100 protein-coding genes, 2 tRNA genes, 3 pseudogenes and 1 riboswitch (1 of these 106 cut by a window edge) are annotated in these 115,039 nt (G+C 70.1%); of the genes and pseudogenes, 52 read left to right on the top strand and 53 right to left on the bottom strand.

What is annotated here, in order from left to right; all coding sequences use genetic code 11:
• Positions 1–980: 980 nt before the first annotated feature.
• On the bottom strand, positions 981–2,885 hold the full coding sequence (gene dnaA, locus KKZ08_RS19460) for a chromosomal replication initiator protein DnaA (protein ID WP_223775663.1): 1,905 nt from the start codon (positions 2,883–2,885) through the stop codon (positions 981–983).
• A gap of 367 nt (positions 2,886–3,252) precedes the next feature.
• On the opposite strand from dnaA, the gene rpmH reads away from it, so the two are divergent.
• From rpmH to KKZ08_RS19415, 9 genes are all read left to right on the top strand, one after another.
• Entirely contained in the window at positions 3,253–3,390 is a 138-nt protein-coding gene (gene rpmH / locus KKZ08_RS19455; RefSeq protein ID WP_006381191.1) for a 50S ribosomal protein L34, read from the top strand.
• A 21-nt stretch (positions 3,391–3,411) separates the two neighbouring features.
• Positions 3,412–3,783, top strand: a complete 372-nt coding sequence (gene rnpA / locus KKZ08_RS19450; RefSeq protein WP_223775662.1) for a ribonuclease P protein component — start codon at positions 3,412–3,414, stop codon at positions 3,781–3,783.
• Complete coding sequence (gene yidD / locus KKZ08_RS19445; RefSeq protein WP_223775661.1) at positions 3,780–4,136, top strand: membrane protein insertion efficiency factor YidD; 357 nt, start codon at positions 3,780–3,782, stop codon at positions 4,134–4,136. The genes rnpA and yidD overlap by 4 nt, the downstream gene beginning before the upstream one ends.
• 3 nt (positions 4,137–4,139) lie before the next feature.
• Positions 4,140–5,441: a membrane protein insertase YidC gene (gene yidC / locus KKZ08_RS19440; protein ID WP_223775660.1), complete on the top strand. Its 1,302-nt coding sequence runs from the start codon at positions 4,140–4,142 to the stop codon at positions 5,439–5,441.
• A gap of 14 nt (positions 5,442–5,455) precedes the next feature.
• Positions 5,456–5,971 carry a R3H domain-containing nucleic acid-binding protein gene (locus KKZ08_RS19435; RefSeq protein ID WP_223775659.1) on the top strand — a complete coding sequence of 172 codons (516 nt, stop codon included), beginning with the start codon at positions 5,456–5,458 and terminating at the stop codon, positions 5,969–5,971.
• Between the two features lie 100 nt (positions 5,972–6,071).
• The gene (rsmG, locus tag KKZ08_RS19430; protein ID WP_223775658.1) at positions 6,072–6,791 is read left to right on the top strand and encodes a 16S rRNA (guanine(527)-N(7))-methyltransferase RsmG; all 720 of its coding nucleotides are present in this window, start codon (positions 6,072–6,074) and stop codon (positions 6,789–6,791) included.
• A 256-nt stretch (positions 6,792–7,047) separates the two neighbouring features.
• Complete coding sequence (locus tag KKZ08_RS19425) at positions 7,048–8,124, top strand: ParA family protein (RefSeq protein ID WP_276573898.1); 1,077 nt, start codon at positions 7,048–7,050, stop codon at positions 8,122–8,124.
• Positions 8,121–9,230, top strand: coding sequence for a ParB/RepB/Spo0J family partition protein (locus KKZ08_RS19420; protein WP_223775657.1), 1,110 nt, complete (start codon positions 8,121–8,123; stop codon positions 9,228–9,230). The genes KKZ08_RS19425 and KKZ08_RS19420 overlap by 4 nt, the downstream gene beginning before the upstream one ends.
• Positions 9,231–9,534: 304 nt before the next feature.
• Positions 9,535–10,152, top strand: a complete 618-nt coding sequence (locus KKZ08_RS19415; protein WP_223775656.1) for a GNAT family N-acetyltransferase — start codon at positions 9,535–9,537, stop codon at positions 10,150–10,152.
• A 70-nt stretch (positions 10,153–10,222) separates the two neighbouring features.
• On the opposite strand, the gene trxA is transcribed toward KKZ08_RS19415, so the two are convergent.
• The 8 genes from trxA to KKZ08_RS19380 form a co-directional block, all read right to left on the bottom strand.
• Positions 10,223–10,555, bottom strand: coding sequence for a thioredoxin (gene trxA / locus KKZ08_RS19410; RefSeq protein WP_223775655.1), 333 nt, complete (start codon positions 10,553–10,555; stop codon positions 10,223–10,225).
• Positions 10,556–10,596: 41 nt separating this feature from the next.
• Positions 10,597–11,559, bottom strand: a complete 963-nt coding sequence (gene trxB, locus KKZ08_RS19405) for a thioredoxin-disulfide reductase (RefSeq protein ID WP_223775654.1) — start codon at positions 11,557–11,559, stop codon at positions 10,597–10,599.
• A 128-nt stretch (positions 11,560–11,687) separates the two neighbouring features.
• Positions 11,688–12,179, bottom strand: coding sequence for a hypothetical protein (locus KKZ08_RS39005; protein ID WP_346657888.1), 492 nt, complete (start codon positions 12,177–12,179; stop codon positions 11,688–11,690).
• Positions 12,128–12,649, bottom strand: coding sequence for a hypothetical protein (locus KKZ08_RS39000; RefSeq protein ID WP_346657887.1), 522 nt, complete (start codon positions 12,647–12,649; stop codon positions 12,128–12,130). The genes KKZ08_RS39005 and KKZ08_RS39000 overlap by 52 nt, the downstream gene beginning before the upstream one ends.
• Positions 12,646–13,410 (bottom strand): RNA polymerase sigma factor SigM, encoded by a 765-nt coding sequence (gene sigM / locus KKZ08_RS19395; protein WP_263303350.1) that lies wholly within the window; start codon positions 13,408–13,410, stop codon positions 12,646–12,648. The genes KKZ08_RS39000 and sigM overlap by 4 nt, the downstream gene beginning before the upstream one ends.
• Positions 13,411–13,451: 41 nt before the next feature.
• Positions 13,452–15,164, bottom strand: a complete 1,713-nt coding sequence (locus KKZ08_RS19390) for a protein kinase family protein (RefSeq protein ID WP_223775652.1) — start codon at positions 15,162–15,164, stop codon at positions 13,452–13,454.
• Positions 15,165–15,282: 118 nt separating this feature from the next.
• A complete protein-coding gene (gene murJ, locus KKZ08_RS19385; protein ID WP_223775651.1) occupies positions 15,283–17,721 on the bottom strand; it encodes a murein biosynthesis integral membrane protein MurJ in 2,439 nt (812 codons plus the stop codon).
• A gap of 47 nt (positions 17,722–17,768) precedes the next feature.
• The gene (locus tag KKZ08_RS19380; RefSeq protein ID WP_223775650.1) at positions 17,769–20,120 is read right to left on the bottom strand and encodes a DUF6049 family protein; all 2,352 of its coding nucleotides are present in this window, start codon (positions 20,118–20,120) and stop codon (positions 17,769–17,771) included.
• A 201-nt stretch (positions 20,121–20,321) separates the two neighbouring features.
• Here KKZ08_RS19380 and KKZ08_RS19375 point away from each other — a divergent pair, with 201 nt between their 5' ends.
• Positions 20,322–21,764, top strand: coding sequence for a CCA tRNA nucleotidyltransferase (locus KKZ08_RS19375; RefSeq protein ID WP_223775649.1), 1,443 nt, complete (start codon positions 20,322–20,324; stop codon positions 21,762–21,764).
• Positions 21,765–21,868: 104 nt separating this feature from the next.
• Here KKZ08_RS19375 and KKZ08_RS19370 read toward each other — a convergent pair whose 3' ends face one another.
• The 4 genes from KKZ08_RS19370 to KKZ08_RS19355 all read right to left on the bottom strand — a co-directional run bounded on the left by KKZ08_RS19370 (position 21,869) and on the right by KKZ08_RS19355 (position 25,646).
• The gene (locus KKZ08_RS19370; RefSeq protein WP_320590473.1) at positions 21,869–22,213 is read right to left on the bottom strand and encodes a hypothetical protein; all 345 of its coding nucleotides are present in this window, start codon (positions 22,211–22,213) and stop codon (positions 21,869–21,871) included.
• A 268-nt stretch (positions 22,214–22,481) separates the two neighbouring features.
• Positions 22,482–23,738 (bottom strand): MFS transporter, encoded by a 1,257-nt coding sequence (locus KKZ08_RS19365; RefSeq protein WP_223775647.1) that lies wholly within the window; start codon positions 23,736–23,738, stop codon positions 22,482–22,484.
• A gap of 79 nt (positions 23,739–23,817) precedes the next feature.
• Positions 23,818–24,900: an inositol-3-phosphate synthase gene (locus KKZ08_RS19360; RefSeq protein WP_223775646.1), complete on the bottom strand. Its 1,083-nt coding sequence runs from the start codon at positions 24,898–24,900 to the stop codon at positions 23,818–23,820.
• Positions 24,901–24,959: 59 nt separating this feature from the next.
• A complete protein-coding gene (locus KKZ08_RS19355) occupies positions 24,960–25,646 on the bottom strand; it encodes a PadR family transcriptional regulator (RefSeq protein ID WP_223775645.1) in 687 nt (228 codons plus the stop codon).
• Between the two features lie 373 nt (positions 25,647–26,019).
• Here KKZ08_RS19355 and KKZ08_RS19350 point away from each other — a divergent pair, with 373 nt between their 5' ends.
• On the top strand, positions 26,020–28,782 hold the full coding sequence (locus KKZ08_RS19350; protein ID WP_223775644.1) for a transglycosylase domain-containing protein: 2,763 nt from the start codon (positions 26,020–26,022) through the stop codon (positions 28,780–28,782).
• A gap of 105 nt (positions 28,783–28,887) precedes the next feature.
• Positions 28,888–30,426, top strand: a complete 1,539-nt coding sequence (locus tag KKZ08_RS19345; protein WP_223775643.1) for a glycosyltransferase 87 family protein — start codon at positions 28,888–28,890, stop codon at positions 30,424–30,426.
• A gap of 153 nt (positions 30,427–30,579) precedes the next feature.
• On the opposite strand, the gene KKZ08_RS19340 is transcribed toward KKZ08_RS19345, so the two are convergent.
• From KKZ08_RS19340 to KKZ08_RS19330, 3 genes are all read right to left on the bottom strand, one after another.
• The gene (locus KKZ08_RS19340; protein ID WP_223775642.1) at positions 30,580–31,611 is read right to left on the bottom strand and encodes an alanine racemase; all 1,032 of its coding nucleotides are present in this window, start codon (positions 31,609–31,611) and stop codon (positions 30,580–30,582) included.
• Positions 31,612–31,677: 66 nt separating this feature from the next.
• Positions 31,678–32,799 carry a peptidoglycan bridge formation glycyltransferase FemA/FemB family protein gene (locus KKZ08_RS19335; protein WP_223775641.1) on the bottom strand — a complete coding sequence of 374 codons (1,122 nt, stop codon included), beginning with the start codon at positions 32,797–32,799 and terminating at the stop codon, positions 31,678–31,680.
• 147 nt (positions 32,800–32,946) lie between these two features.
• The gene (locus KKZ08_RS19330) at positions 32,947–33,261 is read right to left on the bottom strand and encodes a hypothetical protein (RefSeq protein ID WP_223775640.1); all 315 of its coding nucleotides are present in this window, start codon (positions 33,259–33,261) and stop codon (positions 32,947–32,949) included.
• Positions 33,262–33,527: 266 nt separating this feature from the next.
• Here KKZ08_RS19330 and rpsF point away from each other — a divergent pair, with 266 nt between their 5' ends.
• From rpsF to rplI, 4 genes are all read left to right on the top strand, one after another.
• Positions 33,528–33,818 carry a 30S ribosomal protein S6 gene (gene rpsF, locus KKZ08_RS19325; RefSeq protein ID WP_016644628.1) on the top strand — a complete coding sequence of 97 codons (291 nt, stop codon included), beginning with the start codon at positions 33,528–33,530 and terminating at the stop codon, positions 33,816–33,818.
• Between the two features lie 78 nt (positions 33,819–33,896).
• Positions 33,897–34,502: a single-stranded DNA-binding protein gene (locus KKZ08_RS19320; protein WP_223775639.1), complete on the top strand. Its 606-nt coding sequence runs from the start codon at positions 33,897–33,899 to the stop codon at positions 34,500–34,502.
• 72 nt (positions 34,503–34,574) lie between these two features.
• Positions 34,575–34,811: a 30S ribosomal protein S18 gene (gene rpsR, locus KKZ08_RS19315; protein ID WP_003949403.1), complete on the top strand. Its 237-nt coding sequence runs from the start codon at positions 34,575–34,577 to the stop codon at positions 34,809–34,811.
• Between the two features lie 18 nt (positions 34,812–34,829).
• Positions 34,830–35,276, top strand: a complete 447-nt coding sequence (gene rplI, locus KKZ08_RS19310) for a 50S ribosomal protein L9 (protein WP_223775638.1) — start codon at positions 34,830–34,832, stop codon at positions 35,274–35,276.
• 154 nt (positions 35,277–35,430) lie between these two features.
• On the opposite strand, the gene KKZ08_RS19305 is transcribed toward rplI, so the two are convergent.
• Positions 35,431–36,777, bottom strand: coding sequence for an MATE family efflux transporter (locus tag KKZ08_RS19305; protein WP_223775637.1), 1,347 nt, complete (start codon positions 36,775–36,777; stop codon positions 35,431–35,433).
• 459 nt (positions 36,778–37,236) lie between these two features.
• Between KKZ08_RS19305 and dnaB the strand changes: the two genes are divergently transcribed.
• The gene (dnaB, locus tag KKZ08_RS19300; RefSeq protein ID WP_205033763.1) at positions 37,237–38,712 is read left to right on the top strand and encodes a replicative DNA helicase; all 1,476 of its coding nucleotides are present in this window, start codon (positions 37,237–37,239) and stop codon (positions 38,710–38,712) included.
• Between the two features lie 27 nt (positions 38,713–38,739).
• Here the strand turns inward: dnaB and KKZ08_RS19295 are convergent, their stop codons facing one another.
• The 3 genes and pseudogenes from KKZ08_RS19295 to KKZ08_RS19285 all read right to left on the bottom strand — a co-directional run bounded on the left by KKZ08_RS19295 (position 38,740) and on the right by KKZ08_RS19285 (position 41,322).
• Positions 38,740–40,008 carry an MFS transporter gene (locus KKZ08_RS19295; RefSeq protein ID WP_223775636.1) on the bottom strand — a complete coding sequence of 423 codons (1,269 nt, stop codon included), beginning with the start codon at positions 40,006–40,008 and terminating at the stop codon, positions 38,740–38,742.
• A pseudogene (locus tag KKZ08_RS19290) lies at positions 40,005–40,457 on the bottom strand (winged helix-turn-helix domain-containing protein); the annotation flags it as partial. The pseudogene KKZ08_RS19290 and the gene KKZ08_RS19295, both read right to left, overlap by 4 nt.
• A 139-nt stretch (positions 40,458–40,596) precedes the next feature.
• Positions 40,597–41,322 (bottom strand): dienelactone hydrolase family protein, encoded by a 726-nt coding sequence (locus tag KKZ08_RS19285; RefSeq protein ID WP_223775635.1) that lies wholly within the window; start codon positions 41,320–41,322, stop codon positions 40,597–40,599.
• Positions 41,323–41,462: 140 nt separating this feature from the next.
• Here KKZ08_RS19285 and KKZ08_RS19280 point away from each other — a divergent pair, with 140 nt between their 5' ends.
• The 4 genes from KKZ08_RS19280 to KKZ08_RS19265 all read left to right on the top strand — a co-directional run bounded on the left by KKZ08_RS19280 (position 41,463) and on the right by KKZ08_RS19265 (position 45,514).
• Positions 41,463–42,422: an ATP-binding cassette domain-containing protein gene (locus KKZ08_RS19280; RefSeq protein ID WP_223775634.1), complete on the top strand. Its 960-nt coding sequence runs from the start codon at positions 41,463–41,465 to the stop codon at positions 42,420–42,422.
• A gap of 65 nt (positions 42,423–42,487) precedes the next feature.
• On the top strand, positions 42,488–43,219 hold the full coding sequence (locus KKZ08_RS19275; protein WP_346657886.1) for an ABC transporter permease: 732 nt from the start codon (positions 42,488–42,490) through the stop codon (positions 43,217–43,219).
• Between the two features lie 12 nt (positions 43,220–43,231).
• Positions 43,232–44,017 (top strand): MerR family transcriptional regulator, encoded by a 786-nt coding sequence (locus KKZ08_RS19270; protein ID WP_223775632.1) that lies wholly within the window; start codon positions 43,232–43,234, stop codon positions 44,015–44,017.
• A gap of 120 nt (positions 44,018–44,137) precedes the next feature.
• On the top strand, positions 44,138–45,514 hold the full coding sequence (locus KKZ08_RS19265; RefSeq protein ID WP_223775631.1) for a serine hydrolase domain-containing protein: 1,377 nt from the start codon (positions 44,138–44,140) through the stop codon (positions 45,512–45,514).
• An 83-nt stretch (positions 45,515–45,597) separates the two neighbouring features.
• Here KKZ08_RS19265 and KKZ08_RS19260 read toward each other — a convergent pair whose 3' ends face one another.
• A complete protein-coding gene (locus tag KKZ08_RS19260) occupies positions 45,598–46,050 on the bottom strand; it encodes a GNAT family N-acetyltransferase (RefSeq protein WP_223775630.1) in 453 nt (150 codons plus the stop codon).
• A gap of 65 nt (positions 46,051–46,115) precedes the next feature.
• On the bottom strand, positions 46,116–46,574 hold the full coding sequence (locus KKZ08_RS19255; protein ID WP_223775629.1) for a MarR family transcriptional regulator: 459 nt from the start codon (positions 46,572–46,574) through the stop codon (positions 46,116–46,118).
• A gap of 141 nt (positions 46,575–46,715) precedes the next feature.
• Here KKZ08_RS19255 and KKZ08_RS19250 point away from each other — a divergent pair, with 141 nt between their 5' ends.
• Together KKZ08_RS19250 and KKZ08_RS19245 are read left to right on the top strand one after the other, a co-directional pair.
• Positions 46,716–47,930, top strand: a complete 1,215-nt coding sequence (locus tag KKZ08_RS19250) for an MFS transporter (protein WP_223775628.1) — start codon at positions 46,716–46,718, stop codon at positions 47,928–47,930.
• Positions 47,931–47,977: 47 nt separating this feature from the next.
• The gene (locus tag KKZ08_RS19245) at positions 47,978–48,406 is read left to right on the top strand and encodes a heme-binding protein (protein ID WP_223775627.1); all 429 of its coding nucleotides are present in this window, start codon (positions 47,978–47,980) and stop codon (positions 48,404–48,406) included.
• A gap of 34 nt (positions 48,407–48,440) precedes the next feature.
• On the opposite strand, the gene KKZ08_RS19240 is transcribed toward KKZ08_RS19245, so the two are convergent.
• The gene (locus KKZ08_RS19240; RefSeq protein WP_223775626.1) at positions 48,441–49,310 is read right to left on the bottom strand and encodes a GNAT family N-acetyltransferase; all 870 of its coding nucleotides are present in this window, start codon (positions 49,308–49,310) and stop codon (positions 48,441–48,443) included.
• 5 nt (positions 49,311–49,315) lie between these two features.
• Positions 49,316–49,858, bottom strand: a complete 543-nt coding sequence (locus KKZ08_RS19235) for a DUF2269 domain-containing protein (protein ID WP_223775625.1) — start codon at positions 49,856–49,858, stop codon at positions 49,316–49,318.
• Positions 49,859–49,935: 77 nt separating this feature from the next.
• Between KKZ08_RS19235 and KKZ08_RS19230 the strand changes: the two genes are divergently transcribed.
• On the top strand, positions 49,936–50,568 hold the full coding sequence (locus KKZ08_RS19230) for an HAD-IB family phosphatase (RefSeq protein WP_223775624.1): 633 nt from the start codon (positions 49,936–49,938) through the stop codon (positions 50,566–50,568).
• Positions 50,569–50,957: 389 nt separating this feature from the next.
• Complete coding sequence (locus tag KKZ08_RS19225; protein WP_223775623.1) at positions 50,958–52,508, top strand: globin domain-containing protein; 1,551 nt, start codon at positions 50,958–50,960, stop codon at positions 52,506–52,508.
• A 14-nt stretch (positions 52,509–52,522) separates the two neighbouring features.
• Here the strand turns inward: KKZ08_RS19225 and KKZ08_RS19220 are convergent, their stop codons facing one another.
• The 4 genes from KKZ08_RS19220 to KKZ08_RS19205 form a co-directional block, all read right to left on the bottom strand.
• Positions 52,523–53,005, bottom strand: coding sequence for an NUDIX hydrolase (locus KKZ08_RS19220; protein WP_223775622.1), 483 nt, complete (start codon positions 53,003–53,005; stop codon positions 52,523–52,525).
• Positions 53,006–53,088: 83 nt separating this feature from the next.
• Positions 53,089–54,039, bottom strand: coding sequence for a LysR family transcriptional regulator (locus KKZ08_RS19215; protein ID WP_223775621.1), 951 nt, complete (start codon positions 54,037–54,039; stop codon positions 53,089–53,091).
• 248 nt (positions 54,040–54,287) lie between these two features.
• A complete protein-coding gene (locus KKZ08_RS19210; protein WP_223775620.1) occupies positions 54,288–55,433 on the bottom strand; it encodes a cystathionine gamma-lyase in 1,146 nt (381 codons plus the stop codon).
• 5 nt (positions 55,434–55,438) lie between these two features.
• A complete protein-coding gene (locus KKZ08_RS19205; protein WP_127908753.1) occupies positions 55,439–55,819 on the bottom strand; it encodes a phage holin family protein in 381 nt (126 codons plus the stop codon).
• A gap of 126 nt (positions 55,820–55,945) precedes the next feature.
• Here KKZ08_RS19205 and KKZ08_RS19200 point away from each other — a divergent pair, with 126 nt between their 5' ends.
• The 4 genes from KKZ08_RS19200 (at position 55,946) to KKZ08_RS19185 (ending at position 58,350) form a co-directional block, all read left to right on the top strand.
• Entirely contained in the window at positions 55,946–56,263 is a 318-nt protein-coding gene (locus KKZ08_RS19200) for a cupin domain-containing protein (protein ID WP_223775619.1), read from the top strand.
• A 169-nt stretch (positions 56,264–56,432) separates the two neighbouring features.
• Positions 56,433–56,654: a DUF5326 family protein gene (locus KKZ08_RS19195; protein ID WP_223775618.1), complete on the top strand. Its 222-nt coding sequence runs from the start codon at positions 56,433–56,435 to the stop codon at positions 56,652–56,654.
• 429 nt (positions 56,655–57,083) lie between these two features.
• Complete coding sequence (locus KKZ08_RS19190; protein ID WP_346657919.1) at positions 57,084–57,809, top strand: IclR family transcriptional regulator C-terminal domain-containing protein; 726 nt, start codon at positions 57,084–57,086, stop codon at positions 57,807–57,809.
• A 103-nt stretch (positions 57,810–57,912) separates the two neighbouring features.
• On the top strand, positions 57,913–58,350 hold the full coding sequence (locus KKZ08_RS19185; RefSeq protein WP_223775617.1) for an SsgA family sporulation/cell division regulator: 438 nt from the start codon (positions 57,913–57,915) through the stop codon (positions 58,348–58,350).
• A gap of 88 nt (positions 58,351–58,438) precedes the next feature.
• Here the strand turns inward: KKZ08_RS19185 and KKZ08_RS19180 are convergent, their stop codons facing one another.
• On the bottom strand, positions 58,439–59,839 hold the full coding sequence (locus KKZ08_RS19180) for a YibE/F family protein (protein ID WP_223775616.1): 1,401 nt from the start codon (positions 59,837–59,839) through the stop codon (positions 58,439–58,441).
• Between the two features lie 71 nt (positions 59,840–59,910).
• Positions 59,911–60,065: riboswitch (TPP riboswitch) on the top strand.
• Here KKZ08_RS19180 and thiC point away from each other — a divergent pair.
• Positions 60,058–61,863, top strand: a complete 1,806-nt coding sequence (gene thiC, locus KKZ08_RS19175; protein ID WP_223775615.1) for a phosphomethylpyrimidine synthase ThiC — start codon at positions 60,058–60,060, stop codon at positions 61,861–61,863. (Overlaps the previous riboswitch by 8 nt.)
• A gap of 70 nt (positions 61,864–61,933) precedes the next feature.
• Here thiC and KKZ08_RS19170 read toward each other — a convergent pair whose 3' ends face one another.
• From KKZ08_RS19170 to KKZ08_RS19160, 3 genes are all read right to left on the bottom strand, one after another.
• Complete coding sequence (locus tag KKZ08_RS19170; RefSeq protein WP_223775614.1) at positions 61,934–62,830, bottom strand: hypothetical protein; 897 nt, start codon at positions 62,828–62,830, stop codon at positions 61,934–61,936.
• Between the two features lie 180 nt (positions 62,831–63,010).
• Positions 63,011–64,072 carry a metallophosphoesterase gene (locus KKZ08_RS19165; protein WP_223775613.1) on the bottom strand — a complete coding sequence of 354 codons (1,062 nt, stop codon included), beginning with the start codon at positions 64,070–64,072 and terminating at the stop codon, positions 63,011–63,013.
• Positions 64,073–64,313: 241 nt separating this feature from the next.
• Positions 64,314–65,435: a LacI family DNA-binding transcriptional regulator gene (locus KKZ08_RS19160; protein WP_223775612.1), complete on the bottom strand. Its 1,122-nt coding sequence runs from the start codon at positions 65,433–65,435 to the stop codon at positions 64,314–64,316.
• A gap of 375 nt (positions 65,436–65,810) precedes the next feature.
• Between KKZ08_RS19160 and hisC the strand changes: the two genes are divergently transcribed.
• The 6 genes and pseudogenes from hisC (at position 65,811) to KKZ08_RS19130 (ending at position 76,525) form a co-directional block, all read left to right on the top strand.
• Positions 65,811–66,890, top strand: coding sequence for a histidinol-phosphate transaminase (hisC, locus tag KKZ08_RS19155; protein ID WP_223775611.1), 1,080 nt, complete (start codon positions 65,811–65,813; stop codon positions 66,888–66,890).
• A 319-nt stretch (positions 66,891–67,209) separates the two neighbouring features.
• On the top strand, positions 67,210–68,766 hold the full coding sequence (locus KKZ08_RS19150) for a cytochrome ubiquinol oxidase subunit I (protein WP_223775610.1): 1,557 nt from the start codon (positions 67,210–67,212) through the stop codon (positions 68,764–68,766).
• 19 nt (positions 68,767–68,785) lie between these two features.
• Positions 68,786–69,793, top strand: a complete 1,008-nt coding sequence (cydB, locus tag KKZ08_RS19145) for a cytochrome d ubiquinol oxidase subunit II (protein ID WP_223775609.1) — start codon at positions 68,786–68,788, stop codon at positions 69,791–69,793.
• 34 nt (positions 69,794–69,827) lie between these two features.
• A pseudogene (cydD, locus tag KKZ08_RS19140) lies at positions 69,828–73,390 on the top strand (thiol reductant ABC exporter subunit CydD).
• A 122-nt stretch (positions 73,391–73,512) separates the two neighbouring features.
• Complete coding sequence (locus KKZ08_RS19135; protein WP_223775608.1) at positions 73,513–75,249, top strand: GAF domain-containing protein; 1,737 nt, start codon at positions 73,513–73,515, stop codon at positions 75,247–75,249.
• A 232-nt stretch (positions 75,250–75,481) separates the two neighbouring features.
• The gene (locus KKZ08_RS19130) at positions 75,482–76,525 is read left to right on the top strand and encodes a M23 family metallopeptidase (RefSeq protein WP_223775607.1); all 1,044 of its coding nucleotides are present in this window, start codon (positions 75,482–75,484) and stop codon (positions 76,523–76,525) included.
• Here KKZ08_RS19130 and KKZ08_RS19125 read toward each other — a convergent pair.
• Complete coding sequence (locus KKZ08_RS19125) at positions 76,522–77,445, bottom strand: Cof-type HAD-IIB family hydrolase (protein WP_223775606.1); 924 nt, start codon at positions 77,443–77,445, stop codon at positions 76,522–76,524. The genes KKZ08_RS19130 and KKZ08_RS19125 overlap by 4 nt on opposite strands.
• Positions 77,446–77,588: 143 nt before the next feature.
• On the opposite strand from KKZ08_RS19125, the gene KKZ08_RS19120 reads away from it, so the two are divergent.
• Positions 77,589–78,500, top strand: a complete 912-nt coding sequence (locus KKZ08_RS19120) for an LLM class flavin-dependent oxidoreductase (RefSeq protein ID WP_223775605.1) — start codon at positions 77,589–77,591, stop codon at positions 78,498–78,500.
• Positions 78,501–78,629: 129 nt separating this feature from the next.
• Here the strand turns inward: KKZ08_RS19120 and KKZ08_RS19115 are convergent, their stop codons facing one another.
• The 5 genes from KKZ08_RS19115 to KKZ08_RS19095 form a co-directional block, all read right to left on the bottom strand.
• The gene (locus KKZ08_RS19115; RefSeq protein ID WP_223775604.1) at positions 78,630–79,100 is read right to left on the bottom strand and encodes a hypothetical protein; all 471 of its coding nucleotides are present in this window, start codon (positions 79,098–79,100) and stop codon (positions 78,630–78,632) included.
• A gap of 23 nt (positions 79,101–79,123) precedes the next feature.
• Positions 79,124–79,735 carry an RNA 2'-phosphotransferase gene (locus tag KKZ08_RS19110; RefSeq protein ID WP_223775603.1) on the bottom strand — a complete coding sequence of 204 codons (612 nt, stop codon included), beginning with the start codon at positions 79,733–79,735 and terminating at the stop codon, positions 79,124–79,126.
• A 141-nt stretch (positions 79,736–79,876) separates the two neighbouring features.
• Positions 79,877–80,839 (bottom strand): MerR family transcriptional regulator, encoded by a 963-nt coding sequence (locus KKZ08_RS19105; RefSeq protein ID WP_223775602.1) that lies wholly within the window; start codon positions 80,837–80,839, stop codon positions 79,877–79,879.
• Positions 80,836–82,617, bottom strand: coding sequence for an SDR family oxidoreductase (locus KKZ08_RS19100; protein WP_223775601.1), 1,782 nt, complete (start codon positions 82,615–82,617; stop codon positions 80,836–80,838). Before KKZ08_RS19100 ends, KKZ08_RS19105 begins: the two co-directional genes overlap by 4 nt.
• On the bottom strand, positions 82,614–83,465 hold the full coding sequence (locus KKZ08_RS19095) for a M24 family metallopeptidase (RefSeq protein ID WP_223775600.1): 852 nt from the start codon (positions 83,463–83,465) through the stop codon (positions 82,614–82,616). Before KKZ08_RS19095 ends, KKZ08_RS19100 begins: the two co-directional genes overlap by 4 nt.
• Positions 83,466–83,726: 261 nt before the next feature.
• On the opposite strand from KKZ08_RS19095, the gene KKZ08_RS19090 reads away from it, so the two are divergent.
• The 5 genes from KKZ08_RS19090 to KKZ08_RS19070 all read left to right on the top strand — a co-directional run bounded on the left by KKZ08_RS19090 (position 83,727) and on the right by KKZ08_RS19070 (position 87,627).
• Positions 83,727–84,785, top strand: a complete 1,059-nt coding sequence (locus tag KKZ08_RS19090; protein WP_223779110.1) for an ABC transporter ATP-binding protein — start codon at positions 83,727–83,729, stop codon at positions 84,783–84,785.
• Positions 84,775–85,656 carry an ABC transporter permease subunit gene (locus KKZ08_RS19085; protein WP_223775599.1) on the top strand — a complete coding sequence of 294 codons (882 nt, stop codon included), beginning with the start codon at positions 84,775–84,777 and terminating at the stop codon, positions 85,654–85,656. Before KKZ08_RS19090 ends, KKZ08_RS19085 begins: the two co-directional genes overlap by 11 nt.
• Positions 85,653–86,564 (top strand): ABC transporter ATP-binding protein, encoded by a 912-nt coding sequence (locus KKZ08_RS19080; protein WP_223775598.1) that lies wholly within the window; start codon positions 85,653–85,655, stop codon positions 86,562–86,564. Before KKZ08_RS19085 ends, KKZ08_RS19080 begins: the two co-directional genes overlap by 4 nt.
• 10 nt (positions 86,565–86,574) lie before the next feature.
• On the top strand, positions 86,575–87,294 hold the full coding sequence (locus KKZ08_RS19075) for an ABC transporter permease (RefSeq protein WP_223775597.1): 720 nt from the start codon (positions 86,575–86,577) through the stop codon (positions 87,292–87,294).
• A gap of 246 nt (positions 87,295–87,540) precedes the next feature.
• A tRNA-Ser gene (locus tag KKZ08_RS19070) sits at positions 87,541–87,627 on the top strand.
• Positions 87,628–88,334: 707 nt separating this feature from the next.
• Here the strand turns inward: KKZ08_RS19070 and KKZ08_RS19065 are convergent.
• The 9 genes from KKZ08_RS19065 to KKZ08_RS19025 form a co-directional block, all read right to left on the bottom strand.
• The gene (locus tag KKZ08_RS19065) at positions 88,335–89,159 is read right to left on the bottom strand and encodes an HAD family hydrolase (RefSeq protein ID WP_223775596.1); all 825 of its coding nucleotides are present in this window, start codon (positions 89,157–89,159) and stop codon (positions 88,335–88,337) included.
• Positions 89,156–90,433 (bottom strand): serine--tRNA ligase, encoded by a 1,278-nt coding sequence (gene serS, locus KKZ08_RS19060; RefSeq protein WP_223775595.1) that lies wholly within the window; start codon positions 90,431–90,433, stop codon positions 89,156–89,158. Before serS ends, KKZ08_RS19065 begins: the two co-directional genes overlap by 4 nt.
• 634 nt (positions 90,434–91,067) lie before the next feature.
• The gene (gene pheA / locus KKZ08_RS19055; RefSeq protein WP_223775594.1) at positions 91,068–92,003 is read right to left on the bottom strand and encodes a prephenate dehydratase; all 936 of its coding nucleotides are present in this window, start codon (positions 92,001–92,003) and stop codon (positions 91,068–91,070) included.
• Positions 92,004–92,238: 235 nt separating this feature from the next.
• Complete coding sequence (efeB, locus tag KKZ08_RS19050) at positions 92,239–93,492, bottom strand: iron uptake transporter deferrochelatase/peroxidase subunit (protein ID WP_223775593.1); 1,254 nt, start codon at positions 93,490–93,492, stop codon at positions 92,239–92,241.
• 6 nt (positions 93,493–93,498) lie between these two features.
• The gene (locus KKZ08_RS19045) at positions 93,499–95,454 is read right to left on the bottom strand and encodes a copper resistance protein CopC (RefSeq protein ID WP_223779109.1); all 1,956 of its coding nucleotides are present in this window, start codon (positions 95,452–95,454) and stop codon (positions 93,499–93,501) included.
• A gap of 101 nt (positions 95,455–95,555) precedes the next feature.
• Positions 95,556–96,140: a copper chaperone PCu(A)C gene (locus tag KKZ08_RS19040; protein ID WP_223779108.1), complete on the bottom strand. Its 585-nt coding sequence runs from the start codon at positions 96,138–96,140 to the stop codon at positions 95,556–95,558.
• A 68-nt stretch (positions 96,141–96,208) separates the two neighbouring features.
• Positions 96,209–96,919, bottom strand: a complete 711-nt coding sequence (locus KKZ08_RS19035; protein WP_223775592.1) for an SCO family protein — start codon at positions 96,917–96,919, stop codon at positions 96,209–96,211.
• 91 nt (positions 96,920–97,010) lie between these two features.
• Entirely contained in the window at positions 97,011–97,751 is a 741-nt protein-coding gene (locus KKZ08_RS19030; protein WP_223775591.1) for a YcnI family protein, read from the bottom strand.
• A gap of 192 nt (positions 97,752–97,943) precedes the next feature.
• The gene (locus KKZ08_RS19025) at positions 97,944–98,801 is read right to left on the bottom strand and encodes a hypothetical protein (RefSeq protein ID WP_223775590.1); all 858 of its coding nucleotides are present in this window, start codon (positions 98,799–98,801) and stop codon (positions 97,944–97,946) included.
• Positions 98,802–99,040: 239 nt separating this feature from the next.
• On the opposite strand from KKZ08_RS19025, the gene KKZ08_RS19020 reads away from it, so the two are divergent.
• Complete coding sequence (locus tag KKZ08_RS19020) at positions 99,041–99,508, top strand: ATP-binding protein (RefSeq protein WP_223775589.1); 468 nt, start codon at positions 99,041–99,043, stop codon at positions 99,506–99,508.
• A gap of 55 nt (positions 99,509–99,563) precedes the next feature.
• Here the strand turns inward: KKZ08_RS19020 and KKZ08_RS19015 are convergent, their stop codons facing one another.
• The gene (locus KKZ08_RS19015) at positions 99,564–101,033 is read right to left on the bottom strand and encodes an aminopeptidase P family protein (RefSeq protein ID WP_223775588.1); all 1,470 of its coding nucleotides are present in this window, start codon (positions 101,031–101,033) and stop codon (positions 99,564–99,566) included.
• Positions 101,034–101,133: 100 nt separating this feature from the next.
• Entirely contained in the window at positions 101,134–102,543 is a 1,410-nt protein-coding gene (locus KKZ08_RS19010; RefSeq protein ID WP_223775587.1) for a PP2C family protein-serine/threonine phosphatase, read from the bottom strand.
• 615 nt (positions 102,544–103,158) lie between these two features.
• Between KKZ08_RS19010 and KKZ08_RS19005 the strand changes: the two genes are divergently transcribed.
• On the top strand, positions 103,159–103,836 hold the full coding sequence (locus tag KKZ08_RS19005; protein WP_223775586.1) for a bifunctional DNA primase/polymerase: 678 nt from the start codon (positions 103,159–103,161) through the stop codon (positions 103,834–103,836).
• Positions 103,837–103,891: 55 nt separating this feature from the next.
• Entirely contained in the window at positions 103,892–104,416 is a 525-nt protein-coding gene (locus tag KKZ08_RS19000) for a hypothetical protein (RefSeq protein WP_223775585.1), read from the top strand.
• 273 nt (positions 104,417–104,689) lie between these two features.
• Here KKZ08_RS19000 and KKZ08_RS18995 read toward each other — a convergent pair whose 3' ends face one another.
• The 3 genes from KKZ08_RS18995 to KKZ08_RS18985 all read right to left on the bottom strand — a co-directional run bounded on the left by KKZ08_RS18995 (position 104,690) and on the right by KKZ08_RS18985 (position 107,321).
• A complete protein-coding gene (locus KKZ08_RS18995; RefSeq protein WP_223775584.1) occupies positions 104,690–105,667 on the bottom strand; it encodes a DUF5926 family protein in 978 nt (325 codons plus the stop codon).
• Positions 105,668–105,807: 140 nt separating this feature from the next.
• The gene (locus KKZ08_RS18990; protein ID WP_223775583.1) at positions 105,808–106,425 is read right to left on the bottom strand and encodes an ATP-binding protein; all 618 of its coding nucleotides are present in this window, start codon (positions 106,423–106,425) and stop codon (positions 105,808–105,810) included.
• 53 nt (positions 106,426–106,478) lie between these two features.
• Positions 106,479–107,321, bottom strand: coding sequence for a glycerophosphodiester phosphodiesterase (locus KKZ08_RS18985; RefSeq protein ID WP_223775582.1), 843 nt, complete (start codon positions 107,319–107,321; stop codon positions 106,479–106,481).
• 194 nt (positions 107,322–107,515) lie between these two features.
• On the opposite strand from KKZ08_RS18985, the pseudogene KKZ08_RS18980 reads away from it, so the two are divergent.
• From KKZ08_RS18980 to KKZ08_RS18970, 3 genes and pseudogenes are all read left to right on the top strand, one after another.
• Positions 107,516–108,940 (top strand): annotated as a pseudogene (locus KKZ08_RS18980) (trypsin-like peptidase domain-containing protein).
• A gap of 74 nt (positions 108,941–109,014) precedes the next feature.
• A tRNA-Ser gene (locus KKZ08_RS18975) sits at positions 109,015–109,099 on the top strand.
• Between the two features lie 515 nt (positions 109,100–109,614).
• The gene (locus KKZ08_RS18970; protein ID WP_223775581.1) at positions 109,615–109,893 is read left to right on the top strand and encodes a hypothetical protein; all 279 of its coding nucleotides are present in this window, start codon (positions 109,615–109,617) and stop codon (positions 109,891–109,893) included.
• 31 nt (positions 109,894–109,924) lie between these two features.
• Here KKZ08_RS18970 and KKZ08_RS18965 read toward each other — a convergent pair whose 3' ends face one another.
• Positions 109,925–110,866 carry a bifunctional DNA primase/polymerase gene (locus tag KKZ08_RS18965; RefSeq protein ID WP_223775580.1) on the bottom strand — a complete coding sequence of 314 codons (942 nt, stop codon included), beginning with the start codon at positions 110,864–110,866 and terminating at the stop codon, positions 109,925–109,927.
• A 424-nt stretch (positions 110,867–111,290) separates the two neighbouring features.
• On the opposite strand from KKZ08_RS18965, the gene KKZ08_RS18960 reads away from it, so the two are divergent.
• The 4 genes from KKZ08_RS18960 to KKZ08_RS18945 form a co-directional block, all read left to right on the top strand.
• Positions 111,291–111,602, top strand: coding sequence for a hypothetical protein (locus KKZ08_RS18960; protein ID WP_223775579.1), 312 nt, complete (start codon positions 111,291–111,293; stop codon positions 111,600–111,602).
• 221 nt (positions 111,603–111,823) lie between these two features.
• Positions 111,824–113,047 (top strand): acyl-CoA dehydrogenase family protein, encoded by a 1,224-nt coding sequence (locus KKZ08_RS18955; protein ID WP_223775578.1) that lies wholly within the window; start codon positions 111,824–111,826, stop codon positions 113,045–113,047.
• A gap of 26 nt (positions 113,048–113,073) precedes the next feature.
• Complete coding sequence (locus KKZ08_RS18950; RefSeq protein ID WP_223779107.1) at positions 113,074–114,006, top strand: OB-fold domain-containing protein; 933 nt, start codon at positions 113,074–113,076, stop codon at positions 114,004–114,006.
• Between the two features lies 1 nt (position 114,007).
• Positions 114,008–115,039, top strand: the 5' portion of a protein-coding gene (locus KKZ08_RS18945) for an acyl-CoA dehydrogenase family protein (protein WP_223775577.1). The gene runs 12 nt beyond the window's last position; only the first 1,032 of its 1,044 coding nucleotides appear in the window; it begins with the start codon at positions 114,008–114,010; the stop codon falls past the right edge of the window.

Here is a 115,039-nt window from a genome sequence, read left to right as displayed (position 1 = left end):
CCCTCCTGCTGTTGCTGGCTGCTCTCGCCCGCTGGGCCTGTGGCCCTCGTCGTCTGACTCGGTGTCTCTCAGCCATGCCGTGGGAAGGACACCGGGGTCCAGTCTGACGCACCGCACTGACAGTCGGTGCCCGTCGGGGTCAAGTCGCGGCGAGCGGCGTCGGAGCTCCGGAGAGCGAGTTGTGCACAGGCCCCACTTCCAAACGAATTCCCCGGACTCTCTAGTTGGGAGTAGTAGTAGGGGCTGTGGAAACCGTGGATAACCGTGAAAGCGCTGGTCAGCACCGGTTTTTTATCCACTGCGCCTGTGGGCGGCACCCGTGGACAACCGGGGGTTTCTGTGGACGGGGGAAAGTTCTGCACACCCGATGCACAGGCAGGGGTCACTTCTCCCCAGCGCTGTCCCCAGCTTTACCCACCTTCCCCACAGGCCAACCACGCACCTTGGTGTGACGCCTTTCACTCGACCCGGTGAGGGGGCGCGTCGCGTTGCCGAACAGTGGACGGCCGTGTGGAGAAGCCACGGAAAGCTGGGGACAACAAGCCTGAGCCTGTGGGCCGGCGGTGGACAACGTCATGCACACCCTGTGGACGAAAAATTCATCCACAGCCTGTGGAGAGTCTTCGTCCACGAATCCACAACCAGCTGACCTGGCCTGATGATCCCTCAGCAGCGTCCCCTGTGGACAGCGTCTGGACAACTTTCCAGTCCCCAGGGTGTGGAAGCGAAAAAGTTCGAACATCTGTGGAGAACCCCCGCCTGAACAGGGGAAATCGAACACCGGGGGCCTGTCGTACGAGGACTCCGTGCGGTTGCGAGGGCCTCCACGCACGCCCCCAGGACCGAAAACCGGGCTTCGGGGCCTGCCCGAGACCGCCCTCACGGCGGGAAAACCGGCTCCACGCGCGCGTGGGCGACGAAAAGGGCGCCCCGGGGAGTTCGTATCCCGGGGCGCCCTCAGCGATGTGTCTGGGCGGCTGTCAGCCGTTCTTGATGCGGTTGGTGAGCTCCGTGACCTGGTTGTAGATGGAGCGCCGCTCGGCCATCAGTGCGCGGATCTTGCGGTCCGCGTGCATGACGGTCGTATGGTCGCGGCCGCCGAACTGCGCCCCGATCTTCGGCAGGGACAGGTCGGTCAGCTCGCGGCAGAGGTACATGGCGATCTGGCGGGCGGTCACCAGGACCCGGCTGCGCGAGGACCCGCACAGGTCGTCCACCGTGAGCCCGAAGTAGTCGGCGGTCGCGGCCATGATGGCCGGCGCCGTGATCTCCGGGGCCGCGTCCTCACCGCCCGGGATCAGGTCCTTGAGGACGATCTCGGTCAGCCCCAGATCCACGGGCTGCCGGTTCAGGGACGCGAAGGCCGTGACGCGGATCAGCGCGCCCTCCAGCTCACGGATGTTCCGCGAGATCCGCGACGCGATGAATTCGAGGACCTCCGGCGGGGCGTTGAGCTGCTCCTGCACCGCCTTCTTACGGAGGATCGCGATACGCGTCTCCAGCTCGGGCGGCTGGACGTCGGTGATCAGCCCCCACTCGAAGCGGTTGCGCAGCCGGTCCTCCAGGGTGACCAGCTGCTTGGGCGGCCGGTCACTGGAGAGCACGATCTGCTTGTTCGCGTTGTGGAGCGTATTGAAGGTGTGGAAGAACTCCTCCTGTGTCGACTCCTTGTCCGCGAGGAACTGGATGTCGTCGACCAGCAGGATGTCCATCTCGCGGTAGCGCTTGCGGAAGCTGTCGCCCTTACCGTCGCGGATGGAGTTGATGAACTCGTTGGTGAACTCCTCGGAGCTCACGTAGCGCACGCGCGTGCCGGGGTACAGGCTGCGGGCGTAGTGCCCGATCGCGTGCAGCAGGTGCGTTTTGCCGAGACCCGACTCCCCATAGATGAAGAGGGGGTTGTACGCCTTCGCCGGCGCCTCGGCGACAGCCACCGCGGCCGCGTGCGCGAAGCGGTTGGACGCGCCGATGACGAAGGTGTCGAAGAGGTACTTGGGGTTCAGCCGCGCGGTCGGCTCGCCGGGACCCGTCGCGGGGGCCGGCTGCGCGGCCAGCGGGCCGGGAGCGCCGCTCGACGAGGTGGGGCCGACGGGCCCGCCCCGGTGCACGCCGTGTCCGCCGTGGCCGGCATTGCCGCGATGATCACGGGTGTCGCGGTGATCACGAGGATCGCGGTGGTCGCGATGATCACCGGACGAGTCCTGCATGTCATGGCGCTCGCGCCGGTCCTGCGGCTCGGAGCGCTGCTGGTCGTACGGCGAGCGGTCCTGCGGCGGCTGCGAGCGGTAGTCGTGCTGCGGCTGCTGCACCGGGCCGGTGTACGGATCACGCTCGGGGAAGCCGAGCCGCGGCTGCTGCCAGCCGTAGTCGTCCTGGTGCTGCGGCCAGGCGCCGGGGGCCGGGCGCTGGTAGTCCGGGTAGGCGGGGCGTGCGGACGGCATCTGGTCGGACCGGGAGCCCGACTGGTGCTCGTCCGAGGGGCGGCGCCCGTAGTTCTCGTACGACTCGCGGCCCTGACCGGAGGCCGACGGCAGCTCCTGCTCTTCGTAGCGCTGCTGGTGCGACTGCTGGTGCTGGATCGGCGGTGCCGGCGGGCCCGCGGGTTCACCGACGGAATCGTCGACCGTGATCGCGATGCGGATGGGACGGCCGCACTCGCGGCTCAGCGTCTCGCTGACCACGGGCGCCAGGCGGCCTTCGAGTACGCCCTTGGCGAATTCGTTCGGAACGGCGAGCAGCGCGGTGTCGGCGACGAGCGCCAAGGGCTGGCAGCTCCGGAGCCACCGCTCGTCCTTCGCCTCGACGCCCTGGCCCCGCCCCTCACCCAGCAGATGCTCCAGAACATGTGGCCACACTGCGGCAAGATCGGCAGGTACGTCAGCCACAGGGCACGCTCTCTCACGGGGTCCCACGAAGGTGTGGTTCTTGGGACGGAAATCGGGATGGGGAGGGGGAAGGGAACGAATCGGAGTTCAGCCAAGGTAGTCAGGGCGACGGCTGCGGTTCAAGTTGTTGTCCACAGGCTGTGCACAGTGTCCCCTTCCAACGGTCGGTTTGACCGGATGGCGTAGCCCCGCGTACCGTGACCAGGTCGAGTTGTCGATGGCTGCTGCCGCCTGCCTCCGATGGGCAAAGATCACGATCTGTGATTGTGAAGCGGTGCACTCGGTGCGTATTCGCGAGCTTCTCGTGGGCGCACGGTGACAGCCAGGCGATGTCCCGCCACCACACGATCATTTCTGGAGCCCCCGAGTGAGCAAGCGCACCTTCCAGCCGAACAACCGCCGTCGTGCCAAGACCCACGGCTTCCGCCTGCGGATGCGCACCCGCGCCGGCCGCGCGATTCTCGCGAACCGTCGTGGCAAGGGTCGCGCCAGCCTGTCCGCCTGATCTCAGTCAGGTCATGACGTCGTGCTGCCTACCGAGCATCGGCTGAGGCGGCGCGAAGACTTCGCGACCGCGGTACGCCGAGGACGCCGGGCCGGACGCCCGCTCCTCGTCGTCCATCTTCGTAGCGGTGCAACGGACCCGCACGTGCCCGGGGAGACCCTTCCCCCGACACGTGCGGGTTTCGTCGTCAGCAAGGCCGTGGGCGGAGCCGTCGTACGCAACACGGTGAAGCGCAGGCTTCGCCACCTCATGCGCGACCGGCTGGCCTCCGTGCCCCCCGGTAGCCTGGTAGTCGTACGAGCGCTGCCCGGAGCGGGCGACGCCGACCATGCACAGCTGGCCCGAGACCTGGATGCCGCCTTGCAGCGGTTGCTGGGAGGGGGCGCGCGATGAAGTACCCGCTGTTGGCCCTGATCAAGCTGTATCAGTGGACGATCAGTCCACTTCTGGGCCCTGTGTGCAAGTACTACCCGTCGTGTTCCCGCTACGGCTACCTGGCCATCGACCGACACGGTGCGATCAAGGGGACGGCGCTCACTGCCTGGCGCATCCTGCGGTGCAATCCGTGGTCGCTCGGTGGTGTCGACCATGTTCCGCCGCGCAAGCGTCCGCGGTGGCACGAGATGCTGCGCGCCGCCTGGCGCGAACGCAAGGGCGGGCCCTCCGCCGCAGGCGGGCCGACCGGGGCTCTCCCCCTGAGCACGGCCGCCGAGACCGAGACCCCGTCCCATGCTCAAGGAGCCTGATTAGTGGACACGATTGCCAGTCTCTTCAGCTTTATCACGACACCAGTTTCGTGGGTCATCGTCCAGTTCCACTCGGTGTACGGGAAGCTCTTCGGCCCCGACACGGGCTGGGCCTGGGGCCTTTCCATCGTGTCCCTGGTGATCCTGATCCGTATCTGCCTGATCCCGCTCTTCGTGAAGCAGATCAAGGCCACTCGGGCCATGCAGACGCTGCAGCCCGAGATGAAGAAGATCCAGGAGCGCTACAAGAGCGACAAGCAGCGCCAGTCCGAAGAGATGATGAAGCTGTACAAGGAGTCGGGTACCAACCCGCTCTCCTCGTGCCTTCCCATCCTGGCGCAGTCGCCGTTCTTCTTCGCCCTGTACCACGTGCTCAACAGCATCGCCACGGGCAAGACGATCGGCGTCATCGACGAGGGGCTCCTGGAGAGCGCGCGTAAGGCGCACATCTTCGGTGCCCCGCTGGCGGCGAAGTTCACCGACAGCGCCGACAAGGTCGCCTCGCTCAGTGCCACGCTGACCGACGTGCGTGTCATCACCGCCGTCATGATCATTCTGATGTCGGCCTCGCAGTTCTTCACGCAGCGCCAGCTGATGACGAAGAACGTGGACACGACGGTCAAGACGCCGTTCATGCAGCAGCAGAAGATGCTGATGTACGTCTTCCCGATCATGTTCGCCGTCTTCGGCATCAACTTCCCCGTCGGTGTCCTCGTCTACTGGCTGACCACCAACGTGTGGACCATGGGCCAGCAGATGTTCGTGATCCGCAGGAACCCGACGCCGGGCTCCAAGGCACAGGCCGCCTTCCTGGAGCGTCTGCAGAAGCAGGTCACGCACCACAAGAAGGTGCGGGGCCGTGGCAACGTGAACGTCATCAAGGCGATCGTCGCCAAGGGCCGGGACCGCAACGAGTTCGAGCGCAAGTTCATCAACGGCCTGACCAAGGCGGGCCTCGCGGCCCAGGCCGACGGCACCGTGGTGGAGAGCGAGTCCGCGGTCGCCACGGAGACCGAGGACGGGGCCACGGCCGCCGGGGCCCCCAGGCGCCAGCAGCCCAAGCGCCAGAGCAAGGCCAAGCGCCAGTCCGCAACCGCGCAGGGCGCCGTCAAGCCGGACGGCGAAGAGGTCACCAAGACGTCGCTGGAGAAGGCTCAGGAGCAGCCTGAGGACGCCACCCCCGCCAAGCCGGCGGGCGGCAGCACGACGGGCAACAAGCCCGGCTCCGGTGCCCGCAGCAAAGCCAAGTCGGGACAGCAGCGCAAGGGCCAGCAGCGGCCCAAGCACCCGTCCTCCAAGAAGTAGAAGGAGTCCATCCCGTGACGGAAGGCACCACCACCTCCGCCGCAGCTGAGGCCGGCGACACCCTCACCCGCCTCGAGCAGGAGGGTGAGATCGCGGCGGACTACCTCGAGGGTCTGCTGGACATCGCCGATCTCGACGGCGACATCGACATGGACGTCGAGGCCGACCGCGCCGCTGTCTCGATCATCAGCGACACCGCCAGCCGTGACCTCCAGAAGCTGGTCGGCCGCGACGGCGAGGTCCTGGAGGCGCTCCAGGAGCTCACGCGTCTCGCCGTGCACCGCGAGACCGGTGACCGCAGCCGCCTGATGCTGGACATCGCGGGCTACCGCGCCCAGAAGCGCGAGGAGCTCTCGGAGCTGGGCGCCAAGGCCGCAGCCGAGGTCAAGAGCTCCGGTGAGCCGACCAAGCTCCAGCCGATGACGCCGTTCGAGCGCAAGGTCGTGCATGATGCGGTCAAGGCCGCCGGTCTGCGCAGTGAGTCGGAGGGCGAGGAGCCGCAGCGCTTCGTCGTCGTACTGCCCGCCTGAGCGGTACCGCGTATGCCCGGCCCCGTCTGTTCACAGGCGGGGCCGGTCTTTGTCAGCCTGATAGTCAGCCACCCCAGTGCGGTACGGAAGGACGGTCCCCGTGACGGAGGCAGCGGAGCTTCCCCCGGCGCCTGAAGAGGCCCGGACGGTATTCGGCGATCGCTTCGCGGACGCGGTCCGGTACGCGGAGCTGCTCGCCGATGCGGGAGTGCAGCGAGGCCTGATCGGTCCCCGGGAGGTGCCGAGGCTCTGGGAGCGGCACCTGCTGAACTGCGCGGTGCTGTCCGAGGTCGTGCCCGAGGGCGTCACCGTGTGCGATGTCGGCTCCGGCGCTGGGCTGCCCGGCATCCCGCTGGCCCTCGTCCGCCCGGACCTGAAGATCACGCTGCTTGAGCCCCTGCTGCGGCGCACGAACTTCCTCACCGAAGTCGTCGAGCTGCTCGGCCTCGACCATGTGACGGTCGTGCGGGGGCGCGCCGAGGAGGTCCTCGGCAAGTTGCCGCCGGTCCATGTGGTGACCGCGCGAGCCGTGGCGCCCCTGGACCGCCTGGCGGCCTGGGGAGTCCCTCTGCTGCGTCCCTACGGCGAGATGCTCCTCCTCAAGGGCGACACCGCCGAGGAGGAGGTCAAGGCCGCGGGATCCGCTCTGAGCAAGCTCGGCGCTGTCGGCACCTCCGTCCTGCACGTCGGTGAGGGCGTGGTGGATCCGCAGTCCACGGTCGTCCGGGTCGAGGTCGGGGAGAGTCCGGGTGGCGTGCGCTTCGCGGCGAAGCGGGCCAAGGCAGCGCGCACCGGACGGGCGCGGCGCCGCCGTGGCTGATTGACGGCAGGCTGTACTCCACAAAAGCTGCCAAACGTACGCATACCGGGGTGTCGCACCAGCGGCACCCCGGTTGCCGTGCATCGTGTTTCACGTGAAACGTCGCTCACTGCTGCATGGCATCATCAATCGCGGCCGCGCTGCGGAACCTCGCGACCGTCGGCCCCTCGGTTCCCTCGATAAGGGCACGGAGTTGTCCACAGAGGTGGATTCGTCCACAGAAGACCGGGCCTCGCTGGTTCATGACCCTCAAAGCATGGGAGGCTCTGTTCATTGCGAGCCTGATGTCGAGGAGAGTGAATCCTTGCGGTCCGACGCCAACATCGCGGGACCGATGACCGATCCGGTCCCCGGTCCCCGTACCGAGTCGGCGGGGGAGGATGTTTCACGTGAAACACCGACCCCGATGGACGACACACCCATCGGTCGTGCTGCCCAACTGGCGGTGGAAGCACTCGGTCGCGCCGGCGAAGGCCTGCCGCGCCCCGAGCGGACCCGCGTCATGGTGGTCGCCAACCAGAAGGGTGGGGTGGGCAAGACGACGACGACCGTCAACCTCGCCGCCTCACTCGCTCTGCACGGCGCCCGAGTCCTGGTGATCGACCTCGACCCGCAGGGCAACGCCTCCACCGCCCTCGGCATCGACCACCACGCCGAAGTGCCGTCCATCTACGACGTGCTGGTCGAGAGCAAGCCGCTCTCCGATGTCGTCCAGCCGGTGCCGGACGTCGAGGGTCTCTTCTGCGCCCCGGCCACCATCGATCTCGCCGGTGCGGAGATCGAGCTGGTCTCGCTGGTGGCGCGGGAGAGCCGGCTGCAGCGGGCCATCCAGGCGTACGAGCAGCCGCTGGACTACATCCTCATCGACTGCCCGCCGTCGCTCGGCCTGCTGACGGTCAACGCCATGGTGGCCGGCGCGGAAGTGCTGATCCCCATCCAGTGCGAGTACTACGCGCTGGAAGGACTCGGCCAACTCCTGCGCAACGTGGACCTCGTGCGGGGCCACCTCAACCCGAACCTCCACGTCTCGACGATCCTGCTCACCATGTACGACGGCAGGACCCGGCTCGCCTCCCAGGTGGCCGACGAGGTGCGCAGCCACTTCGGCAACGAGGTCCTGCGGACGAGCATCCCGCGGTCGGTCCGCATCTCGGAGGCGCCGAGCTACGGCCAGACGGTGTTGACCTACGATCCGGGATCGAGTGGCGCACTCTCCTACTTCGAAGCGGCACGCGAGATCGCGCTGCGTGGAGTCGGAGTGCGGTACGACGTCCAACACGCCCACACGGGCGCTCAGAACAACCAGCACAGCATGACGGAGGGGACGCAGTGAGCGAGCGACGGAGAGGACTGGGTCGAGGCCTCGGCGCCTTGATCCCCGCGGCCCCCACAGAGAAGCAGGTGCCACAGAGCACGGGTGCCTCGGCCTCCGCAGCCGGGCAGGTGCTCACCGCCGAGCGAGGAGTGGCCGCCGCGAAGGTCACCGCGCTTCCGCAGAGCCCTGTTTCACATGAAACGGTGGAGCCGCCGCAGCAGGCCACGGCGACGCCGGAGAACGCCCCCGTGGCCGGTGCGTACTTCGCCGAGCTGCCGCTGGACTTCATCTCGCCCAACCCGCGGCAGCCGCGCGAGGTCTTCGACGAGGACGCCCTCGCGGAGCTGGTGACCTCCATCAAGGAGGTCGGGCTTCTCCAGCCGGTCGTCGTACGTCAGTTGGGCCCCGCGCGCTACGAGCTGATCATGGGCGAGCGGCGCTGGCGAGCCTGCCGCGAGGCCGGCCTGGAGCGCATCCCGGCGATCGTGCGTGCCACGGAGGACGAGAAGCTCCTCCTGGACGCGCTGCTGGAGAACCTGCACCGTGCTCAGCTGAACCCGCTGGAAGAGGCCGCCGCCTACGACCAGCTGCTCAAGGACTTCAATTGCACGCACGACCAGCTGGCGGACCGCATCGGCCGGTCCCGTCCGCAGGTCTCCAACACGCTGCGCCTGCTGAAGCTCTCGCCGGCCGTGCAGCGGCGGGTGGCCGCAGGAGTGCTCTCCGCGGGGCACGCCCGGGCGCTGCTCTCCGTGGACGACTCGGAGGAGCAGGACCGGCTCGCGCACCGGATCGTGGCCGAGGGCCTTTCGGTGCGGGCCGTCGAGGAGATCGTGACCCTCATGGGGTCCCGGCCCCAGAGCACTCCCAAGCCCAAGGGACCGCGCGCCGGTGCCCGGCTCTCGCCGGCTCTGACCAGCCTCGCCACTCGGCTCTCCGACCGGTTCGAAACCAGGGTGCGCGTGGATCTGGGCCAGAAGAAGGGCAAGATCGTCGTCGACTTCGCCTCCCTGGAGGATTTGGAGCGCATCCTCAGCACGCTGGCTCCGGGCGAGGGCCCTGTCCTCCAGAACGGCCAGACCACGGACGCCGACGAAGACGCCTCCGAGGACGAGAAGGGCTGAGCCATAACGGCTGACCCGCCAGAGCGGGCCGTGTTCGGTCTATGCCGGATACGGCCCGCTTTTTGCTTTCTTGCGCTATCGAGGGAATCACTTCGTGGATACGATGCGATCAGGTAGGCGCATCCACCTGACGGCACCTCATTGGGGAGGCGAGGGCCATGCGGACGATGAGCCGCACCGGACTGATGACCGCGGGTCTGGGGCTGGGAGCGGTCGGCGGCTTCGTCGGCAGCCTGCTCCGGGAACGCAGCGCTCTGACAGCCGCCCGCAGCGCGGCGGGCGAGGAAAGGGAGGGATCGCCTTCATGGGGCGTCGGCTCGTACCGCTCACGCTGGACAACCTCCCAGACCTTCCCAAGCGCTGCCGGTCCTGCGTCTTCTGGGAGCTGGACCCGGTCAGCGGCCAAGCCGCGGTAAAGGCCGGGACGCCGGAGCTGGAGAAGGAGGCGTGGATCTCCGCGGTCCTGCTGGAATGGGGATCCTGCGGCCGGGTCGTCTACGTCGACGACGTACCGGTCGGCTTCGTGCTCTACGCACCCCCTGCCTACGTTCCGCGCTCCACCGCGTTCCCCACGAGCCCTGTATCCCCCGACGCCGTCCAGCTGATGACGGCGTGGATCATGCCCGGCTATCAGGGTCAGGGGCTCGGCAGAGTGATCGTCCAGACGGTCGCCAAGGACCTGCTGCGCCGAGGCTTCAAGGCGATCGAGGCCTTCGGGGACGCGCGCTGGGAGAAGCCGGCGTGTGTGCTGCCCGCGGATCACCTTCTGGCGGTGGGCTTCAAGACCGTCCGCCCGCACCCCGCTTACCCGCGGCTGAGGCTGGAGCTGCGGACGACGCTCTCCTGGAAGGAAGACGTGGAGATGGCGCTCGACCGGCTGCTGGGAGCGGTGCAGAAGGAACCGGCGCTTCGACCGCTCTGACGGACAGCACGATGGCCCGGTCCCTCGCGGGACCGGGCCATCGGTGTTTCACGTGAAACGACGTCGCTGACTACTCGGCGATGAAGTCCGCGAGGTCCCGCTCGATCGCGGCCTTCGGCTTGGCGCCGACGATGGTCTTGGCCACCTCACCGCCCCGGTACACGTTCAGGGTCGGGATGGACATGACGCCGTACTTGGCGGCCGTGCCGGGGTTCTCGTCGATGTTGAGCTTGACGACCTCGATCTTGTCGCCGTGCTCGGCCGCGATCGCCTCGAGGGACGGGGCGATCTGGCGGCACGGGCCGCACCAGGCGGCCCAGAAGTCCACCAGTACGGGCTTGTCGCTCTTGAGGACGTCCTCTTCGAAGGAGGCGTCGGTCACGTTCTTGAGGGTGCCGGTCACGGCAGTCTCCTTAGCTTGGTGCGGTGAGGGAAGTCGGGGGGTCAGACGGTGGCAGTCGCAGCGTTCTCGCTGTCGGCGAGGGCGGCGAGGAAACGCTCGGCGTCGAGGGCGGCGGAGCAGCCGGTGCCGGCCGCCGTGATCGCCTGGCGGTACGTGTGGTCGACGACGTCACCGGCGCCGAAGACACCGGTCAGGTTCGTCCGGGTCGAGGGCGCCTCAACCTTCAGGTAGCCCTCGTCGTCCAGCTCCAGCTGCCCCTTGAAGAGCTCCGTGCGGGGGTCGTGGCCGATCGCGATGAACAGGCCGGTGACCGGCAGCTCGGACGTCTCGCCCGTCTTGAGGTTGCGCAGCGTCAGACCGGAGAGCTTCTGGTCGCCGTTGATCTCGGCGACCTCGCTGTCCCAGACGAACTTGATCTTCGGGTCGGCGAAGGCGCGCTCCTGCATCGCCTTGGAGGCGCGCAGGCTGTCGCGGCGGTGCACGATCGTCACGGACTTGGCGAAGCGCGAGAGGAAGGTGGCCTCCTCCATCGCGGTGTCGCCGCCGCCGATCACGGCGATGTCCTGGTCCTTGAAGAAGAAGCCGTCGCAGGTGGCGCACCAGGAGACACCGCGTCCGGAGAGCGCGTCCTCGTTCGGCAGGCCGAGCTTGCGGTGCTGCGAGCCGGTCGTGACGATGACGGCCTTCGCGCGGTGCACGGTGCCCGCCGTGTCCGTCACGGTCTTGATCTCACCGGTGAGGTCGACGGCGACAACATCGTCGGGCACGAGCTCGGCGCCGAAGCGCTCGGCCTGGGCGCGCATGTTGTCCATGAGCTCGGGGCCCATGACGCCGTCCTGGAAGCCGGGGAAGTTCTCCACCTCGGTGGTGTTCATCAGCGCACCGCCGGCGGTGACGGCGCCCTCGAACACCAGCGGCTTCAGCGACGCGCGCGCGGTGTAGAGCGCCGCCGTGTAGCCGGCGGGCCCGGAGCCGATGATGATCACGTTACGGACGTCGGTCACGGCTTGATTCCTCGTCTCTGGGGACTGCTGCGTACTGCTGGTGGGGTGCCCTGTCTCAGGTACTCATCCCACCCAACGGATCCTACGGGGCATGCATTCCCCGCCGTGTCCGCGTGTACGGAAGCGTGTCAGCCCTGAGGGTAGGAATGCGTCAGCAACACCTTGCCCGCGCGCGGTGAGGACTTGCCCACGCAGGCGGCGTCGATGATGTAGGCGGACACCTGGCCGGCGTCGGAGTCATGGGGCACCACGACGAGGTACGCGCGCTTTCCCTCGTACGAGCCCTCCTCGGCCGCGAGGGGCACCCGTGGGCCGATGCCGCGCTGGATGCACTCCGGTACCTGGACCGATGCCTCACGCAACGGGGCTTCGTCCATCGGGGACTCGGGGCTGGAGCGCGTGTCGAAGGTCGGCTTGGCCCCTTCCTGCTTACCGCCGCGCGACTCCTTGACGGGGTTCTTGGCGAGGAGGTCGGCCACCTGTCCCTTGAGCTTCTCCTCGGAGAAGGAGTCCGCGCTGTCCCGGTGACCCGCGGGAGGGCTCTCCGGGTCCCCGCCCACGGTCTGCATCAGCAGAGTGCCGAGGCCGATGGCGGCAGCGGTGAAGACGGCGCCGAGCACGGCGGCACGGCGCCGTGTGCGCCGCGGAGGGCCACCGCGCCCCGGCCCGGTGGCCGCACGCGGTCGCCCGGCGGGACGATCACCGGGCGCGCCGAGACGGCGGCAGGTGCGGAAGGAGGCGATGTTTCACGTGAAACATGCGGCGCCGGGGTGCGTGCCGGCGCGGCGGAGGCGAGCTCGGGCGCCGCGGGCGTCGAGGGGCCGTCGGGGGCGGTGGCGTCCAGCAGCGCTTCGGCGGCCAGCGCCGCGTCGATGCGTCCAGCGACGTCGACGGGCATCCTCGGCGGGCCGGGCAGCGTGCCGAGCATGCCGCGGATCTCCTCCAGCGAGGCATAGACGTCGGCGCAGAGCGCACAGCCGTCCAGATGCCGTCGCACGTCGCTCGTGCGCGACGGGGAGAGCAGACCCTCGGTCAGGTCGGAGATCTCGGCGACCTCCGGATGCCCGGCCGAGTCGGTCGTGGCGCTCACGCTCGCCCACCTCCGCCCTTCACAGCAGCTGAATCGCTTGGTCCTGCATCCCGTGGTTCTGCATCCCGTGGTCCTGCATCCCGTGGTCCTGCTGCCGGTGGGACGGATGTCCCCTGCGTCCGGTTCCTTTCCGGGCCGGGGCTCTTGCTTCCGCCGTCCTCGCCGCCGTCCCCGTCCCGCGCGGGTGACTCGGTACGGAGATGAGTGAGCAGCGGCAGCAGTCTGGCTCTCCCTCGGGAGCAGCGGCTCTTGACCGTGCCGGTGGGGACGTCGAGGACGCGGGCGGCCTCAGCGACGGGATAGCCCTGCATGTCGACGAGGACGAGGGCGGCCCGCTGGTCCTGCGGGAGCGTCCCCAGCGCCTCCAGGAGCTCACGGTGCAGATCGTTCCGCTCGACGGGGGCGGCAGCCGACTCCTCGGGCTCCAGGAGCTGCTCGAGACGCTCGGTGTCGTCGATGGGGGAGGTCTTGCGGGAAGCCGCCTTGCGGGCCCGGTCGAGGCAGGCGTTGACGGTGATCCGGTGCAGCCAGGTCGTCACGGCGGACTGCCCGCGGAAGGTGTGCGCCGCGCGGTAGGCGGAGACGAGGGCGTCCTGCACCGCGTCGGCCGCTTCCTCGCGGTCCCCGAGGGTGCGCAGCGCCACGGCCCACAACCGGTCCCGGTGGCGGCGGACGAGTTCACCGAAGGCGTCCTTGTCCCCCGCGACATGGCCGGCGAGGAGGTCCTGGTCGCTCATGTCAGCAAGTGCGGTGCCGTCCACCGTCGGCCCCCTCCCCCCAGTGCGCTGCGCCGAGCCGGTCCTCAGCCCTTGAACTTCACGTCCGTGATGGCTTGCTTGAACCCTGCCCTGTAGTACCCGTCGGGGCCGGACTTCGGCACCGCGGTCACCCACAGGAGCACGTACTGCGACTTCACGGGCTTCTTGGCCTCGATCTTCGCGGTGGTGCCCGAAGTGGTGGTGCCGCCGATCTTCTTCATGGAGCTGATCGGTGTCGACGGTGAGAGCGAATCCACGGCGTACAGCGTGACCGTGGTGTGGGGTCCGCCGTACTGAAGGGCTATCGACGCCGCCGAGACATCCTGCTCCGAGCCGAGGTCATAGACGATACCGACACCGGGCTTGTACGGGGCCAGCGCGGGACCGTCATTGAACGTCTTGGTGCGCCAGAGCGAGGCCCGGTCCTTGTCGTAGGTGTTGCCGACGCTTTCCGGATCCTGGGGGGAGCCCTTCAGGACGTACTCCTGCGCGCCCTCGATGCTGATCGGCTTCTTGGGCTTCGGCCGGTCCTTGTCGTCGCCCTGGGTCGTCTGCGTGTCGTTGGCGTCCCCGGAGTTCTCGCGGTCCATGAGCGCGTCCGCGAGCTGCCAGCTGCCCAGGCCGAGCGCGGCGATGAGCAGCGCGGACACGGCCCACTTGAGGGCCCGGCCGGTGCGGCTCTGCAACGGGGGCGGCGGGGTGAGCACGGGCTGGGTGGCGCCGAGGTGGGGCACGGGGCGGCCGTAGCTGCCCTGCTGGTACGTGGTGCGCTGGTACTCGGGGGGCGCGGTGAAGGCCGGCTCCGGCGGGCGGATGCGGGGCATCTCACCGATGGCCTTGACCAGCTCCTCCGGCGTCGTGCACGGCGGGTCCTGGCGGGAGGCGGTCGCGCCGTCATTGACGAGCGCCCGCATGGCCAGTTCGGAGAGGCCGCGGTGGACGCCCGCGCGCACCTGGTCAGGGGCGATGAGGCCGATGTCCTTGGGCAGCCCGGAGAGGCCGTAGGCGTCGTCCTCGTAGGGCCAGCGCTGGGTCAGCGAGGCGTACAGGAGAGCGCCGATCGCCTCCGTGTCCGTGCGCTGCGGGGTGTCGGAGCTGATGCCGCGCAGGGCCGCGTTCACGGCGAGGCCGCGGATGCGGTACTGGCCGGAGGAGGTGCGCAGCACGGCGCTCGGGGTCAGCCGCAGATGGGCCAGCCCTTCGCGGTGGGCGGCCGCCATGGCCTGGGAGATCTGGCTGACGAGCTGGTACGCGTCGTGTGCCTCCAGCGGGCCCGCCGCGAGGACCGCGGTGAGCTCCGTGGCGTCCGGGAGCCACTCGTGGACGACGTAGACGAGGTCGTTCTCCTCGACAGCGTCCAGGACCTGTACGAACCGCGGGTCGCCGAGGAGGGCCGAGGAGCGGGCCGCCGCGAGGACCGAACGTGCCCGCGGGTGGTCCGCGGGCAGCAGGTGGACGCCGACGGCACGGCGGAGCTTCTCGTCCACCGCGCGCCAGCTGCTGAATCCGTCCAGACGGGTGACGCACTCTTCGAGCCGATAGCGCCTGGCGAGCTTGTGGCCACTGTGCAGTTCGGGGGGTGAGGAGGCCCCACGGCTCATGGGCTTCTCTGTATCCGCCGCGTCATCGTCTGCTGCCGTGTCCCGCTCCCGGGTCTGGGCCACCCCGTCGGCCGTGGGCTGCTCCGCCTTGGCGGTCAGCGGCTCGTCACCGCTGTTGTCTGCCACGTCGACGGCAGCCGTGCTCCGTTCCGCCACCGTCGCTCCTGCCTCCCCATCCGTTGCGCTACGTCAGACGCCAAAGCCAATTGTGCCCACAGTCCGGTGCTATGCACGACACGCGGTGGCCGGCGATGGTTGTGCGGTACTCCTCATCTCAGCGACCGAGACGGCCTCGGACCATGCCCACCATGGAGTTGAGCTCCTCGATGCGCATGCGCTTCGCGGCGACGAAGAAGACTCCCAGCAGTACGGCACCGCCCGCGACCAAGGCCGCCAGCGATCCGAGGACACCCTGTCCCAGGCTCTTGGTGATCGCGTACGCGGCGCCGCCCGCGAGGATCGCCGCGGGCAGCGCGGCGATACCGAGCCTGGCATACGTACGCAGTACGCGGGAACCGTCCAGGTCGCCGCCGAGCCGCTTGCGCAGCCGCTGCCAGGCGACGCCCACGCCGATGGCGTACGAGAGGCCGTAGGCGGCGGCCATGCCGGTGACGGCCCAGCGGGTGGGCAGCGCGAAGTAGCAGGCCGCCGAGGCGGCGGCGTTCATCGCGGCCACGATGACCGTGTTGTAGAAGGGGGTGCGCGTGTCCTCGTAGGCGTAGAAGGCCCGCAGCACGACGTACTGCACGGAGTAGGGGATCAGGCCGAGACCGAAGGCCATCAGCATGTAGCCCATGTTCGTGGCCTGGGCGCTGCCCGAGGAACCGAAGATCAGCGTGCACATCGGGATGCCGAGCGCGACGAACCCGAAGGCGATGGGCACGATCGCGACCGCTGTCGTGCGTAGGCCCTGGGAGATGTCGTCACGGACGGATCCGGGGTCGCCGTCCTGGGCCGAGCGGGAGAGCCGGGGCAGCAGGGCCGCCATCAGGGACACCGTGATGATCGCCTGCGGGAGGCCCCAGATGAGCTGGGCGTTGGCGTAGGCGGAGAAGCCGATGCCACTCGTGGAGGGCAGGTCGGTGGTGGCTGCGGTGGCCAGCTGGGTGACGACGAGGGCGCCCGCCTGGTTGGCCAGCACGAACAGGATCGTCCACTTGGCGAGCTTGGCGGCCTTGCCCAGGCCGTGGCCCTTCCAGTCGAAGCGCGGACGCAGCTTGAACCCGGTCTCGCGCAGGTACGGGATCATCGCCAGGGCCTGCACGACGAGACCGAGCAGGACACCGAAACCGAGGAGGCGCTCGGCCTCCGGCGGGATGCTTTCGACGTTCATGCTGGACGACGCCGAGGTCCCGTACACCCCGATGAACATGCCGAGCGCGGCGATGATGACGATGTTGTTGAGGACCGGGGTCCACATCATCGCGCCGAACTTTCCGCGCGCGTTGAGGATCTGGCCCATCACCACGTGGATGCCCATGAAGAAGATCGAGGGCAGGAAGTAGCGCAGCAGCGTGGTGCCGACCTCGGTCGCCGCCGGGTCGTTGGCGACCGGGACGGACATCACGCGCACCAGCTGGGGGGCGAGGACGATGCCCAGGGCGGTGAGCAGGCCGAGCGCCACCATGACGAGGGTCAGCAGGCGGTTGGCGTACGCCTCGCCGCCGTCCTCGTCCTCCTTCATGGAGCGCACCAGCTGGGGCACGAAGACGGAGTTGAGCCCACCGCCGACGGTGAGGATGTAGATCATCGTCGGGATCTGGTAGACGACCTGGAAGGTGTCGCCGAGCAGACCGACGCCGAGCGCCGAGACGATCAGTGCGGAGCGGATGAAGCCGGTGAGGCGCGAGACGAGCGTGCCTGCCGCCATGACGGCACTGGACTTCAGCAGGCTCGCCGCGCGGCCCCCCGACTTGGGGGCCGGTGTCGGTGTCGGTGCCGGTGCTGGTGCCGGTGCTGGTGCCTGTGCGGGCGTGGGAGCCGGGGCCGGCGCGGGGGCGGGGACGATCGGCTGGTCGGCGGGCGTGTAGCCGCCGTTGACCGGCTGCTGGTAGCCGCCGCTCTGGGGGTAGCCGGAGCTCTGGGGATAGCCACCGGTCTGGGGGTAGCCACCGGTCTGGGGGTAGCCGTTCTCCTGGGGGTAGCCGCCGTTGCCCTGCGGATAGCCGTCGCCCTGGGGGTAGCCGTTGTCCTGCGGATAACCGCCCTGCTGGTAGTCGACCTGCTGGCCGCGGTAGCCGCCGGGCTGCTGGTCGCGGTAGAGGTGCGCGAAGGCGTCCGGCTCGTGGCGCTCCTCGCCCGCCTGGGTGACCAGGTCGTCGACGCCGACGAACTGCGTCGTACGGGCGTCGTCGCCGTACGGAAGGTGCCGGGTCGGGCCCTCCGGCTCGGGGGCCGGCGTCTGGGCCCACACGCGGGGGTCAGGGGCGTGCTCGGGGGCGGCCGGCGGGCCGTAGAGCGGCTGCTGCGGGTAGGTGCCGGGCGGCGGCGGGGGGTGCGCCGCGCGGTCGTAGAGCGCCTCGGTCACCGGATCCTGGGCGGAGAGGTCCCGCGCCCGGTAGGGGTCCTCCTCGTAGGCGTCCTGGAGGTACGCGTCGGGCGCGGGCTGCGGTGGAACCTGCTGCCCGTAGTCGGCTGAGTCCTGCGGCGGGCCTCCGGGCGAGGCAGGGCCGCCCGAGCCCTGGCCACGGTCACCGTCGTACGGCGCGTTCATGGTTTACCCCACCTCATCGTCCCCGGGCCCACCGGCCACGACATCGCTCAACGGTCCACTCTCTCACCCGTGTCCGACGGGTCGGTGCTTTCCGGGGCGGTGTCCGGTGTCGGGTCACTCGGCTGCTCGGGGTCGCCTTCCCCGGACGCGGGACCGGATCCCCCGTCGGGACCCTCGTCGGGGCCTTCCTGCACGGCGGGCTTCCGCGCCGCACGCTTGCGCTGCGTGTACATCCGGAAACCGGCGAGTACGAGCAGGAGGAGACCGCCGGCGATGACGAGCATCACCGCGGGAGTGACCTCGGTGACATTGACCTCAAAGGCCACTGGCTCCCCGTAGGGCTCGCCGTCCTCCGTGTAGAGCTGGGCATAGACCGGGACCGGGCCGTTGGCGTTGGCCGTGGTGGTGAACTTCACCGACTGGGAGTGACCGCCAGCGACCTCGATGGGGATCTCTTCGTACTGACCGTCGCCGATCTTCAGGCGGGTGGGGTTCTCCGAGAACAGCCGCAGGTTCAGGTGGCCGACGCCCTGCACCAGGTTGTTCTGCACCGACACCGGGATGGTCGCGCTGCGCCCGGAGAGCTTCGCGTCGGACCTCTCGATCAGAGCCACCTGCTCGGTGAGCTCCCGCAGGTAGTTCTTGACGCCGGCCTGGTAGGTGGTCGCCTCCGACGGGCGGCCGCGCCAGGACGTCGACATCTCGCGGTCTATGGCCCTTCCGAAGGGCGTGACCACGCGGTCCTTCTCGGTGAGGATCACCTGGAAGCGCTCGAGCATGCCCTGGGTCTCGTGGATCGACTCGAACGCCGACCGGGGCAGCTCCTGCTTGCGCAGCGCGGCCGGGTAGGACCCGGTCGACGGGACCCGCGTCGTGGCCCTCGGGTCCGGCTTCGCCTTCGCCGCCGTGGTCAGGTCGTCGAACTCCGACCACTGCCCGTCCTGGAGCGTGGTCAGCGCCTTCGCCATCGCCTGGGCCTGACTGGCCGTGGGCATGCGCTGCGGCGCGACGACGATGCTGCGCTGCCTGCCGGGGTCCTGGAGGTTGATCATCAGGCTCTGGGCGACGAACTCCTGGACGGCCAGCGTGGAGTTCTCGGCTTCCGTCATGTCGCCCTGGAAGGCCGTGGAGAGGCGTGCGTCGGCCACCACGGCGGTCGTACCGCCGCCGATGGGCCGGGCCGCGGTCGGGGAGTACGTCAGGCCGTCGGTCTCGCGGAGGCTGTCACTGCGGGCGATCACCGTATGGGCGCCCGCGGAGGTCGAGACGTCGACGATGGACGGGTCGATCGCCCCGTCGGCGGGCCACGCGAAGTCCGTGCTCGGCTTCACGTGGAGGATCGTGTCCACCGCGCTGGCTCCCGCGTCGGTGGCCTCCTTGAGGTGGCTGAGGGACCCGGTCACGGCCCTGCCGTTGTGCGCGAGGGACGCGAGGTCGGGGTCGGCGAACGGCAGCGCGACGACCTTCTTGCCCTTGACCGCGGCTTCCAGGTCGTTGAGCCAGGCGGTGGCCACCGCCTGGTGCTTGCCCGCCCTGGTCGTCCGTCCGTCGGGGTTCTGGATCCGGTAGCCCTTCGTCATCGCCTCGACGGAGGCGAGCAGGTCCGGATCGATGACCCAGGTGACGTCGAGGTCGCTGCCGAGGGCCAGGAGCTGCTGGAGACGGCCGCCCGGCGCGAGGTCGTCGGCCAGTTCGTCGTTCCTGAAAACAGGCGTCTGCTGTTCGTCGGACTCGGTCTTCGCCGTGAGGTGCGTGTCGGCGATGAGCGGCCACAGGTAGGTCGTCTTCGTCTTCGTGTCGACGGCCTCGGTCTGCCACGGCAGGAAGGTGCGCTCGATGCCGAGCACCTGCGGGTAGGGCTGCGCGGCGTTCTGGCCGGTGAGGGCGACGCTCAGCTGGTAGACGCCGTCGGCGCCGAGGTGCAGGGCCTTGACGGGCACGGAGACGCTGAAGTCCTGCCGGACGCCGGGCACGAGCTTGGCGAACTTGTCGACGTACTTGCCGCCGACCTCCGTGCCGTCGAGCCCCGGCTGGAAGCCGGTGCGCTTCGCGGCGCCGTCGATCTCACTCCGGCCGCCGAGGGGCGCCGATCCCACCCGCAGCCTGACCTGGGCCCCGGTCACCGTCTGCTTGCCCTGGTTGGTGACCGTGCCGGAGACGGTGATCTTGTCGTCTTCGTCGGGAGCGGTCGGGGTCAGGGCGTCCAGCGATACGTCGACGGTGCCGGAACCGGTGGCGTCGGCCGGCGCGCTCGGCACGGCGGCGTGCGCCACGGGGCCGACCGGGGCCTGTAGGAGGCCGGCCAGCAAAGGGGTACCCACCAGCAGTGCTGCGGTGCGCCGCAGCCACCGGCGGGCAGGTGAGGGGCTCGTCCCCGGGAAGTCTGCCGCCTCGGCCACGCGTTCGCCCGTCCCTCGTCGTCAGTGGTCGTCGGTTGTGCGTCCACGCATGGTAACGATGCGCGCTGTGACGAAGTGCCGCGGTCTGCTCCACATGATCGCAAGACCTGGCCGGGACGCGGCGCGAGCCCTGGACGGCGCGGACGACCCGGCGGTAATCGGGTCGGCCCCGGGCGCCCGGGGCACGTACCCTTTTCTGTTGTGCCGAACGCCAACGAAGACAATCCCAGCGCACTGAGCCAGGTGCAGCGCCGCGCGGTCAGCGAATTGCTGCGTGTATCCCCTGTCGCGGACGATCTTGCCCGCCGTTTCCAGGAGGCCGGGTTCTCTCTCGCCCTGGTCGGTGGCTCGGTCAGGGACGCCCTCCTCGGCCGGCTCGGCAACGACTTGGACTTCACGACCGACGCCCGCCCCGAGGACGTACTGAAGATCGTCCGACCGTGGGCGGACGCGGTGTGGGAGGTCGGAATCGCCTTCGGCACGGTCGGCTGCCAGAAAGAGGGCTACCAGATCGAGGTCACGACGTACCGGTCCGAGGCGTACGACAGGACGTCGCGCAAGCCCGAGGTGTCCTACGGCGACTCCATCGAGGAAGACCTCGTCCGCCGTGACTTCACCGTGAACGCGATGGCCGTGGCGCTCCCCGAGAAGGAGTTCGTCGACCCGCACGGAGGCCTTGAGGACCTGTCCGAGCGTGTCCTGCGCACTCCGGGGACCCCCGAGGAGTCCTTCTCGGACGATCCGCTGCGGATGATGCGGGCCGCGCGGTTCGCCGCGCAGCTGGACTTCGAGGTGGCGCCCGAGGTCGTCGCCGCGATGAAGGCCATGGCCGAGCGCATCGACATCGTGTCCGCGGAGCGGGTACGGGACGAGCTGAACAAGCTGATCCTCTCCGCGTACCCGCGCAAGGGCCTCGCCCTCCTCGTCGACACGGGGCTCGCCGCGCGCGTCCTGCCGGAGCTGCCCGCGCTGCGCCTGGAGCGGGACGAGCACCACCGCCACAAGGACGTCTACGACCACTCGCTGATCGTCCTGGAGCAGGCGATGGCGCTGGAGACGGACGGACCGGACCTCACACTGCGGCTGGCCGCGCTGCTGCACGACATCGGCAAGCCGAAGACCCGTCGCTTCGAGAGCGACGGGCGGGTCTCCTTCCACCACCACGAGGTGGTCGGGGCCAAGATGGTCAAGAAGCGCATGACGGCGCTCAAGTACTCCAACGAGCTGGTGAAGGACGTCTCGCGCCTCGTCGAGCTCCACCTGCGCTTCCACGGCTACGGCACGGGTGAGTGGACGGACTCGGCCGTACGCCGCTATGTACGCGACGCCGGGCCGCTCCTGGAGCGCCTGCACAAGCTGACCCGCTCCGACTGCACGACGCGCAACAAGCGCAAGGCGAACGCGCTGTCGCGTGCGTACGACGGCCTGGAGGAGCGCATCGCCCGCCTCCAGGAACAGGAGGAGCTGGACTCGATCCGCCCCGACCTGGACGGCAACGACATCATGCAGGTCCTGGACGTGGGCCCTGGACCGGTGATCGGCAAGGCCTACAAGTTCCTCCTGGAGCTGCGGCTGGAGAACGGACCGATGGAGCGGGACGCGGCGGTGGCGGCGCTCAAGGAGTGGTGGGCGACGCAGGACTGAGGCTGAAGGCGGGTGGATGTTTCACGTGAAACACCCACCCGCCCCAAACGCGCCGAGGGGCGCTGTTTCACGTGAAACCGTGAAACAGCGCCCCTCTTCGTCGCCTACTGCACCTTCTTGAGGCAGAGCACCACGTTGTGGCCCTTGCCCTGCTGGTAGTAGGCGATTTCGGACGTCTTGACGGCCTCGCACTTGTCGCCGTCGCTGGTGTCGTCGAACTTCTCGACGACCTTGAACTCGGCGTCGCTCGACGAGCAGTCGACGTCACGCAAGTCAGGCTTACTCATCGTGCCCTCGTTCCGCATGCAACTGCCCACGGAGGTGGTCTCGGCGTCACTGGAGCCGAAGTACCACTTGCCGATGGCTATGAGGATGGCGACGAGGGCGAACCCGCCGATGCGCAGAAGGAGCTTCTTGCCGCCCCGGCGAGGAGCAGCCGGCGGAGGCACGGGCCCACCCTGGTGGGGCGGGTACGGCGCGCCCTGCTGCGGAGGGTAGGGAGCCCCCTGCTGCTGATACGGCGCGCCCGGGGCCTGCTGTCCGTACGGGTTCTGGCCCTGAGGCGGGTACGGAGCTTGGCCCTGGGGCGGCGGAGTGGTCACTTTTTGGGGGTCCCCTCGAACGAGAGCGCGATGGCGCGAATAAGACGCCCGTAAGTTATCGGGGCGCAGCCGCATCTCTGAAGCCCAGAGAGGCTCTGTGGCACTGATGTGACACTTACTGCACGTCAAAGCGGGTCATAGTCGCCGCAATCGCTGCGTACAGCAGAGCCACCATGACGACAAGCGGAATCGACCGGCCGTCAGCGGGCAGAAGCAGTGCCGCCACTGCCGCCGCGCCCACGAACGCGACGTTGAAGAGGACGTCGTAGAGGGAGAAGATCCGGCCGCGGAAGCCGTCGTCCACCGAGGACTGCACCACCGTGTCCGTGGCGATCTTCGCGCCCTGCGTCGTCAGGCCGAGGACGAAGGCGGCGATGAGCAGAGGCACGGGGGCGAAGGTGAGGCCGAGGGCCGGTTCCAGGACCGCCGCCGTGGCCGCGCACGCGGCGATCCAGCCGCCCGGTCCCAGTCGGCCCGCCGCGGAGGGGGTCACCAGCGCCGCCACGAAGAAGCCCGCCCCGGAGATGCCGACCGCGAGGCCGAGCAGCGCCAGCCCCTCGGACTCCGTGGATGTCCATGCGTACCGGCACAGCATCAGGACCATGACCGTGAGCGCGCCGTAGCAGAACCGCAGCACCGTCATCGCGCCCAGCGCGCGGGCGGCCGCCGGGCGCTGGGCCAGGTGTCGTAGCCCCGCCGCCAGACCACGGGCCGTGCCGGCCAGTGCCTCCCCGAGGCGGGGCCGCACCAGGTCGGGGTCGGGGCCGAGCAGGTCACGCGCCATGCGGAGCGAGGCGAGCGCCGCGCAGAGGTACAGGGCCGCCCCGAGCAGGACCACCACCGCGTCCGAATCCGAGCCCGACAGCCGCACGACGAAGGCGAGGCCACCGCCCACGGTCGCGGCGAGCGTCCCCGCGGTAGGCGAGAGGGAGTTGGCGATGACCAGGCGGTCGGCGTCGACCACCCGCGGCAGCGCGGCGGAGAGCCCCGCGAGCACGAAGCGGTTGACGGCGGTGACACACAGCGCGGAGGCGTAGAAGAGCCAGTCGGGGACGCCGCTGAGCATCAGCAGAGCGGTAAGGGCCGCCAGTGCCGCCCGCAGGAGGTTGCCGTGGAGGAAGACCTGCCGACGCTGCCAGCGGTCCAGGAGGACGCCCGCGAAGGGGCCGACCAGCGAATACGGGAGGAGCAGCACGGCCATCGCGGAGGCGATCGCTCCGGCCGAGGCCTGCTTCTCCGGTGAGAAGACCACGTAGGTCGCGAGGGCGACCTGGTAGACGCCGTCCGCGCTCTGGGAGATCAGCCGTACGGCGAGCAGGCGCCGGAAGTCCCGCAGACGCAGCAGGACACGCAGGTCACCGACGACAGCCATGGGGCACACCCTCACATACGAGGAGGGTCCCCGGGTGGACTGCCCGGGGACCCTCGACGAGTGACAAGGAGAGAGCTGTTTAGCGCTCGACCTCGCCCTTGATGAACTTCTCGACGTTCTCGTAGGCCTCGTCGTCGAAGTACTGGACCGGCGGGGACTTCATGAAGTACGAGGACGCGGAGAGGATCGGGCCGCCGATGCCGCGGTCCTTGGCGATCTTCGCCGCGCGCAGGGCGTCGATGATGACACCCGCGGAGTTCGGGGAGTCCCAGACCTCGAGCTTGTACTCCAGGTTCAGCGGGACGTCACCGAAGGCACGGCCCTCAAGGCGCACGTACGCCCACTTGCGGTCGTCGAGCCACTGCACGTAGTCCGACGGGCCGATGTGGACGTTCTTCTCGCCCAGCTCCCGGTCGGGGATCTGCGAGGTGACGGCCTGCGTCTTCGAAATCTTCTTCGACTCCAGGCGGTCGCGCTCCAGCATGTTCTTGAAGTCCATGTTGCCGCCGACGTTGAGCTGCATCGTGCGCTCAAGGCGGACACCGCGGTCCTCGAACAGCTTCGCCATCACGCGGTGCGTGATGGTGGCGCCGACCTGCGACTTGATGTCGTCACCGACGATCGGCACGCCGGCCTCGGTGAACTTGTCCGCCCACTCCTTGGTACCGGCGATGAAGACCGGCAGCGCGTTGACGAACGCGACCTTGGCGTCGATGGCGCACTGCGCGTAGAACTTCGCGGCGTCCTCGGACCCGACGGGCAGGTAGCAGATGAGGACGTCGACCTCGCGGTCCTTGAGGACCTGGACGATGTCGACCGGGGCCTCGGCGGACTCCTCGATGGTCTGGCGGTAGTACAGGCCCAGGCCGTCGAGGGTGTGGCCACGCTGGACCTGCACGCCGGTGTTCGGCACGTCGCAGATCTTGATGGTGTTGTTCTCGCTGGCGCCGATCGCGTCCGCGAGGTCGAGTCCGACCTTCTTCGCGTCGACGTCGAAGGCGGCGACGAACTCGATGTCACGGACGTGGTAGTCGCCGAACTGGACGTGCATCAGGCCCGGGACCTTGGCGTCCGGGTCGGCGTCCTTGTAGTACTCGACGCCCTGGACCAGCGAGGCGGCGCAGTTGCCCACGCCGACGATGGCTACGCGAACCGAACCCATTCCGGTTGCTCCCTGTGTGTTCTCGGTATTCCGGATGAGACCCCGCGGAACGCTGGATCTCACTTGGTGGGGTCATCGGACGGATCCGGCGGCGGGTCGTTCTCCCGCCGCCGGGGCAGGCCCGCCGACTCCCCAGATGTGCTGTCCTGCTGAGCGGAGCTTTCGCGGGAGGGCCGTTGCTGGTCCCGTCCCGCTCGCTCGCTCTCGATGAGCTCGTTCAGCCAGCGCACTTCGCGCTCCACGGACTCCATGCCGTGCCGCTGCAGCTCAAGCGTGTAGTCGTCCAGGCGCTCCCGGGTACGGGCCAGGGAGGCACGCATCTTCTCCAGGCGCTCTTCGAGTCGGCTGCGGCGGCCCTCGAGCACCCGCATGCGTACGTCCCGCGAGGTCTGCCCGAAGAAGGCGAAGCGGGCGGCGAAGTGCTCGTCCTCGTACGCGTCGGGGCCGGTCTGCGAGAGCAGATCCTCGAAGTGCTCCTTACCTTCCGCCGTCAACCGATAGACGATCTTGGCGCGGCGCCCGGTGAGCGGGGCCGCGAGGGCGTCTTCGGAGGCGCTGCCCGCCTCCTCGATCAACCAGCCGTTGGCGACCAGCGTCTTGAGGCAGGGGTAGAGGGTCCCGTAGCTGAAGGCGCGGAAGACTCCCAGCGACGTATTGAGACGTTTCCGCAGCTCATAGCCGTGCATCGGGGACTCACGGAGGAGGCCGAGGACGGCGAATTCCAGGATGCCGGAGCGCCTGCTCATCTTCGCCTCCCGTCTGCCGCGGTCCCTCAGTACGGCCTTTATGCCGAGCTGATGTATCGACTCGATACATCGAGACGATAGAACGGTGACCCGCACGAGACAAGAGGGGGCACGGTGAACGGCGTCACATCACCGATTCGTAGGAAGTAACTTGCCTGATTTGGGGTGAACTTCGGCTCTACGAGGGTTTTGACGGTGCGTAGTCTGTGCGCCATGTATGCCGCCGGGAACCAAGTGACGCCAGGGAGCGTCGTCGTCCCCGGTGTAGTGCGGGTGAGCGCCGGAACGGGCGCATCCGTACGTCGGGGGGACCGGAAACCAGCCGCCGTTTCCAGGCGCGGACAGCTGCGCCTGCCCGAGGAGTAATCGTTCGATGAGCGAGCACCGTCGCAAGCCGCCGCAGCCGCAGGGCGGCGGACGCGCCGCGGCCAGGCGTGGCGCCCCAGGAGCGCCGTCGGGCCGCCGTGCGGCGCCGAGAGATGCCACTGGACCGTCCTCTTCCTCCTATGGGGCACCTGGAGCCGGGGCCCCGGACGAGGGGGGCCAGCCCTATGGAGGCCGGGCCCAGGCCCGGCGAGCCGCGCAACGCAGTGGTTCGGTCGGGGCGGGAGGCGGTCGCCGCAGGGCGGCCGAGGCCTCCGGCGGCGGACGTGCCGGTGGTGGCGGACGCCGTGGCGGGGGTGGACCCGGCGGTTCCGGCGGATCCGGCCCCGGGCGCGGCAGGGGCCGTGGACCCCAGCAGCCCGGCAAGAAGAGGTTCATCGACTACCCGCGCGCGGGCAAGCAGGGCGCGCGGCGCTGGGTTCCTTCGTGGCGCCTGGTCACCGGCCTGTTCCTGAGCTTCCTCGGCGGCCTGATGGCCGTCGCGGGCATCTCGTACGCCCTGGTGCAGGTGCCCGAGGTCGACAAGGCGGCCACGGCCCAGAACAACGTCTACTACTGGGCCGACGGCAAGCAGATGGTCGCGACCGGTGGTGAGCGCAACCGCCAGATCATCGACTACGACGACATCCCCAAGGAGATGCGCTTCGCCGTCATGTCGGCGGAGAACAAGACCTTCGAGGACGACAAGGGCGTCGACCCCATGGGTATCGCGCGTGCCGTGGTCAACATGGCCAAGGGCGGGCAGACGCAGGGCGGCTCCACGATCACCCAGCAGTACGTGAAGAACGCGCGTCTCGGTGATCAGTCGCAGACGTTCAGCCGCAAGTTCAAAGAGCTCTTCATCTCCATAAAGGTCGGCCGGACCGTGTCCAAGGAAGACATCATGGCCGGCTACCTCAACACCGCTTACTACGGTCGTGGGGCCTACGGCATCCAGGCGGCCGCCCGGGCCTACTTCGACAAGGAAGCGACGCAGCTGGACCCGAGCGAGTGCGCGCTCCTCGCGACGGTGCTCAAGGGCGCCACGTACTACGACCCGGCCGGCTACCCCGAGATCGACCCCGCGGCCAACCAGAAGGACAACACCGCGCGCGCCAGGAAGCGTTGGGAGTGGATCCTCGACGAGGAGGTCAAGGACGGCCACCTGACCGCCGCGCAGCGGAACAAGTACAAGGTGTTCCCGAAGCTCCAGAACCCGCGGTCGAACACCCAGCTGGGCGGCCAGACCGGTTACCTCGTGGACCTGGCCAAGGCGTACGTCATCCGCAACACGGACATCACCGCCGAGGAGCTCCAGCAGGGCGGCTACGAGATCCACACGACCTTCGAGAGGAAGAAGGTCAAGGAACTCGAGAACGCGGTGAACAAGGTCCGCAAGGAGAAGATCAAGCCGAAGCTGCGCCCCGAGAAGGACACGCACGTCCAGTTCGGCGGTGCCTCCGTGGATCCCGAGAGCGGCGCCATCAAGGCCATCTACGGCGGCGAGGACGCGACGAAGCACTTCACCAACAACGCCGACCAGACCGGTGCCCAGGTGGGATCGACGTACAAGCCGTTCGTGCTGGCCGCCGCCTTCAAGTACGGCGTACGCAACCCTGATGGCCCGGAGGTGCAGAGCAATGCCGAGCGCACTGTGGTCAACCCCAAGAGCCTGTACAGCGGCAAGAACGAGCTGAAGATCCAGAACTACAACGGCAGTGTCTGGACCGACCGCGAGGGCAAGGAGTGGCTCCAGAAGAACGACGGAGACGCGTCCTACAACCCTCCGAGCTATCAGATCGACCTTCGTGAGGCGATGCGGGAGTCGGTCAACTCGGCCTATGTGCAGCTCGGTATGGATGTCGGTCTGGACAAGGTGAAGCAGGCGGCCATTGACGCGGGCCTCAAGGACGACAGCTCCATGGCCAGCGCCAACTACCCCTCCTTCTCGCTCGGCACATCGTCGCCGAGCGCGATCCGGATGGCCGGGGCCTACGCCACGTTCGCGGCCAGCGGCAAGCAGAACGAGCCGTACTCGGTCAAGGAAGTCGAGTACAAGGGCGACTCGGTCTATCGGCACGAGAAGGAGACCACGCACCCCTTCACCCCGCAGGTCGCCGACAACGTCACCGACGTGCTGAGGACCGTCGTGGAGAAGGGCACCGGCACCTCGGCCCAGCTGAGCGGCCGCCCGGTCGCGGGCAAGACCGGTACGACGGACGGCAACAAGTCCGCCTGGTTCGTCGGTTACACCCCGCAGCTCTCGACGGCGATCAGCATGTACCGGCTCGACGACGACGAGACCAACAAGAAGCGCGAGTTCCTGGAGATGTTCGGCACGGGTGGTGAGGAGAAGATCCACGGCGCCTCGTTCCCGGCGAAGATCTGGCAGGACTACATGTCGAAGGCGCTCAAGGGCGAGCCTGTGCGGTCCTTCCCGACGCCGGGGCCGATCGGTCAGCTCGTCGGTGAGACACCGCCTCCGCCGCCGAGCCCCACGGCGACCAAGGAGCCGGAGGACGAGCCCTCGTCCCCGACGCCCACGGAGACGGAGACGACCAAGCCCCCCACGACGCAGTCACCCGATCCCGAGGAGTCCTGCAGCCAGTGGGACTGGGAGTGCAACAACGACGGCGGCGCGGACGGCGGTGCCGAGGACGGTGGCGCCAACGGAGACCCGGGCGGGGAATCACCGCCGCCCACGGACGATCCGCCGGGCGACGACCAGGGGAACCAGAACGGCGGAGGGTTCATCGGCGGCCCGAGAGGCTGAGCCGGGGCCTCCCCCGCAGATGTTTCACGTGAAACGAGGGCCGCCACACCGACTGGTGTGGCGGCCCTCGGCGCGTCGCCGGCCGCGTACGGCAGGATGTCGGGCATGCCCAGTGCAGACCCCAGCGCCGGTCCCGGCGCAGAGACGCCGAGCACGAGCGCGTACGAGCCCGTGAGCCCGCAGGAGCCGGAGCCGGTGCGGCCGACGAAGGAGGACGAGGTCGCCCGGGCCGGCAGTGAGCTGCTCGGCGGCCCCCTCGGCCGAAGGGCGCTGTCCGCGGCGCAGTGGTGGTCTCCCGTCCGCGTCATCGCGCTCATCGCGATCGGGATGTTCGCGCTGGGCATGGTCCAGAAGCTGCCGTGCTACAACGGCGCGTGGTTCTCCGGGGCGAGCTCGCAGTACACGCGCGCGTGCTACTCCGACATCCCGCATCTGTACGAAGGGCGAGGCTTCGCCGACGGCCTCGTGCCGTACTTCGACAAGCTGCCCGGCGACATGGAGTACCTCGAGTACCCGGTCCTGACCGGCATCTTCATGGAGATGGCCTCCTGGGTGACGCCTGGCAGCGGATCCATCCAGCACCAGGAGAAGATCTACTGGATGGTCAACGCGGGGATACTGATGGTCTGCACGGCCGTCGTCGCCGTCTGTGTGGCACGAACGCACCGGCGTCGCCCCTGGGACGCCCTGCTCGTCGCCCTTGCACCGGCCTTCGCGCTGACGGCCACCATCAACTGGGATCTGCTCGCCGTCGCCCTCACGGCCGCCGCGATGATGATGTGGGCACGCGCGCGTGCCCTCGCCTTCGGCATCCTCCTGGGGCTCGCCACGGCCGCCAAGCTCTATCCCGTGCTGCTGCTGGGGCCGCTGCTGATCCTGTGCTGGCGCGCGGGCCGCTGGCGGGAGTTCGGGGCCGGCCTGCTCGGCGCCGTGGGCACCTGGCTGGCGGTCAACCTCCCGGTGATACTGCTCGCCGGTGAGGGCTGGTCGAAGTTCTACACCTTCAGCCAGGAGCGTGACGTCGACTTCGGGTCGTTCTGGCTGATCCTCAACCAGCGCATGCAGTCGCCGCTGCCCGTCGATACCGTCAACACCTTGGCGGTGGCGCTGATGCTCCTGGCCTGCCTGGCCATAGGAGCGCTCGGGCTGACCGCGCCGCGCCGGCCGCGCTTCGCGCAACTCGCCTTCCTGGTCGTGGCCGCCTTCATCCTCACCAACAAGGTCTACTCACCGCAGTACGTCCTGTGGCTGATCCCGCTCGCCGCGCTCGCGAGGCCCCGCTGGCGCGACTTCTTGATCTGGCAGGCGTGCGAGGTCGCGTACTTCCTCGGGATCTGGATGTACCTGGCGTACACGACCAGCGGAGACGCGCACAAAGGCCTGCCCACCGAGGGCTATCAGGTGGCCATCGTCGTCCACCTGCTGGGGACGCTGTACCTGTGCGCGGTGGTCGTACGCGACATCCTGATGCCGGAGCGGGACGTGGTGCGCCGGGGTGGCGACGACGACCCGTCGGGCGGCGCCCTGGACGGCGTGGAGGACGTCTTCGTGCTCGGGCCCGTGGCGCAGCCGACGCGGCCTGTGGCGCACTCGGCCGAGGGGTCGTTCGTGAAGTGGGGGACGGCGACCGATCTGCCGCGCTGAGCTGTCCCGCCGTCAGGTGCGCGGCGGGTGTTCGCCCTGAGCGAACACGGGGAGAGTGGCGGCGGACAGGGCCGTCACACGGCCGAGGGGCCCGGACACGACGCATGTCGTGTCCGGGCCCCTCGGTCTGGTGCGGGGTGCTCCGGCAGTGCCTCAGCGGTCCACCATGCGGTCGAACTGGGTCGTGGTGTGCCGCAGATGGGCCACCAGTTCCTCGCCGACCCTGGGCTCCTGCGCGTCGGAGGGCACGAAGAGGATGGAGACCTGCATGTGCGGGGGCTCCGCGAACCAGCGCTGCTTGCCCGCCCAGACGAACGGCGAGAGATTGCGGTTGACGGTCGCGAGGCCCGCCCGAGCCACTCCCTTGGCGCGCGGCATCATGCCGTGCAGCGCCTTCGGGGCCTCCAGGCCGACGCCGTGGGAGGTGCCGCCCGCGACCACGACCAGCCAGCCGTCGGACGCGACCTTCTGCTGGCGGTAGCCGAAGCGGTCGCCCTTGGCGACGGCGGTGACGTCCAGGACGGCGCCGCGGTACTCGGTGGCCTCGTGGTCGCCCAGCCAGAGGTTCGTGCCGATGCGCGCCCGGAAGCGGGTCTGCGGGAACTGCTGCTGGAGGCGGGCCAGTTCGTTGGCCTTGAGGTGGCTGACGAACATCGTGTGCAGCGGCAGACGGGCGGCGCGCAGGCGGTCCATCCAGCCGATGACCTCCTCGACGGCGTCGGAGCCGTCGGTGCGGTCCAGCGGCAGGTGGAGCGCGAAGCCTTCGAGCCGTACGTCCTCGATGGCGGCGTGCAGCTGCGGGAGCTCCTGCTCGCTGATGCCGTGGCGCTTCATCGAGGACATGACCTCGATGACGACGCGGGCGCCCACCAGGCCGTGCACGCCGTCCAGCGACGACACGGAGCGGACCACACGGTCGGGCAGCGGCACCGGCTCCTCGCCCCGCCGGAACGGGGTCAGGACCAGCAGGTCACCGCTGAACCAGTCCTTGATCCGGGCCGCCTCGTAGGTGGTGCCCACGGCGAGGATGTCGGAGCCGAAGCGCGTGGCTTCCTCGGCCAGGCGCTCATGACCGAAGCCGTAGCCGTTGCCCTTGCAGACCGGGACGATGCCCGGGAACTGCTCCAGCACGTGCTTGTGATGTGCCCGCCAGCGCGCGGTGTCGACATAGAGCGTGAGCGCCATGGCTGGATCCCGGAACCTTTCTCGTGTCTGCGGTGTATCAGAGTTATGAAGCGAAATTGTGCGGGATCAGCGGCGCGACATGTAGATGTCGAGCGCCTTGTGCAGCAGCTTGTTGAGCGGGAAGTCCCACTCGCCGATGTACTCGGCGGCCTCACCACCGGTGCCCACCTTGAACTGGATCAGACCGAAGAGGTGGTCCGTCTCGTCCAGGGAGTCGGAGATGCCGCGCAGGTCATAGACCGTGGCGCCCATGGCGTACGCGTCGCGGAGCATCCGCCACTGCATCGCGTTCGAGGGCCTGACCTCGCGCCCGATGTTGTCCGACGCGCCGTAGGAGTACCAGACGTGCCCGCCGACGACGAGCATCGTGGCGGCCGACAGGTTCACGCCGTTGTGCCGCGCGAAGTACAGCCGCATGCGGTTGGGGTCCTCGGAGTTGAGGGCCTGCCACATCTGCTGGAAGTAACCGAGCGGCCGCGGGCGGAACTTGTCGCGGATGGCCGTGATCTCGTAGAGGCGCTGCCACTCGGCGAGGTCCTGGTAGCCGCCCTGGACGACCTCGACGCCGGCCTTCTCGGCCTTCTTGATGTTGCGCCGCCACAGCTGGTTGAAGCCCTTCTGGACCTCGTCCAGAGAGCGGTTGGCCAGCGGCACCTGGAAGACGAATCGGGGCTGTACGTCACCGAAGCCGGCGCCGCCGTCCTCGCCCTGCTGCCAGCCCATCCGGCGCAGCCGGTCGGAGACCTCGAAGGCGCGCGGCTCGATGAACGTCGCCTCGACGTCCCGCAGCCGCTTCACGTCCGGGTTCTGGATGCCGGCCTTGATCGCCGGAGCGTCCCAGCGGCGGATCACGACAGGCGGGCCCATCTTCACGGAGAAGGCACCCTGCTGCTTGAGGTGCGCCAGCATCGGCTGGAGCCACTCGTCCAGGTTCGGGGCGTACCAGTTGATGACCGGCCCCTCGGGGAGGTACGCGAGATACCGCTTCAGCTTGGGCAGTTGCCGGTAGAGCACCAGGCCCGCACCGACCAGCTCGCCGGTCCTGTCGTCGAACCAGCCCAGGTTCTCCGAGCGCCATTCGCTCTTCACGTCAGCCCATGCCGGGACCTGGCAATGACTCGCCGACGGCAGTGTCTGGATATACGCCAGATGCTGCTCGCGACTGATGGTCCTCAGGGTCAGACTCATTCGGGGCGCTCCTCGGGCTGGTGTGTCCCCATGGGTTCAGGGGCTCCGGCTCTCGCGCCGAAGCCTACTGCGCCCCGCGAGCGCCCCGACTGGCCGTACGCAACCTCGACCCCCGGTCCCGCCCGGGACCGGGGTGCCGAGGGGCGGTCAGCCGACGATTCCGCCGAAGAGTCCGCCGTGTGCCATGCCCAGGAAGAACCCGATCGCCGCGGCGCCCATGCCCAGGATCAGGCCGAAGCGCTCGCGGGTCGTCGCCGAGATGAATTGGCCGTACGCGCCGGTGAGGATCCCGACCAGGCCCGTCCACGAGCTGAGCAGATGGAGGTTGTGGAACATCGCCGTCACGAACGCGATCGCACCCAGCACCAGCGTCACGCCGACCAGCGTGTCCTGGAGCGGATGGGACTTGCCGTCCGAGGCGAAGAGCGAGGTAGTGGTGTTGTGTCGCATCGTCTGTGCCATGTGAGGCACCTCCTGCGGAGAGCGGCGCATCGTAGCGCCATACACACCCGATGTGTACAGATTCTGCCCGTCCCCCGCCGGATTTCAACCGGAAGCCTCGGTGCGGGTAGTCTGTACCGTCTGCACCCGTGTCTGCCCGGGCCACGGCAGGAGCTCCCGCTCGCGGAAGCCGATTGTCAGTGGCGGCCGATACGGTTGCGTACGCATCACGACCCTCCTGCCACGGAACGACCGTGGCCGCTGAGTCCAAAGGAGGTGGGTTCCACATGCGTCACTACGAAGTGATGGTCATCCTCGACCCCGATCTCGAGGAGCGCGCTGTCTCCCCGCTGATCGAGAACTTCCTCTCCGTCGTCCGTGAGGGCAACGGAAAGGTCGAGAAGGTCGACACCTGGGGCCGTCGTCGTCTGTCCTACGAGATCAAGAAGAAGCCCGAGGGCATCTACTCGGTCATCGACCTCCAGGCCGAGCCTGCGGTCGTCAAGGAGCTCGACCGACAGATGAACCTGAACGAGTCGGTCCTCCGGACCAAGGTCCTCCGTCCCGAGATGCACTGAGCTCTCTAGCTCAGCGGCACCCGGGAATCGAGTAGCAGCAACAAGCAGCCAGCAGCAAACCCGCCGAGAGGTTCCCCCATGGCAGGCGAGACCGTCATCACGGTCGTCGGCAATCTTGTCGACGACCCCGAGCTGCGCTTCACCCCCTCCGGTGCGGCGGTCGCGAAGTTCCGTGTCGCGTCCACCCCCCGCACCTTCGACCGTCAGACGAATGAGTGGAAGGACGGCGAAAGCCTGTTCCTGACCTGCTCGGTCTGGCGTCAGGCGGCGGAGAACGTCGCGGAGTCGCTCCAGCGAGGCATGCGCGTCATCGTGCAGGGCCGACTGAAGCAGCGGTCCTACGAGGACCGTGAGGGCGTCAAGCGCACGGTCTACGAGCTGGACGTCGAGGAAGTCGGCGCCAGCCTGAAGAACGCCACGGCCAAGGTCACCAAGACCACCGGTCGCGGTGGCCAGGGCGGCCAGGGTGGTTACGGCGGCGGTGGCGGCGGCCAGCAGGGCGGCGGCTGGGGCGGTGGCTCCGGCGGCGGTCAGCAGCAGGGTGGCGGCGGTGCTCCCGCCGACGACCCCTGGGCGACCGGTGCTCCGGCCGGCGGCGGCCAGCAGCAGGGCGGCGGCGGTGGCGGCTGGGGCGGAAGCTCCGGCGGCTCCGGTGGCGGCTACTCGGACGAGCCCCCCTTCTAAGCCTCAGGGCTTCTGGCCTTCGGGCCGAGGGTGGGTCGTACCCCCACTTCTTGATCACACAGGAGATACACCATGGCGAAGCCGCCTGTGCGCAAGCCTAAGAAGAAGGTCTGCGCTTTCTGCAAGGACAAGGTCACGTACGTGGACTACAAGGACACGAACATGCTGCGGAAGTTCATTTCCGACCGCGGCAAGATCCGTGCCCGCCGCGTGACCGGCAACTGCACGCAGCACCAGCGTGACGTCGCCACGGCCGTGAAGAACAGCCGTGAGATGGCGCTGCTGCCCTACACGTCCACCGCGCGATAAGGGAAGGGTGACCGACTAATGAAGATCATCCTCACCCACGAGGTCTCCGGCCTCGGTGCCGCCGGCGAGGTCGTAGACGTCAAGGACGGCTACGCCCGCAACTACCTGATCCCGCGGAACTTCGCGATCCGCTGGACCAAGGGTGGCGAGAAGGACGTCGCGCAGATCCGTCGTGCGCGCAAGATCCACGAGATCGCGACGATCGAGCAGGCCAACGAGATCAAGGCGCAGCTCGAGGGCGTCAAGGTCCGTCTGGCCGTCCGCTCCGGCGAGGCCGGTCGCCTCTTCGGTTCCGTCACCCCGGCTGACGTCGCTTCGGCGATCGAGGCTGCCGGTGGCCCGAAGATCGACAAGCGTCGCGTCGAGCTGGGCTCGCCGATCAAGACGCTGGGCGCCCACGCGACGTCCGTGCGTCTGCACCCCGAGGTTGCCGCGAAGGTCAACATCGAGGTCGTCTCCGCCTAAGCACTGCGCTTGGCTGGACTGAGTGAAGGGGCCGCACCCGCTGGGTGCGGCCCCTTTCTCGTGGGGCGGCCCGACTTTCTCGTGGAGCGGCCCGTTGTATGCGCTCCCTCCGTGCCGCCGGTGCCGTGGTTTCACGTGAAACAGCGTGAAGCGTTCAGCGCGTGGCGCCCGTGACGATCCAGCGGCCGGAGCGGGAGCGCAGCCAGAGGGTCAGCATGCGCACCGTCATCATGAGGGTCATCGCTGCCCACAGGGTGGTCAGGCCGCCGCCGAGGGTCGGCACCAGCAGGGCGGCCGGTGTGAACGCCGCGAGCGTGAGCAGCATCGCCCAGGCGAGGTACCGCCCGTCACCGGCGCCCATCAGGACGCCGTCGAGCACGTAGACGATGCCGCAGATCGGCTGGGCGAGCGCCACGACGATGAGAGCGGGCAGTGCCGTGTCCTGGACGGCGGCGTCGCTGGTGAAGAGCGGGATGAAGAGCGGTCGGGCGAGGACGACGAGCAGGCCGAGCGCGACGCCCGAGGCGATACCCCACTGCACCATGCGTCGGCAGACGGCGCGGGCGCCTTCCGCGTCGTTGGCGCCGAGGTAACGGGCGATGATCGCCTGCCCGGCGATGGCGATGGCGTCCAGCGCGAAGGCCAGAAAACTCCACAGGGCGAGAATGATCTGGTGGGCGGCCACCTCGGCGTCACCGATGCGTGCGGCCACCGCGGTCGCGATCATCAAGATGGCCCGCAGGGAGAGCGTGCGGACCAGGAGCGGGACCCCCGCCTGGGCGCAGGCCCTGATCCCGGCGGCGTCGGGGCGCAGTGAGGCGCCGTGGCGTCTGGCACCGCGGACGACGACGAAGAGGTAGACCGCTGCCATGCCGCATTGGGCGACGACGGTGCCCCAGGCGGAGCCGGCGATGCCCAGGTCGGCGCCGTAGACGAGGCCGACGTTGAGGACGCCGTTGGCGACAAAGCCGCCGATGGCTACGTAGAGCGGGGTCCTGGTGTTCTGGAGGCCGCGCAGTACACCGGTGGCGGCGAGCACGACGAGCATGGCGGGGATGCCGAGTGAGGAGATCCGCAGATACGTGATCGCGTATCCGGCCGCCGCGTCCGAGGCGCCGAACATCTCCACGAGTGCGGGTGCCGTGGGCAGGACGACAGCGATGACCGCGGCGCCGAGCAGCAGTGCGAGCCAGATGCCGTCCATGCCTTGGCGGATGGCTGCCGACAGGTCGTCGGCGCCGACGCGGCGGGCGACGGCGGCGGTGGTGGCGTAGGCGAGGAAGACGAACACGCTCACCGCGGTGGTGAGGAGGCCCGAGGCGACACCGAGGCCGGCCAGTTGCGCGGTGCCGAGGTGGCCCACGATGGCGCTGTCGGCCATCACGAAGAGGGGCTCGGCGACCAGCGCGCCGAAGGCGGGGACGGCGAGCGCGATGATCTCTCGGTCGTGTCGGCCGTACCGTTGGCGGTCGTCCTTGGGCGCGGCGGAAGCCTGTGTCATGGGCACCAATCTAATCTTCCACAGGTAAGAGATGCAAGACACTTGAGACCCTTACTCGAACGCCCGCTGGACGCCGCTTGACGCGCCGTTTGTCGTGATCTTGGTCCGCTGGGAAAAGTTTTTCTTCTGCACAGCCGGTGGACGGGAAAGGCGCAGGTCAGAGCGGGTGTCCGACGGTAGCTGAGGGCTTGTTCACAGGGCTGTCCACCGGGCCGTGCACAGGTTTGACGGGGTTCTCCACAGCATCGGGCCCGTCATCCACACCGCCTGTGGATAACCAGATTGGCTGACGGTGCCCGCAGGCCTACCGTGGTCCGGCGCCCGCCTCGTCGTACGACCTCGGAAACCCAGGAAAACCGACGCGTCAGAACCGGAGTTGGGCCCCCTGATTTGTCAGTGTCGTGCCGTAGGAAATGGGGCACGGCGAGGTCCGCGCGGCGGACGGGAGGAGGTGGCCCGGTGAGTATCTCCGAGCCTTTGGACGACCCCTGGGCCGACAGCGGTCCCAGTGACCGTCTGCCCGTCTCCCGCCAGCGCCGCGACGGAGGGCGAAGCCGCGACGAGCAGCACGAGCGCGGACGCGAGGGCGGCTGGGACGGCGGAGGCTCCTCCTTCGAACGCGTTCCCCCGCAGGACCTCGACGCCGAGCAGTCGGTGCTCGGCGGCATGCTGCTCTCCAAGGACGCCATCGCCGACGTCGTCGAGGTCCTCAAGGGCCACGACTTCTACCGGCCCGCGCACGAGACGATCTACGCCTCGATCCTCGACCTGTACGCCAAGGGCGAGCCGGCCGACCCGATCACGGTCGCCGCCGAGCTCACCAAGCGCGGCGAGATCACCAAGGTCGGCGGCGCCTCGTATCTGCACACGCTCGTCCAGACGGTCCCGACCGCGGCGAACGCCGAGTACTACGCGGAGATCGTCCACGAGCGCGCGGTGCTGCGCCGCCTCGTCGAGGCCGGCACCCGCATCACCCAGATGGGGTACGCGGCCGACGGCGACGTCGACGAGATCGTCAACAGCGCCCAGGCCGAGATCTACGCGGTCACCGAGCAGCGCACCACCGAGGACTACCTCCCGCTCGGTGACATCATGGAAGGCGCCCTCGACGAGATCGAGGCGATCGGCTCGCGGTCGGGCGAGATGACGGGTGTGCCGACCGGTTTCACCGACCTCGACCAGCTCACCAACGGCCTGCACCCCGGCCAGATGATCATCATCGCGGCCCGTCCCGCCATGGGTAAGTCGACGTTGGCGCTGGACTTCGCACGGGCCTGTTCGATCAAGCACAACATGCCGAGCGTGATCTTCTCCCTCGAAATGGGGCGCAACGAGATCGCGATGCGTCTGCTGTCCGCCGAGGCGCGCGTGGCGTTGCACCACATGCGTTCCGGCACGATGACGGACGAGGACTGGACCCGGCTCGCCCGCCGCATGCCGGACGTCTCGGCCGCCCCCCTCTACATCGACGACTCCCCGAACCTGTCGATGATGGAGATCCGCGCCAAGTGCCGCCGCCTCAAGCAGCGCAACGACCTGAAGCTCGTCGTCATCGACTACCTCCAGCTGATGCAGTCCGGCGGCTCCAAGCGGGCCGAGAGCCGGCAGCAGGAAGTCTCGGACATGTCGCGAAACCTGAAGCTGCTGGCCAAGGAGTTGGAGCTGCCGGTGATCGCGCTCTCGCAGCTGAACCGTGGCCCCGAGCAGCGTACGGACAAGAAGCCCATGGTCTCCGACCTGCGTGAATCCGGGTCGATCGAGCAGGACGCGGACATGGTGATCCTGCTGCACCGCGAGGACGCGTACGAGAAGGAGTCGCCCCGCGCGGGCGAGGCGGACATCATCGTCGGCAAGCACCGTAACGGCCCGACGGCGACGATCACGGTTGCCTTCCAGGGCCACTACTCGCGTTTCGTGGACATGGCACAGACCTGATCCAGGACGGGTAAGGGCCGGTTCGGTTCATCGGACCTCGGGTTCCGGGTGACGTGGGCCGCCGGGCGAGGCAGCGCCACGCAGCGCCGCTTCGACCCGGCGGTTGCTGGTCGTGGTCGCCGTGACGGCGGTCATGGTGAGGAGGAGGCCTGCGGCGGCGTAGAGCGGGGTGCGTACGTCGTAGGCGGTGGCCAGCCAGCCGCCGAGGAAGGCGCCGAACGGGGCGGCGCACATGGCGAGCATGCGGGAGGTGGAGGCGACCCGGCCCATGAGGTGGGCGGGGACGATCGTCTGCCGGAGGGAGGGCCCGAGCACCATCGTGGCGCCCATACCCGCTCCGCAGACGGCGAGCGCGAATCCGGCGACGTATGGGTTCGGGGCGGCGGCAAGGCCCAGGATGGCGAGTCCCTCGACTGCGGCCGTGCAGGTCAGCGCGGTGCCGGTGCCGAGTCGTCGGCCGAGGAAGGAGGCGATGCCCGCGCCGAGCAGACCGCCGGTGGCCTCCGCCGTGAGGAGCAGGCCGAAGCCGAAGGTGCCGATGCCGAGACGATCGTGCGCGAAGAGGGCGAGTACGGTCTCCACGGCGAGGAAGGCGACGTTCCCGACCGCCGGACGCAGCGCGAGCCCGAGCAGCAACCGATCCCGCAAGACGTACGAGGCCCCGGCCCGCGCCTGCCGAAGCAGCGACTCGCGGGCCTGCGGTACGGGCCGTGGCGCGGCGGGCAGCGACCGTACGAGAGCGGCGGAGAGCGCGAACGACACCGCGTCGGCGAGCAGCGGAATCGCCCGCCCGAGTGCGAGGAGCGCACTGCCCGCGGGCGGCCCCGCGAAACCGGACGCGGCGGTCTGCGTGCCGCGCAGGCGGGAGTTGGCGCGCTGAAGGAGCGCGGGGTCGCGGCCGAGCAGATCCGGCAGGTAGGCCGTGGCGGCCGTGTCGAAGAAGAGTCCGCCGAGACCGAGCAGGAAGGCGACGGCCGCGAGCAGGGGAACGCTCAGCACGTCGAGCACGGCCGCTGCCGCCGGTATCGCGAGCAGCACCGCACGTGCCGCGTCCGTGACCCACATCGTGCGCCGGCGATCCCAGCGGTCCACCAGCGCACCGCCGAGCACCCCGAAGAGCAGCCACGGCAGCGTGCCGGCGGCGGTGATGACGGCGAGTGCCATCGGGTCCCGCGTCAACGTCAACGCGAGCAGCGGCAGCGCGGCGTGCGTCACCCCGTCGCCGAACGAGGACACCGTCTGCGCGGTCCACAGCCGTCCGAAGCCGGCAGGCAACTTCTCGACAGGCGGCGTCACTCGGAGTCCGCCTCGGCCTGCTCGCGCGGCGCCGGTCTGAACAACGCGAAGGCGAGGGAGGCATCCGGCAGCGACGGGTCGGACAGCCCCCGGTACTCGTCCGCCAGCGCCTCCAGCCGCGCCCCCGACTCCGTGAACTGCTCATCGGTGAGCCGCAGATGCGCCATCCGTACGTGCCGCTCGCCCTCCGCCGGCGCCGCCTCCAGGTCGGCCACCGCGTGCCGCATCAACACATCCGGCTGCCCCGCCCCCGGGTCCGGCAGGGTGATCGACCGTGCGGCCATGGCGGAGTACCGCTCGGTGACCCCCCGGACCTTCCGCGTACGTACCACCTTCACCAGGCCGGCCCGTTCGAGCAGCCGCACGTGGTAGCTGGAACTCCCCTTCGCGAGGCCGACCCGCTCGGCGATCTGCGTGATCGTCGCCGGCTCGAAGCGGAGCACGGCAAGGGGTTATTTCGAGTGAGCAGACGTGTGAGCAGCCGTACGGGCAGGTGCCTGGGAGCGGCGCCGATAGTAGGTCCGCACGGACGGCGAAGGCCGATCCCCCCGCGGATTCACGGGCACCGGGCTCGGCCACCCGGTGGCCTCACTCCGTCACGGGAAGGCACTCGGCGAGGAGGCCGACGATGTCGCTCCAGGCTCGCTGCGCGTGACGTGCGTGGTAGCCGACGCCGGGGAGCACGGTCTGGTCGACCGGCGGGTGGTGGAAGGCGTGCAGGGCGCCGCCGTAGACCACCAGACGCCAGTCGACGCCCGCGTCCTGCATCTCGGTGGCGAAGGCTTCTCGCTGCGCGGGCGACATGATCGGGTCCTCCGACCCGACCCCGGCCCACACCGGACAGCGGATGCGCGCCGCCTCGCCAGGCCGGCCCGTGATCGTCGCGTTGACCGTCCCGATCGCGCGCAGGTCGACGCCGTCGCGCCCGAGTTCGAGCGCGATGGCGCCCCCGGTGCCGTAGCCGATGGCGGCGATCCGGTCGGGGTCGGTCCGTGGTTCGGCGCGCAGCACGTCGAGTGCCGCGTGGCCGATGTCCCGCATCCGGTCGGGCGAGGCGAGCAGGGGAGTCGTATGAGCCAGCATCTCCTGCGGGTCGGTGAACCAGCGTCCGCCGTTGATGTCGAAGGCCAGCGCCACGTAGCCCAGTTCGGCGAGGGCGTCGGCCCGGCGGCGCTGGAAGTCGTTCAGGCCAGGCCCCTCAGGGCCGATCAGGACCGCGGGCCGGCGGTCGGCGCCGGCGGGGAGCGCGAGGTGTCCGATCATCGTGAGGCCGTCGGCGGGATACGTGACTGTTCGCGTGGTGACCGTCGTCATGAGGCCCGACTGTAGTGATCGTCGGGCGGCTGCGGACCGACCTTAGCCGTGGGCAGAACGGCGTGGACACGGGCCCGGACCCGCGGCTCTCGGCGTGACGGTTGACCCTTCCCCAGAGGCAACCTCTCAGCATGGTCGGCATGACTACGAGAACCAGTGCGATCGAGGTCGTCGGGCTGCGCAAGGCGTTCGGTGACCGTGAAGTGGTCGCCGGTGTCGACCTGACCGTCCCCGCGTGCACCGTCTATGCCCTGCTCGGGCCGAACGGCGCCGGCAAGACCACGACCGTCCGGATCCTGTCCACGCTCCTGCCCCCGGATGCCGGGGAGGTGCGCGTCGCCGGGTACGACGTGCGCCGGGAAGCCGATCAGGTGCGTGCGTCGATCGGGGTGACCGGGCAGTTCTCCGCCGTCGACGAGTTGCTGACCGGGCGGGAGAATCTGCGGTTGATGGCCGACCTCGGTCACCTCGGCCGCCGTGGCGCGCAGGACATGGTCGGCCAGTTGCTTGAGCGGTTCGGCCTGGTCGAGGCCGCCGACCGGCGTGCGGCGACGTACTCGGGTGGCATGAAACGGCGACTCGACCTGGCGATGACCCTGGTGCCCGGGCCTCGGCTGATCTTCCTCGACGAACCGACCACCGGACTCGATCCGCGCAGCCGCCGCGATCTGTGGGAGATCGTGCGGGAGTTGGTGGCCGACGGCGTCACCGTCTTCCTCACCACCCAGTATCTGGAGGAGGCCGACCAACTGGCCGACCGGATGGGTGTGCTCGACGGCGGCCGGCTGGTCGCCGAGGGCACCGCCGCCGAGCTGAAGCGGCTGGTCCCCGGTGGCCACATCGAGCTTCAGGCCGCCGACAGTGAGGCGGTGGCCGAATTGGCGCGACGGTTGCCCCGGGCGAGTCCGAACCCCGGGGCGCTCACCGTGACCCTGCCGCACGACGGCAGTCTCACCGCGCTGCGGCGGCTGCTGGACGGGATCGACGACCGCGTGGTCACCGGGCTCGCCGTGCACACCCCGGACCTGGACGATGTGTTCATGGCCCTCACCGGCCGCCCCACCACGGACGAACGGGTCTCCGAGGAGGTGCCGGTATGAGCGGGGCCGTCGGTACGTGTGCCGTTCGGGACTCGGTGACCATGCTTCGGCGCAATCTCAGGCACATGGTCCGGTACCCGTCGATGACACTGGTCCTGATCGGCCAGCCGCTGCTGTTCCTGCTGCTGTTCGTCTACGTCTTCGGCGGCACCATGGGCGCCGGGCTGCCGGGGGCACCGACGGGGGACCGCGGCGACTACCTGACGTTCATCACTCCAGGGATCCTGATGATGGCGGTGGCGAGCGTCTCCATCTCCACCGCGGTGTCGGTCTCCACCGACATGACCAACGGTGTCATCGACCGGTTCCGGACGATGGCCATAGCCAAGGTCGCGGTGCTCACCGGACACGTGCTCGGCGCGATGATCCAGACCGCGCTCGCGCTGGCCCTGGTCTTCGCCGTGGCGTTCCCGCTCGGGCTGGGGAGTGCCGCCTCGGTGACGCAGTGGTGCGCACTGGTCGGGCTGCTCGGCCTCGTCTCCTTCGCGATGACCTGGTTCACGGTGGCGCTGGGTCTGGCCTCCCCGAATCCGGAGACCGCGAGCAACTGGCCGATGATTTTCGTGCTGCTGCCGTTCGTCGGCAGCGGGTTCGTGCCGGTCGATTCGATGCCGGCCGGGCTGCGGTGGTTCGCGGAACATCAGCCGTTCACGCCGATCATGGACAGCTTCCGAGGGCTGCTGGCAGGAACGCCGGGCGGTTCCGACACGTTCTGGGCCATCGGCTGGTGCGTGGCGATCGGCTCGGGCGGATACCTCTGGGCGCGGCGCCTCTACCGGACCCGTGCCGGGCGCTAGGAGACTGGCCTCGTGCTGACCATCGGTGAACTGGCGTCGTACGCCGGAGTGACAGTGCGCGCGGTGAGGCATTACCACGTCAAGGGGCTGCTGCCGGAGCCGGAGCGCGACCACTCCGGGTATCGGCGGTACGACGCCGCGGCCGTGGTCGAACTGATCCGGATCCGAACCCTGGCCAAGGCCGGGGTTCCGCTCGCGCGCATCCGTGAGCTGCTCCAGGCGGGCGAGGAGGAGTTCGCCGCGGCGGTCGCCGAGATCGACGAGCGGCTGCGGGCGGAGATCCGGGAGCGGCAGCTGCACCGTGAGCGGATCGCCCGCCTCACCGCCGGGGACAGCCTGGCGCTGCCCCCGGAAGTCGTCGGGTTCCTCGACCGGCTGCGGGCGCTCGGCGTCGACGAACGGATCGTCCGGGTCGAACGCGACGGCTGGATCCCGCTGGCCGCCCACTGGCCCGAGCGGGTCCCGGAGTGGGCGGCGCGCAAGGGCGAGCAGCTGGATGATCCGCAGCTCGTCGACTTCTACGTCACCCTGGGCCAGGCGCTGGACGGGGCGGACGACGACCCGCGCCTGGTCGAGCTGGCCGACAGGCTGGCCGCCTACATCACGCGGGTGGCCGAGGAGCAGGGCGAGGATTACGTCGACGACGCCGACATCGAGCCGCCGTTCACCAAGCTGATGGACGCGCTGGCCTTTGACACCGCGCCGCCGGCCCGTCAACTGTTCGAGCTGCTGAAGGAACGGGGCTGGGCGGGCTGGACGAAGCTGGAGCGGGTGGAGCCCGTGCGACGTCGGCGGTGACGGTGGGCGGTGTCCCGGGCCGGTCGGGGCATGGGGCCCGGGGAGGGCTCGGGTCCGGGTGTGGGGGGTCAGAAGGCGAATTGGCTCGACGCACCGGCTCCACCCAGGTGAACTGTCCCCATGACAACGCCCCACGAAGAACTGCTCCCCACCACCCGCCGCACCCTCCTGCACCGCATCGCCACCGCACAGGCGGAAGGCCGGACCCCTTCACTGGTGGCCGCCGTGGCTCGGGACGGCGAGGTGGTGTGGAGCGGCGCCCGCAGCATGGTGGACGGGCACGCGCCGGACGAGAACGTCCAGTACCGCATCGGGTCGATCACCAAGACCTTCACCGCCGTCCTGGTGATGCGGCTCCGGGACGAGGGACTGCTGGACCTGCGGGACCCGCTGGAGAAGCACCTGCCGGGTACGGGCACGGGGGAGGTCACGATCGCCGAACTCCTTGCGCACACCGGCGGTTTGGCGGCCGAGACGCCGGGGGAATGGTGGGAGCGCACGCCCGGGTCGACGCGCCCGGAGCTCACCGATGTCCTCGGTGAGCAGCCCTTCCGGCACCCCGTCGGCCGCCGCTTCCATTACTCCAACCCCGGTTATACGTTGCTCGGTTCGCTGGTGGAGGCGGTGCGGGGCGCCTCGTGGGAGGACGTGCTGCGCCGCGAGGTACTCGAACCGCTGGGGCTGAACCGCACGAGCGCACAGCCGCAGGCTCCGCACGCCGGTGGCTGGGCGGTGCATCCGTGGGCGGACGTGATGATGCCGGAGCCCGTCGAGGATCTGGGGCTGATGGCACCGGCGGGCCAGCTGTGGTCCACGACGGCTGACCTGGCGCGCTTCGCCTGTTTCCTGGCCAAGGGTGACGAGCGGGTCCTGGGTGCTGAGTCCGTCCGGGAGATGCGGACCCCGTCGGCACCGTCGCAGCCGGAGAGCTGGGACAGGTCGTACGGCCTGGGCCTGGACCTGCTGCGGTGGGAGGGACTCAGCCTGGCCGGGCACACGGGTTCGCTGCCGGGCTTCCTCGCCGGCTTGTGGGTGAGCGAGCGGGAGGGGGTGGCCGCGGTCGCGCTGGCCAACTGCACCTCCGGGCCGCTGGTGGCGACGCTGGCAGCGGACCTCGTGAAGATCGTGGCGGAGGCGGAGCCGCCCATCCCCGAGCCGTGGCGGCCGCTCCCCGAAGTCGACGAGAAGGTGCTGGAGCTGGCAGGCCCTTGGTACTGGGGGACCCAGGTGCTCGCGCTCCGTCTGTCGGCCGACGGAGGCGTCGAACTCGGCCCGCTGTCCGGCGCGGGACGCCAGGCGCGGTTCCGGTCCAACGGCGACGGCACCTGGACGGGGCTCGACGGCTACTACGCGGGAGAGCTGCTGCGGCCGGTACGGCGCACGGACGGCTCGGTGAGCCATCTCGACCTGGGGTCGTTCGTCTTCACGCGCAAGCCGTACGACGAAGGGGCGCCGGTGCCTGGTGGCGTGGCCCCGGAGGGATGGCGCGGTTTCTGACGGACGGTGACGAGGGGCCAGAGGCGACGGGTCAGAGGCGAGGGGCCATGTTTCACGTGAAACATGGCCCCTTCTGCGCCGCCTCAGAGCTGAAGCTTGAAGCCCAGATGTGAAGCGCTGAACCCGAGCCGCTCATAGAAGCGGTGGGCATCGGTGCGGGTGGCGTCGGAGGTCAGCTGGACCAACTGGCAGCCCTGGCGGCGGGATTCCTCGATCGCCCACTCGATGAACCGGGTGCCGAGCCCGCTGCCTCGCTCGTCGGCGTGCACGCGTACGCCCTCGATGATCGACCGCGTGGCGCCCTTCCGGGAGAGCCCCGGAACGATCGTGAGCTGAAGCGTGCCGACTACGCGGCCCTCCCGTACGGCGACGACCAGCCGCTGGTTGGGATCGTCGGCCAGGCGCTGGAACGCGGCGACGTACGGGGTGAGGTCGTCCGGCGACTCGCGCGTGGCGCCCAGGGGGTCGTCGGCGAGCATGGCGACGATGGCGGGCAGGTCGTCGGCTACGGCCGGACGTATCTCAAGATCTCCCATGGCCGCAGCCTATGCGAGCCACCGCTTCAGGAGCAGGCCTCTCTCCGGATGAGGAGCGGGCAGCCCTAGGCAGGCACGCGCAATGTCTCGACGGCCTTCACCAGCGGAGCGAGCTCAGGATTCCGGGCGGCCTCGTCGAGGGCCTCGCGCAGGGCCGCGTCATTGGTGGGGCGCGCCTCATTGAGCAACGCGGTGCCGGCCTCGCTCACGTCCGTATAGATGCCGCGCCGGTCGGTGGGGCACAGGTAGCGCGAGAGCAGCCCGCGGTCCTCCAGGCGGGTGACCAGGCGCGTGGTGGCGCTCTGACTCAGAACCACGGCGTCCGCGACCTGCTTCATCTGCAGATGGCCGCCCTCGCCGTCGTGCTGGCGGCTGAGCACGTCGAGCAGGGAGTACTCGCGCACGCTCAGCCCGTGCTCGGCCTGGAGGGCGCGCTCGATGTGGCTCTCGATCTGCCCGTGGAGCAGGGAGAGCGCGCACCACCCCTGAGCAAGGGCGGTGAGTGCGGGATCCGTCGCTGTCATGGCTCTTGTTTCCTCCGTCCCGGAGTGACTACGACCCAGGATAGTCCACCCGTGCAATATCCAGCGCTTGCAACTAACCCGCGTCTGCAACTATTGTGGACGCACGTTAAGCGCACCTGCAACCGTCTGGAAGGTAGTTCCATGCCTCTCGCGCTACTGGCCCTCGCGATCGGCGCCTTTGGGATCGGCACCACCGAGTTCGTGATCATGGGGCTGCTCCCCGAGGTCGCGGGTGACTTCGGCGTCTCCATCCCCACGGCCGGCTTCCTCGTGACCGGCTACGCCCTGGGGGTCGTCCTCGGCGCCCCGCTGATGACCGTCCTCGGCACCAAGATCTCGCGCAAGCGGATGCTGATGCTGCTGATGGGCCTGTTCATCGCGGGCAACCTGCTCTCAGCCGTCGCCCCGGTCTTCGGCGTGATGCTGGCGGGCCGTGTCGTCGCGTCCCTCGCCCACGGCGCCTTCTTCGGCATCGGTTCGGTCGTAGCGGCCGAGCTGGTCGCCCCCGAGAAGAAGGCCGGCGCCATCGCCATGATGTTCACGGGCCTGACCGTGGCCAATGTGGTCGGGGTGCCCCTCGGCACCTTCGTCGGGCAGACGCTCGGCTGGCGCATGACCTTCGGACTCGTCGCGGCGCTCGGCGTCGTCGGCCTCGCGGGCATCGCCAGGCTCGTCCCCGACCTGCCCAAGCCCGAAGGCGTCCGGCTGCGCCACGAACTGGCCGCCTTCCGCAACGTACAGGTGCTGCTGGCCATGGCGATGACGGTCCTCGGCTTCGGCGGCGTCTTCGCCGCCGTCACCTACCTGGCGCCGATGATGACGGACGTCGCCGGCTACGCGGACTCCTCCGTCACCTGGCTGCTCGTCCTCTTCGGCCTCGGCATGGTCGCAGGCAACCTGATCGGCGGGAAGTTCGCGGACCGCGCGCTGATGCCGCTGCTGTACATCTCGCTGGGCTCTCTGGCCGTCGTACTCGCCCTCTTCACGCTCACCGCGCACAACAAGATCGCCGCTGCCGTGACCATCACGCTGATCGGTGCGCTGGGATTCGCGACCGTACCGCCGCTCCAGAAGCGCGTCCTCGACCAGGCCTCCGGTGCCCCCACCCTCGCCTCGGCCGTCAACATCGGCGCCTTCAACCTCGGTAACGCCCTCTCGGCCTGGCTCGGCGGGATCGTCATCGCCGCGGGCCTCGGCTACACCGCCCCGAACTGGGTGGGCGCCGTCCTCGCCGGATCGGCTCTCGTCCTGGCCATCCTCTCGGCCGCCCTCGAGCGCCGCTCCGCCGCGGCGACCCCCAGCCTCGTCGTGACCGGCAAGGCCCCCGCCGAGCAGGCCGCACCCGTACACCACTGACCCTTCTTCCGCCCCTCTCAGTACCGCACCGCAAGGAGAAACACCGCATGAGCCCCGCCACCGCCACCGCCGTCGCCCCGCTGACCATCGAGGACGCCGAAGCGCTCGTCACCGCGGCCCGCCGCGCCGCTGAGGCGGCCGACGTCACCGTCAGCATCACCGTCCTCGACGCGGGCGGCCACCTCCTGGCCTTCCGGCGCGACGACCGGGCCGTGCTGATCTCCGGTGAGACCAGCACCCGCAAGGCGTACACCGCCCTTCAGCTGAACACCCCGACCGCCGACCTGGTCGACGCGGTCCAGCCCGGTGGCCTCTTCCACACCCTGCCCACCGCCCTCGACCGGCCGCTGCTCTTCATCGCGGGCGGCGTGCCGGTCCACCGTGACGGCCGCCTGATCGGCGCGATCGGAGTCGGCGGCGGCGCCCCCGAGCAGGACCACGGCTTCGCGACGGAGGCCGTGGAGGCCCTCGCTTAACCCACGTACGCGATGGAGAGGCCTGCGGGTGCTCTCAGCCCGCCGCTACCGTCAGCGGTGCGAAGCGGCGGGTCCAGTCGCCGGGCAGCTCCGGCGTGCCGTGGGCCATCACCGCGTTGAAGGCGACGGGGGCGAGACCGCTCTCCTTCACCCAGTCGAGCAGCTCTTCGTGCCGTACGTCGATGTCGGTGCGCAGCGGCCGGTCGGTGTGCGCGCCGAGCGAGGCGATGAGCGCCTTCGAGGTCTCCGTGTCCCGTGCGATGAGCGGGCCGACGACGTGGGTCTCCATGTTCGGCCAGGCGCCCGCGTAGCCGATGATCTCGCCGTCGGCCTCCGCGACCCGGAGCTGGTCGGTGAAGGCGGGCAGCCGGGTGATCACGTGGGTCCGGTCATGCCCGAACACCTCGGTGTCGAGCCGGAGGATGGCGGTCAGGTCCTCCGCGGTGGCCGGGCGGGTCGCGATGCCGGGAAGCGGCCCGGCGGGGACCAGATGACCGCAGACCATCTCGGCCCGGCCGATCACCTTGAAACCGAGCTGCTCATAGAGGGGGCGGCCGTTCGGTGTCGCGTGGAGCGTCATCGGGATGGTGGCGGTCTCCTCGATGGCGTACTGCATCAGGCGGCGGCCGATGCCACGGCGGGCGTACCGCTCGGCGACGAGGACCATACCGATCGCCGCGAGGCCGGGCCGCTCCTGCGGGCCGTACCGGGTCACTACGTAGGCGCCGATGAGGCCGTTGCCGTCGGGGTCGTCGATGCCGTAGCCCGTTCCGGCCGACAGCAGGAGGCCCCACTTGTGTTCCTCACGGGGCCAGCCCCTGTCCTCGGACAGGTCGGCGCAGGACGTCAGATCGCGGGGGGTGAGTCGGCGGATGGGCAGTGCGGAGAGGGAAGGTGTCGACACTCGGGTCAGGCTGTCTGACGTACGTCCCCGGCGTCCACCCGTTTGTGGGCAGAAGCACGTTGCTTTTGGCCACGACGGGTAAGCCCCCAGGGCTTGAGCACCGACAGGACCGTCATGAACAGGTAGGCGCTGAGCGAGATGAGTGGGCCGGCGATCAGGCCGGCCGTGTCGGTGACCGGATTGCCCGCGGACACGGTCGCGGCCGACTCGTCGACACCGGGACGCAGCGCGAAGGCCGACGCGAGGGTGGTGGCCAGGGTGAGCCAGAACTTCGTGTAGACCCAGCGGTGCCTGGCGAGGCCCCACTGGGTGCCCAAGGACAGCACCAGTCCGCTCACCAGGGTCACCAGGGCGAGCGGGAGAACCAGCCAGTCCGCGAATACCTTCATCGAGCGGACGGAGGCTTCCACGGCCGCGGAGGCGTCCGTCGTGATCGCGGTGAGGGCGAGGGCGAGGGCGACGAGCCCGAGCGTGAGCCCGAGCCAGCAGGCTGCGCCGATGACATGGACGACCAGGGTGGCCCGGCGAGCGGGGCGGCTAAGTTTCACGTGAAACACAGTGCCGACCGAGGCAGGGCCGGGGCGTCTGACAGCGGGAGTAACCGCGGGTACTAGCCTCGGCGTACATGGCACGACTGCACCTCTTCGATCTGGACGGGACGCTGCTGCACGGCACGGCGGCGCCCGTAGAGATATCGCGGCAGCTCGGACTGGACGCGGAGATCACGGCGCTGGAGCGGGACTTCGTCGCCGGGCGCATCGACTCGCCGGAGTACGCGGTGCGCGTGTGCTCCCTGTGGGCGGAGCTCACGGAGGCGCAGGTGACCGCCGCCTTTGAGGGGGCGCCCTGGCTCTCCGGTATCCGGGAGACCTGGGCCCGGATCCACGAGGCGGGTGACTACTGCGCGGTGGTGTCGCTCTCGCCGTCCTTCTTCGTGGAGCGGCTCGTCGAGTGGGGCGCGCATGCCGCGCATGGGTCACTTTTTCCGGCCGTGCCGTTCACCGAGCCCGTCGAACCGGCGGGCATTCTCGACGCCGCGGCCAAGGTGAGGATCGCGGACCGGCTCTGTGAAGAGTTCGGGATACGCCGGAGCGATTGCGTCGCGTACGGCGACTCGCTGTCCGACCTGGAGCTCTTCGGCGTCGTACCGGTTTCTGTCGCGGTCAATGCGGACCCACGGCTGGCCAGCCTGGCCACCCACTCTTACGTGGGGCGCGACCTGCGTAAGGCGTACGAATTGGTCCGGCACGCCCGTTAATTGAGGAAATTGGCAGGCAGATGCGTTGAATTACCGAGGAAGGGCAGGGGACTTGTATGTCGGGCGGCTGCCGGTATGGTCGACTCCGGTTCGTGCCGGGTGCGCTTCTTCGCATCTTGGGGGGCACGCGCGCAGGTCAACGAAGCCTAACGGGGAAGAGAGATCCAGAGCCGGTACTTCTCGTTATGCGGCCGACGCGGTGACGCTGAATGGGATGCTGCCGTGAGTGACTGCGGCCAATGTCACATTCTCGACCTACTTGTCCGTAGGGTCCGGTAACTCGGGGTTCAATGTGGCCGGATCGGCCATCGAGGCAGAGCGGGGAAAGCAGGCGGCTTCCGACAGGAAGTGCACAGACCGACCGAGAGATGTTCGAGGCGAGGCACAGCATGGACGCTCCGACCACCACGTCGTCGGACGACGGCACTTCCGGCGGCGGGGGTGGCTGGTTCACCCCGCGCAGGCCACCGAAGCGGCCGGAGGACGGCCACCCGCAGCCGCCCGGCGCCGACGCGCACCAGGCCCCCGAGGGTCGGCGGCCCGCTTCCATACGTCCCCTGGGCCGGCCCGAGGGCCCCGTGCCCGCCGCGGAGCCTTTCGCTGAACCGGGGGAAAGGCCGTCGGACGAGGCGGTGAACGAGGCGGCGGCCGGCTCCGCGGACGGCTCCGCGAGCAGCTCGGCGGAGGAGCGAATACTGGCTGCCGCTTCGGTCGGCCCGTCCCCCGCAGTGCAGCCCCGGCCCACTCCACCCCCGGTGACACAGTCGGCGCCACCCCCCGTGGTGAAGGACTCCGTGACGCAGGCCTCCGTGGCGAAGCCGTCCCGACCGGTGTCGCCCGACGCCGCCCTGGTGCAGCGCACGATGGCCGAGATCGGCCCTGTCGCCGACCAGGTCACCTCGTACTTCTACGCGCTGCTCTTCACCCGCCACCCCGACCTGCGCCCGATGTTCCCCGCTGCGATGGACGCCCAGCGGGACCGCCTCCTCAAGGCGCTGCTGACAGCGGCCGAGCACATCGACCACACCGACGTACTCGTCTCGTATCTGAAGAACCTCGGCCGGGGGCACCGCAAGTACGGCACCCGCCCCGAGCACTATCCGGCCGTCGGTGAATGCCTGATCGGTTCGCTGAGCCGGTACGCGAGCGCGATCTGGGACGAGGAGACCGAGGCCGCCTGGGTCCGCACGTACACGACGATCTCCCAGGTCATGATCGACGCGGCGGCCGAGGACGAACTGCGCGCCCCCGCCTGGTGGTTCGCGGAGGTCGTCTCACACGACCTGCGGACCCCGGACATCGCCGTGGTCACGGTCCGCCCGGACCAGCCGTATCCGTTCCTGGCCGGGCAGTACACCAGTCTGGAGACCCCTTGGTGGCCGCGGATCTGGCGGCACTATTCCTTCGCGTCGGCGCCCCGCTCCGACGGGCTGCTCTCCTTCCACGTCAAGGCCGTTCCGGCCGGCTGGGTCTCCAACGCACTCGTGCACCACGCCCGTCCCGGGGACGTCCTGCGGCTGGGGCCGCCGGGAGGCTCGATGACCGTCGACCACACCACCGACAGCGGCCTTCTCTGTCTGGGCGGCGGCACGGGCATCGCGCCGATCAAGGCCTTGGTCGAGGACGTCGCCGAGCACGGCAGGCGGCGCCCGGTGGAGGTGTTCTACGGCGCCCGCACCGATCACGACCTGTACGACATCGACACGATGCTGCGGCTGCAACAGAGCCACCCCTGGCTCTCCGTCCGCCCGGTCGTGGACCAGCGGGCCCAACTGCCGGACGCCGTGCGCGAGTACGGCCCGTGGAACGAGTACGACGCCTATCTCTCGGGACCGCCCGGCATGATCCGCAGCGGAATGGACGCGCTGCGAGACGTCGGCATCCCCGAGGCCCGCATCCGCCATGACTCCGTGGAGGAGCTGGTGGTCGCGGGGGACTGAACCCACGGCCCGGTTCAGCCCAGATCAGGGGCGTGCATCGCGCGTACGCCCTCGATGTTGCCGTCCAGATAGTGCCGCAGCGACAGCGGTACGAGGTGGACCGAGGCGATGCCGACCCGGGTGAAGGGCACGTGCACGATCTCGTACTCGCCGCACGGCTCCTCGATCTCGGGACCGTGCCGCAGGCCGGTGTCCATGGACTCCAGACGGCAGACGAAGAAGTGCTGCACCTTCACGCCGGTCGCGCCGCCGTCCTCACCGATGTGCTCCACGGTGTCGACGAAGCAGGGCACGACGTCGGTGATCTTGGCGCCGAGTTCCTCGTGCACCTCGCGGTGGAGCGCGTCGACGACGGTGGCGTCCTCCGGTTCCACGCCGCCTCCCGGGGTGATCCAGTACGGATCGACGCCGGGCTTGGTCCGCTTGATCAGGATCAGGTCGTCTCCGTCCAGCAGGACGGCGCGCGCGGTGCGTTTGACCACGGGTCGGACGGTCATGGGGGGAATGTGGCCCGGACTGTTCCACGTGAAACATCGCGGCCCACTCGGAACCGCCATCAAGCCCAGTCGCCGACCGTCCCTCAAGACCATTCGGCGGCGGCCCGCAGCAGCCATTCATGCGCCCGAGCGATGTGGGGCATGGCCTGCGTACCGGTGCGCACGACCAGGAAGTACGTACGCAACGGCGGCACCGGGGGTTCGAGGAGGGTCACGACATCCCCGCGCTTCAGGGCGTCGGCGCAGAGGTAGCGGGGCAGTACGGCGAGGCCGGCGCCCGAGGCCGCGCAGGCGAGGACCGCCCGCAGGTCCGGCACGATGACGGCGCCGGAGGCGGCCGGGCGGGCGTCGAAGACAGCGGCCCAGTAGCGGGAGACGAACGGCAGCGTCTCGTGCACCTCGACCACCGGCAGGTTCTCCAGCGGCAGCGCTCCCCCGCGGCCCAGTCCCCCGCGGCCGAAACTGCGCGGGACCAGCCCGCCGGCTCCCAGCCCACCGAGGCCGAGACGGGCGGCCCAGCGCTCCCCCGCGACCAAGACGTGCTCCTCGTCGCAGAGCGGCGTCGCGGTGAGCAGCGCGCCGCGCGGCCGGGCCGTGGCGATGGCCAGGTCGTGATGTCCGGCCGCGAGCCCCTCCAGGACCTCGTCGGCGGTGCCGAACGAGGCGCGCAGGGCGTAGCCGTGGCCGTCCTGTCCGGTCAGGGCGGTGAGCGCGGGCAGGGCACGCTCGGCGGTGAACTCGGGCGGTCCCGCGAGGTGGAGGGTGCGCATGGACGACTCCTCGTCGGGCCCGGCCTCGGCGATCTCCATGAGCGCGTCCAGGTGCGGGGCGGCCTTGTGGGCGAGTTCGTCGCCGATGGTCGTGGGGGTCACGCCGCGGGCCTGGCGCAGGAAGAGAGGGCGGCCGAGCTGCCGCTCCAGGGTGCGGATCTGGGACGTGACGGCGGGCTGTGAGAGGCCGAGCAGTGCCGCGGCGCGGGTGAAGGAACCGGCCCGGTGCACCGTCACGAAGGTGCGTAACAGGGCCAGATCCATGACGACGTCCCTCCCCTTCACCCCAGGGCGCGCACAACTATAAATATGTCGATAGGTCTCTGTCGCTACTGTGATTGGACACTGACACACAGTCAACTAGCCTTGTGGACGCGGTTCTTCGCACGCGGAACCGGGACGGTCCGAGCCACGAGGGGGGAGGCTCGGACCGTTCGTCGTACGTAGCCCGGGTGTCGTCCGGGGCCGAGGGCGGCGTCGGCGCACAGGAGCGGCCGGGTCGTCGGCAGTTCTCACTCGGCGGACGCGTCCAGCGCGCGGAGCACGTCATCCACCAGGTCATGCGGGTCCTCGGCGCCCGCGGAGAAGCGGATGAAGCCCTCCGGGACGTCATCGCCGCCCCAGCGCCCGCGCCGCTCGGCCGTGGACCGCACACCGCCGAAGCTCGTCGCGTCGTCGACGAGACGCAGCGCTTCCAGGAACCGCTCGGCACGTGCGCGGGTGGGCAGCGTGAAGGAGACCACGCACCCGAAGCGCCGCATCTGCCGCGAGGCGATCTTGTACGAGGGGTCGTCGGGCAGCCCGGGGTAGCGCAGCCCCGCCACCTCGGGCCGATCGCGCAGCGCCTCGGCGAGGGCCAGGGCGTTCGCGTTCTGCCGGTCGGCACGCAGGTGGAGTGTGGCGAGCGAGCGGTGCGCGAGCCAGGCCTCCATGGGACCGGGGATGGCACCGACGATCTTGCGCCAGCGCCGTACGGAAGCGGTCAGCTCCGCGTCGCGGCAGGTGACGTACCCCAGGAGGATGTCTCCGTGGCCGGTGAGCATCTTCGTGCCGCTGGCCACCGCGAAGTGGGCGCCCAGTTCGAGGGGGCGCTGGCCGAGCGGTGTGGCCAGGGTGTTGTCGACCGCCACCAGGACGCCACGCGCGCGTGCCGCATCGGCGAGGCGACGCACGTCGCACACGTCGAGGCCGGGGTTGGACGGCGTCTCGATCCACAGCAGCTTGGCACCGTCCAGGACGTCGAGCTGGGCGTCACCGGCCGTCGGGGCGGTGCGCACCTCGATGCCGTACGCCGTGAGCTGCTCGTGGACGAGGGGGAGCACTTGGTAGCCGTCGTCCGGCAGGACCACCGCGTCCCCGGCGCGCAGCTGGGAGAAGAGCACCGCCGAGATCGCGGCCATGCCGGAGGCGAAGGCGAGCGTCTCGACGTCCGCACCGGCGCCCGGGGCCTCCAGCTCGCCGATGGCGCGTTCCAGGTGCGTCCAGGTGGGGTTCTCGTCGCGTGCGTAGGCGTAGCCGCCGGTGGGGTCGCCGGGGAGGTGGAAGTGCGCGGCGAACACCGGGCCGGGCAGCGTGGGTTCGTGCTTCACCGGCTCGGGCAGCCCGGCCCGCACCGCTCGCGTCCCGTCACCGATGCCTGTCACCGAAGAGTCCGTCATGCCGATCAGTCCTTGTCGTCCGGGAGCACCATGTTCATGGCCCAGGACACGATCGAGATGATCAGGCCGCCCAGGACGGCGGTCCAGAAGCCCTCCACATGGAAGCTGACGTCGAACTTGTCGGCCAGCCACGAGGTGAGCAGCAGCATCAGGGCGTTGACCACGAGGGTGATCAGTCCCAGGGTCAGGATGAACAAGGGGAAGGTGAGGACCTTCACCACCGGCTTGACCAGGAAGTTCACCAGTCCGAAGAGCAGCGCGACGACGATCAGGGTGCCGACCTTCTTGCCGGTGCTGCCGCCGGTCAGCGTGATCTTGTCGAGCAGCCATACGGCTACGGCCAGGGCCGCGGCGTTGGCGATCGTCTTGACTACGAAATTCTTCATGTGTCTGATCGTGGCAGACGTGGACCGGAAGCGGTCGGGTCACGAGACCGGCGGAATCCGCGGGACATCCGCGGGACATCCGCGGACATCCGCGGGACGAGCACCAGCGAGGGGCGTACGAGGGCGATGAAGGCATTCCGGCTGGACGATCTGGAGGCGGAGCGCGCCGCGAACGACGGGGCGTATCTGCAGTTTCTGCGGGAGCGGAACATGTCGGTCGGTCTCTACGCGCTCGACGCGGGGGAGTCCGACCCGCAGCAGCCGCACGGGCAGGACGAGGTCTACATGGTCGTCAGCGGCCGTGCCTCGATCACGGTCGGCATGGAGACCACGTCGGTCGCGCGCGGCAGCGTCGTGTACGTGCCGGCCGGGGTGGCCCACAAGTTCCACCACATCAGCGAGGACCTGCGGGTCCTGGTCGTCTTCTCCCCGCCCGAGGCCTGAGGGTGAGGTCTGACCTCGGGGTTCTCTCAGGGTCGGATCAGGGGAGGACAAGGGCTGCGCGGCCCCCGCAGAGGGCTTTGGCGCTCTAGCATCGAATGCAAGAAGCCGGGAGCCTGCGGACATTCAGGATCCCGCACCGACGTGAAGTGTGCGGAGAGAGGTAAGGACGATGGCGGCGAAGGAGATCTTTGCGGGAATGCCGTGGTGGGTGAAGTGGGTGGCCGTGCCCGTCATCGCCTTGGTCGTGTTCGGCGGTGTGATAGCGACCGTTGTCGGGTTCGTCGTCGGCCTGCTCTTCAAGGCGCTGCTATTCGTCGCCTTGGTCGGTGGACTCATTTATGTCGTACGGAAGTTCATATCCGGCGCGTCCTCGTCCCGCACCGATTGGTGATCGCCGCCGCATGCATCGGGCACTGATCACCTACAACCGTCGCTGAAGTGGTTGCTCACCGATTGGTTACTGCCTGGCGGTGACTTTTCGAAACGGGTCCCTCGGCCGGGGGATGTTTCCCCGCAGACGGCCGCAGAGCGGTGGCCAAGGGTTAGAGTCCGAAAACCGACGCGGGGTCGTCCCCCGCGGACGGGCGCATTGCCCTCCCGTGTTTCTCCGGGCACGGGCGGCCCCCCCCACGCGCTTCGGGAGTGAACCTTGGCCGCGGTCGACGCCTCCACTTCACCGGTCGGTACCCCCACTTCACCGGCCGCCACCTCCACCGCACGGGCCGACGCCACCCCCTTACCGGCCGACGCCAGCGCCCTTCCACCGGCGGACGCCACGGCCACGGCCGCCGCCACCGTCACGCCCACCCTCATCGGCTCCGTGCAGCGGGCCATGCGGCTGCTGGAAGCCGCCGCCACGCACCCGGACGGCGCGCCCGCCAAGCAACTGGCCCGCGAGGCGGGGCTCGCGCTCCCCACCGCCTACCACCTGCTGCGCACGCTGACCCACGAGGGCTATCTGCGCCGCGAGAAAGGAGTGTTCGTACTCGGCGAGGCGGCCGAGCGGCTCAGCAGCAGCGGGGCGCAGCAGAATCGTCGCGGCACGATCGGTGATGCGCTGGCGCACTGCCGGGACATCATCGGGGTGCCGGTGTACTTCGCGGTCTACCGCGAGGGCGAGATCGAGATCGTGGCGGTCTCCGACACCCCGGGCAATCCCGCGGTCGAGGAATGGGCAGACTTCCGGGAGACGGGTCACGCCCACGCCATCGGGCAGTGCCTGCTCTCCCAACTCGACGACGAGGCCAGGCAGGACCACCTCGATCGCTATCCGGTTCAATCGATCACGCGTTACTCGGTCCGCGACGACCGCACGTTTCTGCGTCGGCTCGAGGCGATGGAGCGGATGAGGCCCGTGGTGGAGCGACAGGAGTACGCGTTGGGGACGGTCTGCGCGGCGATTCCGATCTTGGCGGGAGACACCGCGGCGACCTTGGCCATTTCCGTGCCCGCAGGTCAGGCGGACCGGCTGCTGCCCGCGGCACAGAGATTGCAGCGTGAGATCGGAAAGCTACTAGGGACACTCGCCTTCTCTATCAGCATCTGAAAACTCACTCCTTGTGATCTGGTGTGTACTTTAAGCAAGATGCCATGAGTGTCAGGGAGTTGGTTCCTGGCCACTTGAAGGCCAAGTGACGGGGTAGGGCGCGATGGACGAGACGGTTCAGGCAGAGGTCATGATGAGCTTCCTTGTTTCCGAGGAGCTCTCGTTTCGTATCCCGGTGGAGTTGCGCTATGAGACCGGTGATCCTTTTGCCGTGCGGCTGACGTTTCATCTGCCCGGTGACGCTCCGGTGACGTGGGCATTCGGCCGGGAGCTGTTGATCGACGGGGTGGGCCGGCCGTGCGGGGTCGGGGATGTGCGGATCGAGCCCACTGATCCCGAGTTGATGGACGAGGCGCTGATCAGGCTTCAGGTCGGCCCGGATCAGGCGCTGTTCCGGGTGGGCATTCCGCCGCTGCTCGCCTTCCTGGACCGTACGGACCGGTTGGTGCCGCTCGGGCAGGAGCGGACGCTCGCCGATTTCGACGCGCACCTCGACGAGGCGCTCGACCGGATTCTGGCGGAGGAGCAGAACGCGGGCTGACCGCCGACCGGTGGGCAGATATGAATGGCAGATTGGTGCATTTCGCGGCTTCTCCCGGCTCAAGGGGCCGCGCGGGTCCCTTTCGGCGTCAGGCCTTGCGGCGGCGGCCCTTCCCGCCACGGGAGGAGCGGGGAGCGGGGGTGCCGGTCGCCATGGCCGGGCCGCCGGGACCGGCGGTGGCGGAGCGGTCGGCGGAGACCACCAGGGCGGCCAGCGCGGTGGTCACCGGCACCGACGCGACCAGGCCGATCGAGCCGATCAGGGTGCGCACGATCTCCTCGGCGACCAACTCGCTGTTGGCGACCGTGCCCACGCTGGACTGCGCGATCGAGAAGAGCAGCAGCAGGGGCAGCGCGGCGCCCGCGTAGGCCAGGACGAGGGTGTTGACGACCGAGGCGATGTGGTCGCGGCCGATGCGGATGCCCGCGCGGTAGAGGCCGCGCCAGCCCATGGTCGGGTTGGCCTGGTGCAGTTCCCAGACGGCTGAGGTCTGGGTGACCGTCACGTCGTCCAGGACGCCGAGCGAGCCGATGATGACGCCCGCGAGCAGCAGGCCGCTCATGTCGATGGACGGATACAGGCCGTGGATGAGGCCGGTGTTGTCGTCCGTGTTGCCGGTCAGCGCGGCCCAGCCGATGAACAGGGAGCCGAGCAGGCCGATCAGGAGGAGGGAGATGAGGGTGCCGAGCACCGCGACCGAGGTACGGGCCGTGAGGCCATGGCAGAGGTAGAGCGCGACCAGCATGATGGCGCTCGCCCCGATCACCGCCACGACCAGGGGGTTCGCCCCCTGGAGGATCGCCGGCAGGATGAAGAAGGTCAGCACCAGGAAGCTGATGGCGAGTGCCACCAGGGCCATCACACCGCGCAGCCGCCCCACCACCACGACGGCGAGCGCGAAGATGCCGGCGAGAAGCGCCATCGGGATCTTGCGGTTCACGTCGGTGACCGAATACTGAAGGCCCTCGGGGGCCTTGGGCTCGTAGGCGACCACCACCTCTTGGCCCTTGCGCAGTTGCCGGGGCGAGTCCGGCTGAATGATCTCGGTGAACGTGCGGCCCTTGTCGTCACCGCTGGTCACCTCGATCAGCGCCTTCTTGCAGGTGCCCTCGGCCCGGGACTGGGCGCTCTGGCCCTCGGGGGTGGAGGTGTCGCCGTTCGGCTGGGGCTGCGAGGGGTTGAGGTCCTTGCAGGGCAGTTCCTGCACCTTGGCGACCGTCGCCGACTGTGTCTGCCGGTCGAAGCCGACGCCGGTGCGTTCATGGCTCGGCGTCCCGCCCGGCCACAGGACCAACAGGCCCACGACGACCGCGGTGGCGAAGGGGATCAGCACCGCCGCGATGACCTTGCGCAGGTGCTGGGAGACGGGCGCGGCGGGGCCGTGGCTGTGCGTATGGCCGTGTCCGTGTCCGTGCCCGGAGCCGTCGGGGGACGGGCCGGAGCGGGGCGGTTGTGAGGGCGGAGGCGGCGGCGGGGGTGTGGTGGTCACGGACCGATCATCGCAAGAACGGGAGGGGCCCTCTGTTCAGCGCGCCCGACATGACGCTAGCGTGGAGCCACCTTTGCAATCGCGGGAGCTCGGAGCACCGGGCTGAGAGGGCGCTGACCTCCGTACGAAACGGCACGAGTCGTGCATGAACGTACGGAATCCGCTGCGTCGACCGCCGAACCTGTTACCGGGTAATGCCGGCGTAGGGAGTAGGTCTCATGACCACATCGGACGCACGCACGCCTGCCTCCAGCAGCGACGAGCACGTTGAGAACGCTGTCGCGGCGGAGGCCGGGAAGTCCATCGGCTGGCACAAGGCGTACATCGAGGGTTCACGCCCCGATCTGCGCGTGCCGGTCCGCCAGGTGCACCTCACCAACGGCAAGGCCGTCACCCTGTACGACACATCGGGTCCGTACACCGACCCGTCCGCCGAGACCGACGTCCGCCGCGGCCTGCCGCCGCTGCGGGAGAACTGGATCATCGCCCGCGGCGACACCGAGGAGTACGTGGGCCGTCCGCCCCGCCCCGAGGACGACGGCATCAAGCACACCTCGCCGCGCGGCGGGCTCAAGAACCTCGACGCGGTCTTCCCCGGCCGCCCCCGCCAGCCGCGCCGCGGCCGCCCGGGCCAGGCGGTGACACAGCTCGCGTACGCCCGGCGCGGTGAGATCACGCCCGAGATGGAGTTCATCGGGATCCGCGAGAACATGGACCCCGAGGTCGTGCGGGCCGAAGTCGCCGCGGGCCGCGCCGTGATCCCGGCCAACGTCAACCACCCGGAGATCGAGCCGATGATCATCGGCAAGAAGTTCCTGGTGAAGGTGAACGCCAACATCGGCAACTCCGCGGTCACCTCCTCCATCGAGGAGGAGGTGGACAAGATGACCTGGGCGACCCAGTGGGGCGCCGACACGGTCATGGACCTCTCCACCGGCCGCAACATCCACACCACCCGCGAGTGGGTCCTGCGCAACTCCCCCGTGCCCATCGGCACCGTGCCCCTCTACCAGGCCCTGGAGAAGGTCGACGGCAAGGCCGAGGAGCTGACCTGGGAGATCTACAAGGACACGGTCATCGAACAGGCCGAGCAGGGCGTGGACTACATGACGGTGCACGCGGGTGTGCGCCTGCCGTACGTCCCGCTCACCGCCCGCCGCAAGACCGGCATCGTCTCGCGCGGCGGCTCGATCATGGCCGCCTGGTGCCTCGCGCACCACAAGGAGAGCTTCCTCTACGAGCACTTCGAGGAGCTGTGCGAGATCCTCGCGGCGTACGACGTGACGTACTCGCTCGGTGACGGCCTGCGGCCCGGTTCGATCGCGGACGCCAACGACGAGGCGCAGTTCGCCGAGCTCCGGACCCTCGGGGAACTCAACACGATCGCCAAGCGGCACAACGTGCAGACGATGATCGAGGGCCCCGGTCACGTCCCGATGCACAAGATCAAGGAGAACATCGACCTCCAGCAGGAGATCTGCGAGGAGGCGCCGTTCTACACGCTCGGCCCGCTGACCACGGACATCGCGCCCGCCTACGACCACATCACCTCGGGCATCGGCGCCGCGATGATCGGCTGGTGGGGCACGGCCATGCTCTGCTACGTCACGCCGAAGGAGCACCTCGGCCTGCCCAACCGCGACGACGTGAAGACCGGCGTCATCACGTACAAGATCGCGGCGCACGCGGCCGATCTCGCCAAGGGGCACCCGGGCGCGCAGGACTGGGACGACGCGCTCTCGGACGCGCGCTTCGAGTTCCGCTGGGAGGACCAGTTCAACCTGGCCCTCGATCCGGTCACGGCGCGGGAGTTCCACGACGAGACGCTGCCGGCCGAGCCCGCGAAGACGGCGCACTTCTGCTCGATGTGCGGGCCGAAGTTCTGCTCGATGAAGATCTCCCAGGACATCCGCCGCCAGCACGGCGGTGACCTGGCGGAAGGCGAGATCGAGGCGGGCATGGAGCAGAAGTCCAAGGAGTTCGCCGCCGCCGGCAACCGGGTCTATCTGCCGATCGCCGACTGAGCGAAACCACGTAGGCACGTAGGGGGTGCCCGCAGAGTGTCGCGACGACCGACTCTGCGGACACCCCTGCCTACTCGGGCTTGTGTTCGGGGCCGCCGAAGTCCGGGCTGGAGAAGTCGGGGCTCGAAAAGCTCGGCCGCGATCCCGTCGCCCGGCCGCCGTCCGGGCTGCTGAATCCGGGCCGGTTGTAGCCGAGTTGCGGCATGCGGCCGCCCGCCGCGGCTCCTCCGGCCCCGTGCGACGGCGCGCGGGCCGCGGGAGCCGCGCCCGGATCCGTCAGGGCCTCCCGGAGGAACGGCACGACGCCCCGTTCGAGGAGCGCCTGACTCCAGGCTTCCCTGGCTCGGGACACTTCCTCGTACTGCTCGCCGTGGAGTCCCGCATGGAGCGATGTGGCGCCGTTTCGCAGGGCCGTCAGGAGCAGACCGACCGCGGCGACCAGGATGCCCCCGGCGGTGAGCGCGCCGAACAGCCATCCCGCGGTGAGCAGGGTGTCCGCGAAGGCGGGCTCGGGGTTGAGCATCTTCAGGATGTAGCCGACGAGCAGGAAGATCGCGGCGGCCGTCCCGGCGAGGACGGGGGCGAGGACCGCCACCACGGCGATCGCCCCGGCTCCTGCCGCCGCCGCGGGTTCCGCGACCTCGCCCATCGTCGTGGCGAGGCCGATGCCGCCGGAGCCCGACTCCGCGGCGCTGTGTCCACTCCCTTCGCGAATCGAGGTGGAGGACGGTCGAGGTTCGCGCAACTCCTCGCGAACCTTCACGTAGTGCGCGTACTCGGCCGTGGCGGCGGCCGTGATCAGTGCTGTCGCGTTCAGGGCCATGGTGCGCAGTTGTTCGGTGTTGAGCCGCTGGCCCACTGCGGCGAGTTCAGGACGGTCAGGTGCGGTGCGCAGCGCCTCGTCGAGGATCCGCTCGTATTCGGGGCGGTCCTCATTGAGCAGGTGTGGAGCGCTGTTCATGTGCATCCCCCGATGCTCCGTAGGGCTAAGGCTCGCATGGCTACGAGCCGTCGGGCAGAAACGGAGGGGAGCCTGCTACGGATAAGCCGATGGTAGAGCCGTGACGGCACGCGGTGACAGGGGGTTTCCAGAATTGGCACCCCCGGTCGGCGTGATCCTGTAAGGGGGCGCCTGCCCAGCGAACGCTCAGATACCCAGGGGGAGTTGGCAGACCAGTAGCTTTCCGGCCATGGTCACTCCGCCGTCCATGGCGATGGCCAGGCCGTCGGCGTAGACGTGCGGTCCCTCGATGACCGGTCCGCCGCCGTCCGACTCGTCCTCGGAGCCGACGTCACCCAGGAGGTAGGGGATGGGGCTGTGGCCGTGGACGATGCGCGTGCCGCCGTACATGTCCAGCAGCTCGCGTACGGCTGAGGAGCCCGACTCGTCGCGGAAGGCGAAGCGCTTGGTGAACTTGCGGAAGAGGTCCCAGCACTCGTCGGCGTCGTTGCGCGTGAGGGTCTCGCGGATGGTGTCGTTCACTGCCTCGATCGAGTCGCCGTAATCCAGGTAGGCGGTCGTGTCGGAGTGCACGAGCAGGTGGCCGTCGGCCTCCTCCATCGCGTCCAGCCGGGCCATCCACTGGAGGTGGTGGTCCTCCAGGCGCTCCATGTCGGTCTTCTGGCCGCCGTTGAGCAGCCAGGCGGCCTGGAAGGTGGCGGTGCCCGCGCCGGAGTTGACGGGCGTGTCGCCGAAGCGCTTGGCGCCGAGCAGGAGCAGCTCGTGGTTGCCCATGAGCGCCTTGCAGTAGCCGCCGGCGGCCGCGGCCTCGGCGGACAGCCGCATCACGAGGTCGATGACGCCGATGCCGTCGGGCCCGCGGTCGGTGAAGTCGCCGAGGAACCACAGGCGCGCGTTGCCCGCGGACCAGTTGCCGTCGGCGTCGATGAGGCCCTGTTCCTGGAGGGCCGCGAGGAGCTCGTCCAGATAGCCGTGCACGTCGCCCACGACGAACAGCGGGCCGAGCTCGTCGCCCGGCCTCGGCTGCGGGGGATCCGGCATGACCTGCACCTGGACCGTGTCGCCGCGGTTGATGACCGGCAAGTCACGCTGGGTGGGGGTGTAGCCGTCGTCCGGCAGCCCCCCCGGAGCCGGCGCCGGAGGGCTCACCTCGGCGGGGCCGGTCGTCTCATGGACGTACGCCGGTACGCGGAAGTCGCGCAGCGTCGCCGTCCGCACATCGGGTCCCTGACCGGCCCCCTGAGTCATCGACCCCTCCACCACCATTGCGCCGCATCTGCACCGAGAACGGACTGCCTGGTCGCAGCGGCCCGCGGTGTCGTCCGCCCATCATAGGAATGCGGCTCCCGCTGTGTGGTGCACCAGGGGTGGTGAATCGGTCCCAGGCCCCGGTTCACCGAGGTTTTCTCCCGAATTGGGCAGAGGTTTCCCCCCTGGTGGCGGGTTAGTGGCCCACCTCTGCCCGAAATCGTCTGAGTCAGCGTCTGGGTCAGCCCGAGCCCGAGGAGCGTGGCGGACTGACCGTCGTGCGCGGCGGACGTCGCTCGGACGAGGTGCGCACGATCAGTTCGGTCGGTATCACCTGCTCGACGGGCCCGCCCGAGTCGAGCCCCTCGATGGCGTCGATGAGGAGCTGTACGACGGCCGTTCCGATGCGTCTCGGCTTGAGGGAGAGCGTGGTGATGGGCGGTTCCGTGGTGGCGTACACCGTGGACTCGCTGCAACAGACGAGCAGCAGGTCGTCGGGGACCCGCAGGCCGTACCGCCGGGCGGCGGCGAGCAGGTCGGTGCCGTTGGGGTCGAAGAGGCCGTAGACGGCGTCGGGGCGGTCGGGCCTGGCGAGCAGCCGGTCGGCGGCCACGGCGCCCGCGCACGGGTCGTGGGCGGGGTAGGACTCGTAGACCGGGTCCTGTCCGACGCGCTCGCACCAGCGGAGGTACGCGGTCGTGGACAGGTGGGTGTAGGTGTCCGTGGTGTTGCCGGTGAGGAGGCCGATCCGGCGGGCGCCCGCCGCCGCGAGGTGGTCGAGGATCTCGAGGACCGCCGCCTCGTGGTCGTTGTCGACCCAGGCGGTGACGGGCAGCGACCCCGCGGGGCGGCCGTCGGAGACCACCGGCAGGCCCTGTCTGACCAGCTCGCTGACGACCGGGTCATGGTCGGAGGGGTCGACGACGACGGTGCCGTCGAGCGCGACGTTGGACCACACGTCGACCGGACTGCGGCGCGAGGTGGCCGGGAGGATCACCAGGGCGTAGCCCCGGGCGAGGGCGGCGGAGGTGGCGGCTCTGGCCATCTCCGCGAAGTAGGCGAATTCGGTGAAGGTGAAAGGTTCATCCCCGTACGTGGTCACGGTCAGGCCGATGAGGCCGGACTTGCCGGTACGGAGGGTTCGGGCCGCGGCGGAGGGGCGATAGCCCAGCCGCTCGGCGACCTCGCGGACATGGCGTCGGGTGGCGTCGGGCAGCCGCCCCTTGCCGTTGAGGGCATCGGAGACAGTCGTGATCGAGACACCGGCGGCCGCGGCGACGTCTCTGATGCCCGCTCGGTTCTGCCGGTTGCTCCGGCGGGCGGTCTCCGCTCGGCTCACCTGGTGCTTCCCTGCTGCTGTCATGGCGAGCCGATAGTAGGGCTCATCGGGGTGGGTAGCGCGGACGCATATTCACTCGTTGACAGGCACGTTTCTGCATGACTCCAGCGCGCCAATGACCATGGAATGCAGGGTAGTTGGACGTTGTGAGCGTTAGTTGCCGCTGATCGTCTGGCGCGGTCCTGTCAGATGCGCGAGGTCTCGAAGAGGTCTCAACTCACCTTCACGAGGGATGCGCGCCACGGAGTGAGCCACCGGCGCACGGAAGACCGCGGGGCGCTCCCCCTTGCCGCGCGCCTTCCGGAGACGGATCTCCGTAGGCCATTCGCACCAGCCTCGAATCCTCATAAGGTGAGCAGTATTCGAACTGTCGCCGGTACCGGTACGAGGAGGACTGCGGTGAGCGAGACGAGCCCGAGGCTGCGCGCCGAGCTGGAGGGTATCCCCACCTACAAGCCGGGCAAGCCCGCCGCGGCCGACGGTCCGGTGGCCTACAAGCTGTCCTCCAACGAGAACCCCTACCCGCCGCTCCCGGGCGTCATGGAGAGCGCGCTCGCCGCGGCCGGGTCCTTCAACCGTTACCCCGACATGGCCTGCACGGCCCTGATGAGTGAACTGGCCGACCGCTTCGGCGTGCCGCTCTCGCACATCGCCACCGGCACCGGCTCGGTCGGCGTCGCCCAGCAGCTGCTCCAGGCCACGTCCGGCCCGGGCGACGAGGTCATCTACGCCTGGCGGTCCTTCGAGGCGTACCCGATCATCACCCAGGTCAGCGGCGCGGCGTCGGTGCGGGTGCCGCTGACGCAGGGCGAGGTCCACGACCTGGACGCGATGGCCGACGCGATCACCGAGCGCACCCGCCTCATCTTTGTCTGCAACCCGAACAACCCCACCGGCACCGTGGTCCGCAGGGCCGAGCTGGAGCGCTTCCTCGACCGGGTACCGCGTGATGTCCTGGTCGTGCTGGACGAGGCGTACCGCGAGTTCATCCGCGACCCCGAGGTCCCGGACGGCATCGAGATCTACCGCGAGCGTCCGAACGTCTGTGTCCTTCGTACGTTCTCCAAGGCGTACGGCCTCGCGGGTCTGCGCGTGGGCTTCGCGGTCGCCCATGAGCCGGTGGCCGCCGCGCTGCGCAAGACGGCGGTGCCCTTCGGCGTGAGCCAGCTCGCACAGGACGCCGCGGTGGCCTCGCTGCGGGCCGAGGACGAGCTGATGGGCCGCGTCGGCTCGCTGGTCGCCGAGCGCACGCGGGTGGTCGAGGCGCTGCGCGGGCAGGGCTGGACGGTGCCGGAGACGCAGGCGAACTTCGTGTGGCTGCGGCTCGGGGACCGTACGAACGACTTCGCGGCGGCGTGCGAGCGGGCGGGCGTGGTGGTGCGGCCGTTCGCGGGTGAGGGGATGCGGGCCACGATCGGCGAGACCGAGGCCAATGACATCTTCCTCCAGGCGGCGGAGGCGTTCCGCAAGGAGCTGTAGCCGAGGTCCGTCTCTGTTTCGTTCCGGCTCGGTGCTGGAGCGCGCCCGTCCGACCGTGCCCGGTTCGACGACCATACGGGCGCCGGCCTGAAGGCCCCGGAGGTACGCCTCCGGGGCCTTCCCGTGCTCCCGGCGGTTTCCGGTGGTTACAGGGGACCCCCCGTTTGGGTGACGAAACCCAGTACGACATAATGCTTGTGAATGTGAACGCGTTCACAAGCGTGCCCCGGTTCCTCCGGAGATCAGTGGGACAAGCAGGGGCAAATCGCTGCGATGGCCACGGCCAGCAAGGTGATTGAGGCGAGTAAGGAGAGACGCAGTGGACCTGGCTCTGGCGCCGGAGACTCTGGCGCGATGGCAGTTCGGCATCACGACCGTCTACCACTTCCTGTTCGTGCCGCTGACGATCTCGCTGGCCGCCCTCACGGCGATCCTCGAGACGGCATGGGTGCGCACGGGCAAGGAGCACTACCTCCGGGCGACCAAGTTCTGGGGAAAGCTGTTCCTGATCAATATCGCGATGGGTGTCGTCACCGGCATCGTCCAGGAGTTCCAGTTCGGCATGAACTGGTCCGACTACTCGCGCTTCGTCGGTGATGTCTTCGGGGCGCCGCTGGCCTTCGAGGCCCTCATCGCCTTCTTCTTCGAGTCGACCTTCATCGGCCTGTGGATCTTCGGCTGGGACAAGCTGCCGAAGAAGCTGCACTGCGCCACGATCTGGATCGTCTCGATCGGCACGATCCTGTCGGCGTACTTCATCATCGCCGCGAACGCCTTTATGCAGCACCCCGTCGGCTACAAGATCGTGGAGCGGGACGGCGCCCAGCGCGCGGAACTCACCGACTTCGCGAAGGTGCTCTTCCAGGAGACGACACTCGTCAACTTCTTCCACGTCATCTCGGCGGCCATCCTGGTCGGCGGCGCCTTCATGACCGGCATCGCCATCGTCCACCTGCGCAAGAAGCAGCACATCCGCACCATGCGCATGTCGCTGCGGCTCGGCCTGGTCACGGCCTTCGTCGGCACCCTGCTCACCGTGGTCAGCGCCGACACGCTCGGCAAGGTCATGTACGAGCAGCAGCCGATGAAGATGTCGGCAGCCGAGGCGCTCTGGGAGACGGAGAAGCCGGCGCCCTTCTCGATCTTCGCGTACGGCGATGTCGCCGAGGGCCACAACAAGGTCGCCATCGAGGTGCCCGGGGTCCTGTCCTTCCTCGCCAAGAACAACTTCAGCGCCGAGATCCCCGGTATCAACGACCTCAACAAGGAGGCGCAGGAGAAGTTCGGGCCCGGTGACTACCGGCCCAACATCCCCACCGCCTACTGGTCGTACCGCTGGATGATCGGCTTCGGCGGCGTCTCGATGGCCCTGTGCACCGCCGGCCTGTGGCTCACGCGGAAGAGGTTCTGGCTCGCCCCCGAGCACCGCACCGGCGCGGACGACATCCCCAAGCTGATGCTCACCAAGAACAAGGAGCTGGCGCCGAAGCTGGGCGCCTGGTGGTGGCGGCTCTCGCAGTGGACGCTGATCTTCCCCCTCATCGGCACCGCCTGGGGCTGGATCTTCACCGAGACGGGCCGTCAGCCCTGGGTGGTCTACGGGGTCCTGCGCACCGAGGACGCGGTCTCCCCCGGCGTCTCGCAGGGCGAGGTGCTCACCTCGCTGATCGGGTTCACGCTCATCTACGCGATCCTCGCCGTCGTCGAGGTGAAGCTGCTGCTCAAGTACATCCGCCTCGGCCCGCCCGAGCTGACGGAGGCGGACCTCAACCCGCCCACCAAGATCGGTGGACCGGGCTCGGGATCCGGCAAGGACGCCGACGCCGACGCCGACTCCGACGCCGACGCCGACCGGCCCATGGCCTTCTCGTACTGAAGGAAGGAGCGCTCAGGACATGGAACTCCACGACATCTGGTTCGTACTGATCGCCGTTCTGTGGATCGGCTACTTCTTCCTGGAGGGCTTCGACTTCGGGATCGGCGTCCTGACCAAGCTGCTCGCCCGCGACCGGGTCGAGAAGCGGGTCCTCATCAACACCATCGGCCCCGTGTGGGACGGCAACGAGGTGTGGCTGCTCACGGCGGGCGGCGCGACCTTCGCGGCCTTCCCCGAGTGGTACGCCACGCTCTTCTCCGGCTTCTACCTGCCGCTGCTGATCATCCTGATCTGCCTCATCGTGCGCGGTGTCGCCTTCGAGTACCGCGCGAAGCGGCCCGAGGAGCGGTGGCAGACCAACTGGGAGCACGCGATCTTCTGGACGTCGCTGATCCCGGCGGTGATGTGGGGCGTGGCTTTCGGGAACATCACGCGCGGCGTCAAGATCGACGCCCACAAGGAGTACGTGGGCACCTTCGGGGACCTGCTCAACCCGTACGCGATCCTCGGCGGTCTGGTCACCCTGACGCTGTTCACCTTCCACGGCGCGGTGTTCGCCGCGCTCAAGACGGTGGGCGACATCCGGATGCGGGCGCGGAAGCTGGCCCTTGGCCTCGGGCTCGTCACGGCCGTGCTGGCGCTGGGCTTCCTGACGTGGACCCAGCTGGACAACGGTGACGGCAAGAGCCTGGTCGCGATGGCCGTGGCGGTCGTGGCGCTGCTCGGTGCCATCGTGGCGATCAGGGCGGGGCGCGAGGGCTGGTCGTTCGCACTCTCCGGCATCACGATCGCGGCGGCCGTCGCGATGCTCTTCCTGACGCTCTTCCCGAACGTCATGCCGTCGTCGCTGAACGAGGAGTGGAGCCTCACGGTCACCAACTCCTCGTCCAGCCCGTACACCCTGAAGATCATGACCTGGTGCGCGGTGATCGCGGCGCCCGTGGTGATGCTCTACCAGGGGTGGACGTACTGGGTGTTCCGCAAGCGGATCGGTGCGCAGCACATCGCGCCCGATCCCGCCCACTGAGCCTCCCCGTGGTCTCCCGGAAGGTGTGTTTCACGTGAAACCGATCGACCCGCGCCTGCTTCGGTACGCCCGTGCCACTCGTCTCTTCCTCGTCGCGGTGGTGGCGCTGGGGCTGGTCGGTGCCGGCCTGGTCATCGGGCAGGCGATGCTCATCGCCGAGATCGTGGTGGGCGCCTTCCAGCAGGGCCTCTCCGCCGGCGACCTGGGCACGCCGCTGCTGCTGCTCGTGCTGGTCGCGGCCGGGCGGGGCCTGGTCTCCTGGCTGACCGAGCTCGCCGCGCACCGGGCGAGCGCGGCGGTCAAGTCCGAGCTGCGGGGGCGGCTCCTGGAACGGGCCGGCGAGCTGGGACCCGGGTGGCTGACCGGGCAGCGGACCGGTTCGCTGGTGTCGCTCGCGACGCGTGGCGTGGACGCGCTCGACGACTACTTCTCGCGCTACCTGCCGCAGCTGGGCCTCGCGGTGGTGGTCCCGGTGGCGGTGCTCGCCCGCATCGTCACGGAGGACTGGGTCTCGGCGGCGATCATCGTCGTGACGCTGCCGCTGATCCCGGTCTTCATGATCCTGATCGGCTGGGCGACGCAGAACCGCATGGACCGTCAGTGGCGCCTGCTCTCACGGCTCTCGGGACACTTCCTCGACGTCGTGGCGGGCCTGCCCACCCTGAAGGTGTTCGGCCGCGCCAAGGCGCAGGCCGAGTCGATCCGGAGGATCACCGGCGAGTACCGGCAGGCGACGATGCGCACCCTGCGCATCGCCTTCCTGTCCTCCTTCGCCCTGGAACTGCTCGCCACCATCTCGGTCGCGCTGGTCGCGGTGACCATCGGCATGCGGCTCGTCCACGGCGAGATGGACTTGTACGTCGGTCTCGTCATCCTCGTTCTCGCGCCCGAGGCCTATCTGCCGCTGCGCCAGGTCGGTGCGCAGTACCACGCGGCGGCGGAGGGCCTGGCCGCCGCCGAGGAGATCTTCGAGGTCCTTGAGACCCCGGTGCCGGCCGCCGGGACGGGGGCCGCGCCCACGGGTGTGCTGAGCGTGGAGGGTGTGACGGTCCGCTATCCCGGGCGGGCCACCGACGCGGTCTCCGGGGCGTCCTTCACCGTCGCGCCCGGGGAGACCGTGGCGCTCGTGGGGCCCAGTGGGGCGGGCAAGTCGACCCTCCTGAACGTGGTGCTCGGCTTCGTGCGGCCCACCGAGGGGCGGGTGCGTGTCGGTGGCGTCGACCTCGCGGACGTCTCGCCGGAGCGGTGGCGTGAGCGCATCGCGTGGGTGCCGCAGCGGCCGCACCTCTTCGCCGGGACCATCGCGGAGAACGTACGGCTCGCGCGACCCGATGCGTCCGAGGCGCAGCTGCGGGAGGCCCTGCGGGACGCGGGGGCCCTGGAGTTCGTGGACGCGCTGCCCGCCGGGGCCGAGACACCGCTCGGGGAGGACGGGGCCGGGCTCTCCGCCGGGCAGCGGCAGCGGCTCGCGCTGGCGCGGGCGTTCCTGGCCGATCGCCCCGTGGTGCTCCTCGACGAGCCGACGGCGGCGCTGGACGGCGGGACCGAGGCCGAGGTCGTCGAGGCCGTCCGGCGGCTGGCCGTCGGCCGGACCGTTCTGCTGGTCGTGCACCGGCCGGCGCTGCTGGCTGTCGCGGACCGGGTGGTGCGGTTGGCTGGTGCGGATCGGGTGGTGCGGTCGGCTGGCGCGGACCAAGTGGTGCGGCCGGGGGCGGACCGGGTGGTGCGGCCGGGGGCGGGCCGGCCTCTGGGGGCCGGGGCGGCCGAAGCCCTGGTCGAAGCCGCCGGGCCCGCCGGAGCCTTCGGTGACCCCGTGCCGCCGCTGGACGGCTCGCGGGCGGTGCGGGCCCGGCGCGGGTGCTGGCCCGGGTACGGGAGGCCGCGGGGGCCCGGCGCGGGCAGTTGGCGCTCGCGCTGCTCCTCGGCTCGCTCGCGCTCGGCAGCGCGGTGGGGCTCATGGCGACGTCCGGGTGGCTGATCTCGCGGGCCTCAGAGCAGCCGCCGGTGATGTATCTGATGATCGCCGTGACGGCGACCCGTGCCTTCGGTATCGGCCGTGCCGTCTTCCGGTACGCCGAGCGCCTCGTCTCGCACGACGCCGTGCTGCGGATGCTGGCCGACACCCGTGTCGCCGTGTACCGGCGCCTGGAGCGGCTCGCCCCCGCCGGGCTGCGCGCCACCCGCCGGGGCGACCTCCTCTCCCGGCTGGTCGCCGACGTCGACGCCCTTCAGGACTACTGGCTGCGCTGGCTGCTGCCCGCGTCCGCCGCGGCCGTGGTGAGCGCGGGAGCCGTCGGCTTCACCGCCTGGTTGCTGCCCGAGGCCGGTGCGGTGCTCGCCGTCGGCCTGCTCGCCGCGGGGGTCGGGGTGCCGCTGCTGAGCGGCGCCGTGGCGCGCCGAGCGGAACGGAAGCTGGCTCCCGCGCGCGGGGTGCTCGCCACGCGGGTGGCGGACCTGCTCACCGGCACCGCCGAGTTGACCGTCGCCGGTGCGCTGAAGCGTCGTACGGCCAAGGCCCGGGAGGCCGACGCCGAGCTGACGCGGATCGCCTCCCGGGGCGCCACCGCCACCGCGCTCGGTGACGGACTCGGCGCGCTCGCCACCGGGCTGACGGTGACCGCGGCCGCGCTCGTCGGTGTGCAGGCGGTGCAGGACGGGCGGCTGAGCGGTGTCGCCCTCGCCGTGGTCGTGCTCACGCCGCTCGCCGCCTTCGAGGCGGTGCTGGGGCTGCCGCTCGCCGTGCAGTACCGCCAGCGGGTCAAGAAGAGTGCCGAGCGCGTCCACGAGGTCCTCGACGCGGCCGAGCCCGTACCGGAGCCCGCCGCGCCCGCCCGGGCGCCCGGCTCGCCCTTCCCGCTGCGCGTCGGAGCACTGCGCGCCCGCCACGAGGGGCAGGCGGGGGACGCGCTCGCGGGCGTCGACCTGACGCTGGAGCGGGGGCGGCGGATCGCCGTGGTCGGCCCCTCCGGCTCCGGCAAGACGACGCTTGCCCAGGTGCTGCTGCGGTTCCTGGGGGCGTACGAAGGGACGTACACGCTCGGTGGTGTGGACGCGGCCACGCTGGACGGCGACACGGTGCGCGGCATGGTCGGGCTGTGCGCCCAGGACGCGCACATCTTCGACAGCTCGGTGCGCGAGAACCTGCTGCTCGCCAAGAAGGACGCCACGGAGGGCGAACTGCGGGACGCCTTGGAGCGGGCGCGGCTCGACGGCTGGGTCGGCTCGCTGCCCGACGGGCTCGACACGCTCGTCGGTGAGCACGGCGCGCGGCTCTCCGGAGGGCAGCGTCAGCGGCTCGCGCTGGCCCGCGCGCTGCTCGCGGACTTCCCCGTCCTGGTGCTCGACGAGCCCGCCGAGCACCTTGACCTGCCGACCGCGGACGCCCTCACCGCCGATCTGCTGGCCGCGACGCAGGGGCGTACGACGCTGCTCATCACGCACCGGCTGGCCGGGCTCGACGCGGTCGACGAGGTGATCGTCCTCGACGCGGGGAGGGTCGCGCAGCGCGGCACGTACGCGGAGCTGGCGGCGGTGGAGGGTCCGCTGCGGCGGATGCTGGAGGTGGAGCGAGCGGCGGATCTGCTCACGGTGGGCTGACGCGGCAGGGACTGAACCTCGGAAACCTTGGATCGGTGCGCGGGCTGGACCTTGGACCGGAGCTCGGACGGGACCTTGGCTTCAACTTTCCCCTGCAAATAGGACTAACTAGGCTCAAAGGCATGTCAGTCCCCTCGGCCTCCGCCGACCCCCCTCGCCCCGACGGCCCACCGGACTCGGCGGACTCGGCGGCGCGGGCGCCCCACAGCCTTCAGGGGCTCTCGCCCGAGCTGGCCTCGCGGGTGCCGCAGCTCCTCGAAGCCATGCGGTCGGTCGGCACCGGGCTCGAACTCCACACCACCCTGGACCGCATCTGCGAGACCGCCGCCGAGCTGGCGGACGCCCACTACGCCGCGATCGGCGTCGTCTCCGAAGACGGCGACGGGCTCTCCGACTTCGTCTTCCACGGCATCGACGCGCGGACGGCCGAGCGGATCGGGCGGCTGCCCGACGGCCACAAGGGGCTCCTCGGCGCCCTCATCCACCAGCCGAGGACGCTGCGCCTCGCCGATCTCTCCACCGACCCGCGCTCCTGCGGTTTCCCCGCCCACCACCCGCCGATGCGGACCTTCCTCGGCGTCCCCATCCGCGTCCAGGGGGAGATCTTCGGCAACCTCTATCTGACCGAGAAGCGGGACGGAGCCGAGTTCAACGACTACGACGTGCACATGGTGCGCGTCCTGGCCACCGAGGCCGGTATCGCCATCGGCAACGCGCGCCTCTACGAAGCCGCCAAGCAGCGCGAACGCTGGATCGACGGCTCCGTGGCGGTCACCACGGCGCTGCTCTCCGGCAGTGACGCGGACGACGCCCTCGCCGTCGTCGCCGAGCAGGCCAGGCACCTCGCGGACTCGGCCGCCGGGATCGTGCTGCTGCCCGACGACGAGGGAGGCATGGAGGTCGTCGCCGTCTCCTCGGACGAACCCACCGGGGCACTCGGCATGGTCGTCCCCGCGGAGAGCCGCATCGTCTCCCAACTGCTGGAAGGGCAGGCGGTCTTCATCGACGACGCGGCGACCGACCCCCGTACCGTGACGCACCTCGCCGGCCGCTACGGCCCCGTCATGATGCTGCCGTTGCAGAGCGACGGCCGGGTCCTCGGCACCCTCGTGACGCCCCGCGCGCGCGGGGCACGTCCCTTCACCGAGGCCGAGCGGACGCTCGCCGCCCAGTTCGCCTCGCAGGCCGCGCTCGCGCTGATGATGGCCGAGGCGCAGCGGGACCGGGAGCGGCTCGCGGTGTACGAGGACCGCGACCGGATCGCCAGGGACCTGCACGACCTGGTCATCCAACGGCTCTTCGCCACCGGGATGATGCTGGAGAGCGCCCAGCGCAGGTCCGTCGTGCCGGAGGTGCAGGTCGGCGTAGGCAAGGCGGTCGACGAGCTGGACGTGACGATCCAGGAGATCCGTACGGCGATCTTCGCGCTTCAGCAGGGGCCGGCCGAGGCGCCGTCGGGGCTGCGCACCCGCGTGCTCCGGGAGATCAACATGGCCGCCGTCCCGCTCGGCTTCAAGCCCTCGCACCACTTCGTGGGCCCCGTCGACACCGTGGTGGGCGAGCTGACGGGGAAGAACCTCATCGCGGCCCTGCGGGAGGCCCTGTCCAACGCCTTCCGGCACGCGCACGCCGCCCGCATCGACGTCGTTGTCGACTCGACGGTGCTGCTGCCCGGCGACCGGCGGGGCGTGCGGCTGACGGTCGCCGACGACGGGGTGGGCATCGCGGAGGGCGGCCGGCGCAGCGGCCTGAAGAACCTCAAGAGGCGGGCCGAGTCGCTGGGCGGCGACAGCTGGTACGGACCCGGCATCGGAGAGGACGGCGGCGGCACGACGGTGGTCTGGCAGGCGCCGTACTGATCTGCGGCGGGGTGGCACTGGCGTGCTGAGTTCCGGCCGGGCGGCGCGCTGACCGCCGGCCGGGCGATGTGCTGACCACTGGCCGCGCAGCGTGTGCTGAACCGCTGGCCGGGCAGCGCCCTCCCGGCAGCCCTGTTCGGCGGTATCTCCGTGGCCCGTACGGGGCACCGTGCCCCCCAAGTGCACGAGTCCAGCCGCGCCCGCGCCGCCGCCGCGGGCAACGATCCGTGACATGCGCCAGAGCCACCGACGTCCGCACCCTCTCCTCAGTGTGTCGGCACTGCTGTGCGCGCTGCTCGGGCCCACCCCGCCCGCTGCCGCCTCCGAGGGGCCAAGTACGAGCACGGATGTGGCACGCCTCTACGAAGAGGCCTCCCTGGCGACGGCCCGCTACGAAGAGGGCCGACGGGCGGCACACCTCCAGAGGGTGAAGGTCCGGAAACTGAACCGACTCCTCTCCGAGAAGCAGCACGACGTCGCGGTGCTCCACGGTGACCTCGGCCGGCTCGCGAGCGCCCAGTACCGCACCGGCGGCGGCCTCCCTTACACCGCGCAGCTGCTCCTGGCCGACAGTCCCGACGCGCTCCTGCGCGGCAAGCAGGTCCAGTTGCAGGCCGACCTCGCCGTCAACAGTGCCGTCATGAAGACGCGCCGCGCCGTGGCCCGCCTCACGGCCGCCAAACGCGAGGCGGACCAGGCCGAGCAAGGCCTGGACCGGCGCCTGGCACGCCTGGCGGTGCTGAAGCGCGGCATCGAGCGGAAGCTGGAGTCGGCCCAGTGGGCCCTCCAAGGTGAGGCCGACCGGGCGGTGGCCGCGGGAAAGTGCCGGGGCGCCGTCCGTCTGCGCCAGCCGAAGAAGAAGGCCTCCACGCGCGCGTGGGTCACGCCCGTGAAGACGTACGAACTCTCCGCGGGCTTCGACAGCACCGGGAAACGCTGGGCGCGCCGGCACACCGGGCAGGACTTCGCGGTCGACATCGGGACACCCGTGCGGTCGGTCGGCGCGGGCCGGGTGGAGAGCGTGTCGTGCGGCGGGGCCTTCGGCATCGAGGTCCTGGTGCGCCACCCCGGCGGGTACTTCACGCAGTACGCGCATCTCGCGGCCGCCGCCGTCGACCAGGGGGACAAGGTGCGCACCGGCCAGTGGATCGGCCAGGCCGGCACGAGCGGCAACTCGACCGGGCCGCATCTGCACTTCGAGACGCGGCTCACCCCGTATCTCGGGTCGGGCGTCGACCCGCGGAAGTGGCTGGCGGAACGGGGCGTCGAGCTCTAGGAGTTCCGCTCCCGGCGCTCCGCCACGATCCGCTCGATCACGACGGCGACCCCGTCGTCGTTGTTGGCGACCGTGCGCCCGGAGGCGGCGGCGATGACGTCCGGGTGGGCGTTGCCCATCGCGTACGACGTACCGGCCCAGGTCAGCATCTCGATGTCGTTCGGCATGTCTCCGAAGGCGACGACTTCCTCGGGGGAGATGCCGCGCTCGGCGCAGCACAGCTCCAGTGTGCTGGCCTTGGAGACGCCGGGGCCGCTGATCTCCAGGAGCGCGCTGGGACTGGAGCGGGTGACCGTTGCCCGGTCGCCGATGGCCGCGCGGGCCAGCACCAGGAAGTCGTCGGGCGCGAGTTCGGGGTGGAAGGCGAGGACCTTCAGGACGGGCTGCTCGGCGACGACCGGGTCGCCGGGGTTCTCGGCGAGCAGCTTCTCGGCGGGCGCGACGCTCTCGCCGGGCTCCATGTGGAGCGGCGGATACGTTTCCTCGTGGTGCAGTCCCCCGGTCCGCTCGACCGCGAAGGACGTGCCCGGCGAGGCGGCGCGCAGCCTGCGGACCACGTCCAGCGCGCACGCCCGCTCCAGCTCGCGGATCTTGACGAAGCTGTGGGTGCCCGGGCCGCCGTGCAGGTCGACCACCGCCGCGCCGTTCCCGCAGATGGCCAGGCCGTGGCCGTGGACGTGGGCGCTGACGACGTCCATCCAGCGGGCCGGGCGGCCGGTCACGAAGAAGACCTCGATCCCGGCCTCCTCGGCGGCGGCGAGCGCGGCGACCGTGCGGTCGGAGACCGACTTGTCGTCGCGCAGCAGCGTGCCGTCCAGGTCCGTCGCGATCAGCCGGGTCCGCGGGCGCTGCCCGGCGGGGGCGGGAGCGGCCGGGGCGGTGTCGGCCGGGGGCTGGGGCCCTGGGTTAGCTGAGGTCACGCCGTCGATTCTCCCGCATATGCCGCACGGCCGTGCGCTGGGGCGCACATTTGAGTGCCGTCGGACTCCGGCCCTGCCCAGGCCTGACTCATGGGGCCCCGGTGGCCGCCGGGGCCTCTGCGCGTCACCGTAAGCTCGGAGGCATGAGCCTGCGTCTGAGCACCGTGATCCTTCCCGTCCGTCGCTGGCACGAAGGCGGGCGCGACCAGTGGCTGCGCGCCGAGGAGCTGGGCTTCCACGCGGCGTACACGTATGACCACCTGGCCTGGCGCAGTTTCCGTGACGGCCCGTGGTTCGGCGCGGTGCCCACGCTGACCGCCGCCGCGGCGGCCACCGAGCGGCTGCGCCTGGGCACGCTCGTGACCTCGCCCAATTTCCGTCACCCGGTGACCCTCGCCAAGGAACTGATCTCGCTCGACGACATCTCCGGCGGGCGGATCACCCTCGGCATCGGCGCCGGCGGCAACGGCTTCGACGCCACGACGCTCCTCAAGAAGGACCAGGAACCCTGGACGCCGCGCGAACGCGCCGACCGGTTCGGTGAGTTCGTCCCGCTGCTCGACCGCCTGCTGACCGAGGACTCGGTGACGTACGAGGGAACCTTCTACTCGGCGACCGAGGCCCGCGACATCCCGGGCTGCGTCCAGCGGCCCCGGCTGCCCTTCGCGGTGGCCGCGACCGGCCCGCGCGGTCTGCGGCTCGCGGCGCGGCACGGCCAGGCGTGGGTGACCACGGGCGACCCGAAGCTCTTCGAGGCGGGTACGCCCGAGCAGTCCCGCGAGGCGATCCGGGGGCAGATCGAGAAGCTCGACAAGGCGTGCGCGGACATCGGGCGTGACGTGGCCGAACTGGACAAGGTCTTGCTGACCGGCTTCACCCCGGACCGCAACCGGCCCCTGGAATCCCTCGACGCCTTCGTCGACTTCGCGGGCAAGCACGCGGAACTGGGCTTCACCGAGATCGTCGTCCACGCCCCGATCCCCGACTCGGACTTCGCCGCCGACCAGGCCGTCTTCGAGCAGATCGCCACCGAAGCCCTGGCGCAGCTGCGCTGAGCGCGGGCGGTACGGAGGTACGGAGGCACGCCGTACGGGCGGTACACCGCTGTAGGCCCGGACGGCGGGGCTCAGGGCCCCCGGCGCCTGGCCCCTTGTCTTTCCGGAGGCCTTTCCGGAGGTGCCCGCTCAACGGACCCGGGCGCTGAGCCAGGGCGTGAGGGTGACCATCGGGATGAACTCCTTGTACGTCTCGTCGCCGGGCAGCGGCACGATCAGGCGGTAGCCCGGCGGAAAACGCCTGCCCCTGACGTACGCGAGCCCGCTGAGGACCGACCGTACGAAGGCGGGCACGGAGTCCCGCGGCACGTCCGGGCACTCGACGCCCTCCACGGTGATCAGCGCGTCGGCGTCCCCGTCCCCGTCCCCGTCGTCGTCGGGATAGAGCCGCACCGAGATCCGGGGCGAGCCGCCGAACTCCACGAAGGCCTCATGCGGCAGCGACCCGTCGGGATCCGCCGTCACGCCGACGCCCGCGGCGGTGCGGCGCGAGGTCTGGTCGGCGCCGATGTCGTGCGAGACCTCGATCTCCCGGCTGTACTCGCGGGCGATCGAGCGCAGGACGGTGAGGGCGGCCTCGGTGCTGTGCAGATGCTCCATGCAACCGATCATGCCCGCCCCGCTCAGTGGGTGCCCGGGAACCGCAGACGCCCGGGCGGTACGGCGGCCGTGAGCCAGACACCATTGCCGCTGACCTGGAAGACGTGGCCGTCACGGTGCATGGCACCCGCGTCGACGGACAGGACGACGGGCCGCCCACGCCGGGCACCGACGCGCGTCGCGGTCTCGCGGTCGGCCGAGAGATGCACGGCGTGGCGGTTCATGGGACGCAGCCCCTCCGCACGGATCGCGGCCAGGTGGGCGGCCACGGTGCCGTGGTAGAGGTACGCGGGCGGGGTCGCCGGGGGCAGGCCGAGGTCGACGCCCACGGAGTGTCCCTGCTGAGCGCGGATCCGGCCGCCGTCCACGGCGAAGCGCTGCTTGTCGTTGACGGCCACCACGTGGTCGAGCTCGGCACGGGTGAAAGGGAAGCGGTGCGCGGCGGCCGCGGCCAGAAGCGCGTCGATTTCCACCCAGCCGTTCTCGTCGAGGGCGAGCCCGATCCGGTCGGGCTGATGCCGCAGGTGCCTCGACAAATACTTGGACACTTTTACGGTGCGCCGCTCATCGGGGGAGCGCCCCCGCCGGTCCGCCGCGTCATGTCGTGAGTCGGCGTCGGGAGGTCCTTCTTTCATGCCCCCAGCGTTCCGCTGATTCGTTCTCCGCGCACTTGATTTTTGTCCACCGACCTTTCATCTATGAATTCGGGCCCGCAGGTTTGATCCACAGCCAAGTGCAGTTATCCACAGGCTAGTTGATAATTCTGTGAACAACCATCAAGCTATAGGCGGCCTTTGCCCAACTATGCGTTGCTTATTATGCGTTGTCGTAAGTGAGTCTAATGTCCGTGCCTGCACCTCGCGTTCTGCGGCTGCCGCTATGAACGCTGCCGCGCTGCTTTCCCCAACCAATGCCTGTACGGCGCGCATTGTGGATGCCGGGAGGGCGACACTCTGCGGCTCCTCGACCGGATCGGCCGCGGGGGCAGGGTCGAGCTGCTGACGCAGGTGACGGGTCGCGAACAAGCGCATGGCGCGCGCCAGTTCGGCGTCCACCGACTGCTGGGCGAGCGGTCTGAGCCTGCGTACGAGCGACGCGGCCTCGGCGGCATCCGCCTCCGTCGGAGGATGATGACCCAGGTAGCGCGCGAAAACGTGCTCCGTGGTGAAGTCCAGGAAACGGGACGCTATATGTTCGACCTGCCCCCTCAACTCCCGCAAATGCCCGGCAATGGCCGACAACGGAACGCCCGCCGCATGCAACTCCACCGCCACGGCCAGCTCTTGAGGGCTCGGAACCAGGAACTCGTCCTCGCGTCCCGCCACCGGCTCCAGCACCCCGAGGGAGACCGCGTCGGCCACCGCGGCCTCGTCCGGGACGCCGCCGAACGCGGCGTCGAGCTCCGCGCGCGTGATCCGGTCGGCCTTCTCGTCCGTCCAGGGGCCGTCGACCTCCGCGGCCAGGCCGAGCACCCCGCCGAGGCCCCGACCGGTGTCCCAGGCCTCCAGGAGTTCCTTGATGGAGGCCAGGGTGTAGCCACGGTCGAGCAGGTCGGCGATCTGCCGCAGCCGCGCCAGATGGCCCTCCCCGTACACATTGGACCGGCCGCGCCGCTCCGGGCGGGGGAGCAGCCCGCGGTCCTGATAGGCGCGGATCGTGCGCACCGTCGCGCCGCTGTGGTGCGCCAAGTCCTCTATGCGGTACTCCACGCCGACCTTCCTGCCTCGTGCCTCGCTCACAACCGGGGCTCCAACCGGGCTATCGCACGCAGGGCCTTCGGTGTGAAGCGGGACATGAGATGGGCGCCGCGGGCCTCGGGGGTGACCGGGACGACCGCCTGATTCCTGACGACGGCCCGCAGGATGGCGTCGGCGACCTTCTCCGGCGGGTAGTTGCGCAGGCCGTAGAGCCGGGAGGTGCGCTTCTGGCGGCGCTTCTCCTCGACGGCGTCGACACCGACGAAACGGGCCGTCGCGGTGATGTTCGTGTTAACGAAGCCCGGGCATATCGCGGAGACCCCGATGCCCTGCCCCGCCAGCTCCGCGCGCAGGCACTCGCTGAGCATCAGGACGGCGGCCTTGGATGTGCTGTAGGCGGGCAGCGCCTTGGAGGGCTGGTACGCCGCTGCCGAAGCGGTGTTGACGATATGGCCGCCCTGGCCGCGCTCGGCCATCTGCTTGCCGAAGATACGACAGCCGTGGATGACTCCCCACAGATTGACGTCCAGGACCTTCCGCCAGTCCTCGGTGCTGGTGTCGAGGAAGGAGCCGGAGAGGCCGATGCCCGCGTTGTTCACCAGGACGTCCACGACGCCGTACTCCCTGGCGACCTTTTCGGCGAGCTTCTCCATGGCCTGCTCGTCGCTCACGTCGACCGCCTCGCCCCAGGCTTCGGGGGCGCCGATCAGGTGGGACATCTCCGCGGTGCGGGCCGCGCTCCCGGCGTCCCGGTCGACGGCCACCACACGCGCCCCCGCCTCGGCGAACGCGAAGGCGGTGGCCCGCCCGATGCCGCTGCCCGCACCGGTTACCAGGACGAGTTGGCCGCCGAACCGGTCGGCGTGCTTCCCCGTGGCCCGGCTGTCCTTGGTCGGCATGCCGTCCTCATTTGAGATAACGAACTCAGCGATCCAGGCCGCCAGTTGGTCAGGGCGGGTGCGTGGCACCCAGTGCTTGGCCGGCAGGGTCCGCCGGGTCAGCCGGGGGGCCCACAGCTCCAGGTCGTCGTAGAGCCGCTCGGACAAGAAGGCGTCACCGGAGGGTGTGATGAGCTGCACGGGCGCGTGGGCGTACGCATCGGCGCGGGGCCTGCGCAGCCTCGCGCGGATGTTGTCGCGGTAGAGCCAGGCGCCGTGGGCGGCGTCCTGGGGCAGCGACGGCGTCGGATAGTCGCCCGCCGGAACCTTCTCCACGCGCTCAAGGATCCTGGGCCAGCGCTTGCCGAGCGGGCCACGCCAGGCGAGCTCCGGGAGCACGGGCGTATGCAGCATGTACACGTACCAGGACTTGGCGCCCTGGCCGAGGAGCTGACCGACCCGGCGCGGGGTGGGCCGGGACATCCGCTTCTTGATCCAGTGCCCGAAATGGTCGAGCGAGGGCCCTGACATCGACGTGAAGGACGCGATCCGCCCCTCGGTCCGCTGGACCGTGACGAACTCCCAGGACTGCACCGAGCCCCAGTCATGCCCCACCACGTGCACCGGCCTGTCCGGGCTGACCGCGTCGATGACCGCCACGAAGTCGTCGGTCAGCTTCTCCAGGGTGAAGCCGCCGCGCAGCGGTCGCGGTGCGGTCGACCTGCCGTGCCCGCGCACGTCGTACAGCACGACGTGGAAGCGGGGGGCGAGTCGCTCGGCGACCTCGGACCACACCTCCTTGGAGTCCGGATAGCCGTGCACGAGCACGACGGTGGGCCGCTCCGGGTCGCCCAGCTCGGCGACGCACAGCTCCACCCCGCCCGTGCGCACCCAGCGCTCGCGCGCGTCCCTCATCTTCTCCGTGTCCGCTCCGGTGGTCATGCGGCGGCCCTCTCCTCAGCCCAGCGCCGCACATGCGGCAGATCGTCGTCCAGCCAGAACGCGCTCTGTTCGGGGTCCTTGGAGTCGGTGACGACCAGGATCTCCTCGAACTTCGCGCCCGTACCCCTGAATCCGAGGTGCGGCTCGACCGCCCAGAGCCCCTTCCGAGGCGGGTGGTCGGAGAACTTGTAGGGGGACCACAGCGGTGACCAGCCGTCCCGGTGGCCCCGGAGGGCGTCGCTCGCCAGGCCCTTGAGCGACTGCGTGCCGAACCCGAAGAGGTGCGGTGACAGGCGACGCTCCTTGACCCGGTCGACCTTGTGCGCGATGACCCCGAAGGGATACGCCCGATGACGGTTGGCGTAGCCCTGGCGGACCATGAGGTGGTCCACGTCCTCGTATATCTCGCGCAGCGGCCGGCGCTCGCGCACCTCGCGCAGGATCAGCTCGCGGTGCGCCTCCAGGTCGGCCAGCAGCTTGTCGTGCACGGGATTGAGGCCCAGACAGCCGGAGTAGCCGATGTCGGCCGTGAAGCCCTTGTAGACCGGGGCCATGTCGAGGATGAAGGGCATCCCCGGCTCCAGCTCGCGGTGGGTGGGGAAGAACTGCAGCGGTATCCGGAAGTTCGCGAACGCCGTGCGGTCGCCGAACCAGGCGAAGGGCAGGTGGAACCAGTCGCGCACGCCCCGCTCCCGGAGCCACTCGCGCTGCATCCGCGCGGCCCCGCGCTCCGTCACACCCGGCTTGAGCTGGGCCGCGACTGCCTCCGCGCATTCATACGCGAGGCTCTGCACTTCCCTGAACCCCCGCAGTTCCGCGGAGAGTTCGCCTGCGACTGCTGAGGTCATGCCACCGTCCGTCCCGAGCCCGGTCCATCCCGTGTCCGGCTCGTCGCTGTACGCGGTCGTAACTTGACACTGATGAATGTGACAATGCTCGGCGGCTGCGTCAATAGTTCTGCCCGAGCCTGCGGGAGAGGTCCGGAAGTTCCCCCAGGGGTAGACCTCCGTTCGACCCTTACGGGCCCGTAATACTCCAGAGTGAGAGCAGGGCAAGCCCGTGGTCTGACGACTGGTGTGGGCTGCGCCACTACCGTCGAAAACGTGACTGTGATCGCGACCGAAAGCCTGAGCAAGCGGTTCCCGAGGGTGACCGCGCTTGACCGGCTCTCCATGGACATCGAGCCCGGCGTGACCGGACTCGTCGGGTCCAATGGCGCCGGCAAGTCCACTCTGATCAAGATCCTGCTGGGTCTGTCCCCCGCCACGGAGGGCACCGCCGCCGTGCTCGGCCTCGACGTCGCCACCAGCGGCGGCGAGATCCGCGAACGCGTGGGGTACATGCCGGAGCACGACTGCCTGCCACCCGACGTCTCGGCCACCGAGTTCGTCGTCCATATGGCGCGCATGTCGGGGCTCCCGCCCACCGCGGCCCGCGAGCGCACGGCGGACACCCTGCGGCACGTGGGGCTGTACGAGGAGCGTTACCGCCCCATCGGCGGCTATTCGACGGGCATGAAGCAGCGCGTCAAGCTCGCCCAGGCCCTCGTCCACGACCCCCAACTGGTCTTCCTGGACGAGCCGACGAACGGCCTGGATCCGGTCGGACGCGACGAGATGCTCGGCCTGATCCGCCGCGTCCACACCGACTTCGGCATCTCGGTCCTCGTCACCTCGCACCTCCTCGGCGAGCTGGAGCGCACCTGCGACCACGTCGTCGTCATCGACGGCGGCAAGCTCCTGCGGTCCAGCTCCACCACCGACTTCACGCAGACCACCACGACCCTGGCCGTCGAGGTCACGGACACCGACGAACACCCCGACGGCACCGGTGCCTTGCGCGCAGCGCTGACCGGACGCGGCATCGACACCCGGACCGGCGGCGAGCTGCCCGGCGCGGGCCACACGATCCTGCTCACCGCCGAGGGCGAGGAGACGTACGACCTCGTGCGGGACCTCGTCGCCGACCTCGGCCTCGGCCTGGTCCGGATGGAGCAGCGCAGGCACCACATCGCCGAGGTCTTCAAGGACCAGGACCAGGACCAGGACGACGACCGGCATCAAGTCCGCCATCGGGACCAGCACGCGCGGCCGGAGCCGGGCTCCGAGCGCGCCGCCACGTGGGCCGCCACCGCACAGCAGACAGGAGGCGGACGCGATGAGCAGTGAGTCCACCCAGATCCACAACATCGGGTACCGGAACTACGACGGCCCGCGCCTCGGCCGGGCCTACGCCCGCCGCTCGCTCTTCTCCCAGAGCCTGCGCGGCGCGTACGGCCTCGGGCGCTCCGCGAAGTCCAAGGTCCTGCCCATGATCCTCTTGGCGGTGATGTGCCTCCCCGCCGCGATCATGGTGGCGGTCGCCGTCGCCACCAAGGCCAAGGACCTCCCGGTCGACTACACGCGCTACGCGATCTTCCTACAGGCCGTCATCAGCCTCTTCCTCGCTGCCCAGGCGCCCCAGACCGTCTCCCGCGACCTGCGCTTCAAGACCGTGCCGCTCTACTTCTCACGCCCCATCGAACGCGGCGACTACGTCCTCTCGAAGCTGGCCGCGATGACGTCGGCCCTCTTCATCCTCACGGCTGCCCCGCTGCTCGTGCTCTACGTGGGGGCGCTGCTCGCCAAGCTCGACTTCGCGGACCAGACGAAGGGCTTCGCGCAGGGCCTGGTCTCCGTGGCGCTGCTCTCCCTCCTCTTCTCCGGCATAGCCCTGGTCATCTCCGCGATCACGCCCCGCCGCGGCTTCGGCATCGCCGCCGTCATCGCCGTCCTGACCATCACCTACGGCGCGGTGTCCACGGTCCAGGCGATCGCCTACGAACAGGGCAGCACCGGAGCCATCGCCTGGCTGGGCCTCTTCTCGCCGATCACGCTCATCGACGGCGTACAGACCGCCTTCCTCGGCGCGACCTCCGCCTTCCCCGGAGGGGAAGGCCCCTCGTCCGGCGTGGGCGTCGTCTACGTACTCGTCGTCCTCGGCCTCATCGCGGGCTGCTACGGCGCGATGATGCGCCGCTACCGAAAGGTCGGGCTGTGACCACGATCAACATCGACCACACCTCACGCTGGTTCGGGAACGTGGTCGCCGTCAACGACATCACCATGAACATCGGCCCGGGAGTCACGGGGCTCCTCGGTCCGAACGGCGCGGGCAAGTCGACGCTCATCAACATGATGGGCGGCTTCCTCGCCCCTTCCACGGGCAGCGTCACCCTCGACGGCAGGCCGATCTGGCGCAACGAACAGATCTACAAGGAGATCGGCATCGTCCCCGAGCGCGAGGCGATGTACGACTTCCTCACCGGCCGCGAATTCGTCGTCGCCAACGCCGAGTTGCACGGCCTGGACGAGCGCGCCGCCAAGAAGGCCCTCGCGACGGTCGAGATGGAGTACGCGCAGGACCGGAAGATCTCCACGTACAGCAAGGGCATGCGCCAGCGCGTGAAGATGGCCTCCGCCCTGGTCCACGACCCGTCCGTGCTACTGCTCGACGAGCCCTTCAACGGCATGGACCCGCGCCAGCGCATGCAGCTGATGGAACTGTTGCGGACCATGGGCGCCCAGGGCCGCACCGTCCTGTTCTCCTCGCACATCCTCGAAGAGGTCGAGCAACTGGCCTCGCACATCGAGGTGATCGTCGCCGGACGGCACGCGGCGAGCGGTGACTTCCGCAGGATCCGCCGGCTGATGACCGACCGGCCCCACCGCTACCTGATCCGTTCCAGCGACGACCGTGCCCTGGCCGCCGCGCTGATCGCCGATCCGTCGACGGCCGGCATGGAAGTCGACCTCAAGGAGGGCGCGTTGCGCATTCAGGCGGTCGACTTCGGCCGGTTCACGGCGTTGCTCCCCCGCGTCGCGCGTGAGCACGGCATCCGGCTCCTGACGGTCTCGCCATCGGACGAGTCCCTCGAGTCGGTCTTCTCCTACCTCGTCGCGGCCTGAAGGAGCGATCGTGTACGACCCCACAGTCGCCCGGCTCACCTACCGGGCCCTGCTCGGCCGCCGCCGGGCTCTGATCCTCTTCGCCCTGCCCGTCCTGCTGATCGTCATCGCCGGTGCGGTACGCGGCTTCAGTGGCGCCGACGACCAAGTGGCCGTCGACGTCCTCGGCGGTTTCGCGCTCGCCACGATGGTGCCGATCATCGGTGTCATCGCGGGCACGGGCGCCATCGGCCCGGAGATCGACGACGGCTCGGTCGTCTATCTCCTGTCCAAGCCGGTCAAGCGGCCGACGATCATCTTGACCAAGCTGATCGTCGCCATAGCCGTGACCATGGCCTTCTCCGCCGTCCCCACGTTCATCGCGGGGATGATCCTCAACGGCAACGGCCAGCAGATCGCCGTGGCGTACACGATCGCGGCGCTGGTCGCCTCCATCACGTATGCCGCGATCTTCCTGCTCCTCGGCACGATCACCCGGCACGCCGTGGTCTTCGGGCTGGTCTACGCCCTGGTGTGGGAGGCACTCTTCGGGTCGCTGGTCGTGGGTGCGCGGACGCTCAGCGTGCAGCAGTGGTCCCTCGCCGTGGCCCAGAAGGTCGGCGACGGCGACCTGATCACCTCCGACGTCGGCCTGCCGACGGCGACGGCCCTGCTGGTCGTCGTCACGGCGGCCACGACCTGGTTCGCGGGGCAGAAGCTGCGGTCGCTGAAGCTGGCCGGGGAGGAGTAGCGGGTTATTCGGTGGCGGTGAACTCCGGGTGCGGGCACAGTGGTTGATGTCACCGCGCCAGCACCTGGCGTTCACCGTCCGGGAGAGGAGCCGACGTGTCCGTCAGTAGTCCGTCGAGTTCCCGGCAGGGCAGCCCGCGGCAGGCTCCGGAGTAGTTACTCACTCCGTCGAGTCCCGCTCAAGGGGAGATGCCCGGGGCGGCCGCTTCGAGCGCGCAGATCACCTTGCTGCGCGGGCCGCCCACCCGGAGGATTGGCCGAGTGGTAAGGCAGCGGCTTGCTAAGCCGTCGTCAGGGCTGACGCCCTGCGCGCGTTCGATCCGCGCATCCTCCGCGAGACGTTGCACTGGGCTTGGGCGGGTATCGGCGCCCGGCACCGGGGGCGGCGCCCGTCACCGGCTCCGCTGAGCTCGTCCTCAAACGCCGGCCGGGCTGAAGATGCCGGTCCCCGCTCGATGCCGGTGGGCCTGGGCCAGGAGCGGCCGCCCCGCGCAACAGCGGGTGGGCCTGGGCCAGGAGTGGCCGCCCTGCGCAACACCGGGTGGGCCTGGGCCAGGAGTGGCCGCCCCGCGCAACACCGGGTGGGACAGGGCCAGAAATGGCCGTTCCGGTCTCAAAGCCGACCGAGCTGGGAACGGCCGTCCGTCGGCTCGAAGCCGGCCGGGCTGAGGAGGTAACCCGTCTCGCTCAAAAGCCGACCGAGCCGCAGGGAGCCGCCTGTCCCGCTGAAAGCCGGGCGAGCTGAAGAGGGCCGCCCGCCCCCGCAATGCCGGCCGGGCTGGAGGCGGTTGCCCGTCCCGCTCGAAGCTGGCCGGGCTGGAGCGCCGTCACGCTCGATGCCGACCTGGCTGGAGATGTATGCCGCCCCGATCAAAGCCAACCGGGCCGGGGGCGGCCGTCCGTCCCGATCAAAGCCAACCGGGCCGGGGGCGGCCGTCCGCCCCGATCAAAGCCGACCGAGCCGCAGGGAGCCGTCCGTCACGCTCAAAGCTCCGGCCCGGCTGGAGGTGGCTGGCCCCGAGGGGACCGTCGCCGTCCCCCTCAACCCAGCAGGCGTTCCAGGACCACCGCGATGCCGTCCGCCTCGTTCGACGTCGTTACCTCGTCCGCTACCGCCTTGAGTTCCTCGTGGGCGTTGGCCATGGCCACGCCGTGGGATGCCCAGGCGAACATCGGGATGTCGTTCGGCATGTCGCCGAAGGCGATCGTGTCCGCGGCCTTCGCGCCCAGGCGGCGGGCCGCCAGGGAGAGGCCCGTGGCCTTGGAGAGACCGAGCGGGAGGAGTTCGACGACGCCCTCGCCGGCCATGGTCACGCCGACCAGATCGCCCGCCACCTGACGTGCCACGTCGGTGAGCGCGTCGTCGTCGAGGCCGGGGTGCTGGATGTACACCTTGTTCAGCGGGGCGGCCCACAGGTCGGCGATCTCCGTGAAGGGGATGCTCGGCAGGGGGCCGTCCTGCACCGCGTACCCCGGCCCGACCAGGACTTCGCCGTCGATGCCGTCACGGCTCGCCGCCAAGGCGAGCGGGCCGATCTCCGCCTCGATCTTCGCCAGCGCGAGGCCCGCGAGTTGCCGGTCGAGCGTCACCGAGGTGAGCAGCCGGTGCTCCCCCGCGTGGTAGACCTGCGCGCCCTGCCCGCACACCGCTATGCCGTCGTAGCCGAGGTCGTCGAGGATGTGCCGGGTCCAGGGCACGGCACGGCCGGTGACGACGATGTGCGCGGCGCCCGCCGCGGCGGCCGCGGTGAGCGCCTCGCGCGTCCGTACGGAGACCGTGTCGTCGGGTCGCAGCAGCGTCCCGTCGAGGTCGGTCGCGACGAGCTTGTAAGGGAAGGACGGCGTGGCCTGAGCTGGCTGGCTCACTTGGCGATGGGCTCCAGGATCTCTCGTCCGCCGAGGTACGGACGCAGCACCTCGGGCACCACCACGGAGCCGTCGGCCTGCTGGTGGTTCTCCAGGATCGCCACGATGGTGCGCGGGACGGCGCAGAGCGTGCCGTTCAGCGTCGAGAGCGGCTGAACCTTCTTGCCGTCGCGGTAGCGGATGGACAGGCGGCGGGCCTGGAAGCCGTCGCAGTTCGACGCGGAGGTCAGCTCGCGGTACTTGCCCTGGGTGGGGATCCACGCCTCGCAGTCGAACTTGCGCGAGGCCGAGGCGCCGAGGTCACCCGTCGCCACGTCGATCACCTGGAAGGGCAGGCCGAGGCCGGTCAGCCACTGCTTCTCCCACTCGAGGAGCCGCTTGTGCTCGTTCTCGGCGTCGGCCGGGTCGACGTACGAGAACATCTCGACCTTGTCGAACTGGTGGACGCGGAAGATGCCGCGGGTGTCCTTGCCGTACGTGCCGGCCTCGCGGCGGTAGCAGGGCGAGAAGCCCGCGTACCGCAGGGGCAGCTTGTCGGCGTCGATGATCTCGTCCATGTGGTACGCCGCGAGCGGGACCTCGGAGGTGCCGACCAGGTAGTAGTCGTCCTTCTCCAGGTGGTACACGTTCTCCGCGGCCTGACCGAGGAAGCCCGTGCCCTCCATGGCGCGCGGGCGGACCAGGGACGGCGTCAGCATCGGGATGAACCCGGCCTCGGTCGCCTGTGCGATCGCCGCGTTGACGAGGGCCAGCTCGAGGAGGGCGCCGACGCCGGTGAGGTAGTAGAAGCGCGATCCGGAGACCTTCGCGCCGCGCTCGACGTCGATGGCGCCGAGCGCCTCGCCGAGTTCCAGGTGGTCCTTCGGCTCGAAGCCCTCGGCCGCGAAGTCGCGCGGGGTGCCGATCGTGTCCAGGACGACGAAGTCCTCCTCGCCGCCCACCGGGACGTCGGGGTGGACGATGTTCCCCAGCTGCTGGAGGAGCCGCTTGGTCTCCTCGTCGGCCTCGTCCTGGGCGGCGTCGGCCGCCTTGACCGCGGCGGAGAGCTCGCCGGCCTTCTTCAGGAGCTCCTGCTTCTCCTCGGGCGAGGCCTTCGGGATCAGCTTGCCGAGCGCCTTCTGCTCGGAGCGCAGCTCGTCGAAGCGGACGCCGGACGACCTGCGCCGCTCGTCGGCGGAGAGCAGGGCGTCGACGAGCGCGACGTCCTCTCCACGGGCGCGCTGGGAGGCGCGAACACGGTCGGGGTCCTCACGGAGCAGGCGAAGGTCAATCACCCCTCAAGGCTACCGTTGCGTGGTTCCGGGCCACGACCCGATATTCCATTGTGTACGTTATGCCCGGTTTGCCGGAATAAATTCACGGAGATCAAGCGCGGTCGGCGCGGCCGGAAAAGCGTGTTCGCGCACACGTGGACGCCCGGTCAATAAAAGGGACGCCACTCCCCGAAAGGGGCAGAGCGCGCCTACCCCCTTGACCGGAACTCCTTGCGGGAGGCGGGACTTGAGGCCTCTGTCCACGCCGGTTGTCCACAGGAATGACTGCCTCCGGGGAGTTATCCACAGGGTGTGCGAAAGATCTGTGGATGCCGGAAGTGGCTGTTCCGAAAGCCGCGAGTCCGGCGAAGCATTCCCTTCCCAAACCCATCCCTCACCCACTTTCGAGTGGAAATGGTTCCCCCCAAAGAGTTGATCAATGGAAAAGAGTGGACGAGGGGTGACGTGCGGGACTGTGGACGGACTTGAGGGCTGTGAGCAGATTTGTCGACCATGTCGCGCTTGGTTGTCGACTTGTCCCCAGGTCGAGATGCGCGCCTGTGGATAACTTCTGTGGACAACGTAAATCTGCAGGTAGGAACGGCACCCGGAGGCTTCCCCCGGGTGCCGCAGAGTCATCCGTGCCCCGAAGTGGCTAGAAACGACCGTCCTGGCAGCGCGTCAACCAGTCCGAGGCCGCCGCGAACTCGCCGTCCGACGTACCGGGCCGCAGCGTCCGCGTATCCGCCGCGGTCACCCCGGCCCGCGGGTACGAGCCGAGGAAGCGCACCTGCGGGCAGATCCGCTTGAGCCCCATCAGGGCCTCGCCGACACGGCGGTCCGTGATGTGTCCCTCGGCGTCCATCGAGAAGCAGTAGTTGCCGATGCCCTGACCGGTCGGGCGCGATTCGATCCGCATGAGGTTGACGCCCCGTACGGCGAACTCCTGGAGCAGTTCGAGCAGGGCACCGGGATGGTCGTCGTCCAGCCAGATGACCACGGAGGTCTTGTCGGCGCCGGTCGGCGCGGCGGGGCGGGCCGGGCGGCCGACCAGGACGAAGCGGGTGGCGGCGTTGGCCGCGTCGTGGATCTCGCTGACCAGCGGTTCGAGGCCGTACGTGACAGCCGCGAACTCCCCGGCGAAGGCCGCGTCGAAGCGGCCCTCCTGGACCAGGCGCGCGCCGTCGGCGTTCGAAGCGGCCGACTCCCACAGGGCGTCGGGGAGGTGGGCGGCCAGCCAGTTGCGGACCTGGGGCTGGGCCACGGGGTGGCCGGTCACGGTCTTGATGTCCTTGAGCTCCGTGCCCGGACGCACGAGCAGCGCGAAGGTGATCGGCAGGACGACCTCGCGGTAGATCATCAGCGGTTCGCCCTTGGCGAGTTCGTCGACCGTGGTGGTGACACCGCCCTCGACCGAGTTCTCGATCGGCACGAGCGCGGCCGCCGCCTGGCCGCTGCGGACCGCGTCCAGTGTGGCCGGGACGGACACCATCGGGACGAGTTCCCGGGCGGCCGCCTCGGGCAGCGTACGGAGAGCGGCCTCGGTGAAGGTGCCTTCGGGGCCGAGATAGGTGTAGCGCGTCGCCGACATACCGTCACCCTAATGGGCCCGACGTGGCACGGCTCATGCGTCTCACAAAGCGGCGCCCGCACCGCCCGTAAGCCCGCGCTACTCGTAAGCCCCCACTACCCGTAAGCCCCCACTACCCGTAAGCCCCCACTACCCGTAAGCCCCCACTACCCGTAAGCCCGCGCTACCCATAAGTCCGCACCACCATCAAGCCGCGCCGCCCGTAAACCCCCCGGCCGACGCCGAGGCAAGCCCCTCACCCCTCCAGCAACCGCTGCCCCACGTACTCGCCCTTCGCCGCCCCGCCCGGCACCGCGAAGAGGCCGCTCGCCTCGTGGCGGATGAACTCCGACAGGGCGTCACCCCGGTCGAGCTTGCGCTGCACCGGCACGAACCCGCGCATCGGGTCGGCCTGCCAGCAGACGAAGAGCAGACCCGCGTCCGGCTCCCCGTGCGCGTCGAAGCCGTCGTGGTACGAGAACGGCCTGCGCAGCATCGCCGCACCGCCGTTCTGATCGGGGCGGGTGATGCGGGCGTGCGCGTTGAGGGGGATGACGAGCCTGCCGTCCGGGCCCGTCTTCTCCAGGTCCGGGTCGGTCGTCTCCGTGCCGCCCGTCAGCGGCGAGCCGTCCTTCTTGTGCCGCCCGATCACCGCCTCCTGCTCCTTCAGGCCGAGCTTCTCCCAGTCGTCGAGGAGCATCCGGATACGGCGTACGACGGCGTAGGAGCCCCCCGCCATCCACGCGGGGTCACCGTCGGCGGGCACGAAGATCCGCTCGTCGAAGTCCTTTTCCGCCGGCTTCGGGTTGTTCGTGCCGTCGACCTGGCCCATCAGATTGCGGGTCGTCATCGGGTGCGCGGTGGCGCCGGGCGAGCGGTTGAAACCGTTCATCTGCCAGCGCACCCGCGCCACCCCGGCCGCCTCCTTCTGGAGGGCGCGCAACGCGTGGAAGGCGACGAGCGGGTCGTTGGCGCCGATCTGCACCCACAGGTCGCCGTTGCTGCGCGCCTTGTCCAGGTGGTCCGAGGAGAAGTCGGGCAGCGGATCCAGGGCGGCCGGGCGCCGCTTCTCCAGACCCGTGCGGGAGAAGAAGGAGGCGCCGAAGCCGAAGGTGACGGAGAGGGAGGAGGGGCCGGCGTCCCGCGCGACCGCCGTGTCGTCGGAGCCGACCGGCTCGCCCGCCATCAGCCGCTCGGCAGCCGCCGACCAGCGGCGCAGCAGGGCCGCCGCCTCCTTGCGGCTCGCGCCCGAGGTCAGGTCGAAGGCGACCAGATGGCCGCGGGACTGCGGAGGCGTGGTGATGCCGGACTGATGTTTCCCGTGAAACATCACCTCGTCCGCGCCGAGGGACGCCAGGGCGGCCTTCGACGCGCCGGACGCGCCGGACGAGCCCGACCCGGACGAGGGCGCCGCCGCGTACCCGACGGCGCCACCCGCCGCACCGAGCGCGAGACCGGTGGCACCGGCGGTGCCGAGCAGCCGCCGCCTGGAAATCCCGTTGTCCGTCATGCCTGTTCAGCCGATCTGCGTGTTCTTGTTCACGGTCACTTGGTCGATGTCGGAGGTCCGCACGGTCACCGCGATCTTCCAGTCGCCCGCCATCGGGATCTGCACCCCGCTCGCCGTCCAGTGTCCGGTGCCGATGTGGCTCGGGGTGACGGGCAGCGGGCCCAGGTCCTTCGACTTGAGGGTGAAGGAGACCTTCACCTCGGGGATGTCGAAGGCGCTGCCGTTGGGCCGCTTCACGTAGATGTGCAGGTCGTTGCTGCCGGTGCGGCCCGGGTCCAGTTCGAGGCGCACGGTGCCCTTGCCGTCCTGGCCGCCCGTGTCGAAGGGCACCTTCAGGGTGAGCGGGCCCGAGCGCTGTGCCTCGGCCACGGCGGCGGTGGCCTTGGCGGCCTCCTCCTGCGTGCGGCCCGGCTCGGTGGTCGTCAGGGCCGTCGTGACGGCGAGCAGGACGACGGCGACGCCCGCCTCGGTGAGCACCGAGCGGCGCAGCCCCGAGCGGTGCGGGTCGGCGTCGCGGATGCGCTTCTCGCGCGCGGTGGCCATGGCCGCCCGCTGGCGCGCGAGCTGGGCGGAACGCTCGGAGTCCTCGGAGCAGTCCTTGGAGTCCCCGAAGTAGGCCTTGGAGTCCCCGGAGGAGGCCTTGGAGTCCTCGGAGTCCTTGGAGCCGCGCGCACCGGGGGTGTCAGCCGCTTCCCCGGCCGGGGCCGTCACCGTGACCGACTTCTTCGCCATGCGCTGCTCGACCACCGCGGCCGCCGCAGCCTCGGGTGCGACGCCGCCCGCCTCGGAGGCGATCCGGCCGGTCCAGCGCCGCGAGACGGAGGCGACGCCCACCAGGACGGCGACCAGGCCGATCTTGACGAGGAGCAGCTGCCCGTACGACGTACCGGTCAGCGCCGACCACGAGCCGACCTGCCGCCACGACTGGTAGAGCCCGGTCGCGGCCAGTACGACGACGCTGGTGAACGCCACGCGCGAGAACCGCCGCACGGCCGCCGCCTCCACCGAGGTCGTGCGGAACAGCGCGACGAGCAGCGCCGCGAGCCCGCCGAGCCAGGCGGCGACGGCCAGCAGGTGCAGCACGTCGACGGGCATCGCGACGCCCGCCTGGATCCCGGTCGAGGCGTGCTCCGCCATCGCCCAGGTCGCCGCGATGCCGATGGCGACGACCGTGCCGCCGATGGCGAGCCCGAAGGTGAGGTCCTTCTTCGCGGCGGCCTCGTCCGGCCCGTCGCGCTTCACGTACGCCCCGAAGAGCACCGCGATGAACAGCGCGGCGGCGGCGAGCAGCAGCAGCCGGGAGACCAGGGCCGCGCCGGTCTTGGTGTTGAGCACGTCGCCGAGCGCGCCCATGTCGAAGGCGTCGGCGAGCTTCCCTGAGCCGGTGTAGGGGGCGCGCAGCAGGAGCAGGGCGAGCGTGGCGCCGGTGAGCGTGACCCAGCCGTACGTCACGAGGCGCTGCACGGGCCGTACCCCCGCGCCGCGCGGCCAGCAGCCGAGCACGAAGGCGGCGCCGCCGACGACCAGGATGAACCCGCCGTAGGAGAGGTAGCGCGCGATGTCGTAGAGCACGCCGACGAGGCCGCCGCCCGCCTCCTGGGCGGGCAGGGTGGCCTTCGTGGCGGAGGGCGCGCCGATGGAGAAGGTGAAGGCGCCGGCGACGGGATGGCTGTCGGCGGACACGACTTGGTAGGCGACGGTGTAGGTGCCGTCGGACAGGCCCTTGCGGAGCTTCACGCCGTACGTGTTGGCGCCCAGGTCGGTGGTCTTGCCGGTGTCGGCGCGCTTGCCGGACGGGGCGAGCACCCGCACGGAGCCGTCCGCCATGGCCACCTTCTCCGAGAAGGTGAGCTTCACCTGGGCGGGGGCCTCGTCGACCACCGCTCCCTGCTTCGGGTCGCTGCCGGTGAGCGCGGCGTGCGCGGAGGCCGGCGCGGCGCCGGCGAGGAACGCGCCGGTCATGGCGACGAGCACGAGGAGAAGCCGCCAGAGGCGGGGAGCGGCTCCGGCCCGGGGAACGTTCCTGGAGCGGGGAGCGATGGTCTGCATCAACGGTCCGTCCCTCAGTGCGTCGTATCCGACGTATGCGACATGTGCGTCGTGTGCGACGCGTGCGGTGTCTGCGACGTGCCTGATGTCTGCGACGTGCGTGATGTCTGCGAGGCGTGCGACATATGAGTGCCGTGCGAGGCGTTCGAGCCGCTGTCGTGCTGCTGCCCGGGGCGGTACGTCGCCTCCTTGACCGGCACCTCGATCGTGATCGGATCCGACTTCTGGAAGCGCAGCGTCATGGCGACCTTCTCGCCCCGCTTCGGCTTGTGCTTGAGCTCTTCGAGCATCAGGTGGTTGCCGCCGCTCGCGAGGACGAGTTCTCCGTCCGCGGGCACGGCGAAGGACTTCTGCTCCTTCATCGCGCCGTCCTTGGTGCTGTGCAGCGTGACGGTGCCCGCGATGTCACTGGTGACGGAGGTGAGCCGGTCGGCGCCGCCCTTGTTCGTGAGCGTGAAGAAGCCGGCCGCCATGTCGTCCATGGTGGGCTCGGGGATGTACGCCCCGCCGACCTCGAGCCGGGGCTTCTTCGCCGTCCCGGCGTCCGGGCCCGAGTCGTCGCCGCAACCCGCAAGGGTGAGCGCCGCCGCCAGCGCCATCGCCCCGCCGACGAGCGCACGGCGACGGACGGCGGTGCGGACGGCGGTGCCTACCGCGGTGCCGCGGCTCACGGAGTCGCCCCCTTGACGAGCTTCGGGAGGTCCTTGGTGTAGTCGCCCGCGGTGGCCTCCTCGCCGTACAGCACGTACCCCGCGTCGGTCTTCGGCGAGAAGGCGATGACCTGCTTGCCGTGCACCGAGACGATCTTGCCGTTCTTGTCCTTCTGGGACGGCTCGATGCTGATGCCGAGCTGGCGGGCCCCGGCCTGGATGGTCGCGAAGTCGCCGGTCAGACCGGTGAAGTCGGCGTCCACGCCCTTGAGCCACTTGCCGAGTTCGGCGGGGGTGTCGCGCTTGGGGTCGGTCGTGACGAAGACGACCTTCAGCTTCTCCTGGTCGGCCTTGGGCAGGGCCTTCTTGGCGACCGCGATGTTGTTCATCGTCAGGGGGCAGACGTCGGGGCAGTGCGTGTAGCCGAAGTAGATCAGCGTCGGCCGGCCCTTCGTCTCCTCGCGCAGGTCATACTTCTTGCCCCGGGTGTCGGTCAGGACGAGGTCCGGCTTCTCGAACGGCTTGTCCAGAACCGTGGCCGCCTTGCCCGAGTCGGTCTCCATGGAGACGTCGGCGACCGGCTTCTTGTTGTCGTCACCGCCGCCGCAGGCGGTCAGGGTGAGGGCGGCCACGGCCAGCAGGGCAGCGGCGGCGAGCTTCTTCTCGGTGCTTCTGGTGCCCTTGATGCTCGTGGAGCTCTTCGTGCTCTTCGTGCTCTTCGTGCGCATACGAAAATGTCCCAGATGTGAGGGGGCCGGGGTGCACCGGGGCGGACGTCGGCCGCCCCGGCGCACCCCGAAGGATGACGGGCCCGGCGGGTCAGCCGGTGGCGCCGCGGCGCTTGGCGAGAAGGCCGAACGCGAGGCCCGCGGCGCCGACGACGATGCCGACGATGCCGAGGACGCGGGCGACGGTGTCACTGCTGTCGGAGGAGTCGGAGGCGGTGCTTTCGGACTTCGCGTCGCCCTTGGCGTGGTCCGACTTCGCGTCGTCGGACGCGGTGCCCGAGCCGTGGTGGTCGTCGGACGCGGCGGTCAGCCGGAGGGTGGGCGCGGGGTGCTCCGGCTCCTCCTGGCCCTTCTGCTGCGGCTCGATCCAGCGGACGACTTCCTTGTTGTCGTACGTCTGGACGGCCTTGAAGACGAGTTCGTCGGTGTCCTCGGGCAGCTGGCCCATGGAGACCGGGAACTTCTGGAAGGTGCCGGGCCGGATGCCCTTGCCGTCGGCGGTCCAGGTGACCTTGGTGACGGCCTCGTCGATCTTCTTGCCGTGGATCTCCAGCGGCTTGTCGAGCTTGCTCTTGGTGACCTTCGCGGTCCAGCCCGGGACGGGCTGCGTCATCACGGAGGCGAGCGGGTGGTCGCCGGGGAAGGAGACCTCGAGCTTGTTGGTCGAGGCGTCGTCCATCTCGTTCGGCACCTTGAAGTTGACCGTCGCGTAGCCGCCCTTGGCGGCCTCACCCTCCGGCGAGACGCTGACGTGCGCGAACGCGGGCGCGCCGAGCACGAGGACGGCGGAGGCGGCGACGGTGCCGACGGCGGCGATGCGGGACATCTTCATCAGGGAAACACTCCACTTTTCGGCAGGTGTGACGAGTACGCGGTGAGCGGCGCGCACGCGGTACGCAAAGCGCGGTACGCAGAGCACAGTGCTCGGTACTCAGTACGAGGGGGATGCGCGCGGCCTGGTTGGCGGGCACGCGCGCGTGCGTGCCGAGCGACCCCTCCGTACCGCTGAGTGGAGTACGTCGCGTCAGGCAGCGAGTTCGACGTCGCGGGCGCCGGCCGGCGGGCCGCGGCGGATCACCGCGTCCTCCAGCGTGACCATGCGCGGCCTCGGCGGCGGGAGCAGCGCCGTGCGCGGAGCCTGCGGCCCACTGGTCCCGGGCGCGCCGGGCAGACCGGCCCGCAGGGCGCGTACGAGGGTGAGGGCCGAGCGCAAGGAACGTACGAGCGCCGCTTCGGCGACCCCGTGCGCCCCGTGCGCGAGCCGGACGAGCCGGAGCAGGGCGAGATCGCCGCGGCGCAGCAGCCAGCCCGCGGCGACGGCCGCGAGGATGTGGGCGACGAGCATCGGCAGGGAGGGCAGGAGCGCCATGGCGCCCATCGAGCCCGCCGAGTGCGCCGAGCCCACCGAGTGCGCGGCGGCGGCCGACTGACCATGGTGGTGCACGGCCGAACCGCCCCCGCCCCCGCCCGGGGCGATCCCGGCCGTGGTGAGGATCCGGTGGGCCTGCGCGGGCGTGATCGTCGCCGCGCCCGCCCCGCAGACCAGCCGCGCGGCCCGCTCCACCAGGGAGGGGTCACCGCTCACCGGAGCGGCGGCGGCCGTGCCGTGCTGGCCGAGGCCGAACAGCGCGTGCAGCCCGACCTGGCCCACCGCGAGGAGCGCGGCGATGCCGGGCAGCGAACGGGCCCGCCCGGCGAGCGGCAGCGCGACCGCGAGGACGGCGAGGAAGCCCGCGCCGAGCGTCCACAGCGGGACGGCGACGCAGGAAGCGAGCACATGGCCCCCGGCGGACAGCACGACACAGACCGCGGCGAACATCGCGGCCCTGAGCAGCCGGAGATCGACGCCGTCACGCGGCTGGCGCTGGTGGGGGGCGTTCATGGCGGGGCCATCATCGCACTGGGCCCACCCGGTGCGTACGGCAGGTCCGGAAGGTCCCGTTCCAGACGATGAGCATGGCTGTGCCTGCCTCGTACCCGCGCGGGAGGCCCGCCGTCCTACACGAGCCGCGCAAGCCACGCGTCCGCCGTATGGGCGGCATCACGCCGCAAGGGCGCTTATCCACGCGCCCTTGCGGCAATACGTATCGGTATGTCGAGCCGCAGCCAGGAGGCTGGAGCATGAGCATCTGGTGGTCTCTCCATTTGCGGCGCGAAGCTGCGAGTGTCCCGCTCGCACGCCGCCTGCTGATCGGCACGATGGAGACGGCGGGCGTGGATCCCGACGTCTCCTTCGACCTGTCGCTCGCCCTCAGCGAAGCCTGTGCCAACGCCGTGGAGCACGGCGGCGCGGGTGCCCCGGGCGGGACGGGCGCCTACCGCGTCACGGCCTACCTGGACGGCGAGAAGTGCCGCATCGAGGTCGCCGACTCGGGCCCCGGCTTTCCCGGAGCCTCGCGCGGCTGTCCGACGCAGGCGCCCCGCCCGGCCGCCGCGGAGACGGACGAGCACGGCCGGGGCCTCTGCCTCATCAGGGAGCTCGCCGACCACGTGCACCTCGGCAACAAGCCGGGCACGGGCGGCGGCGCGGTGATCAGCTTCGACAAGATGCTCAAGTGGCGCGAGGGCGCGCCGCTCATGACGGCCTGACGCCCCCCTCCAAAGGGGGAGCGCCACCCGTGTCTCGCGCCCTTCTCAGCCCTTCTCAGGCCTTGAGCCGCGCCATCCACGCCTCGACCTCGTCCGAACGCCGCGGCAGCGAGTCCGAGAGGTTCCGGTTGCCGTCCTCCGTCACGAGGATGTCGTCCTCGATCCGGACGCCGATGCCGCGGTACTCCTCCGGCACGGTCAGGTCGTCCGCCTGGAAGTACAGGCCGGGCTCGACGGTCAGGCACATGCCGGGCTCCAGCGTGCCGTCGACGTACGACTCACGGCGCGCGGCGGCGCAGTCGTGGACGTCCATGCCGAGCATGTGACCGGTGCCGTGCAGCGTCCAGCGGCGCTGGAGGCCCAGCTCCAGGACGCGCTCGACGGGGCCCTCGACGAGGCCCCACTCCACCAGCTTCTCGGCGAGCACACGCTGCGAGGCGTCGTGGAAGTCGCGGTACTTGGCGCCCGGCTGCACGGCCGCGATGCCGGCCTCCTGGGCCTCGTACACGGCGTCGTAGATCTTCTTCTGGAGCTCGTTGAATCGGCCGTTGATCGGCAGCGTACGGGTGACGTCCGCCGTGTAGTACGTGTGCGTCTCCACACCGGCGTCGAGCAGGAGCAGCTCTCCGGAGCGCACGGCTCCGTCGTTGCGCACCCAGTGCAGCGTGGTGGCGTGCGGACCGGCGGCGCAGATGGAGCCGTAGCCGATGTCGTTGCCCTCGACGCGGGCGCGCAGGAAGAAGGTGCCCTCGATGTAGCGCTCGCTCGTCGCCTCGGCCTTGTCGAGGATCTTGACGACGTCCTCGAAGCCGCGCGCGGTCGAGTCGCAGGCCTTCTGGAGCTCGCCGATCTCGAACTCGTCCTTGACGAGACGGGCCTCGGAGAGGAAGACGCGCAGCTCTTCGTCGCGCTCGGCGGTGACCTTGTCGGTCAGCGCGGCCTCGATGCCGGCGTCGTACCCGCGCACGACACGGACGGGCCCGGTCGCCTCGCGCAGCGCCTCGGGCAGCTCGCGCACGTCGGAGGCGGGGATGCCGTACAGCTTCTCGGCCTCGGTCAGGGAGTGGCGGCGGCCGACCCACAGCTCGCCCTGGCCGTCGAGCCAGAACTCGCCGTTCTCGCGGTTGGAGCGCGGCAGGAGGTAGATGGTCGCGTCGTGGCCGCTCTTGGTCGGCTCCATGACGAGGACGCCGTCCTCCGTCTGGTTGCCGGTGAGGTACGCGTACTCGACGGAGGCGCGGAAGGCGTACTCGGTGTCGTTCGAGCGGGTCTTGAGGTTGCCCGCGGGGATCACGAGGCGCTCGCCCGGGAAGCGCGCGGAGAGCGCGGCGCGGCGGGCCGCGGTGTTCTCGGCCTGGGGGATCGGCCGCAGGTCGTGCAGCTCGGTGTCGGCCCAGCCGGACTTCATGTTCTCGGCGAGCTCGTCGGACACGCCGGGGTACAGGCCGTTCTTCCGCTGCTTGATCGGCTCCTCTTCGGTCTCCTCCGGGATCACCGGGGTCTCCGGGTTGAGAGCGTCCGACACGGTCTGCCTCCTAGGTACGACACTGGGCCACCCTCCATCGTACGGGCGTACGGAAGGGGGCCCAGGGCCGTAGGACCACTTACCGCGCGTGGCCGTTGCCTCACGCGAAGCGGGCCGCGAGGAGGACCACGTCCTCCTCGTCGTCCACGGTGTCGAGCCCGTCCGGGAGGACCGTGCGCAGGACGTGGTCGGCGATGGCGCCCGGGTCGTCCCTGAGGGGTTTGGGCACGCTCGCCGCCGCCGCGTGCAGCCGCGCGAACGCCCGGTCCATCGCCTCCCCGGTGCGGTGGAGCAGGCCGTCGGTATAGAGAAGCACCGTTTCTCCGGGCTCCGGGGAGATCTCCACGCTCGGCGCCTCCCAGCAGGCGAGCATCCCGAGCGGCGCGGACAGGGAGGTCTCCACGAACTCCGTGCGCCGCTCCCCGATGATCAGCGGCGGGCTGTGCCCGGCCCCGGCGAGCACGACCTTGCGCAGGGCGGGCTCGCAGTAGGCGAAGAGGGCGGTGGCGGACCGCGCGGGTTCGGTGAGCCGCAGCAGCAGCTCCAGATCGGAGAGTACGGCGACGGGGTCCTCGCCCTCCATCACGGCGTACGCCCGCAGGGAGGCCCGCAGCCGCCCCATCGCGGCGACGGCGCTGGGCCCCGACCCGGTGACCGACCCCACCGCGAGGCCGAGCGCCGCGTCCGGCAGCGGCAGCGCGTCGTGCCAGTCGCCGCCGCCGCGCGGCCCGGTGCGGTGCCGTGCGGCTAGCTGCACCCCGGCGACCCGCGGCAGCCGCGCGGGCATGAGCTCCTCGCGCAGGGTCGCGGTGGTGGTGCGGGCCCGGTCCAGCTCCAGCAGGCGGGCCAGGTGCTCGGTGGCGCAGGCCGCGTAGCGCCCGGCGAGGTGGCGTCTGCGCTCGGCCGGCTCGGCGGGCTCGTCGTACAGCCAGACCACGGCGCCGATCCGGCCCGCCGCCTCGGTGGCCAGGGGCAGCGCGTAGCTCGCGGCGTAGCCGAGGCGGGAGGCGACCTCGCGGTGGCGCGGGTCGAGGCCGTCGTCGGCGAGCAGGTCGGGCTGGACGATCTCGGTGGCGGGGCCGGGGGCGCCGGCCGTCGGGGCGTCCAAAATCCGGCCGTACGACGTCGCGCCGCGCGGCACCGTCTCGATGTGCCCCAGCTCGGCGCGGGTGAGCTCCAGGCCGGTCGTGGTGTCCGGGCCGAGCCCGTCGGCCGGTTCGAGGACGGCGAGGCCGCGCCGGGCGCCGACGAGGGCGGCACCGGCCCCCAGGAGCTCTCGCAGGGCCTCGCCGAGGGTCTTCGTACGGGCGAGCCGCTCGGTGAGTTCGTGCAGCGTGGTGAGGTCGGAGACCCAGCCCGCGAGGCGGTCCTGGAGCACGGCGCCGGGGGCGCAGGGGGTGGGGGAGGCCGCCGGTTCGGGCGTGGTGGGCGCGGTGGGCGCGACAGTGTGGGCGGGTGGCGGAACAGTGGAATCGATTCCGGCCACTTTCGGAAGGTGCGGGGCGTTCATGGCTTACGGCTTTCCGGCCGGTGCGTAATGCTCAATAGCATCGCAAACCCCCATGTCATTCTGCGCCGGCAGCAATGTCTCCAGATGTACACGCCCTGGTGAGGGGATGTCCAGCATTGTCCGGCTGGGATTCCTGGTGTCCGCGGGAATTCTGAGCACAGTAAATGATCTTGTTAAGTTGGCTGAAAACCGCGCTGGGTTATGGCATATTGCGGTCGACTGACGTTGTTCCGCAGAGCGTTGCCGCGGTCGTGCTGGGTACGTACTCAGTGATGACCAGGGGCAGTTGGGGCCCGTCCGGAACCTCGCGGAGGAGCCGGGCGTCTTAACTCACGACGACCGTGCCCCATCCTCCCGTGGGGGAGGCGGCAAGCAATATCGCGCGACGGCAAACGCCAGGCGCCGCCACCCCACGCCACGTCAACGCTCGGTTCAGAGTGGTTCCCCATGCCGCAGGCTGGGGTCGGATGTGCCAGCTCGTACGTACAGCGAAGTGATCCACACGAAGTGATCGAAGCGATCCACGCATGGTGTAGTGATCCACACTTGGTGTGATGTGGCCCGCAGTCCCCCCGGCGTCACACGCCGGCGTGCAACGGAAAGGAACGAGCGCTCATGCGCGAGATCCTCGGAAGGCGACGCAGGCTCCTGTCCTGGCGAATGGGAAGGAAGCCCGGCCGGAGTACCGGACAGATCGGCGCGGCCCTGACCTTCGCGACCGCGTGGCGGTGGCCCGTCCTGCCGGGCGTCGGTCTCGACCGGCGTGACGGCAGCCGGTGCGCCTGCCCCGACCCCGACTGTGTGGTGCCGGGCGCCCACCCCCTCGACCCGGGGCTGCTCGCCGCGACCACCGATGAGCGAATGGTGCGCTGGTGGTGGACCAACCGCCCGGGTGCCCCGATCGTGCTCGCCACGGGAGGCCGTGCCCCCTGCGCCGTCAGCCTCCCCGTGGACGCGGGCGGGCGCGCCCTCGCCGCGCTCGACGAGGCGGGCATCAGGCTCGGCCCGGTGGTCGCCACGGAGAGCCGCCTCTATGTGCTCGTCGCGCCCTACTCCCTGGCCCAGTTGGGCGAGCTGCTCTACGCCAAGGACTACGTCCCCGGCTCGCTCCGCTTCCACGGCGAGGGCGGCTATCTCGCCCTGCCCCCCTCCGGCACGGGTCAGGGGCCCGTCCGCTGGGAGCGCGCCCCGCTGCCCGGCTCGGCCGCCCCCTGGGTGCCCGGCGTCGAGGCGGTCGTGGACGCCGTCGTCGACGCGCTCACTCGTACGGGTGTGAGCGCACCCGAGTTGTAGGCCAATGGGTGCGCGGCGAACGGGCCGCGCGCCCACCTGTCGTTATGTTCGGCCCATGCAACCCCGCCTGATCGTGCTTCTGGGCGTCGTGGCCGTCACGGTTCTCCTTCCGCTCGCCGGCGCGTCCGCGGGGCCGGTCGGCGACGGTGACGCGAAGTCGCCCCTCCCCGCCCCCTCGCCCCTCCCTTCGAACACCCCTCCGTCCCCCGCGGAGAAACCGGAACCCTCGCTGCCGGGCCTCTCCGGAGCGAGCGCCGAGGCCCACTGCGGGCCCGAACTGTCCTCCCCCGACGGCATCGAGGCCCAGACCTGTGTGCTCACGCAGGGCCACGACACCTGGGCCCGTACCTATTACCGCAATGCCACCGGCGACGACCTGAACGCCGTACTGACCGTGATGGGCCCCGACGGGCGCACCGTACAGACGCACTGTGCGATGGGCGCGGGGGACGAGCCGGGAGCCTGTGAGACCCCGCGTGAGCGGTCCGTGGGGGAAGCGGCGGAGTACTCGGCGGTGGCGGAGTTCGCGGCCAGTGAGTCGGCGGCGCTGCTGCTGCGCTCGGGGAGCAACTCGGCGTAGCCTCAAGGCAGTTGAGCCCTGAACCGGTCCCGGACATGGAAGGGCCCGGTTGCTGGCGACGGGGGATGCACCAGCAACCGGGCTACCTGAACGGTAACAAGAGATCGGCTCCTGGCAAATTCGATCTCAGTTATCCGGACAGGGATTTACCTGCGAGTACGGGGAGTTGTGACAGGAGTCACGCGTTCCCCACCGACTGACTGGTGGGTCAGCCGCGTGTGACGCGCGGTGCCGACTCAGCGTGACGTGGACGCGTCGGCCGGGCCGGAGGCGTCAGCTGAGCGTGACCTGGCGGTTGGTGAGGCCGCCACGCGCCCTGCGCTCGTCCGGGGTCAGCGGGGTGTCGGAGGCGAGCGCCGACGCCAGCCGCTCGGCGAACTCGGCGGCCGGCTTCTCGATGTCGTCCGCGCCGACGCCGCTCGGCAGGTCCCACACCGGCACGATGACACCGTGCGCGCGGAAGGAGCCGACGAGGCGGGTGCCCTCACCGAGGCTCGACGTGCCGGCCGCGTGCAGCCGGGCCAGCGCGTCCAGGAGCTGCTCCTCGGGGTGCGGCATGACCCAGCGCAGGTGGTTCTTCTCCGGTGTCTCGCACCAGTACGCCGCGTCCACGCCCGAGAGCTTCACGGTCGGGATGGCGGCGGCGTTCGCCCGCTCCAGGGAGGCGGTGACCTCCGGCGTGGCGTTCTCCGAGTCCGGCACCCAGAACTCGAACCCGGCGTGCACCACCGGCTCGAACGGCGCCTCGGCGTCGAGCACGTCCTGGAGGCGCGGCCCGTCGGCGGGAGCGCGGCGGCCCTGCACCGGTGTGCCCGGCTCGGCCTCCAGCGCGCGCCGCAGGGTGTCGGCGAGGTCGCGGCTGATGTCGCCGGACGAGGTGTCGTTCTGCAGCCCGATCAGAACCGAGCCGTCGTCGCGGCGCAGCGCGGGCCACGCCATCGGCAGCACGGTGGCCAGGGTGACCGAGGGAACGCCCTCGGGCAGCCCGTCCCGCAGCGTCAGCTCGGCGGTCGCGGCGGGCACCAGCTCGCGCAGCGCGACCCAGTCGCACTCGCCGGGCAGCCCCTCGAAGGGGCGCTGCACCAGCTCGGCCACCGCCTGTGCGGCGGCCCTGCCGTGGCAGGCCTTGTAGCGGCGGCCCGAACCGCAGGGGCAGGGTTCGCGGGCGCCGACGGCCGGATAGCTCTCGTTGGCTCCGCCCTTGAGCGGCGGCTGCTGCTTGCCCTTGGTCTGGGGGCGCTTCTTGGCCATCTTGGGTGTCTCCCGGCTGCGGCTCTCTTGCTCTCTTGCGTACGGGCGCGAGCCTAGCCGTTGGTGCGAGGGCCGCCGGGATTCACTCCGGGGCGCCGGGAGCGTCAGGTGGGTTCCGGTGGTCCGGTGGTCCTCAGTCTTCAGTCCAAGTCGTCGAAGGGATCGGCGAAGGCGAGGTCGGCCAGCGCGGCCGCCGACGGAGCGGCGACGCGCGTAGCGAAATCCTCGGGGCGGTGCCCTGCCTGCACGACGACCCAGACGGTGACCTCGCCGTGCACGTCGTCGCGTACGCCCCAGGTGTCGGCGAGCGCCGAGATGATGTTGAGCCCCCGGCCGCCGTGCGCCGTGACCGAGGGCGTGGCCGGAACAGGGCGGGTCGGGCCCCCTCCGTCCGTCACCTCGACCGTCAGCCGACCGGTCTTGTCGACGTGCCAGGCCGCTCGTACATCGCCGTCGCCGACCATTCCGCGGCCCAGCGGCCTGCCGTGCCGGCAGGCATTGCTGAGCAACTCCGAAAGGATCAGTACGGCATCGTCGATGACCGACTCGGACACTCCGCCGATGCGTAGTTGATCCCGCATCCGGTGTCTTGCTTCCCCCACGCCCGCAGGGCCATGGGGTACGGCCATGCTCGACGACGTGGGCACCTCCCGTGCCACCACCAACGCCACCCCCGAGACCTCCTTTGCCCCACGCCACGGTGTGGATGCCCCAATGGACTGGACCGGAAACCGGCCAATCGCCCTCCGGTGACGCACTCGTAACGATCGAATACGGACCGAACGCGCCGGTGCACTCCCTGTAACGGAAGTTAACGGAGTCCCAGACGATCCAGTTGGGTCAGAACTTGCCTTGGGCGATTGGTGATGATCGCGTCGACACCGAGTTCGGCGCAGAGCTCGACGTCCTCGGGCTCGTTCACCGTCCATACGTGCACCTGGTGTCCCGCGCGTTTCAGCTTGGCCACGTAGCCGGGGTGGTTGCGCACGATCCGCAGGGCGGGACCCGCGATGCGTACACCCGGGGGAAGGCGGCCGTCGCGGTGGCGGGGCGAGACGAACTGCATCAGATAGACGGTCGGCAGCGTCGGCGACGCGGCCCGCACGCGGTGCAGCGAACGTGCCGAGAAGCTCATGACCCGTACCGGAGAGGCCCCCTCCGAGGGCGGCGCGTCCAGACCGAAGCGCTTCAGGAGCAGGAGCAGGCGCTCTTCCACCTGGCCCGCCCAGCGTGTGGGGTGTTTTGTCTCGATGGCCAGCCGCACCTGGCGGCCGGAGGCGTTGCTTTCGGCAACGAGCTCAAGGAGCCGCTCCAGGGTGAGGACGGAGGTGTCCGCGCCCGCGGGGCCCTCCCAGTCCGGGCCCTCATCTTCCACGGCCTCGTCGTGGTGCCGCTTCCAGGAGCCGAAGTCGAGCGCGGCGAGGTCGGAGAGTTCGAGGGCCGAGACGGCCCCGCGGCCGTTCGAGGTGCGGTTGACGCGGCGGTCGTGGACACAGACGAGGTGGCCGTCCGCGGTGAGCCGCACATCGCATTCGAGGGCGTCCGCCCCGTCGTCGACCGCCTTCTTGTACGCGGCCAGCGTGTGCTCGGGGGCCTCCTCGGAGGCTCCGCGGTGGGCGACGACCTGGATCTGGTGCTGTCGTGCGAGGGTCACCGCGTCATGGTGCCATCACGGGGTACCCGCAGGCTCGCCGGAGGGCCGCGTCTCGCAGCGCCGGACACACAGGCTCGGCTTATGGTGCCCTGACAGCCCATGGGAAAAGCTGACTGCATACAGATGCACAGTTGGCACAGCCAGGCCGTGACCGAGAACGCCAGCCACGACAGCATGGACCGAGGAGAAGAGCTGTGAGCACCGAGAACGAGGGCAACGCGGTACCGAAGGCCCCGTCCGCACCTCCCGTGCCGGTGGACGCTCCCGCTGTTTCCGCCGACTCCGCCGGCTCTGCCGACTCCGCTGCTTCTGCCGCCGATTCCCGTGCCGCGGCCGCGGGGTCCGCGTCTTCGGGGGCTGCTGGTGCCGGTACGGCTGGTGCTGATTCCGGGGCTGGAGTGGGTGCTGGTGCTGGGGCCGGCGCGGGTGCCGGTTCTGCGGCCGCAGGCGCCGCGTGGCCGCCTCCGCAGCCGCCGGCCGTTCCGTCGTACGCCGCGGGTGGCGGCTCCGGTTCCGGCTGGGGCGCCTCGTACCAGCCGCAGGAGCCGAAGCCCGGGCGCCGGCGCGGTGGCCTGGTCGCCGCGGTGCTCGCGGCCGCGCTGGTCGCGGGCGGTGTCGGCGGTGGCATCGGCTACTGGGCGGCGGAGCGGAACGACAACGACACCGGCTCGACCACGGTCGCCGCCGCGGACACGCCCGCCGGCCTGAAGCGCGAGCCGGGCTCGGTCGCCAGGATCGCGGCCGACGCGCTGCCGAGCGTCGTCACCATCGAGGCCCAGAGCGGCAGCGGCGAGGGCGGCACGGGCACCGGCTTCGTCTATGACAAGCAGGGCCACATCCTCACCAACAACCACGTGGTGGCATCGGCCGCCGAGGGCGGCAAGCTCCAGGTGACGTTCTCCAACGGCAAGAAGTACGCCGCCGAGGTCGTCGGCCGAGCCGAGGGCTACGACGTGGCGGTCATCAAGCTCAAGAACGCCCCGGGCGACCTGAAGCCGCTGGCCCTCGGCAACTCCGACCGCGTGGCCGTCGGCGACTCCACGATCGCGATCGGCGCCCCCTTCGGCCTCTCGAACACCGTCACCACGGGCATCATCAGCGCCAAGAACCGCCCGGTGACCTCCAGCGACGGCGGGCAGAGCGGCAAGAGCTCGTACATGAGCGCCTTGCAGACCGACGCCTCCATCAACCCCGGCAACTCCGGCGGCCCGCTCCTGGACGGGCGCGGCGCGGTCATCGGCATCAACTCCGCGATCAAGCCGGCCGACAGCGGCGGCCTCGGCGGCTCCGGCCAGTCGGGCTCCATCGGCCTCGGCTTCGCGATCCCGGTGAACCAGGCGAAGCACGTCGCCCAGCAGCTGATCAAGACCGGCCAGCCCGTCTACCCCGTGATCGGCGCCTCGGTCTCGATCCAGCAGGACACCTCGAACGGCGCGATGATCTCCCAGGAGGGCGCGAGCGGTTCTCGATCAGACGGAGGACAACCTCAACGGTGATCACAGCTGGACGACATGGTGATCGACAGCTCCGAGCCGGCGACGGTCAAGATCACCTACGAGCGCGACGGCAAGGAGCGCACGGTCGACGTGACCCTGGGCCAGCGCAAGGGCGACAGCTGAGCCGCTGCTCCGCCGACGGCCCAACCCGCTAGTCTTGTCCCCGCGTCGTCCCGGTCTCCCGGCGGCCGGCGCGGGGTGGGTTGCCCGAGCGGCCTAAGGGAACGGTCTTGAAAACCGTCGTGGCGTGAGTCACCGTGGGTTCAAATCCCACACCCACCGCAGAGATTGACGGCCCCTGACCTGGTGTGACGGTCGGGGGCCTTCGTCATAGGCGCTTCCTGGCCCTCGGCCTCCTGTCGGCCTGCGCGCACGGGCAGCGCCTGGGCGGGGGACCGAAGGGGTGAATGTCCGTGCCTGTTGCTATGGGCACCCTTACTTTGTCTTTCTACGCGGATAGAATAAGAATGGAATCAAAGCTTCCGCACTCACTGGCAGTGATATCGGCCTGTGTAGGAAAAACTTCCGGTCCACAGCCTGAGGATGGCGAAAGGCCAGCTCAGGGCGGGTCTGTGGAATAACTTGTGCGTTCTCGCACCGCATTGTCCACCGATCGGTACACAGATTCCTGCTAGTTACACACAGTGATAGGCGAGTTATCCACAGAGCCCGCCGACAAGCAGATTGGCGACGGGCTCACGCGCTGTCACTATTGCCGCTGACGGGTGGCGTGGTCGCACAAAGGCGGCCCCCGCTGGCACGGGAGCCGCCCTGACCCCACTTCAGAGAGGTCAGTCATGACGGTACCCACGAACGCCGAAGGCGCGCACTTCAGGAAGTCCCGTACGGTCGGCCCCGTCCTGCCTCTGCCGGACGCCGTGCCGGCGCGGAGGCGGAAGCGGGGGCTGCTGATCAGCGGGGTCATCGCGGTCGGGCTCGGGGTCGTGGCCCTGGTGCTGGCCTTCCCGCGCCTCGCGGCCCCGATCGGCACCGCCGCCGGTGTGGTCGCCGTTCTCGTTCCGCTGATCCACAGGGCGGGGTACGACGAGTCGTCCGACAGGGGCAGCGGCGGGTAAGCCGTGGCGCTCCGCGTGGCGGGGCGGCTCGTTACGCCTGTCCGGTGAGGCGTGCCGCCGAGGCGATCGTCGAGTGGGCCTCGCGGTGCGTGAGGCCCACGCGGAGGGCCGCGTCCGCGAGTTGGGGGGCCAGGGCCTCGCCGATGCCGTTCTCGTAGGCGCGGCAGGCGGCCCAGAAGAGGCGGGTGTTGCGCTGCCCCTCGTGCGCCGCGAGCACGAACTGCACGAGGCCCTGGCCCTGTTGTACGGCCGTGTCGGGGCCGGGCCGTGGGGGCGTCGCGTGAGGGGCGCGCGGTGGAGGCATGAGCAGCCGCAGCAGCGCGGGCGGGCAGGGCGCGGGCGGTAGTTGGGCAGTGCCGGGCACGGTGCCGTAGACACCGTGTTCGGTACGGGAGCCGGGGCCGACGAGGTAGCCGCCCGCGCCGCGGATGTCGATGCCGGGCGCGAGCCGCCCCGCGGAGTTGGGGACCACGACGTCGGGTGGTCCCGACAGCCAGATGTGGCGGCCGCCGCTGGGCGTGGTCACGACGACGGTCTCGGGGATCGTGAACAGGTGACGCAGCGCCAGTTCCCGCAGGGCCGCGGAGGCGTCCGCGCCGGACTTGGTGTCGAGGTCGACGCCGATCAGATGGTGCGGAGGCAGCCCGCAGGCGATGCCGTATCCGGTGGCCCACGGGGCGGCGGCGAAGAGCTCACGGATGCGCCGCGGATCGGTCGAGGCGTCGTACACGCCGTGGCCGAGGCGGCCGCATTCGCCGTGGCAGGGCGGTGCCGGCCGGGGGGTGCCGTGGCGGGGCCCGGAGAGATCGGCCTCGGAGTGACCGGCCTCGGAGTGACCGGCCTCGGCGTGGTGAGGGGAACGCAGGGCCGGGAGCTTGGTGCGGGAGAGCGGGATCACCGCGAGGCCCCGCTCGGCGGCGGACAGGGCGTGGGCGAGCGCGAGGGTGGTGACATGGCGGTCGGTGGTGGCCATGGGTTCATTTTCGTACGTATGTTCGAGGAAGGGAAGGGGGGCTGCGCTCCACGCGTCGCGGGGGGACGGCCTGGAGGCGAAAAGCGCCCCCTTCCTAAGGATGTCGAGGGGTTCCGGCGAAACGCTTCGCCTCCTGTGGCGCCTGGGTGAGGCCAGGGCATGGGTGGCCCGTGGGCGGCGCGCGAGGGGGCGGTGTGGGGCTGAACTGCGGATTCGCGGCGTGAAACGCGTTTAGCGACATGTCCTCACGCTTGCGGGGGAATCGAGACTTCCGGGGTGGTTCGCCGGGGACGGCTGGGCAACTCTGATCCCGCGACGTCGCGCAGTACTCCGGGGCGGTCGGCCGGCTTCCCCTGGAGAACCCGTGTTTCCCGGTACTCCCGGCTCACCGCCGGCGCGTATCTCCTGCCTTGGAGGAATAGACATGGCACGTATCCGTACGGTCCGAGTCATCGCGGCCGCCGCTGCCCTGCCGCTGGCCGCCGCGCTCTTCTCGGGTGCCGCGACGGCCGACAGCGGCGCGTTTGCGAACGACGGATCGAACGCGGGAGTGGCGACCGTGGACGGCAGCGGCGTCGACGGCGGCAACCACGGCAACTCGGCGACCACGCAGCAGCAGGCCGTCGGCACCGGTGCCTCGAACCAGAACAACTCCGCCCAGGTGGACGGCTCGGCATTCACGGTGGTCGACCAGTCGAGCGATGACGTCACGGTGAACTTCACCCCGCTCTGGTGAGCCGACGGCCCCCGGAAGCGATGGGGATGGCTTCCAGGGGTCCGCGACGTGGGGTGTGACGGGTCATGTGCGGCGGCGCTTCGGCGCCGCCGCACTGGCGTGTGCGTGCCCCCGGCTTGTCGCGCGGTCCGATCTCTTGACGCGGGCACCGCACCTGACGGACAGTCAGATGCCGTCGGGAACCGGAAACCTTGCTGGTACGAGATGGAGAGGCCGCCGGCGTGCATCTCGCCCCCACCGAACGCCAACGGAAACTACGTGCCGAGCTACGCGCCTACTTCCGGCGCCTGATGCCCGAGGGGCCGCCCGGCGGCGCGGACGGGGCGGGGCAGCGCGAACTGCTGCGGCGCATGGGCGCGGACGGCATGCTGGGGCTCGGCTGGCCCGTCGAGTACGGCGGCCAAGGGCGCGGCGCCGACGAGCAGTTCGTCTTCTTCGACGAGGCGTACCGCGCGGGCGCGCCCGTGTCGATGGTGACCCTGAACACCGTCGGCCCGACCCTCATGAAGTACGGCTCCGAGGAGCAGAAGGCCTTCTTCCTGCCGCGGATCCTCGCCGGCGCGTGCGTCTTCGCCATCGGTTACAGCGAGCCGTCGGCCGGCACGGACCTCGCCTCGCTGCGGACCAGGGCGGTGCGGGAGCGGGCCGGGGCCGGCGGGCCGGGGGGCGGTGGCGGTGGCGGTGGCGGGGGTAAGGGTGAGGGCGGTGGCTGGCTGATCGACGGGCAGAAGATCTTCACCTCGAACGCGCAGAACGCCGACTGGATCTGGCTGGCCTGCCGCACCGACCCCGAGGCGCCCAAGCACCAGGGCATCTCGATCATCCTCGTACCGACCGACGCCCCCGGTTTCTCCTGGACACCGATCGAGACCGTCGGCGGCCTGACGACGACGGCGACCTATTACGACGGGATCCGCGTCCCCGCCGCGAACCTCGTCGGCGAGGAGAACGCCGGCTGGGGCCTCATCACCAACCAGCTCAACCACGAGCGGGTGGCGCTCGCCGCGATCGGCATGCAGGCCGAGGACTTCTACGCGGCGGCGCTGGACCTCGCGCGTACACCCGATCCGATGACGGGTGAGCGGCGGATTGACGCGCCGTGGGTCCGGTCGAGACTGGCCGAGGTGCATGCCCGTCTCGCGGCAACGCGCCTGCTCAACTGGCGTTTGGTGGGCGACGTGGGGGCGGGTCGCCTGGCGCCCGGGGACGCGAGCGGCGTGAAGGTCATGGGAACCGAATCGGCCGTCGAGGTGTACCGAATGTGTCAGGAGATCGCGGGCGAGGCGGGCCTTGTACGGGCCGGTTCGCCGGGCGGGATCGGGGACGGCGAGCTGGAGCGGATGAACAGGGCCGCGCAGATCAACACGTTCGGGGGCGGGGTGAGCGAGGTGCAGCGCGAGATCGTCGCGACGATGCGGCTCGGTATGCGGAGGGGGCGTCGGTGAACAGCGACAGCGACAGTGACGGCACGGTGCGGGGCGTGGCGGACGGCGAGGCGCGGGGCATCCCGTACGACGCGTTGAAGGCGTTCGAGGGCAGGGCCGCGGCGGAGTCCGGCATCGGCAAGGATCCGGTCAACGCACCCATGATCAGGCATTGGTGCGAGGCGATGGGCGACACCCATCCCGCCTACGCGGGCGCGGATCCGATCGCGCCGCCCACGATGATGCAGGCCTGGACGATGGGTGGCCTCTCCGGCCACGAGGGGCGTTCCGACGCGTACGACGAGCTGTTCGCCCTGCTCGACGGCGCGGGGTACACCTCTGTGGTCGCCACCGACTGCGAGCAGGAGTACGTGCGGGCGTTGCGGCCCGGCGACGAGATCACCTTCGACGCGGTGATCGAGTCGGTTTCGGAGCGCAAGACGACCAAGCTCGGCACGGGCCACTTCGTCACCACGCGGATGGACATCAGTGCCGGTGGCGAGCCCGCCGGGACGCACCGCTTCCGCATCCTCAAGTACGCACCGGCGCGGCGAAAGCCGAAGGGCAGGCGCCCCCGCCCGGTGATCAACCGCGACAACGCGGGGTTCTGGGAGGGCATTGCCGCGCACCGCCTGCTGATCCAGCGCTGCGTCGGCTGCGCGGAGCCGCGCTTTCCCTGGCTGCCCGGTTGCAACGCCTGCGGCTCGCCCGACTGGGACACGGTCGAGGCGAGCGGTGAGGGCACGGTCTATTCGTACGTCGTGATGCACCACCCGCCCTTCCCGGCGTTCGATCCGCCCTACGCGGTGGGCCTCATCGAGTTGGCGGAAGGCGTGCGGATCGTCAGCAACGTCATCGGCGTGCCGTACGACAAGGTGCGGATCGGCATGCCGGTGCGGCTCGCGTTCCTGCGGGTGGACGAGGAGCTGGAGCTGCCGTTGTTCCGGGCTCTGGACGACGCGGCGGGGGGCGAGGGCTGACATGGACTTCACGCCCACGGAGGAGCAGGCCGCCGCGCGGGACCTCGCCGCGGAGATCTTCGGCGACCTGGCCACGCCGGAGCGGCTCGCGGCGGCGGGGGCCGGTTCGGACGCCGAGTTGTGGAAGGCGCTGTGCGCGGCGGGGCTGCCGGGCGCGGTGGAGGACGTCGGGCTGCTCGGCCTCGTTCTGCTGCTCGAGGAACAGGGCCGGACGACGGCACAGGTCCCCTTCGCGGCGAGCTGTGTCTACGGCCTCCTCGCGGTGGCCGCGCACGGCTCGCAGGAGCAGCGGGGCCGGTTGCTGCCCGCCCTGCGCCAGGGCACGGCCGTGGCCACGGGGGCCTTCCCGGCTCGGAGCGCGGTGGAGGCCGAGCCGGACGGGGAACTGGGCGGGGTCCTGAGGGGCGTTGTGCCGTGGGCGCCATGGCTGAGGGATGCCACGCATGTCCTGGTGGCGGTGGCCGACCGCAGCCTGTGGTGGGTGCCGGTGGCGGGCGCGCGCGTGGAGCCGGTCGAGCTGACCGCGCCGTGGTCAGCGGGGCGGCTGACCCTCGACGGGACACCCGGGGAGCGGATCGGCGGGGCCGGCGCGTACGAGGACGTGCGGGCGACCGCGCGGACAGCCTTCGCCGGGCTGCAGGCCGGGGTGTGCGCGGGATCGTTGGCCCGTGCCGTGGCCCATACGAACGAACGCGAGCAGTTCGGCCGCCCGCTCGCCGCCAAGCAGGGCGTCCAACTCCGCGCCGCCGACGCGCACATGGACACCGAGGCGATACGGGTCACGGCGTACGAGGCGGCCTGGCGCCGCGACACGGGCCTGCCGTACGGCACGCACGCGCTGACGGCGGCCTGGTGGGCATCGGAGGCGGGCAAGCGCGTCGTGCACGCGGGCCAGCATCTCCACGGCGGCATGGGCGCCGACCTCGACCATCCCGTGCATCGGCACTTTCTCTGGGGGCGGCAGTTGGACGCGTACTTGGGATGTGGGAGCGAAGTCCTGGAGGAGCTGGGCGCGGTGATCGCGTCGGGGGCG

It is taken from the genome of Streptomyces sp. 135, assembly GCF_020026305.1.
Classification (GTDB): Bacteria; Actinomycetota; Actinomycetes; order Streptomycetales; family Streptomycetaceae; genus Streptomyces.
Note: the sequence above shows the minus strand (reverse complement) of the source record. Positions and strands in the feature narration are given on the sequence as shown.

Bases quoted from the DNA above. Each gene is read 5' to 3' on its own strand.
- KKZ08_RS19040 (WP_223779108.1), bottom strand. From the start codon at position 96,140: ATGGCGCTGGCGGCGGCGCTCACCCTTGCGGGTTGCGGCGACGACTCG.
- KKZ08_RS19120 (WP_223775605.1), top strand. From the start codon at position 77,589: ATGAGCCTGCGTCTGAGCACCGTGATCCTTCCCGTCCGTCGCTGGCAC.
- KKZ08_RS19030 (WP_223775591.1), bottom strand. From the start codon at position 97,751: ATGAAGATGTCCCGCATCGCCGCCGTCGGCACCGTCGCCGCCTCCGCC.
- KKZ08_RS18965 (WP_223775580.1), bottom strand. From the start codon at position 110,866: ATGGCCACCACCGACCGCCATGTCACCACCCTCGCGCTCGCCCACGCC.
- KKZ08_RS19095 (WP_223775600.1), bottom strand. From the start codon at position 83,465: ATGACCTCAGCAGTCGCAGGCGAACTCTCCGCGGAACTGCGGGGGTTC.
- KKZ08_RS19170 (WP_223775614.1), bottom strand. From the start codon at position 62,830: ATGCACATGAACAGCGCTCCACACCTGCTCAATGAGGACCGCCCCGAA.
- KKZ08_RS19275 (WP_346657886.1), top strand. From the start codon at position 42,488: ATGGTCCGGTACCCGTCGATGACACTGGTCCTGATCGGCCAGCCGCTG.
- KKZ08_RS19260 (WP_223775630.1), bottom strand. From the start codon at position 46,050: ATGGGAGATCTTGAGATACGTCCGGCCGTAGCCGACGACCTGCCCGCC.
- KKZ08_RS19215 (WP_223775621.1), bottom strand. From the start codon at position 54,039: ATGGATCTGGCCCTGTTACGCACCTTCGTGACGGTGCACCGGGCCGGT.
- KKZ08_RS19320 (WP_223775639.1), top strand. From the start codon at position 33,897: ATGGCAGGCGAGACCGTCATCACGGTCGTCGGCAATCTTGTCGACGAC.
- KKZ08_RS19025 (WP_223775590.1), bottom strand. From the start codon at position 98,801: ATGAACGCCCCCCACCAGCGCCAGCCGCGTGACGGCGTCGATCTCCGG.
- KKZ08_RS19045 (WP_223779109.1), bottom strand. From the start codon at position 95,454: ATGACCGGCGCGTTCCTCGCCGGCGCCGCGCCGGCCTCCGCGCACGCC.
- KKZ08_RS19285 (WP_223775635.1), bottom strand. From the start codon at position 41,322: ATGACGACGGTCACCACGCGAACAGTCACGTATCCCGCCGACGGCCTC.
- KKZ08_RS19280 (WP_223775634.1), top strand. From the start codon at position 41,463: ATGACTACGAGAACCAGTGCGATCGAGGTCGTCGGGCTGCGCAAGGCG.
- murJ (WP_223775651.1), bottom strand. From the start codon at position 17,721: ATGAACGCGCCGTACGACGGTGACCGTGGCCAGGGCTCGGGCGGCCCT.
- KKZ08_RS19245 (WP_223775627.1), top strand. From the start codon at position 47,978: ATGAGCCCCGCCACCGCCACCGCCGTCGCCCCGCTGACCATCGAGGAC.
- KKZ08_RS19335 (WP_223775641.1), bottom strand. From the start codon at position 32,799: ATGAGTCTGACCCTGAGGACCATCAGTCGCGAGCAGCATCTGGCGTAT.
- KKZ08_RS19100 (WP_223775601.1), bottom strand. From the start codon at position 82,617: ATGACCACCGGAGCGGACACGGAGAAGATGAGGGACGCGCGCGAGCGC.
- KKZ08_RS19205 (WP_127908753.1), bottom strand. From the start codon at position 55,819: ATGAAGAATTTCGTAGTCAAGACGATCGCCAACGCCGCGGCCCTGGCC.
- KKZ08_RS19415 (WP_223775656.1), top strand. From the start codon at position 9,535: ATGGGGCGTCGGCTCGTACCGCTCACGCTGGACAACCTCCCAGACCTT.
- KKZ08_RS19010 (WP_223775587.1), bottom strand. From the start codon at position 102,543: ATGAACGCCCCGCACCTTCCGAAAGTGGCCGGAATCGATTCCACTGTT.
- KKZ08_RS19305 (WP_223775637.1), bottom strand. From the start codon at position 36,777: ATGACACAGGCTTCCGCCGCGCCCAAGGACGACCGCCAACGGTACGGC.
- KKZ08_RS18995 (WP_223775584.1), bottom strand. From the start codon at position 105,667: ATGGCCAAGAAGCGCCCCCAGACCAAGGGCAAGCAGCAGCCGCCGCTC.
- pheA (WP_223775594.1), bottom strand. From the start codon at position 92,003: ATGTCGGCGACGCGCTACACCTATCTCGGCCCCGAAGGCACCTTCACC.
- KKZ08_RS19130 (WP_223775607.1), top strand. From the start codon at position 75,482: ATGCGCCAGAGCCACCGACGTCCGCACCCTCTCCTCAGTGTGTCGGCA.
- KKZ08_RS19365 (WP_223775647.1), bottom strand. From the start codon at position 23,738: ATGGCTGTCGTCGGTGACCTGCGTGTCCTGCTGCGTCTGCGGGACTTC.
- KKZ08_RS19085 (WP_223775599.1), top strand. From the start codon at position 84,775: ATGAGCAGTGAGTCCACCCAGATCCACAACATCGGGTACCGGAACTAC.
- rpsF (WP_016644628.1), top strand. From the start codon at position 33,528: ATGCGTCACTACGAAGTGATGGTCATCCTCGACCCCGATCTCGAGGAG.
- KKZ08_RS19345 (WP_223775643.1), top strand. From the start codon at position 28,888: ATGCCCAGTGCAGACCCCAGCGCCGGTCCCGGCGCAGAGACGCCGAGC.
- KKZ08_RS19360 (WP_223775646.1), bottom strand. From the start codon at position 24,900: ATGGGTTCGGTTCGCGTAGCCATCGTCGGCGTGGGCAACTGCGCCGCC.
- KKZ08_RS19255 (WP_223775629.1), bottom strand. From the start codon at position 46,574: ATGACAGCGACGGATCCCGCACTCACCGCCCTTGCTCAGGGGTGGTGC.
- KKZ08_RS19115 (WP_223775604.1), bottom strand. From the start codon at position 79,100: ATGGAGCATCTGCACAGCACCGAGGCCGCCCTCACCGTCCTGCGCTCG.
- KKZ08_RS19350 (WP_223775644.1), top strand. From the start codon at position 26,020: ATGAGCGAGCACCGTCGCAAGCCGCCGCAGCCGCAGGGCGGCGGACGC.
- KKZ08_RS19265 (WP_223775631.1), top strand. From the start codon at position 44,138: ATGACAACGCCCCACGAAGAACTGCTCCCCACCACCCGCCGCACCCTC.
- KKZ08_RS19340 (WP_223775642.1), bottom strand. From the start codon at position 31,611: ATGGCGCTCACGCTCTATGTCGACACCGCGCGCTGGCGGGCACATCAC.
- efeB (WP_223775593.1), bottom strand. From the start codon at position 93,492: ATGACGGACAACGGGATTTCCAGGCGGCGGCTGCTCGGCACCGCCGGT.
- KKZ08_RS18960 (WP_223775579.1), top strand. From the start codon at position 111,291: ATGGCACGTATCCGTACGGTCCGAGTCATCGCGGCCGCCGCTGCCCTG.
- KKZ08_RS19135 (WP_223775608.1), top strand. From the start codon at position 73,513: ATGTCAGTCCCCTCGGCCTCCGCCGACCCCCCTCGCCCCGACGGCCCA.
- KKZ08_RS19230 (WP_223775624.1), top strand. From the start codon at position 49,936: ATGGCACGACTGCACCTCTTCGATCTGGACGGGACGCTGCTGCACGGC.
- KKZ08_RS19425 (WP_276573898.1), top strand. From the start codon at position 7,048: ATGGGAGGCTCTGTTCATTGCGAGCCTGATGTCGAGGAGAGTGAATCC.
- cydB (WP_223775609.1), top strand. From the start codon at position 68,786: ATGGAACTCCACGACATCTGGTTCGTACTGATCGCCGTTCTGTGGATC.
- KKZ08_RS19110 (WP_223775603.1), bottom strand. From the start codon at position 79,735: ATGAAAGAAGGACCTCCCGACGCCGACTCACGACATGACGCGGCGGAC.
- KKZ08_RS19160 (WP_223775612.1), bottom strand. From the start codon at position 65,435: ATGACAGCAGCAGGGAAGCACCAGGTGAGCCGAGCGGAGACCGCCCGC.
- KKZ08_RS19165 (WP_223775613.1), bottom strand. From the start codon at position 64,072: ATGACTCAGGGGGCCGGTCAGGGACCCGATGTGCGGACGGCGACGCTG.
- KKZ08_RS19035 (WP_223775592.1), bottom strand. From the start codon at position 96,919: ATGCGCACGAAGAGCACGAAGAGCACGAAGAGCTCCACGAGCATCAAG.
- KKZ08_RS19200 (WP_223775619.1), top strand. From the start codon at position 55,946: ATGAAGGCATTCCGGCTGGACGATCTGGAGGCGGAGCGCGCCGCGAAC.
- rpsR (WP_003949403.1), top strand. From the start codon at position 34,575: ATGGCGAAGCCGCCTGTGCGCAAGCCTAAGAAGAAGGTCTGCGCTTTC.
- thiC (WP_223775615.1), top strand. From the start codon at position 60,058: ATGACCACATCGGACGCACGCACGCCTGCCTCCAGCAGCGACGAGCAC.
- KKZ08_RS18970 (WP_223775581.1), top strand. From the start codon at position 109,615: ATGACGGTACCCACGAACGCCGAAGGCGCGCACTTCAGGAAGTCCCGT.
- KKZ08_RS19250 (WP_223775628.1), top strand. From the start codon at position 46,716: ATGCCTCTCGCGCTACTGGCCCTCGCGATCGGCGCCTTTGGGATCGGC.
- KKZ08_RS19185 (WP_223775617.1), top strand. From the start codon at position 57,913: ATGGACGAGACGGTTCAGGCAGAGGTCATGATGAGCTTCCTTGTTTCC.
- yidD (WP_223775661.1), top strand. From the start codon at position 3,780: ATGAAGTACCCGCTGTTGGCCCTGATCAAGCTGTATCAGTGGACGATC.
- KKZ08_RS19220 (WP_223775622.1), bottom strand. From the start codon at position 53,005: ATGACCGTCCGACCCGTGGTCAAACGCACCGCGCGCGCCGTCCTGCTG.
- KKZ08_RS19225 (WP_223775623.1), top strand. From the start codon at position 50,958: ATGGACGCTCCGACCACCACGTCGTCGGACGACGGCACTTCCGGCGGC.
- KKZ08_RS19000 (WP_223775585.1), top strand. From the start codon at position 103,892: ATGCAACCCCGCCTGATCGTGCTTCTGGGCGTCGTGGCCGTCACGGTT.
- KKZ08_RS19020 (WP_223775589.1), top strand. From the start codon at position 99,041: ATGAGCATCTGGTGGTCTCTCCATTTGCGGCGCGAAGCTGCGAGTGTC.
- rplI (WP_223775638.1), top strand. From the start codon at position 34,830: ATGAAGATCATCCTCACCCACGAGGTCTCCGGCCTCGGTGCCGCCGGC.
- KKZ08_RS19210 (WP_223775620.1), bottom strand. From the start codon at position 55,433: ATGACGGACTCTTCGGTGACAGGCATCGGTGACGGGACGCGAGCGGTG.
- KKZ08_RS19195 (WP_223775618.1), top strand. From the start codon at position 56,433: ATGGCGGCGAAGGAGATCTTTGCGGGAATGCCGTGGTGGGTGAAGTGG.
- KKZ08_RS19330 (WP_223775640.1), bottom strand. From the start codon at position 33,261: ATGGCACAGACGATGCGACACAACACCACTACCTCGCTCTTCGCCTCG.
- KKZ08_RS19005 (WP_223775586.1), top strand. From the start codon at position 103,159: ATGCGCGAGATCCTCGGAAGGCGACGCAGGCTCCTGTCCTGGCGAATG.
- KKZ08_RS19355 (WP_223775645.1), bottom strand. From the start codon at position 25,646: ATGAGCAGGCGCTCCGGCATCCTGGAATTCGCCGTCCTCGGCCTCCTC.